Here is an 82,635-nt window from a genome sequence, read left to right as displayed (position 1 = left end):
GGCTGATCATCCTCTCAAACCAGCTAGGGATCGTCGCCTTGGTGAGCCATTACCTCACCAACTAGCTAATCCCACTTGGGCTAATCTTATGGCGTGAGGCCCGAAGGTCCCCCACTTTGGTCCGTAGACATCATGCGGTATTAGCAGTCGTTTCCAACTGTTGTCCCCCACCATAAGGCATATTCCCAAGCATTACTCACCCGTCCGCCGCTCGTCAGCAAAGTAGCAAGCTACTCTCTGTTACCGCTCGACTTGCATGTGTTAGGCCTGCCGCCAGCGTTCAATCTGAGCCATGATCAAACTCTTCAATTAAAAGTTTTTTCTGTCCCGAAGGACATGCTCAATGAATTCTGAATTTTGATACCTTTCGATATCGAATTGACTGTGCTGAAACAAGTAAACTTGTTTCCGTTGGTCACTCAGTTCAATTGAGACTCTAAATTTGTTTGCGTCATCTAGCGAACTAGAATCTGCTGTTAGAACTCAATCTGTACGAGTGCCCACACAGATGATTGCTTTATATTGTTAAAGAACGTTTCGAGTTGCTTTCGCGTCTCGAGGGATGCGTATAATACATCCTTAATTTTTTGAGTCAACACTTAATTTTAAACTTTCTTTTTAGACCGTTTTAAACCGAAGTTTTACTTAACTCTCTGTCAGTTTGTTCAGCGCTTTTCATTGCTGCCCGCCGTGTCAGTGGATGCGCATTATAGGGATGCGAAGAATTAACGCAAGCACTTTTTGTAGAAAACTACTAAAAACTTACCTTTCGCGCAAAAAACAAGCTAAAGGCAGTAAAAAACATAGTTTACTGTATAAAATACAGCCAACTTTTATCGAGAGGATCTTAAGTATTATCGAAATTAGGTAATACGCAAGTTTTTTTAAATAAAAAAGCGCCTGTATTTAAGTGGCGCTTTTATCAATCAACACTAGATTTAATACAAGATACTATATAATTTACGGCGATACTTAGAAGCAAGTGCATCACCATCAGGTAAAGAGGCAATGATTTCTAGGTATGTTGGTTTTGCATCCGCATAATTTAGATCTTTTTTAAGCACAGTAAATAACATCTCAAGTGCTTCTTCTTTGCGACCTGCAATGTTTAAGGCATTGCTTAGCTCTAGTTTTATCTCAAGATCATTTGGATATTTTTCTACTTTCGCTTGTAGTGCTTTTATTTCTGGTGAATCTGTTGCTGCTAACGCTTGTTCACATTTAGCTTGGATATTTGTGAAATACGCATCACGTTCATTTTCTGCAACCGAATCTAGTAATGCTTGCGCATCATCTAGCTTATGAATTTGAATACAGATATCAGCTAACACTAACTTTACACGAGTATGGTTTGGATCTAGCTCGTATGCCTGCTTTGCATAACTAAATGCATTATTTAAATCCTGATTAATTAACGCTTGTTTAGCTTGCTCAAGTAATAATTCATGTTGTGCGGGTAAATGCTTTGCTAACACATCACGAATTTGCTGCTCTGTTTGAGCACCAGGTAACATATCAACAGGCGCTGAGTCTTTTAACATCACAAGAGTGGGTAGTGCTTGCAAACCTATTTGCTGTGCAAGTTGACTTGCAAGTGCCTGCTCAACATCACAATCTAACGTTGCTACTAATAAATGCTCACCATATTCGTGTGCGATCTTCTCTAAAATAGCAGCTTGTTGATGACACTCTGGATTTTGTGCAGAGTAAAAAGTAAGTAACACTAATTTTTCAGCGGACGTTTCACCCAGTGCTTGCTGCAAATTTTGCGGGGTAAGATTTATCATATTATTCATTTGATTGATTGCACTATATAAGTATTTAAGTTTTGATATAGTGGCAAACATAACAATTACAAGTCCTACGGGTCGAGGTCATTATGAAATTATCTGCTATTTCTGCAGCTTTATTACTTCTTAGTCCATTCGTGCAAGCAACAACGCTCGATTTAAATCTTCAAAAAACCATGCCTGAGATTGAAGAGCTCTATTTAGATTTGCATCAATCTCCTGAGTTGTCATACCACGAAAAGAAAACAGGCCAAAAGTTAGCAAAGCAATTAAAACAACTGGGCTTTACTGTTACAGATAATGTGGGTGGTTACGGCGTTGTTGGGATATATAAGAACGGTGATGGCCCTACGGTCATGATCCGCACTGATACTGACGGCTTACCAATTGTTGAACAAACTGGTAAGCCATACGCCTCTAAAGTAACTGTTACTAATGATGCTGGTGCAACCGTTGGCGTAATGCATGGCTGTGGTCATGATATTCACATGAGTTCATTTATTGGCACAGCCCAACAGTTAATGACACACAAAGATCAGTGGCAAGGCACTTTAATGATGGTGGCACAGCCAGCAGAAGAAGTAGGAGGCGGTGCAAAAGCCATGCTGAAAGAAGGGCTCTTTACTAAGTACCCTACTCCAGACCATGTTATTGGTTTACATGTTAGTGCCAGTGTTCCTGCTGGCAAAGTTAGCATGAAAACAGAATATACGATGGCAAGCGTTGACTCTGTTGATATTACTGTAAAAGGTAAAGGCGGTCACGGTGCCTACCCACACACAACAATAGACCCTGTTGTAATTGCTTCACGTATTGTGTTGGCGCTGCAAACTATTACTAGTCGCGAATTGTCACCACTTGAACCATCGGTTATCACGGTAGGTTCTATTCACGGGGGCTCTAAACACAATGTCATTTCAGATGAAGTAAAACTGCAATTAACACTGCGTAGCTATAATCCTGAAGTACGCTTGCAACAAATCGCTGCGATTAAACGAATTTCTAAAGGCATCGCATTAAGTGCCGGACTTGATGAAAGCTTAGCACCTGAGGTATATGTACATGAAGATGAGTCAATTCCTTCGACTTACAATAACCCTGCACAAACCAATGTAGTGCGTTCAGCCATTGCTAATGCTATTGGTGAAGACAATGTACTTGAAACTGAAGCTGTAATGGCTGGTGAAGACTTTGGTCTATACGGTCGTACAGAACAAAACGTGCCAATTACTTTGTTTTGGTTAGGCGGTGTTGAACCGAGTCAATATGATGCAGCAATGCAATCTGGCGCAACATTACCGTCTTTACACTCAAGTAAGTTTGCACCTGATTACAAGAAGTCGCTCCCGACTGGGATTACTGCGATGAGTAATGCCGCGGTTGCCCTGTTCAACAAAAACTAGTTTAGGCTGACTTAGCTCTAGGCTTAGCTTTTCTTTTAAAACGTCGCTTTTGCGGCGTTTTTGGTAATTGGGAAAATACTTGACTGTCGCACTGCTTTGCTTGCTCAACTAAAGCATGCAGCTCTGCCAGTAATGGCGTTAAAAACTGCTGATAACTCATGTGTTGCTCAGCTATATTCCCTAATGATGCTTCCCACTTAGCTGTTAAATCAGGGCTAGCAAGCTGCTCTGGTAATGTACTAATGAGTGCTTTTCCTGTTGCCGTTGCTAAAATGTTTTTACCCTGACGCTCTAAAAAGCGGCGCTTAAATAAAAGCTCAAGAATACCTGCCCGTGTAGCCTCAGTGCCTAAGCCATCGGTTTCTTTAAGGATCTTTTTAATTTCAGGATCTTTCACATACCGGCTGATGCCTGTCATAGCACTTAATAAGGTAGCATCAGTAAAATGCGCTGGCGGTGTCGTCATTTTGTCTATCACTTCGCCTTGATTGCAATGCAGCAACTGACCTTTTTCAAGAGCAGGTAAGGTTTGCTCATCTTTTAACTCTGTTTTGCCCATCAATGTTTTAAAGCCTAGGCTAACATCTTGTTTAGCAGCTGCTTTAAAAAGCCCACCTGCAATTTCAACCGTTACTTTGGTTTCGTTAAATACATAGTCTGGATAAAACTGGATTAAATAATGACGACAGATCAACCGATAGACTTTTTGTTCATCACTATTTAATGTTGCTGAGCGAAGTTGTTTTTCGGTAGGTACTATCGCGTGGTGAGCTGCAACTTTGCTGTCATTAAAACATTTACTACGCTTGCTCGTATCAGCTTGCTTACAAGCTTCACTTGCTTGCCCTTCATTATTAGCAATAGCAGCAATAATTTTAGCTGCATCTTTATGATGCTCTTTTGGTAAATAGCGATTATCTGATCGAGGATAAGTAATTAACTTATGACGTTCATATAAACTTTGACAGGTATCGAGCACCTTTTGCGCAGGCATTGAAAACGCTTTTGCCGCATCGATTTGTAAAGCTGATAAGTTATAAGGTAGCGGCGCTTGTTGCTTTTTTTGCTTCTGCTCAAGCTCAACTACTTTAGCTGGCTGATTAGTTATTCGTGACACAACATTTTCAGCAAGTCCTCTATGTAATACCCGCCCTTCTTCATCTTGATAAGGTTCGCATGCTTTACTTGGCTGCCATTTAACAGAAAAAGTTTGCTGCTGCTCAGTTTCAAGATGAGCTAATACTTCATAAAAAGGTTTTGCTACAAAGTTCGCTATTTCATTATCACGATTTACAACTAAACCTAAAATAGGTGTTTGTACCCGCCCAACAGATAACACATTACCAAATCCAGCTTTTTGCCCAGCTAGTGTATAAGCTCGCGTTAAATTCATACCAAATAGCCAATCAGCACGCGAGCGAGCTAAAGCAGATACACTCAAGGGAATAAAATCACGATTCGATTTTAAATTATTAAGTGCTTTTTTAACTGCACTTAAGTTTAAATCGCTGATCAAGAGTCGTTGAATTTGCTGTTTTTTAGCTTGGCTTAGTTTGACCTGATCAATTACTTCATCAACCAATAGCTGGCCTTCACGGTCAGGGTCACCTGCATGAACTATGATACTTGCCTGCTTGATCAGCTTTTTTAATACAGTTAGTTGTTTACGGGTTTTTGCTTTAGGTTTTAATTGCCATTGTTCTGGCACGATAGGTAAGTGCTCAAATCGCCACTTTTTAAAACTTGCATCGTAATCATCGGGCTCTGCTTGTTCAAGCAAATGCCCTACACACCAAGAAACACAATCACCATTAGCAAGCTCTATATAACCATCCTGTTTTTTCTGTGGTTTTGGCAGCGCATCTGCAATGGCCCGTGCTAGGGAGGGTTTTTCGGCAATGTAAAGTTTCATAAAGCAACACTAAATACTGTTTTTATAAACAGTAGTCTAGCACAGGATTTTTAACTTAGGAATCGCTTAAGCTTGCTGACTTCGTCGAGTAAAGAGATAGATAAGTGGTAGGTAACAAACGACCACAGTACCAATATTGATTAGCGGTAGCAGAGTCTTATACATGTAGGTACTGTATGATAAATCCCAAAGATGGCGGTCGACCAAACGGAACAGTTGTAAAATTGGCGCCATAATAACAACAAGTTGTCCCAACACACTTTGCCATAAGTAGACTTTGTCTTTAATACCTAAATAAGCAATGATTGCCATCCAAGCAATATCATTAAAAGCCCAGACTACATAGCGCCAGATATAAATGTCATCAAATTCTTTTAAAGCAGAATAAATAAGAGTTCCATAAAGGAAAAAAGCAGCAGTAATAACAGAGAAATAAAAAGCAGGCCAATCTTTACGAAGATAAAAAATAATAATAGCTGGGCTCAAAATGAACACCCAGCTATTGCTTAAGATAACTCTAATTTCTACAAACCAGTCAGGCAAAATGTAGCGCCTTAATCAGTTTTATCGTCATCACCGCCATCACCATTGCCTGGCATATAGCTATATTTATCAACTTTTTTCATTTGTATACTCCATTACATCCGTTAATGAAGTTTCACTTTAATTGATTTATTGCCTCACATCAATAGGCTCAGATTCATGCGCCTTACCTTGCATAATAGAGATCTCGACTCGTCGGTTACGCCTACGATCTTCATCGGTTACATTCGGTACTAGTGGCCTTGTTTCTGCGTGACCTACAACCATCATACGAGATTTATCAAAACCGGGGGCCTTTTCCATTTCGCTAGCAACTGCCACCGCACGTTTTGACGACAAATCCCAATTGTTTGTATAAAGCTCATTCGATACTTGGAAATCATCTGTATGCCCTGACACGGTTATTTCACCCGGCACATCTTTTAACAGCGTAGCAATATCACGAATGATAGGTTTAAACCTAGGCTGTAAGAAAGCACTGCCTGATGGGAATGAACCATTCTCACGAATGCGAATAATAATTTGCTGACCTAGTGACTCAAGTTCAATCGCGCCATCCATAATTTGCTGCTCAAGCTGTTGGGCAATTTTCTTCACAAGCTCATTCGTTTGCTCTTGATCGGCTGCAGAAATTGACTGCTCCATTGCTTGTTGCTGAGCTGTGCTTTGTGATTCCCCGCCACGCTTATTACCACGCTGTTCTTGACGACCACCTGCAGAGCTTTCATCACCAGCCTGAAACTCGAGCATTTGTTGTGTCATCTCTACGGTTTGTTGTTGAATTGTCTCGATAGGAGTAGGTTCAGGTTTGCCCGGAGTGAACTCCATTGCAATGACCGAGGTCCCTTTTGGAATATCTTTTACTTCAATTTTATTTTGTACACCAAAAGCAAACTTCATTGAACCTGCTATCTGCTTAAACTTAAGAACATCCATTTCCGAGAAAGCAAGCAAGAGTACAAAGAAGCACATTAATAGCGACATTAAATCTGCGAAGGTTCCCATCCAGGCAGGTAACCCCGGAGGTGGACATTTGCACTCTTGATCTGACATGCCCTACTCCTCGGTATCGACTTTGCGTTTTGATTCAGCTAAATAGTTTTTCAAGATGCCTTCGATGACTTTCGGGTTTTGACCATCTTGAATACCCAGTACCGCATCAAGAATTAAACGTTGGTTGAGGGCTTCTTCATCTTTACGCAGCTCTAGTTTTACCTGAATTGGAATTGCAACAACGTTTGCCAAAAAAGCACCATAAAGTGTTGTTAAAAGAGCTACAGCCATTGCAGGACCAATTGCTTTTGGGTCATCCATGTTAGATAACATTGCAACCAAGCCAATTAGCGTGCCTATCATCCCCATCGCAGGAGCGATATCAGCAAGCGACTTAAATAAACCTGCACCAAGTTCATGGCGAGTAGCGGTGAGGGAAATATCTTTTTGCAGTGTGGCACGAACTACATCAGCATCATGACCATCCACTAACATATCAACCCCTTTGCGCATAAAGCCATTAGGGATTTCGGCTTCTTCTAATGCTAAGAAACCACCTTTACGTGCTGAGTCAGCTAATTCTACTGCTTTTTCAATTAATTCTTCTGGCGATTCAATTTTGAACATAAAGGCTTTTGCAGCGACCTTACCAATGCCCAAAAACTGCCCCATAGTGAAGTTCGATAACACGATAAAAATCGAACCACCAAATACAATGACCACCGAAGGCGTGTTATAAAACATTGCAACTTGGCCGTCACTACTTAATACCATCGACATAGCAATTAAGCCTATGGCACCAAGAATACCTATTATGGTTGCTAAATCCACATACCCCTCCAGAGGAACAATTACACGACACCAACGGCATCAAATTTTTATTATTAACTGCTTATCGGCAAGCAATTGAATTACTTAAATCATTAAATGAATTAATTTTATTTTAATGTAAGATTTTTAAGCTACAAGTTGCCGCTACTTCTAAAACCGTAAAAATAGCATATTGATTTCCTTTTATGCGCAAAAAAACACATCATTCTTTGACCTAGTTTAGCATTCCCCCTAAAATTGGCCTCACTTTCTATTAGCTATCGAGGCCACTATGGCAACAAAGAAACCAGAAAACTTGAGTTTTGAAGAAGCACTGGATGAATTATCTCAGATTGTTGCACAAATGGAGCAAGGTGAACTGTCTTTAGAACAATCGCTAAAACAGTTTGAGCGTGGTATAGCGCTTGCGAATGCCTCATCTGGAAAATTACAACAAGCCGAACAAAAAGTGGCCATATTAATGGGTAACGATAGCCAAGCTCCTCTTAGCAACTTTGACTCAAACTTGGACTAATTAAGTGCAATTAAAAGAACAATTACAACGCGCTCGAGAAGACGTTGAAGCACATTTAAACCGCTATTTCGAACTGCCACTAAACACTGAAAAAACCATTAAAGAAGCCACTCATTACGGCGTTTTAAATGGTGGTAAGCGCTTACGTCCTTACCTCGTTTATGCGACGGGCCGCATGATGGGAGCTGACAAAGCTGACCTTGATATTCTTGCCGCTGCTATTGAGTGTATTCATAGCTACTCATTAGTTCATGATGACCTACCAGCTATGGATGATGATGACTTAAGGCGTGGCCGCCCTACTTGTCATATTGTTTATGGTGAAGCGCAAGCTATTCTCGCCGGTGATGCTCTTCAAACATTAGCATTTGATTTAATTGCTAACCATCAGTTTGCAGTACCTGCGACACAACAGGTAAGAATGATCGCCTCGTTAAGCAAAGCCTCAGGTATAGAGGGTATGGTAGGTGGTCAGGCACTTGATATTGAAGCCACTGATAAAGCAATTACAGTCGAAGAACTAGAACGTATTCATCAACTTAAAACTGGCGCATTACTCAACTGTGCAATTACCTTGGGGGCTTTGGCCGCGCCGCAATGTGATGAGCAAACGTTAAAGCAGCTTAATTTGTTTGGTCAAGCAATTGGTCTGGCTTTTCAGGTACAGGACGATATTCTCGATGTAGAGGCAGACACCGAAACGTTAGGCAAACCGCAAGGTTCAGATATTGCGGCCAATAAAGCGACCTACCCTGCATTATTAGGTATGGCAGGCGCTAAGCAAAAAGCACAAGACTTATTGGCTCGGGCTCATAAAGCACTTGAGGCTATTGATTACGACACCCGCGAGCTGGCAAGCCTTGCTAGCTATATTGTTGAGCGTAATTATTAACGTCTAAAAAAGAAAGACAAAATAACTAAAAAATCAGAGCAGCAATGGGCTATAATGCACTCTGGTTAGCGAAGGATGTATATAAAATCATGACACTTGATAGTAGCAAGTATCCATTATTAAGTTTGGTTGACGAACCAGTACAACTGCGTGATATTGCGCAAGATAAGTTACCTGCGTTTAGTAAAGAGTTACGCGAATACCTGCTTAATTCAGTTTCGCAAAGTAGTGGTCATTTAGCATCAGGTTTAGGTACTGTTGAGTTAACAGTGGCCCTTCATTATGTCTATAACACCCCTGAAGATCGTTTAGTATGGGATGTGGGTCATCAAGCATACCCGCACAAAATCTTAACGGGTCGCCGTGACCAAATGCATACTATCCGTCAAAAAGACGGTTTACACCCTTTCCCATTCCGTGAAGAAAGCCCTTACGACACCTTCAGTGTTGGTCATTCAAGTACTTCTATTTCTGCAGCGCTCGGCATGGCTATTGCCGCTGAAAAAGAAGGTAAAGATCGTAAAACGGTTGCTGTTATTGGCGATGGCGCAATTACTGCTGGTATGGCATTTGAAGCGATGAACCACATGGGCGATGTAAACCCTAATGTGTTAATTATCTTAAACGATAATGAAATGTCGATTTCAGAAAACGTAGGTGCCCTAAACAACCACTTTGCACGTATTTTGTCTGGTAGCTTCTACACCAATATTCGCGAAGGCAGTAAAAAACTTCTTTCGGGTTTACCGCCAGTGAAAGAACTTGCCAGCCGCATGGAAGAACACCTAAAAGGTATGGTCATTCCGGGCACATTCTTTGAAGAATTAGGCCTAAATTACATCGGCCCAATCGACGGTCACGATGTCAATATGTTGGTCGATACCTTACGTAATATGCGTAACCTTAAAGGCCCGCAGCTACTGCATATTAAAACGCAAAAAGGTAAAGGTTATAAACCTGCTGAAGCGGATCCAATTGGTTACCATGGCGTACCAAAATTTGATCCGAGCATGTCTAAATTACCAAAATCAAAACCTGGCGCTGCCACATTCTCAAATGTGTTCGGTGACTGGCTTTGTGATATGGCAGCACAAGATGACAAGCTAATGGCGATTACTCCTGCTATGCGTGAAGGCTCAGGCATGGTTCGTTTTTCTAAAGAGTACCCAGCGCAATACTTTGATGTAGCAATTGCTGAGCAACATGCTGTAACGCTTGCAGCTGGTTTTGCCTGTGAAGGACTAAAGCCTGTTGTTGCTATTTATTCAAGCTTTTTACAACGTGCGTACGACCAACTTATTCACGATGTGGCATTACAAAACCTACCGGTTTTATTTGCTATTGACCGTGCAGGGATTGTTGGTGCTGATGGTGAAACTCACCAAGGTGCTTACGATTTAAGCTTTATGCGCTGTATTCCTAATATGATTATCATGGCGCCAAGCGACACTAATGAGTGCCGCCAGATGCTGTATACAGGTTACCAATGCAATCAGCCTGTTGCCGTACGATACCCACGTGGTAGTGCAGGCAATTGTGATGTTGAATCAACAATGAGTGCGATTGAAATTGGTAAGGCGCGAAGTATCAAACAAGGCAGTAAAGTGGCAATCTTGTCATTTGGTACGCTACTAGAAAACGCCAAGTCAGCTGCTGAAGAGCTTAATGCAACAGTGATTGATATGCGCTTCATTAAGCCTCTTGATACAGAGACTATTAGCGAGTTGCTGAGTAGCCACGATGTAATTGTTACCCTAGAAGACAACGCCATTGCTGGCGGTGCGGGTTCTGCTGTGAATGAGTACTTAGCTGCAATTAAAGCAAATGTGACTATCTTGAACTTAGGTATTCCAGATGAATTCATTAAGCATGGTACGCAAGACGAAATGCACGCAGAAATGGGCTTAGATGCAAACGGTATCTTAACTAGCATCAAAGAGTTTATGGCCTAAGCCGTACACTAATAAAACTAAAAAGGAGCCTTAAGGCTCCTTTTTTGTCATCGTTTATATTAGCGCATCCAAACCTTAATATCAGCAAGACCTGTTTCTTGAAGAACACCCAGTTGTTTATCAACATTATTATTTTGCTCAAACTCAAAAGCATCTAATTGTTCATCAAAGGTAATATTTGCAACGCCATCACCACCGCGCTTTTTCACTTGGTGTAGCGCGATATCAGCTAAATTAACAGACGTTTCCCAGCCAATCACTTGACCACCCAATAAAGGTAATGGATAGAAAGACCAGCCAATAGACGCAGTGATGGTGGTCGATTCCCCATTTGGTAGCCTAAATGGGTTTGCTGCAATTGCTTCACACAAGTCAGCAACATAATTGTCTATGGCTGTACGTTTAAAATCACGTAATAAGAGTAAAAACTCATCGCCACTCCAGCGTGCGACATAGTCTGAGCCTTGTGTCCGGCTATTCAACAATGTCGCCATTTGCTGTAAACAACTATCGCCTGCAAGTGGTCCATAGGAATCATTGATGCGGCTAAAGTTATCAAGGTTAATTATCAGTAGCACCAACGACTTACCCTGTGCTTGCAATGATTGCGAATTACGTTGGAAATGTTCAATATCTTTAGGGAGCTGATCAAACAAGAAGCGACGACTACGAAGCCCTGTAAGCTCATCTGAGTGACTGACTAACTTAAGCTGAGAGTTTACTTGATTGAGCTTATCGTTGGCTTCACGAAGCTCTACGGTGCGCTCTGTTACTAAGCTTTCAAGTGCTAATTGTTTACGCTTCTCTTGCGCCCTAAACACCCAAAACACGAGGTAGAACAATAAAATAAAACTACTTGTGATCAAGAGTCTAAAGTAAATGGTCTCGTCAAAGCGACGTGGAACAACGAATGTGTACTCGGTACGACGAGCCTTTTGCCAATCTTCACCACCACGTTTGGCTTCAAGCTGAAACAAAAATGCCCCCGGCGGTAAATTTGTATAAATAGCCTCACGGCGGGTGTTTGCATAGCGCCAATCACTGTCTAAACCACTCAGTCGATATCTAAACTCAATACTTGAAGGAGCAAAATAATCAATTGCGGTATATTTGATTGTCACATCGCGCTCATCAATTTGTAACTCAGGTTTATCACCTAAAGTAGCGGTACTTAAGCTTCGCAGCGGCGTAATAATACTTTCAATACGCGGCTTAAGCGCTTGCACACCAAAAAGCTCAACACTTTTAGGTATTTCAACTACCCCTTGTAAGCTTGGGTACCAAATAGAGTTACCTGTGTCTGCTACAGCATCATGGCCAAGACCAGCACAGCACTGACTGGCTTTACCATCTAATTGTCGGTCAAATGATGAGATCACTTGCTCTACTTTTAAGCTCTCGATATCAGTACCAAATTGCTCTACCGGCATGCGGTAAACGCCCTTCATGGTACTTACCCAAATACGTTTTAACTGTTTGTCATAAACAAGGCTGAAAATCGAGCCGTAAGGTAGGCCGTCTGTTGCATCAAGTTGACGCCACTGACCTTGGGTGCTGCGATAAAATAAACCATCGTTAAGAGAGCCAATTAATATCCCCACCCCTTCAATATTTAAAATACTGGTGACATAAGCGCTTTCTAAACTGGTTTGGTCGCCAATTTTTTCAATACCACGGTCAGTAAAGTAATAAGCCCCTTTACTGGTACCTATTAAGCCAAAATTTTGCTCATCAAGCACATAGGTAATAAATTTACTGCTCAAGAACGCATTGTAAGCAAAAGGTGTTAAGCCACCGTAACTTAAACGGTACATACCGCGGCCAGTACCGAGCCAAAAACCGCCTTTACTAGAACGGCTAATTGCGAATACAGGGTTATCACGCAGTGCTCGTCCTGGCACTGTATACAAGGTTTGATTTTCGTAGTAAAAAACACCGCGACCTGTAGCAATGTATAAGCGGTCACCATCAAACTGTAAGTCGTGAACTGCAGCCCGACCAAACTGATTACTTGGTATTTGATTTACAAAATTCTTATTGTAATCGAAGTAGCCGACACCACTGCGGTTAGCCACCCATAGTTTGCCATCAGGTGCTTGGCTAATCGCCATCACCGCTTCTGTCATATTTGAAATAGCTGAGTGGCGCTCAATACGCCCTTCGTGAGCAAGCCATAACCCCTCACTGAAACTTGCCAGCCAAATATTATTTTGATTATCACGGAAAATATCTGCAAACCAAATACTTTGATCAAGCTGACTTGGCTCAACCCATTGCCAGTCACCAGAGTTATCTCTAAAGAGTAAACGGCCATAAGTTGAAATCCACAACGCCCCATCTGAGTCGCTCATAAACTTGTAAACGGCAGAGTTACTCGCGTTAGGGAGTGGGAATGGACGCAGCTCGTCATCTAAATCAAGAAAGTAGGCACCAAGCTCAGAGGCAAGGTATAAATTACCCTCAAGCCACGCCATATCATGAATGATGGTTTGCGCTAGGCGCTCAGGTAGAGAGACTTTTGCGGTAAGTTCTAAGCGCAGCTTTGCAAAATCAGATGAAGTATTAGTTAAACGTAGTAAGTGGCGCTCGTTAACCAGCCAAATACCTTCTGGCGACAACGCCATTTGGCTCACTGAACCAACTATTTGCGTGATTGCCGTAGCATTTGATACTGGCACGACTAACGCAGAGTTTTGGTTTAGGGTGACTTGATTTCGAGCAACATAATAAAGGCCGTTGGCTGCAATCCAGATACTGCCTTTCGAGTCTTCAAGAATGTCGCGCACTGGGCCTTTAACATTAAAGGTTTGCGACATCATCGTTCTTGGATCGAGGGTAACTATCCCGTTTTTAGTGCCAACCCAAAGTAACCCTGTACTATCAACTAATAGCTTGTTAATACCGTTACTTGGCAAGAAATCACTATTTTGTGTGTTGAAGTTGGTGAAAGTATTACCATCAAAGCGGCTCAAACCGAACTGAGTACCCAGCCACATGTAGCCTTGCTCGTCTTGAGCGATGCTCTTAAGAGATTGAGATGGCAAGCCGTTTTGGATATTCCATTGTTTGACGACGTAGTCAGTAATAGATGCAAACGCAGGCATACTGCATAACACCAACAAACAGACAACTAAAAATCGCATCATATACTTGCCACCAAGTAACACTGTATTAATCGTTTAAAAGGGTAAATAGCCAGCTTTAAACAAAGCCTGTACACAAATTAATGAAAAAATACCTGCTAAAATATCATCAGCCATGATGCCCAAGCCACCGTGTAAACGCCTATCGAGAATACGAATAGGGCCTGGTTTAGCGATATCAAAAAAGCGGAACAATAAAAAACCAACTAACAATGACTGCCAACTAAGTGCAGCACCAATCATGGTGATATAATAACCAGCAACTTCATCCCAAACAATGGCAGGATGATCATGCACCCCTAAGTCATCTGCTGTTTTACCACAAGCCCAGATACCAAATACGCTGATCACAATTGCAAATACAATCTGTAACCATAGCGGAAAGTACATGGTTGTAAAAATAAATGGTAATGCAGCAAAAGTACCAAAGGTGCCAGGTGCTTTAGGTGCTAGGCCTAAACCAAAACCCAGACCAAATAATTGATGTGGGCGTTTTAAATTAAATAATCGGTTACTACTCAAACCGGCTCCTTTGCAAAGTGTTGAAACCCTTTACCTTGATAGTTAAATTTTTCACCATCAAGTAGTAGTTCAATTTCACTTTCGCCACTTTTTATTTGCCCAACACAGCTGGCTTCGACGCCATATTGACGAAGTTTCATATCAACCATGCTTTTATTGCTTTCAGGCACAGTAAAAAGTAATTCGTAATCGTCGCCGTAATTTAAAATATAGTCAAACTGTTCAGGGCGTGGAATTGATGCGCTGACAGCATCAGACACAGGTACTTTATCAACATGGATCACTGCACCGACTTGCGAAAGCGCCAATACATGACCTAAATCAGCTAATAAACCATCAGAGATATCGATGGCAGCTGAAGCCGCACCTCTTAATACCTGCCCAGCTGCAACTCGCGGAGTCGGGTAATCGAAACGATTGTTTAAATAACTCAAATGCTCAGGCGCGATGTCGAAACCTTGCTTACGTGCTTCGATCGCAACACCGGCGTCGCCCAGTGGTCCGGTCACATAAATCCAATCACCTACCTTTGCACCACTGCGACGCAATGCTTTGCCTTCAGGTACAATACCTTTGGCACAAATAGTAATTGTAAGCGGACCTTGTGTAGTGTCTCCACCGATGATTTGCACATTAAAGTATTCCGCAATTTCATGCATACCTTCAGTGAACTGCTCAATCCATTCCATATTCACTTCAGGCAGGGTCAATCCTACTGAAATCCAGGTAGGTTCAGCACCCATTGCAGCCAAATCACTTAAGTTAACAGCTAACGCCCTATGCCCAAGGGCGCGAGGAGAAATGTCATCAAAAAAGTGTACACCTGCAACTAATGTGTCTGTTGTCACAGCTAATTGACAGTTTTCTGGCACAGTGACCAACGCACAATCATCACCTATACCAAGGTTTACATCACGACGGATGATACCGCGACCTTTAAAGTAACGGTTAATTAATTCAAATTCCTTCATTCACAAAAAAGCCGGCCCAAGCCGGCTCTCCTTTACGGGGCTACTTACTTACGCAGCTCTTTAACTGCTTTATCAAGTACACCGTTGACAAACTTATGGCTGTCTTCAGCACCAAACATTTTAGCAAGCTCAATACCTTCATTGATTGCTACTTTGTATGGAACGTCTTCACGGAATTTCAGCTCATAGCCAGACAGACGTAAAATTGCTTTTTCGACCATGTCTAACTCATCTGCTGGGCGTGCTAAATGTGGCGCAACGATTTCATCTAATTGCTTACAGTTAACAACAACACCGCGTGCTAGGTCTTTGAAATATTCGACGTCGATTTTAGTCACATCATTTTCAATTAACATTTGCTGTTCAATATCAGCAATTGGGTTACCGCTTAACTGCCAAGAGTATACGGCTTGAAGTGCTAAGATACGTGCTTTACGTCTTGCTGCTGGTTTCACAGAGATTCCTTAAACTTAAATTTTGTCTAACACATTAACCATTTCAAGCGCACCTAAAGCAGCTTCGCCACCTTTGTTACCCATTTTGGTACCTGCGCGCTCAATTGCTTGCTCAATGCTTTCAGTGGTTAATACGCCAAATGCAACCGGGATATCATACTCAAGTGATACTTGTGCAAGACCTTTGTTTGATTCGCCAGCGACTAAATCAAAGTGTGGTGTACCACCTCTGATCACAACGCCTAGAGCGATGATTGCATCGTGTTCTTTCTTTGCTGCAACGCGTTTCGCTGCTAAAGGTAATTCAACGGCACCTGGTACGTAAACAACAGTAATGTCGTCGTCAGATACGCCACCTGTGCGCTTAAGCTCATCAACAGCACCTGCTAATAGGCTGCTACCAATAAAGTCATTAAAGCGAGAAATGACAATGGCAAACTTTTTGCCCGGTGCGTATTTGTTACCTTCAATAATTTTCATTTAATAACCCTAAAAAATAAGTTTAAGCGGTTGCGATTGCGCAAAAATTACGGTGCATAATACCACAAAAATATAAAAGTAGCCTAGTTAACCTGAACTCTGGCTAATAAATCTAACTCTAGTGGCCACTCGTAACGCTAACCGCATTGAATTTAAATAAAATTACGAGTAAACCTCTTAATTAAATTACGCGTTAACTAAGATTGCGGCTCAACGTAGTCAACCACTTCTAAGTGGAAACCTGATAGTGCATGGTATTTTTTCGGACGGCTCATTAAGCGCATTTTTTCAATACCTAAATCAGCCAAAATCTGCGAGCCCACACCGACAGTACGCGATGTCCCTTGGAATTTACGATGATTTACATTTTCACCCGCATCTTCGGCAGCAAATGCTTTTACCATTGCTTCAATGTCTTCAGTTGATTCTTGCTTACCCAAAATAACCAGCACGCCATTGTGTTCTGCAATGTAAGCCATCGCATCCGATAAGCCCCAACTGCGATCAGCACTACGATCAGATAATAAAATATCATTGAAGGTACTTTGTAAGTGAACACGAACAAGCGTTGACTCATCTTTCGATACTTCACCTTTTTGTAAAACATAGTGAAGTTGACCATCGATGGTGTCTTTGTAGGTAACTAAATCAAACTCACCGTGATCAGTTGGCAGTTTACATTTAGCAACACGCTCAATGGTGGTTTCGTTTAGGTTTCTGTATTCGATTAAATCTGCAATAGTGCCAATCTTTAAGCCATGCTCTTTTGCAAAAACTTCAAGATCTGGACGACGTGCCATGGTGCCATCGGCATTTAAGATTTCAACGATCACAGATGAAGGCTCAAGACCCGCTAAACGAGCTAAATCACAACCGGCTTCGGTATGACCTGCACGTGTTAACACGCCACCTGGTTGCGCCATAATTGGGAAAATATGCCCAGGTTGTACGATATCGCTTGGCACGGCACCTTTGGCAATAGCTGCTTGAACTGTACGTGCTCGGTCAGCTGCTGAGATACCTGTCGTTACGCCTTTCGCTGCTTCAATCGACATAGTGAAGTTAGTTGAAAAAGCAGCACCGTTATTTTTAACCATTAACGGCAAATCTAACTGCTGGCAACGCTCTTGCGTCATCGTTAAACAAATTAAACCACGGCCGTGTGTTGCCATAAAATTGATAGCATCAGCACTGATATGCTCTGCTGCGATAATTAAATCGCCTTCATTTTCTCTGTCTTCATCGTCCATTAAAATAACCATTTTACCGGCTTTAATGTCATCGATAATTTCTTGCGCGCTGTGTAGATTCATAATGTGCCCATGAGAGTATGATTAATAGTGACGTATCTTTGCTTATTTAATAAAACCAGCTTGTGCTAGCAAGCTCATTGATATGTCTGAACGGGAAGGTTGTTCGGCCCCTTTTATTAGGCGCTCTAAATAGCGAGCAACCTGGTCAACTTCTAGGTTCACCTGAGTACCCACTTGAAATTCTGCAATCGTTGTTTGCTCTGCGGTATGCGGAACAATAGTCAACTTAAAGCGGTTTTGCTCGACCTCGTTGACCGTTAAACTAATACCATCAATACATACCGAACCTTTGTAAGGAATGTACTTCATTAAATCATTGTCAGTACTTAGCCAGTACTCTGTTGCACGGGCATTAGGACTGATACTTTCTACAGTCGCAATACCATCAACATGACCAGATACTAAATGCCCACCTAAGCGAGAAAGTGGTTGCATGGCTTTTTCAAGGTTAACTGTTTGACCTTTTTTATAGTGAGCAAAGCCCGTTAAGCTGATTGTTTCGTTTGATAAGTCAGCACTAAAACCATCGCTATGTTTAGCGACAACCGTCAAACACACACCATTGGTGGCAATACTGTCACCGAGCTTAACGTCTTTCATATCCAAATTAGTGCTTTGAATACGAATAGCTAGGTCACCTTGCTTTTGTGTTAGTTCAACAATTTTACCTGTTGCTTCAATAATTCCAGTAAACATAGTGCTACTCTTTATTTTCAATGTGTGTGGCTTGCTTTGCTTTTGTCGCTGTTAAGCGAATATCGTCGCCAATCATCACTGTATCAGTAAAGGTCAGTTCAGTGATATCACTCATCATGGTAACTTCTGCAAAGTTTAGTAAGCTTTTGCCCATATCACCTATTAACTTAGGGGCAATATAAACAATGTATTCATCAATTAAATCTTGCTCAGCAAATGCACCGGCAAGGGTCGCACCTGCTTCGAGCCAAATATGGTTAAATTGCAGCGCAGCAAGACGCTTTAAAACCGCTGATAAATCAACTTTATTATTAACTGCTGGTACGACCTCGTGTTTAACAAAGTGAGGCCATTGATGCTGTTTATCAACCGATGTAGTGAAAATAATCACCGGACTTTCAATGCTAAATAATGCAAGTTCAGGCGTTAACCTATTTTGTGAGTCAATAATCACACGAGTAGGTTGACGCAAAGGCAGTGCCGTTGGCATATCAAATGGCAGCTCATCAATGCGTACATTGAGTTTGGCATTATCGGTCATAACCGTATCTGCACCAGTGAGTACCACGCAACTTTGGGCACGAAATGCTTGCACATCTTGGCGCGCTTTAGGCCCTGTGATCCATTTACTTTGGCCATTATTTAGCGCAGTTTTACCGTCTAAACTGCAAGCCATTTTACAAATCACATATGGCAACCCAGTTTCCATGCGCTTTAAAAAGCCTTTGTTTAAATCGCGCGCTTGTTGTTCAAGTAAACCTGATGCTACAGCGATACCTGCATCAGCTAAAATCTGTAGACCGCGACCACTCACCGCTGGGTTTGGGTCGACCATGGCAGCTATAACTTTGCTAACACCCGCAGCTTTTAAACCTTCGGCACAAGGCGGTGTGCGTCCATAATGACTACAAGGTTCTAAAGTCACATATGCGGTGGCACCTTTTGCATTGTCGCCAGCCACTGCCAGAGCATTAACTTCAGCATGGCCCTGCCCTGCTAGTTGATGAAATCCTTCACCGACTATTTCGCCATCTTTAACCAGTACACAGCCAACATTAGGGTTTGGTGTTGTAGTAAAACGACCTTGTTTAGCAAGCTCTATGGCGCGTGCCATATAAGCCGTATCAAGTTCTGTGAATGACATAGTTAATCACCTAAACGAGCGATTTCTTCACCAAACTCGCGAATATCTTCAAAAGAACGGTAAACTGATGCAAAGCGAACATAAGCCACTTTATCTAGTTTTTTTAGTGACTCCATAATGCACTCACCAATTAAATGGCTAGAAATTTCACGTTCACCCGTGGCACGAAGCTGAGATTTAATAATGTTGACCACTTCATCGACCTGCTCGGTGCTGACAGGGCGTTTTTCTAGCGCACGATGCAAGCCATTGAGTAATTTGTCTTCATTAAATGGTTCACGACTACCGTCTTGCTTTATGACTCTTGGCATCACAAGTTCTGCGCCTTCAAAGGTGGTAAAACGTTCGTGACATTCGTTACATTCACGTCGACGCCTAACCTGGTGGCCGCCGCCAACAAGTCGAGAATCAATTACTTTAGTATCTTTTGCGGTGCAAAAAGGACAATGCATAGAGTTCAGCTTCCGTTTATTAAAAACAAAAAAGGCCGCTTATTAAGCGGCCTTTATAATAGCAAAAAACAACGCTATTGTTATCTTAATTACGGTTTAACCAATAATTAAGCGTAAACTGGTAATTTTTTACAGATAGCTTTAACTTTCTCTTTTACTTCAGCTTGTACAGACTCATCATTGATGTTGTCTAGTACGTCACAGATCCAGCCAGCAAGCTCTTTTGACTCTGCTTCTTTGAAACCACGGCGAGTAATAGCCGGAGAACCAATACGAAGACCAGACGTTACGAACGGTGAACGTGGGTCATTAGGAACTGAGTTCTTGTTTACAGTGATGTTAGCGTTACCTAGTGCAGCGTCAGCATCTTTACCTGTGATATCTTTATCGATTAGGTCAAGAAGGAATAAGTGGTTGTCTGTTTTACCAGAAACAACTTTGTAGCCACGCTCTTGAAGAACTTCAACCATAGCTTGAGCGTTCTTTACCACTTGAGCTTGGTACGCTTTAAATTCTGGTTGTAATGCTTCTTTGAAAGCAACTGCTTTAGCAGCGATGATGTGGCATAAAGGACCACCTTGACCGCCAGGGAATACTGCGCTGTTTAGCTTTTTGTAGATTTCTTCATCACCACATGCAGAAACGATTAGACCGCCACGAGGGCCCGCTAATGTTTTGTGAGTTGTCGTAGTAACAACGTGTGCGTGAGGGATTGGGCTTGGGTATACACCCGCTGCGATAAGACCAGCAACGTGAGCCATATCCACGAATAAGTAGGCACCAACTTTGTCAGCGATTTCACGGAATTTAGCCCAATCAACGATACCTGAGTATGCTGAGAAACCAGCGATGATCATTTTTGGTTTGTGCTCTAATGCTAGCGCTTCAACTTGAGCGTAATCAATTTCGCCTGTTTCGTCATTTAGGCCGTATTGAATTGCATTGTACGTTTTACCAGAAAAGTTAACGTGTGAACCGTGAGTTAAGTGACCACCATGAGCTAAGCTCATACCTAGTACTGTATCATGTGGCTGAAGAAGTGCTTGGAAAACAGCTGCGTTTGCTTGTGAACCCGCATGCGGTTGAACGTTAGCGTAATCAGTACCGAATAATTCATTAGCACGGTCAATTGCTAGCTGCTCAACAACATCAACATGTTCACAACCGCCATAGTAACGTTTGCCTGGGTAACCTTCAGCATATTTGTTGGTAAGCTGAGAACCCTGCGCTTCAAGTACGCGTGGGCTACAGTAGTTTTCAGACGCGATCAGTTCGATGTGCTCTTCTTGACGAGCCGTCTCTTTAGTGATGGCTGCAAATAACTCTGGATCGAAATCCGAAATATTCATGCTACGTTCTAACATGGGGTCTCCTAAGGCAACGTGTATGGTATTTTTTGAAGGCTATATTGTACGCTTAAAACGCACTTTTGCCTATCTTGTAAAGATGAACATATTTAAACAGGGATTGAATTTATTTCACAGTGTTTTAATAATGATATTTTTTTATTGATACATAATAAAAATTTATAAATTTAAAACATTACATATATTTTTAAAATATGATTTAGCGTAAAAAGTTCATCATGCGTTTGCATATGGGCACAATGAAACTAAGCTTGTAATACAAACCCTGATCAAGGATGTTTTGAGTCAATGTTAGCCAAGCCCATTTATGAACTTGTTCCCCACTGCTATTTGTTTTTAGGTATTGCCTGTATCGTCATACCTCATGAGCTGCTCTACACACTCATTGGTATTGTGTTATTTTTGCTGGGTGCAAACATATGGCGAATGCGCTCAGAAGCGCGAAGACGAGATCAAAAAAGTCAGCGAATTAAACAAAGAAGAGCGCGCTATTACTATGAATTTAAACCCTTTATTTTATTCATTAGTGCTCTAACTTTAACACAATGGACGCAAAACGAGATCATCTTATTAAGCTGTGCTTTACTATGTTTTAGTGCGTTAGTGATAATTGCAATGCGATTATTGAACCGCCACAGCCATTCATTATCACATTAAAAAAGAGCGGCAATGCCGCTCTTTTAATTACTTTAAGCTAGTTTATTTAAAAGCTCTGTTCTCAATAGTTGATAATCATGCTTGATATCTTCTGCTAAACAAGGCTTAGCAAGGGCATCTGCTAGAGGCTTAGGCATTGCTAACTCAATACCTAAAATATCTTCAACACTTTCTTTAAATTTAGCAGGATGTGCCGTTGCTAAAAATATACCGGCACTGCCATCTGCTAAATTTTCTTTTAAACCTTGATAAGCAATCGCTGTATGAGGTTCTGCGATATAACCCGTTTGATGAATTTTTTTCATCACTTCTTTGGTTTCTTCTTCGCCAACACAACTTGAGTAAAAGTCATCATAGCTAAACCAATTATTATCCAACATAAATTGAACACGTGGCCAGTTATTCGGTTTACTCACATCCATTGCGTTTGATAATGACTCAAGCGTTTCGTTAGGTGCCCACTCTTTGCTTTGTAAAAAACGTGGCACAGTGTCATTTTGGTTGGTTGTTGCACTCAATTTTGCGACAGGCATACCAAGTACAGCACCAATCATCGCAGCGCACACATTACCAAAGTTACCACTTGGTACTGAGATATGTGCCTTGCTACGCTTTTCTTTTGGCAACTGGGCTATTGCTTCAAAGTAATAACACACTTGAGCGACCAAGCGACTGATATTGATCGAGTTAGCTGAGTTAAGGCCAAGTTTTTGTTTTACTTCATCGTCTAAAAACGCATTTTTGACCATGCTTTGACAGTCATCAAAACTACCATCAACCGCATAGCAGTGAATGTTATTGCCAAGTGTGGTGAACAGTTTTTGCTGCGCTAATGAAATTTTACCTTTCGGATACAGAATAACTACATCAATATTTGGCTTGTTATAAAACGCATGAGCAACGGCGGCTCCTGTATCACCCGATGTTGCCGTTAAGATCGTTACTTTTTCGCCTTGGTTAAACTGCGCCAAACACTCAGCCATAAAACGACCACCAAAGTCCTTAAAAGCAAGCGTTGGACCATGAAAAAGCTCTAAGCAATACATGTCTTTTTCAACTTCAACCAATTTCACATCAAAGTTAAACGCATTTTGCACCATCTGTGCAACAGTATCGGCAGGCAGCTCATCACCAATCAGGTGTGATAAAATTTTGCTGCTACGGCTAACAAAGTCCAAATCAAGTAGCGCATCAACATCTTTGATAGGCGTTAAGCTATCAGGAAAAAAGACACCCTGATTACGCCCTAAACCCGTTTTTACCGCTTCAACAAACGACACCTGTTGTGATTCATCTTTTAAATTATGTAATTGCATGTTGTTTCCTTAAATTCTTTAAAGCTCTCGTGTGCCAAGCTGATCGAGTTGACAGATGTGGCTGAAACCCTGCTCATTAATGTAATTATCGTTCAGCCAAGCTGCGCATTTTTCTGCAGCATCTAAACTTTTACACACGGTAAATAATGTTGGGCCTGCACCCGAAATACTGACGATTTCGGCACCAAGCTCTGGTAATGCTTGTTTCGCTTCGGCAAAACCTTGGATAAGGGGTGCTCGATGCGGCTCGGCTATTTCATCAGTCATGATTGATAGCGCAGCATCAAAGCGTCCCGTTAGCAGTAAACTGCTAAAAGCCGAAAGACGTTGTGCAAATTCAACACTGTCATGCATTGACAATTGTTTTGGCAGTACTGAGCGTGCTTTTGCGGTATTTAGCGAAAAGCCAGGAAAAGCCGCCACGTAATACCATTGATTATCAACAGGTAACGAAATTGATTTATTGGGAATGAGTTCGCCAGTTAATTGCAAACCACCTAAATAGCATGGTGTGATGTTATCGTAATGACGACCGCCACTAACCATAGCTTCAAAATCAGCCATCAGCTCAATGAGTTGCTCTTGTGATAAATTGGTTTGTGCAAACTTATCAAGGGCTGCAAAGGCTGCCACCACAGAGCAAGCACTTGAACCTAGCCCAGAGCCAATAGGTAGATTCTTTTTAAGTTCAAGTTTTACCGCTTGCATAGCAGGCGCAACGTGTTCTTTAAAGTGAATTAAACATTGATATGCTAGGTTTTCTTCTGCATTGGCAGGCAGTTTATGGGCATAGTCGCCAGAGCATACAAAAGTATCTTGCTCAGCTGGACTTACTTCAACAACATCACCCAATAAAGTGCCATCGATAGGCGCTAAAGCAGCGCCTAATGCGTCAAACCCAACTGCAAAATTGCCGATAGAAGCAGGTGCATATACACGGATCATAACCTGCTCCTATCGTGTTAATGTTTTGAGGATGTCAGCAAATACACCTGCTGCTGTTACTTCAGCACCAGCACCATAGCCACGAATCACGAACGGACGTGGTTGATAGTATTGACTTAAAATTGCTAATGCATTTTCACCATCGCGAATATCATAAAGTGCGTGACTGCTATCGACAGCCTCAATACCGACTTTACAATGACCATTTTCAATTGTGCCTACATAACGTAGAACTTTACCTTCACTGGCTGCACTTTGAATGCGGTCGTTAAATTCAGCATCTAGACTAGGCAGCTTCGCCATAAACTCGTCAACAGAGTCGCCTTCTGCAAACCCTTTTGGCAATACAGACTCTACTTCGATATCGCTCAGTTCTAACTCAAGACCTGATTCACGAGCGATGATCAGAAGCTTTCGGGCTACATCTGTGCCCGATAAGTCATCACGCGGGTCTGGCTCAGTAAAACCACTTTCTTTCGCTTTTAATGTTGCTTCGCTAAGTGATAAACCATCCTGAAGCGCACCAAACATATACGATAATGAGCCCGATAGAATACCGCTGAACTTAATTAGTTCGTCACCTGCACCAAATAATGATTTGAGATTATCAAGTACCGGTAAGCCTGCACCTACGTTTGTTTCGTATAAAAACTTACGGTTATTCTTTTGTGTCGCTGCAACTAAATCTTGGTAGTACGCATACGAGCTAGTATTGGCTTTTTTGTTTGCCGCAACCACATGGAAACCTGCATTTAAGAAATCAACATATTGCGCAGCAAGTTTATCGGCTGAGCTACAATCAACAATTACAGGATTAATAAGGTGGTTTTGTTTTACAAATTGCTCAACTAAATTAAGGTCGAAGCCTTGTTCAGAGGCTGCGAGTTTATCCTGCCAACCATCAAAAGCGATACCTTCACTGTCTAGGTATAACTGTTTTGAATTCGCAACACCGTATAAATTAAGCTTGATATTACGCTTTTCGAGCCACGCTTGTTGACGCTCTAATTGCTGGATAAGCTCTTGCCCAACTAAACCACAACCAAGTAAAAACACATCGATTGATGGGATGTGAGTAAAGAAGTTCTCATGACACACTTTTACTGCGTCGTTGCATAGCTCACCGTCAATCACTGCTGAAATAGCGCTTTCAGTTGAATCTTGTGCAATAGCTACAATATTCACTTGTGCTTGAGCTAATGAAGCAAAGAACTTGGCCGCTAAACCTTTGTGAGCACGCATGTTATCACCCACTAAAGTGACAATTGCAAGGTTACGTTGTACTTGTACTGGCTCGATTAAACCAGCTTGCGATTCTAATTCAAAGGCTATTTGCAGTGCTTCTAAAGCAAGTGATAGGTCACTCTCATGAACACAAAAGCTGATACTAAATTCACACGAAGATTGAGTAATTAATACGATTGAGACATTGTCATGAGCCAAGGCATTAAATACTTTTGATGCCATCCCCACTTTACCCTTCATACCAGGCCCTGACACCGTCAACATAGCGAGGTTTTGTAAACTTGATAACGCTTTAACTGGCTCGTTAGATACACTGTCGTTACTGATCACAGAACCTTCGGCACGTGGGTTATGAGTATTTTTAATCTCGCACGGCACACCCGCTTTGGCACAAGGTAAAATCGTTTTCGGGTGCAATACTTTCGCACCAAAATAAGAAAGCTCCATCGCTTCTTTATAAGATAGCGAATCAACTTTAGAGGCTTTTTTAATATAACGCGGATCTGCGTTGTAGACACCATCAACGTCAGTCCAGATTTGGCATACATCAGCATCTAAACACGCCGCAGCTATTGCAGCAGAATAATCAGAGCCATTACGACCAAGAGTAGTCAATTCACCTTGCTCATTCGCAGCAGTAAAGCCCGGCATAATATAAATAGTGCTTGGGGCAGCTTTTAACGCTTCTTGAAAACGTAATTTGCTTACATTAAGGTCTGCCTCTGCATCAATGTAGCCACCCACTGAAGCAATACATTCTGTTGCTTCTAAATAACGTGCATTGCTTTGTTTGAGCATACATTCCATTAGAGCAACACTAATACGCTCACCAAAGCTAATTACATAAGCGCGTACTTGATCTGGACAACATTTTAATAGCGCCACTCCATCAAGCTTATTTTTTAACTCACTTAAGTCTGGCCAGTTTGCTACTTGACCATAGTCTGCTTCTACCGCCGATTTTAGCTGCTCACAGCGATTGATTAAATTCTGCCACTGCTCACTAAAGTCTTGACCTTGTTCGGCTGTACTTGCCAATGCAACCAAAGAGTCTGTCATGCCACCCGGTGCAGATAGCACTAATAACATTTCATCTTTCAGTTCTTCTTTGACTAACTGAGCTACCTGTTGCAAACATGCGTAGTCGGCCAAGGACGACCCACCAAATTTTAATACTCGCATTATTTATGTTTCCTCATTCCATAAACGAAAAAGGCCTGTGTTCTAGTGAACACAGGCCTATAATTTTGTTGCACCGACCTATGCCACTATCCCGTAAGGATGATGGTTGTAATAATAATGGTCGTTGCGTGATTAAATGTTTTCATAGTCTGTAGACTGCCTTAAAAACAGCCAAGATGTCAACCCTTAAAAAAAGATAAATTATGCATTTAAATGATTTTAAAAGTTAACGAATACCAAATTTATGCAAAGTAGCTTTTAAGCGCACAATATCTATCGGTTTATCAATGAAGTCAATTGCACCCAATCTTACTACTCTTTGCTTCATTTCTGCTTGAATATCAGCCGAAATAACGATAACAAAGCATTCTATTTTTTCCGCCTTGATTGATTCGAGCACTTCGATCCCATCGATTTCTGGCATTGTTAAATCTAGGCACAGCAAGTCAAAACTTTGCTCTCTTAACAAGGCAAGCGCTTCTCGACCATTTGAGGCTTGTTGAATATCAGCACTGAGACAATCATCTAAACAGCGCACAACCTGTTTTCTGGCTATTGTAGAGTCATCACAGACCAGCACGGTAAAATTAAGATTATCCATGAAATAAAATCTTCGTTGTCACAATTACAACGTAAAAAAAGTCTAAAATTAAATACGGTACAAATTTATAACACACTTTTATTAGTGCAGTAAGGCTAAGTTTATTAAGAAATTAGTAACAATTAATAAACTTCCAGTAAAAAAGGATATATTTATTTATTTTTAAGCATTTATTAGCTAACTTTAGAACTAGCTGAATGTATTAATCATGTCACCAAGGAGCTATGGATATTCCATGCTACAAAAAAGCCTGTCAAAAGAGTTATTAACAAATGTACTATCGGTCTACTTTCTACTTACTTTTGTAGTGACATGTGGACAGGTTATTGCTGAATACGTTAACACCAAAGATTACATTCGCGATGAACTAACAACACTGCAAAAAACCTTTAGTCGCAGTTTAACCCGCGCTATTTGGGAACTTAACGATAAACAGACTATTACGACCGCTGAAGGTTTATTAGCAATCCCCATGATTGAAGGCATTATTGTTCGTGACGATAGTGGTGAAGTTCTTTCGCAACTTGGCCGTTCTTTAGATATACATGAACTTTACAGCCAACAGTTAGTGCAAGAAGAAGCTATTATTGAGGACACGCCTTCAGGTTTGTTCGGTTATACATTTCCACTGATTTTTGAGTTTTCAGGTAAAACGACTCAAGTTGGTGATGTCACATTGTTCTCAAGTCGAGAAGTCGTTTTTAGTCGAATCATGATTTCTATCTACTTCTTGATTGGTAATGCAATGATCAAAACCACCTTTTTGATCTTTTTATTCTTACTTGCCTTTAGAAAAAGACTCACAGAGCCTCTTTCACAATTTACAGAACAAATCGAAGATTTAGAGCTCAATGACTTAGAAGGTCGTCATATTGAAGTGAAAACCACCGAGCGTAATGAGCTCAAAGTAATGGAAGAGTCATTCAATCGCCTTATCGACAAAGTTGTACTTTATCGTGAAGAGCTCGAGCACACACAAAAAGAGTTATTAATCAGTAATGAAAAACTCGATCAACACAATTTGCAATTAGAACAAGAAGTAGCTCGTAAAACGTCTAATTTGAGTCAAGCGATGATGGACTTACAAGAACAAAAATACGAGCTTGAAAAGCAAAAGCTTACGCTGACCGAAGAAATCGATTTACGTAAACAGACCGAACAAGAGCTGATTGCTAAACAAAACGAGCTGCAGCGTTACCTTGATGAACTCAACATGGCACAAGAGCGTTTAGTCGGCTCTGAGAAAATGGCTGCACTGGGTGGTCTAGTTGCTGGTATCACCCATGATGTAAACACGCCAATTGGCATTGGCGTGACTGCGACTTCATTTTTACAAGAACGCCTTGATCAAATAGAGGCTGCATATAAAGACAAAACACTCTCGCCAAAAGCGTTAGAAGAATTTATTAATGATGCCAAACAAAGCACCAGCCTATTGACGAGTAACTTAGATAGAGCCTCGGAATTGGTTGCGAGTTTTAAACAAATCGCAGTAGACCAAGCTAGTGAAGCTGTGCGCACTATCAACTTTAAAGAGTACTTAGGTGAAGTCATTCGCTCACTTCACCCTAAACTTAAGAAAACATCTCATCATATCAATTTAGATTGCCCTAGCGATTTGACCTTAAATTTACCAGCCGGTGCGATTAGTCAGATCTTTACGAATTTGATTATGAACTCTCTGATCCATGGTTTTGAAGGCATCGAAAGTGGCGTGATTGACATAATCATCAAAGATGAAGACGACGAAGTAGTTATCGACTTTAAAGACAACGGGAATGGCGTTTCGAAAGCTCAGCTCGAAAAACTGTTTGACCCGTTCTTTACCACTAAACGTGACCAAGGCGGTAGTGGCTTGGGCACGCATATTACCTTTAACCTCGTTAAGCAGACGCTCAGTGGCGATATTGAAGTATCAAGCGAAGTAGGCAAAGGCTTGCATTACCATATTAGTTTTCCGAAAAACATGCCAAAACCACTTTCAATGTTTAACTCATAAGCAATTAAAGCTAATGCCGAAATGATTCATTTCGGCATCAGTTTTTTATTGTTATGATTGGGCAAATTTATTGAAAGGATTAGCCTAATTATGTGGTTTAGTAACCTTATCTGTTACCGTTTTAAACAAGATGTTTCATACTCTCAAGAAGACTTCGACAAAGCCCTAGAGCAAGACCTATTCCGCTCATGTACAGGTCAAGAGCTTTCAACTTTCGGTTGGACAAAAGCGTTCGGTAAGCATGGTCAAACTCTGTCTCATTTCTCTCAAGACAGCATTTTAGTATGCGCTAAGCGTGAAGAAAAAGTTTTGCCAGCCGCTGTTATCAATGAAATGGTGGCAGAAAAAGTTGAGCAAATCGAAGCCGAAGAAAACCGCCCAGTAAAGAAAAAAGAAAAAGACGAACTAAAAGAAAATATTCTTCATACTTTACTGCCTCAAGCGTTCAAAAAGTCGAGCCTACAGTTTGCATTTATTGACCAAAAGAATGGCTGGGTTGTGGTTAACAGCGCAAGCTTTAATAAAGCAGAAGAGCTTTTAGCCCTACTACGTAAATCACTTGGCACACTTCCTGTGGTACCCGCATTTGCCAACTACGATTTAGATGTATTTTTAACTGACTGGTTAACTAATTTCAGTACCCCTGAGGGCTTTTCTATCGGTAACGATGCAGAGCTTGAAGAAGCCGATGACAGTGGCGCTCAGGTAAAATTAAAAGGCCATGACCTATCTTGTGATGAAGTTAAATCTCACCTAGAAAATGGTAAGCGCGTAACTAAGCTTGCTCTTGATTGGCAAGAGCGCGTTAAGTTCATGCTGCAAAACGATGGTTCTATTAAGCGCTTAAGCTATTCAGAAACATTAAAAGAAGAAAACGCCGACATTCCAAAAGAAGATATGGCGGTAAAACTTGATGCAGACTTTATCTTAGCATCAGAAGAAATTAAGCAGTTGCTAGAAGATCTGACCCAAGGCTTAGGTGACGCAGAAGATTTATAAAATTAACTCAGATAATGGTTAATATTAAAAGCGCGACTTGGTCGCGCTTTTTTGTTGTAGTTATTCAGTAAAAATTGCTTTTACTTCATTAAGCATGTCGTGATACTCATCTTCGTTGAACATATCAAGAGATTCAATCACGCCTTTGTCCATGTAGGTTTGTAATGCTGCTGACTTATCAGAAACCTGTAAGATCCCTTCTAATATCGCGCCAATACGAATGAAGTCGACATAACATATATGCTCTGGACGATAGTTTGGATTTGCCCAACTTTCAGCAACTTCGACAAACTCATCAGTAAAGCCCCAAGCACGCATAATTGCACCACCTACTTTACCGCCCAACTTTTGGATAGCATGAGCAAGGAAACTTGGGTTTGCGAATACTTCAGGATGCTTTTCAGCTTCAGTTAAAATTGGCAATACACCAATGTTATAAACTAGTGCCGCCAAAGTAATTGTGTCGCGATTAAGCGAGGTTTGCTTATTTCTGCGTAAGAAGAAGTCCATTAAAGTAATTGAGTGACACGCGACTTTAAGGGTTTTTTGCCACGCCTTATCCATATAGCCTTTGATCAACTCATTGTGCGACACAAACAGCTGCTCCATCGCCATTGCTGTGGCGATGTTTTTTATTTGTCGTAAGCCTATTCGTGTTACCGCTTGATGCAAATTGGTCACTTTTACTGAGCGCCCCATAAATGCACTATTAGCTACCTTTATCATTCGCGCAGATAATGCAGGGTCGTGTGAAATAACATCAGCCATGTCCATTAAGTTTACGTTTGGATTATCTGCAGCCTGCCTCACCTTCACTGCAACTTCAGGCAATGTAGGTAGTACTAATGTATCGTTATTAATTCTATCGACCAATATGGTCAGTAATGCATTTTCTGTTGACATATGTGTGCCATCCTCTTGGGGTAGCTCACTTTACAGGTAAGCTACTGACTGACATTATTAAATTAATTATAGTTTTAGTATTGACTAACTTAGCGCTAAAGTTAAGAAAATCACAGCAATAATCTATTTTTTATTATTCGCTAATAATTTTAGGCTAAATACACCCCTAAATAGAGTAAACTTGTCAGGTACGCATCAGTTTTGCTTTAATGCGTGCACGTTTTGTTTTCTAAACAATCACTCTCACCAAAAAATCGGGAACGGGCAAAAATGACATTAAATAAAATTAGCCAAGCACTTATCTTATCTGGCGCTGTTTTTCTTGGCGCATGTTCTGAACAACCAGCAACATCATCAGAAGCGAAACCTACAACTGAGCAAAGTGCTAAAGAAAATAACCCGCAACTTATTAATATCGATCGCAATCGTTTAGATATTTACACTGACTTTACCCTTACATCAGATTTAAGCCATCTAAGCGACAACCAAAAACAAATGATCGGTAAGTTAATTGATGCATCAAAAATCATGGATGAGCTATTCTGGCGCCAAGCATTTGGCGAGAATAAAGATGCTTTCCTTGCGAAAATTAATGATCAGAAAATACAAAAATTCGCTGATATCAACTATGGTCCTTGGGATCGCTTAAATGGCGATGAAGTCTTTTTATCTGGCTATGAAGAAAAAGCAGCTGGCGCTGAGTTTTATCCTCGTGATATGAGCAAAGAAGAGCTAAACAAAGCAATTTTAGATGATAAAACAGGGCTTTACTCTGTCATTAAGCGTGACGAAAAAGGTTTACTTTATAGCGTTGCTTATTCACTAGAATACGCACAAGAGCTTGAAAAAGCGGCCAACTTACTGCGCGAAGCAAGCCAGCTTGCTGATGATAAAGAATTTGCAAATTACTTAAGCATGCGCGCAGATGCGCTTGTGACTGATGACTTTAGAGCTTCTGATTTTGCATGGATGGATATGAAAAATAACCCAATCGATGTGGTTATTGGTCCGATTGAAACTTACGAAGATCAACTATTCGGTTATCGTGCAGCCTATGAGTCGTATGTGCTTGTTAAAGATCTTGCCTGGAGTGAACGACTAGCTAAGTTTGCCGCGTTTCTACCTGAACTGCAAAAAGGCTTACCTGTTGACGACAAGTACAAACAAGAGGTCCCTGGCTCTGATGCAGATCTGAACGCGTATGATGTAGTTTACTATGCTGGCCACTCTAATGCAGGTAGCAAAACAATTGCTATCAACTTACCAAATGATGAGCAAGTTCAACTAGAAAAAGGCACCCGTCGTCTGCAACTTAAAAACGCTATGCGTGCTAAATTCGATAAAATCTTAGTGCCTATCTCTGAGCAGTTGATTGTCCCTGAACAACGTAAACACATTACCTTTGATGCGTTCTTTGCCAACACCATGTTTCATGAAGTAGCGCATGGTTTAGGTATCAAAAACACGATTACCGATAAAGGTACTGTTCGCCAATCATTGCAAGAGCATGCAAGCGCACTTGAAGAAGGTAAAGCCGATATCTTAGGTCTTTACATGGTTGAGCAATTACTTAAGAAAGGCGAAATCACTGACGGTACATTAGAAGATTACTACATCACCTTTATGGCAGGTATCTTCCGCTCTGTACGTTTTGGTGCATCAAGCGCACACGGTAAAGCGAACATGATCCGCTTTAACTTCTTTGCTGAAGAAGGTGCTTTCTCTAAAAATGCTGACGGCCTATACAGCGTTAACATGGAGAAAATGAGCCTTGCAATGGAAAAACTGTCTCGCTTAATTCTTACCATTCAAGGTGACGGCGATTATCAAAAAGTGGATCAATTAATCGCCACTCATGGTGAAATTAAAGCAGAACTTGCAAAAGACTTAGAAAAACTAAGTAAAGCAAATATTCCTGTTGATGTTACCTTTAAACAAGGTAAAGAAGTATTAGGCCTATAAGTTTATTGCAGGCGCTCGCTTGCAGTAATTAATAGCAAAACTCAAATAAAAAACGCTGCCATGATGCAGCGTTTTTTAATAATGAGCGACAAAGCTAAGCTCATACTTTTTGTTCAAGCGAACAATATCCCCGTTGATCAACATTTTTTGAAACTCAGCATTAAAAGTATTAATAAATTCATCGAGTTCACGACGCTTACTAAAACCAAAATAGCCTTGATTGACTGTCACGATTGGCGATAGCATAACCACTTTATCTTTAATATTTAAACTATCTATAACAGGTTTCGCGGCACGAGGGTGAGTCAGGATAACATCGACCCTGTCATACATTAATTGCAAAAAGCTAGCCCTGACACTGGCGACCTCAGACAGCGACAAACTCGATGCATTGCGTTTAAACTCATCACCATAGTTCCAACCGCGAATAACCCCAATAGTATCTTTTCGTAAACTGGCAAAATTACCTACCCACGTAACCTCACTATCCGGTTTGGTGTAAAAAACTATCGGGTCTTCGTAAAATGGTAAAGAACTATAATGCATGTACTGTTCACGCAAATGGGATTTGTATGGGCCAATAATGGCATCAGCATGGCCTTGTTCAACCATCTTCAAGGCACGTTTCAACGGCATAATATCTATAACTAGCGTATGCCCCAGCCGACGACATATTTCGTGAGCAATATCAGCACCAAGGCCAACCACCTGGCCTTGTTCATTATGTTCTAAAATCGATGGAAAATGACTGCCAACAAAATAATAACTTTTCGCAACGCTAGGTGCTGAACTCAAAGCAAAGAGCACGACAAAAATATACATTTTCATTACGAGGTGCTCTTATATTCTTTCATTTATTTATCCTAGTTCATCCTAGCTATTTTACATCAATTAGAAGTGTGCTTTTAGCTGTTTAATTTGCTCATCAGTATAAGGGATGGCAGGGAGCTTACCCCACACAGGCGCAGGCCATGCTGGGTCAGATTTAAAGCGCGCGATATGGTGAATGTGTAATTGTGGCACCATGTTGCCAAGTGCAGCCACATTCAATTTATCTGGTGTGAATACCTGTTGAATCAACTTACTAAGCTTAGCTGACTCTTGTAAAAAAACGATTTGCAGCTCTTCGGATAGATCAATGATTTCTCTTAACTCTGCCTGCCTAGGAACTAAAATGAACCACGGATACTGGCTGTCATTCATCAATAACACTTTGCATAACGGCCAATCAGCAAGTTCAATACAGTCTCGTGCTAGTTCTGGGGCCAAAGAAAACAGCATATCGGCATTTTTCATCAATAAATCCTTTGATAATGGGTAAACATCTCCTACTTTATAGCATTTTGTTGCAGTTGCCTAAGCTTACCATTACCATCGTGGCAGTTTTTATTCGAGCGAAGGTACCCTTGTGCTAAAAAAAATTAAATCTCTCTCACTCGCCTTGCCAGTCATTGCAACGGCACTCAATGTAAGCGCTGAACCACTGTCTCTTGAGCGAATTTTTGACGACCCTAGCCTTGCAGGCAAAGCCCCAGTACAACTTAAATTCTCTCCTGACGGTAGCCGAGTTACTTACTTGCAGGGGAAAGCGGATGACTATAACCGCTACGACCTATGGGAATACAATTTAAAAGATAACAAAAATCGCTTATTAGTTGACTCTGCAGCACTATTTTCTGGCCCAGAAAACTTATCTGACGAAGAAAAAGCCCGCCGTGAACGCCAGCGTATTTTTGGTAAAGGGATTTTAGAATATAAATGGTCAAAAGATGGTAAAGCGCTTTTATTTCCACTAAATGGTGATCTTTACTACTATGATCTTGCCTCTGCAAAAAGTCGAAAACTTACTGACACAGAAGCATTCGAAACCGATGCACGATTCTCACCTAAAGGCCACTATGTGTCGTTTATTCGTGAGCAAAACCTATATGCACTTAACTTAAAAACGGGTCAAGAAATCCAATTAAGTAAAGATGGCGGCGGCGTAATTAAAAACGGCATGGCCGAGTTTGTTGCGCAAGAAGAAATGGGCCGCATGACTGGTTACTGGTGGTCTGGTGATGAGTCTAAAATCGCTTATACCCGTGTTGATGAAAGCCCAGTAAAAGAAGCGATCCGTAATGAAATTTACGCCGATGAAGTAAAGCTTTTTAACCAACGCTACCCGTTTACAGGTACCGACAACGTTAAAATTCAGTTAGGTGTTGTGAGCATTAACAACCAAAAAACTGACTGGGTTGATTTAGGCGACAATCAAGACATCTATATCGCTCGTGCAAAATGGTTAAAAGATAACAAAACGCTTTCTTACCAGTGGCAAGATCGTTCGCAACATAACTTAGAGTTACGTTTTTATAATAGCGACACTAAAAAGCAAACAGTTGCCCTAACAGAAACCAGTGATACTTGGATTAACCTGCACTTTGATTTGCAGTTCTTAAACGATAAGAAACATTTCGTTTGGGCATCTGAGCGCGACGGCTTTAAACACCTGTATTTGTATCGCACAAATGGTGAAATGATCCGTCAAATCACCCAAGGCGAATGGGTTGTTGATAGTTTAAAAGGTATCGACGAGAAAAAAGGCATTGTTTATTTTGCAGGTCGTAAAGACACAGCTCTTGAGAGCCATCTATACAGTGTACCGCTATTCAAAAAAGGTGAAATTAAGCGCGTAACTGAGCTAGGTGCTTACCATAATGTGGTGATTGCTAAAGATAACAAAACCTTTATCGATAACAGCTCATCAGTGAATAAGCCTGGCTCAGCAGCATTACGTAAAATTAATGGCGAATTTATCACTTGGCTTGAAGAAAACAAGTTAGATAAGTCACACCCATTAACGCCTTACCTAGCTGATTTGATCACGCCTGAATACGGCACGTTAAAGGCTGAAGACGGACAAATCATGCATTACCGTTTATTCAAGCCAACTAATTACCAAGATGGTAAAAAGCACCCGGTTATTGTTAACGTATATGGCGGTCCTCATGCCCAGCGCGTAACGAACAGCTGGCGTAGTAAAAACTTGTACTTCCAGTACATGGCACAACAAGGCTATGTTATTTTCCAACTTGATAACCGTGGCTCATACAACCGTGGTAAAAAGTTTGAAGACGTGATTTATAAGCACTTAGGTGTGGCTGAAGTGGCAGACCAAATTAAAGGTGTCGAGTTCTTACGTACCCTTGATTACGTTGACCCTGAGCGTATCGGTATTTATGGCCACAGCTACGGTGGTTACATGGCGCTTATGACTATGTTTAAAGCGGGCGACTACTTCAAAGCCGGTGTTTCTGGTGCGCCAGTAACTGATTGGGCACTTTACGACACTCACTACACTGAGCGTTATGTAGGTCACCCTGCAACTAACGCAAAAGGCTACGAAGCAAGTGCAGTTTTCCCATATGCTGAAGGCTTAAAAGGCCCACTGATGATTTACCACGGGATGGCTGATGATAACGTGTTATTTACTCATGCCACTAAGTTATTTAAACAACTGCAAGATCAAGAAAAACAGTTCGAAATGATGACTTATCCGGGCTCAAAACACAGTTTACGTGGTAAGAGCGTACAAACGCACTTACACCAAACCATCACCAGTTTCTTCAACCGACACTTTAACGTTGAGTAATCACGTTTTATTTCGGTAACTTAGACTAAAGGCTGATTGTTAAATCAGCCTTTTTTTTGTCTCAATGTATTCTACTATTTAACTAGATTTTCGACCTATTTTGGCTACGCTTAATACATCGCTCCTATGAGCATGACGAAGGAACACACATGAATTTACGCCGTTTTACAATTTTTCAGCGCCTCGCCATGTTAGTGAGTGTGGTCGTGATAGGGCTGATATTTTTAAGCGTCTCGAGTTTAACGCAGCAATACAGCTCGCTAAAGCATGAGCAATACATTAAAACCCAAAACCTTGTTGAATCTGCTTACTCTATTATTGAGCATAACTATGCGTTGTTTGAGCAAGGTAAGCTGAGTGAGCAACAAGCAAAACAAGCAGCCCTCGAAACAATTTCAGCACTTCGTTACGACAACAACAATTACTTTTGGATCAACGATTATCAACCTGTTATGGTCATGCACCCGTTTAAGCCCGAATTAAATGGTAAATCGCTAGCGGGCAGTAAAGATCCAGATGGCGTGTTGTTATTTGTCGATATGGTTAATATCGTCAAAAAACAAGGTGAAGGTTTTATTCCTTATAAGTGGCCAAAGCCAGGTAAAGACGAGCCGGTTGATAAAATTGCCTACGTAAAAGGCTTTGATAAATGGCAATGGATTGTAGGCTCTGGTGTCTATATTGATACTATTGAAGAGGCATTCTCTTCGCTACGTAACCATGTGATTATTACCGCGGTAGTGATCATTGCCCTACTGGTTGCGCTAAGCTACCTCATTGCCAATAGCATCTTGCGCCCGACACAACTTGCCGCCGACATGATGAAAGACATCTCGCAAGGTGAAGGCGACTTAACCCAAAAGCTTGATGAAAATGGTAATGATGAAGTGTCTCGTTTATCGCGCTACTTTAATTTGTACACCGCAAAAATGCGTGAGTCACTGAAACATGTTGCCCACAACGCCGAGCAAGTTAATCAGTTTGCCCATAGTGTTGATGATGCCAGTAAAACAAATCACTCTTTTATTGAGCTACAAAACGACAGCTCAACTCAAGTAGCAACCGCAATGGAACAAATGACTCATCAAATTCACGATGTCAGTCAAAATGCCGATCAAGCTGAGCATGCCGCTAATGAAGCCGCGCAAAATGCCGAAGCGGGCAAGCAGGTTCTTAACAAGACCATTACCGCCATTGAGACACTCTCGCATAATATTGAACAAGTGAGTAAGGTAACGGCGGATCTTGCTGCAGAGAGTAACAACATTGGCTCAGTATTGGATGTTATCCGTAGCATTGCTGAGCAGACCAACTTACTGGCACTCAATGCTGCTATTGAAGCGGCCCGTGCTGGCGAGCAAGGGCGAGGCTTTGCCGTTGTCGCTGACGAAGTGCGTACATTAGCAAGTCGTACAGGTAAAAGTACTGATGAAATTCAAGCCATGATCAGTAAACTACAAACAGGCGCACAAGCTGCTGTTGATGCAGTTTCGGCAAGCCAACAGTTATCAACCGAAACAGTTTCACAGGCAGGTGAAGCAAATAGTTCGCTGAGTGAGATTGAGCGACTTGTTACTATTATTAAAGATATGAACAGCCAGATTGCCCGCGCTACCGAGCAACAAACTAGCGCAGCAGATGAGGTTAATTTACGGATTAATGAGCTTTCACAATCAACCGAGCAATCACTGTCGAATACCGAAGGGCTATCAAACGCCAGTGAAAACTTAAAGCAAAGCTCACAAGCGTTAAGTGATGTCGTTAACCGCTTCAAGCTCGACTAACACCACAAAAAAGCCCCGCACTGCTGTGCGGGGCTTTTACAATGAATTAGCTTGCTGCTAATTGAATAAATAGTACTACCTTAATTAAAAGGCCCTTATAGGATTAGGCTTATATTTATCATGCTCATTTAGAATTTCGTATGGCACATTCAACCGCTCTGAAATCATTTGCACATCACGTTCAATACTCGAATAGTTGCTATGATCCATTAACACATACCCTTTATTTTGTTTACTATAAAACCCAAACTGAAGCGCAGTATAAGACGAACCACTACCACCTGGGCAATAATGAGAAATAACAAAAAACTGGCTAATATCTTCAATGCGCACAAGCTCTTTACCATCCTCTTTGTAATAGCCAGAGTTAAAATCAAACTCTTTTTCACTCGTGATGATTTAAAAACTAAAAAACCAAAAACAAAACAAAACAAACAAAAAAACAAACAATTAGTAAATAATAACTACCGAGAACTAATGTCCCATAAGAAAATATTAAAAAAAACAAAACAAGCGGAACATAAAAGAAATAAGGAAATACACTACCTAGAAAAGTTTTCTTTACATGAACTTTATTATTACCAGCAATCAAATAAGCTGTTTTATGATTAGCTCCGCCACCATTTGTGAAAGTTAACACCTCCTCACCCTCTTTGAACATAGAGCCTCCTAAAATTGTGTTGCATTTAACTTGTTATAAAATTCGCGGCTAGTAAGTACAGAGCTAAATAAAGGTTCATCATATGAATGTTTTAATTTATGGCTTTGCTTGTCTATCGGAAAAATAAAAAATAACTAATTCAAGAACTAAAATCATTTTAAAATTTTATCAAGCTCTGATGAAAATATATCATTATAAAAAAACAAATAAGCATCCTCCCAATTACTTCCATAGTATAATTTGTCACTAACCTTATCTATAGAGACAACTTGAATAGGAAACTCCTTCCCATCTACATCGATAGGTCTAAAAAATACAAACTCAGTTAATTCGGAATCTAACACACCCAAAAAATCTATTTTACACCACGACTTAATAAAGCCAACAGCCGAGTAGCCAGAGTAAAAATATGACTTAACACTTCCATCAAAATAATCATTTACAAAGAAACCACCATCACCTGTTTTATTTGTTATCAAGTCCAAAAACCCAAAATCAACTATTCCAATAGTATCTGCGTTTAAATTTTTAGCACTTATGTATAAACTACAAAACTTACTTTCAATTCTATGCTCTTTTTTACTGTTACACTCTGAAAAATCTAAATTACCATTAAAATCATCTAAAACTAAATTAAAAACCAAACTATTCTTAACATTCACCTTACTGAAAGGGTTAGGCATATAAATAGACAACGGTTTACTTTTAAACTTAAATGCAGCACTTCCATTTACTTTCTTACTCTCTAGCAGAGTCATAAAGCTCAGATCAACCAAATCATTGGTTTCGTTAACACCAAAATAATCATATATTATTTTACATTCTGAATAACATACAACTTCATGCCTTAAAGACGCCCACTTACCTGAAATAAAAACATATATATCAACAACATAGTACCCTACCCACTTTTTAATATAAGCAATGGTCAAACTGTCTACCCCTGCCAAACGTTTAATCTTTAAGTTATTTCCAAAAAAGTCAGCCCTAAATCGTTCCCTCCCTCCATCTCGGTCATATATAATCGAGTAAGCACTTTCAAAATCTTCATTTTTTAATTTTTTATAATAGAGCCTAACCACATTTTCAGGTGAGGATAAATCTCCATTAGAGTCATTAATATCGAGACTTCTTTTATTTAGATCAAAATCAGCATTAACAGAGAAAGTAACTCCTTCATCTGTAGAGAGAATGCTCCAAGATTGTCGTTCATTGGCAGAAACAAATAGTGAGCAATTAAGCAACATAAAAATTAAAAAAAATTATTATAACAAATCATAAACCTCTCATTAAATTATTAAATCCAAACCACGAAAAAACAACCAAAAAAAACATCATAAATTCCAATGAAAATAAATTAGTAACGTAGCTTTAATTTTTAATTTAAATAAAAAGAAGCGAATGAATAGAAAAGAAAATCTTATTTGAGAGCAAGGCCACATCCATATATTAAAATTCCATTTGCAAATTTAGCGTACAAGATAAAACTAACTAAAACAAAAGATAAAAATTAAAAAACCATAAAAACAGATTAATTTATTGCGTTATATTTACCTGGCAATAAAAAACAACTAACTCACTAAAACTAAGCATCACAAAAAAAGCCCCGCACTGCTGTGCGGGGCCTTTAAAACTAAAAACTTATAGCTTTAGCTTATAAACAATAACGAGCGAATAAGCTGCTTACTGTTGCTGCGGTAGGCTTACCATGTTGCCAATCACCACCTTCTACGCCGCTACCTGCGATATCCATATGAACATACGGTAATGGTTGCGCTGATTCAGTGCCATGTTTATCTAAGCCACCGACAATTACTAAGAATGCCATTGGGAACTGGTGACCACGAGCAGTCACTGCAGAAGCTGCATTGTTACTTGATAATACATCGTCAGCTAACGTGCGAGGACGAATGAAGTCATAATCTTCACGGCGGCTACGAGATACTTCGGCGCCATCTGCCCATAAATCGCCTAAGTCAGCAATTTGGCGCGAAATTTTCGCTGCACGAGCTGGACCATTTTCAACATACGCACTGTAAGGGCCCATCGCACGTGCTGCGTGGCCTGTTAGTGTTGCAACAGTGAATAACTCTGGATTTACTTCGTTTAAAGCGCGATCTTTCATTTCGCTTAGTAAGTCACCCATTGCTAAACGGCCTTCAGCATCTGTGTTACCGATACGAACACGAACGCCTTCACGGCTGGTAATGATTTCATCAGGAACAAAACAATCAGAACCAATTGAGTTACGAACTACGGCTAAATAAGCAATCACTTTTACGCCTTTTGGTGCAAAGTCAGCCACAGATTTCATAAAGCCAGCAACCGAAGCCGCACCGCCTTTATCACGGCTCATACCTGCCATAAAGCCACCCACTTTTAGGTCTGCACCACCGGTATCGTAAACTAAACCTTTACCAACAAACATTAGGGTGCGCTCAACGTCGCCTTCAGGAACATACTCTAGTTTTACAACACGCGGATGATGACGCTCAACAGCGTAAGATGCACGCGCTACTGTGCTCATCATTGGGTAATCTTTATCGATAGTGTTGATATCTGAAATCACTTCTACAGACACCTTGCTACCAGCAAATAACTCAACGCAGTAATCAGCAAAGCGAGGTGGTGCCATACGCTCAGGCTCGGTACCACATAAGTCACGTGCAGCGTATTGACCCGCAGCAATGGCATTCACTGCTTTAACCATAGCTGCATCTGCGCCCACTAGGCTAATTTGGCTAATTGGTTCAATCGCCTGACCGTGGAACTCACGTGCTTCAAGTGGTTGCCACAGCGCTTGGCAAGCGCCTAAATACGCCACTTCAAGGGCATGCTTGTAACGGCTGTCTTGATTTATATTAGCAAGTAAAATAGCAGGCTGAGTGCTACCCGATGCTTTGGCTTCTAGTACACCTTGCTTTGCCGCGTCAAAATAACGGCGTACATCATCATAATCACGGTTTAGAGGGCCTGTAGGGGCTAAAATCACGCGTTTAGAGTCAATGACAAGTAATGTCACTTGTTTGCCAATACGTGCGTCTACAGCTTGTTGAGCGCTAATAGCTTGGCTTAAGCTTGCGTCTGCTAAAGAAGAAAAATCATCACCGATAATAATCAATGCATCGTGATTTGCATCCGCTAATTGCGGGGCTGCAACTGCATGAGGGTATGCCATAAAAAAGGTCCTGCTGTTAGAAACATAGGACCTTATTATCATTGATTTAGAGCGCTATTGCCAGCCAAGTAAGATAGCTAACTATAAGGCTGGCAAGCTAAGTTTACTGCTCTGTAATGTGTGCTGAGTCTTTACGATGCTTAACAATCACAGACCAAGCTTCAAGCATAACCAGTACGCTCACTACCAGCACTAACAAATCAAGTGTCACCAGTAACCAGTTACCTTGTTGGTAGTACTCGCCCAGTTTAATAACCCCAGCAAAGAACGCCATAACTAATACGAAGCTCATTGGGATCAAGGTGTATTTTGCCGGGCGATTCGCTTTAATAAGCATTACCGATATAACCAGTAAGGTTAAGCTTGCAAGGATTTGGTTAGTCGAACCGAATAATGGCCAAATGATCATACCGCCGCTACCGTCAGCGCCACCAGCACCAAAGGCAAGCAATAAACAGCTAAGTACTGCAATGAGTGTAGCAACAATACCGTTACGAATAATGCTGATATTATAAATATCGCCCCACTCTTGGATGATATAACGCTGCAGGCGCACGCCAGAGTCCATCGTAGTGCCCGCAAACAATACCACCATTACGGCAAGTAATGTCGAGGCAACTTCTTGCGAAATACCCCAGCCGTTTTCAATTAGATTAGCGCCACCATTAATGAAGGCGCTCACACTACCGGCACCTAAGTGGCTATAAATTTCGTGCCATTCTTCTGGTGATACCGCAAGTGCAACACCACTTACTGCAACCAATGTAATAAGCGCAAGCATACCTTCGCCTACCGCACCTAAGTAACCAACAAAGCGGCCATCAGTTTCTTTGTTAAGCTGCTTAGAGCTAGTACCTGAAGAGACAATACCGTGGAAGCCAGATACCGCACCACAGGCTATGGTCACAAATAGCAATGGAATAATACTTGGTGTATCAACCGCCGTTTGAGTATTGAAAGCAGGCGCTGTGATATCAGGCATTGAAATAAATACCGCACCATAAAGCAGCACTAATCCCACTAATAGCTGCATACCGTTGATGAAGTCACGTGGCTGTAACAGCATCCATACAGGGAGTAATGAAGCAATTGCCGCATAAATAAATAAGATGATGATCCAGTTCGCATTAGCACTTAAGCCAAACATTTCATCAGGTAATGCAATTGGCATGCTACTACCAAGGTAAATAGTGTAATAAAGGATCCCCACACCAATTAAACAAAGTGGAATTAACGACACTTTACGGCGTAGCAACTGACCAATGACTAACGCCACGACAATCGCTGACCAAGCAGGAAATACCGCGTTAGGTTGAGATACAAATGATTTGGCAATTACCACACCAAATACCGCATTCACCATCAGCAGTACTAAGAACACAACAATCATAAATAACGCACGGGTGCGTTTACCAATTACGCTTTCAGATAAAGCGCCCATTGATTTGCCTTTGTTACGCGCACTGGCCCATAGAGCCCCCATGTCGTGAACGCCAGCAAAAAAGATAGTACCAAATACCACCCAAAGTACCGCAGGCACCCAGCCCCAATATACGGCAATCGCAGGGCCAACAATTGGCGCTGCACCTGCAACAGAAGTGAAATGGTGACCCCATAACACAACTTTGTTGGTTGGCACATAATCCACACCATCCTCAAGTTCATGAGCAGGTGTGACAAAATTATCATCCATTTTAAATATTTTTTCGGCGATGAATTTCGAATAAAAGAACCATCCGAACAACATACCGACTATTCCGAGCAGCACGATTACGACCGATTGCATAGTCATCTCTCTTATTAAGTTATAATGTTGTCTAAGGTGTTGAACTAGATAGGCCTAGCACCCCAACTAGACACTAACAAACTTTCAAGCACCAAGGTGTTAACCTTTAGTCTAATATACTCAGCTGAAAATGCTCGTGAGCTTGACTCTTTATTCCGACACCTATCCCTAACAGGCGTACTGGCTGGTTGTTGCCTCGCTCATAGGCTTTACTCATTAACTCAGAAAAAATGCGTTCGTCTAATTGGTGATGGCTTTGATCGGCACTGGTAACAACAAAGTTTGCAAACTTTACTTTTACCGATAATTTATTGATGCGGTTACTTAATTGCTGCTTATCAAGGCGGCGAGTTAATTCCTCCATTAAACGGGGTAACTGGCTTAAACATTCGTCTAAATTATTTTTGTTGTATTCATAGGTATGCTCAACACTAAGTGACTTACGTACTCGCTCAGTTGACACTTTGCCAACGTATTCACCTGCACATTTTTGGTATAAAGACACGCCAAAATTACCAATGTGTTGCTGCATCCAATTAACCCCTTTCGCGCGCACATCAGCCCCAGTGTAAAGCCCTTTCAGTTGCAACTTTTCTAATGTCACCTTACCTACACCAGGAATTTTACCAAGCGGTAAACTCGCCAAAAAGTCATCAACCTCCTCAGGCAATACAACAAACTGTCCATTAGGCTTGTTTTCATCACTGGCAATTTTGGCAATAAACTTAATCGGAGCAACACCTGCGGAGGCTGTCAGCCCGGTGGTGTTATAGATTTCTTGGCGAATTTGCTGCGCCATCAGTGTTGCGCTGCCTTTGCATGCGGTACTGTCGGTTACATCTAGGTAAGCTTCATCTAACGATAACGGCTCAATAAGGTCAGTGTACTTTGCAAAAATAGCGCGAATTTGTGTAGAAATTTCTTTATAGACCTGCATTCGTCCGGGCACGATAACCAGATCGGGGCACAATTGTTTGGCGTGGTAGTTCGACATCGCCGAACGCACACCATATTTACGGGCAATATAATTGGCTGTAGAAAGAACCCCGCGACGACTATTTCCGCCTATAGCCAGTGGCACATTGGCAAGGGCTGGGTTATCACGCATTTCAACGGCCGCATAAAAGCAATCCATATCAATATGAATGAATTTTTTCATCTAACATACAACAACTGTTTATTTATACAGTTATTATTATTTAAACGACCCGAATGTGCAAGCTAGGTAATTTAACTTGTTTGCTCGTTTGTTTGCTGTGATGATTTTTTCCGGCTAACAAGCCGTGCTCCAAACAGCCAGAATGCCGCCTCAAGTAGCAACCCTACACCAATTAAGACGATGAATCCTGACATTGTGCCCATGCTGTAACACAGCAGAGCGAGCGCAAGGAGGATGAAAAGAGCGATCCACTTAGCCGCTTTCAAAGTGAGTTGCTGCATAATTAAGATCCTTCAATGTGTGTTAAACCAGTGCACACTTTACGTAAGCGTGAACTTATAAATCTAGCACAATATACTGAGCTTTCTAATTACCTTGAGCTAAAAGCTGCATATTGCTAACCTAAGTTATCTCACAATCAATGAAGATTTACTATGCAATCGTTTATAGAACAACACCCTATCAGAACAAAAATCAATGTTGCATGGGGTGAAATGGATGCCCTGCAACACGTCAACAATGTAGTGTATTTTCGCTACTTCGAAACAGCCCGTATCGATTTTTTTACTCAATTAGGTTTTCTTAAAGATTTACAAGTAACAGGTGTTGGCCCGGTGATCAGCGAAAACAATGCTCGCTATAAACGCCCGGTAACATTTCCTGATACGGTGCATGTTGGTGTTAAGATTAGTGACATTGAACAAGATCGTTTTATGATGCATTACACTGTATTTAGTGAAAGCCAAGATGCAGTAACAACCATTGGCTCATCACAAGTGGTAATGTTTAATTTTAAAACGGGTAAAAAAGCGCAGTTAAATGATGAGTTATTAGCTGCACTTAAAGCCCATTCTAGCGATTAACAAGGATCTATTATGCTTTATAGCCCACTTGGTCGAAGTGGTATTGATGTATCTCGTGTTTGCTTAGGTAGCATGACATGGGGTATGCAAAACAACCAAGCCGATGCCGATGAACAAATCGCCTATGCATTAGATAAAGGCGTTAACTTTATCGATACTGCAGAAATGTATGCAGTGCCGCCTTCTCCTGACACCTATGGTAAAACAGAACAGATCATCGGTAACTGGTTAGCTCGTAACAAAGACAAACGCGATAACCTTGTTATTGCCACTAAAATTGCAGGTAACGGTTTGCCTTGGGTACGCGATGCGGGCGACATTACTCGCCAGGCAGTTGTTGAAGCTGTTGATGCTTCACTCAAACGCTTACAAACTGATGTTATCGATTTATACCAGTTACATTGGCCTAATCGTACTTCGCCACACTTTGGTAAACAGTGGCCAGGTAAAGTGCGCTTCTCGGAGGCTGACACCGAGCAAAATATCGCTGGCATGTTAGATATCCTCGAAGGTCTGAATGATTGTGTTAAAGCAGGTAAAATTAAACACTGTGGTTTATCTGATGATACTCCGTGGGGCATTAGCCAGTACCTGCGTTTAAGTGAACAACATAACCTTCCGCGTATGGTATCAATTCAAAACGAGTTTAGTTTGTTGCATGCCAAAGATTGGCCGTATTTGATTGAGCAATGTATTCATGAAGATATTGCTTACCTACCATGGTCACCGCTTGGTGGTGGCATGTTAAGTGGTAAGTACTTAAATGGTGCGCGCCCAGAAGGTAGCCGCTGGACGCTAGTACAACGTAATGGTCTATTTAGAGACACAGCACAATCGCAAGCTGCAATTGCTGAATATGTTGAAATTGCTAACGCCTTTAATTTAACGCCTTCACAGCTCGCACTTGCTTGGTGTGATCAAGTAGATGGTGTGAGTTCAACGATTATTGGTGCAACATCGATGGCGCAGTTAAAAGAAAATATCGATGCTTTCTCGGTGCAATTAAGCGATGAAGCTAACGATAAAATCGCTGACGTATTTAACCGCTATCCGATGCCATTCTAAGCTATCTTCTAAAATATTAGTGAGTCTACCTTCAGTAGACTCACTAGCACTTATTTATTGTTTTAAAGTTTTATCTACAAATTTATCCATACTTTAGTGTATAGTTGTTAACAGTACTTTAGTATTTGGGTTATCGATGAGTAAATACGTAAAACAAGTATTATGCATTGTTACTGGTATATTGCTTACCCCAATCACTTGTGCCTCAGAACAACTTTCAATTACTTGGCTTGAAAATGATGGTAAACCATTCTACATAGAGAAAAGCCAAGCTAACCCGTATGGCGGCTTGTGCAACGAAATCACCGACATGTTGATTGAAGCCTTACCAGAGATTAAACACACCAAGGTGATGTTGCCGCAAAAAAGAGGCAGTAAATACCTCGATGAAGGCCATATGGCGTGTTATGCCTGTATGATCCACCGTGAGGAAAAGACCAATCGCGCAACCTACTCGATTCCAACGACGGTCTATCCTCCATTTAGTGTTTTAAGTACCCCTGACACAGCAGTAAAGATTACGCAAAAACACGGCAACCCAGTCTCATTAATTTCTTTACTGACCGATGCCAACTTCATTTATGGTCAAAATGATGCTCGTAAGTTCGGTAACCTGATAGACACTATTGCAATTAATACAAAGCTATACGAGAGTGCTGCACTAAGTAGTACTGGTAGTAATGCTAATTACGCTCTGCTTTCCCAGCTTGAACATGGCTATATTGATTACACCATTGAATACCCTTTTGTTGCTGATTACTACAATCAGAAAAACCAAAAGAATATTCAAAAATTGGCTGTAAATATTCCTGAAAAAAATAAGATATTCGGTGCAATAGGTTGCTCATCTAGTGCACCAAACAATTACGCCGAAAAAGTTTTAGCAAAAATAAACACTGTACTAAAAAATAAGATTTTGGCTGATGAAAAATATCAACTTAGCCAACGCATTTGGCTAGAGCAAAGCTTTCCTGAGTTTTCGTCCCATTATCAGCGTTATATTTTAGAGCCGCTTAACGTGATTGCCACTGATGGCTCAAAAGAGTCTGCTCAGCCGCCTGCAAAGTCACCTTAAATATAGCGCCTGAGGTTACCTTACCTACACCTTTAGGAGTGCCGGTCATGATGATGTCACCATCTTCTAAATCCATGAACTCACTAATTTCGGATAAAATTTGCTGTGCATCATGCAGCATTAGCTGAGTATCACCCAACTGCACTTCCTTACCATCTATTTGCAAATTAAATTGATACGCCAAAGCTTCATCACAACTAACAAACTCAGTAAATAGCGCTGCGCCATTAAAGGCTTTTGCACGCTCCCAAGGTAATCCCTTTTCTTTTAATGCGCTTTGTAACGAGCGCTTAGTTAAATCGAGACCTAATCCAACTCCAGCCAACTGTTTATTTTTTATCAGAAAGCAAAGCTCAGTTTCATAATGTAGAGCTTCACCATTATGCTCGGCATGGAGCTGTTGCGAAATTGCACTATTAGGTTTCACAAACAATACCATGCTGGTAGGAGTTTCATTATTTAGCTCGGCAATATGCTCGGCGTAATTGCGTCCAACGCAGACAATCTTACTCGGTGTATATTCTTCAGAGGCTAATTTTACTGAATGCATAATCAGATCCTTTTAAGTAAAACTTAGGCAAACACGTATATCATTAAGTAATTCTAACTGAAGATGAAAGACAACAGTACTAAACTATCTAGCAGAGTAAAGCTCTTGATAAAGAGAAAGTGGTTAACAGGCAGTATGTTACCTGTTAACCAAAAGGACGTAAGGGAGGAGTTGTTACTTACAAGTATTCGTCAATTCTAGGTTATCGGTCACACCAACGCTTAAATGAGCAATCGACACCTGCCATGCTCCGTCGGTTGCCAACTGCCAAGGCGAAAATACCTGCGCTAGATTGACACCTTTATCTGCAAAACAAGCTAAGTTTACAGAGATAGTTTGCCATTCGGCCGTGTCTGCTAGTCGCTCGCGAATATCAAACTGGCCTTCACAGTTTTCACCACATTGCATACCTAACATTAAAGGAGCATCAGCCGCTTTATCCACTTTAATTAACATTTCAAGTTGACCATTTTTCTCAACGTACGAGCGTAAATCTGACGGAAACGCAGCCACTAAACGCACTGATGCAGGCTCTTTACCATTAAAACTAATGGCACGAGCATCTTCTTGTACGTCTTTATCAAAGGTTTTTACACTTACTGCATTTACAGCAGCTCGACTACTCGTCATTGCTTGCAGTTCGCTGCCACTTTGCAACTGAAGTGACCAAGGCGACTTAATTGCTCGCTCAAACATTACTAGATCTTCAAGTTCACTTGTCACCTGAGAAGTTTCATCAAGATTGTCAGCTAGGGTATTCTCATCTTCATATGTTAAACCAAAGCCGTATGGCAGAAGTGGCGCGTAATCTTTATCGCCACGGTTTTGATTGCCGATTGGATCATTTGGCCATGAGAATGACAGCTTACCTTTAAAGTCATGATTGATTGAACCATCTGCATTTTTAAAAAGCACATCGCTTATGGCGTCACCTTCACTACCTGGCAGCCAAGTTGCAACAAACGCATCACTGGCATTTAGCTCTGCATTCACCCACATTGGGCGACCACTAATAAATAGCGATACCACAGGAATACCCGCTTCTTTTAGCTTTTTAAGTAGGGCTAGATCTGTTTTATTACCACGCTGATATTCAAGGTTGTCTAAATCACCATTACCTTCAGCATATGGCTGCTCACCAAACACGACAATCGCTACATCTGGCTTAGTTTCAAATTCGCCATTTAGATCATACTGAACTTGCCCACCGGCTTGCTCAACGGTCTTTTTAATACCATCAAAAATTGAAGTACCACCAGGGAAGTCACTATTTTCGTTGCCTGTCCCCTGCCATGTGATAGTCCAACCACCTGACTGCATACCAATATTATCTGCACCTAAACCAGCAACTAGTACATTGGCTTTTGGTGATAATGGTAACAGCTGCTGTTTATTTTTCAGAAGAACCAGTGATTCACGTACCGCTTGTTTTGCAACTGCGCGATGCTCTGCACTGCCAATGATCTCTGTTTTACCAGAAAGCGGGCGCTTAGCAGGGCTTGACTTATCAAATAAGCCTGCACGCATTTTTACACGAAGAATACGGGTAACCGCATCATCAATACGACTTTGCGCAATTTCGCCGCTCTTAACCTGCTTAATTAAGTTTTCATATAATGGTTTCCATGCATCTGTTGGAACCATATACACATCAAGGCCTGCATTTGCAGCTTGCGCACAATCTGCATTGTTACAACCAGGAATTTGACCGTGACCATTCCAATCGCCGACGACAAAGCCATCAAAGCCCATTTTACCTTTTAGTACATCAGTAAGTAGGTATTTACTACCGTGAATTTTCTCGCCATTCCAGCTGTTAAATGACGCCATCACGGTTTGTGCACCTGCACCTAAACCACCAACATAGCCTTGTGCATGAATTTCGAATAACTCTTGTTCAGACGCGGTGTTATTACCTTGGTCATCGCCCCCTTCTGTACCGCCATCACCTAAAAAGTGTTTAACAGTACTGATCACGCGTTTATCAGACAGAAAATCTTTATCAACAGCTCCTTGTAAGCCTTTTACGATGGCTGCTGAATATGCTTTAACGATTTCAGGGTCTTCAGAGTAGCCTTCGTAAGTACGGCCCCAACGATCGTCACGAACAACGGCGACTGTTGGTGCAAACACCCAATCAATGCCCGTCACCATTACTTCTTGTGCTGTAGCGGCTGCAATTTTCTCAATTAGCTCAGGGTTATTTGTTGCCCCTAAACCAATGTTATGAGGGAATAATGTAGCGCCAATCACATTGTTGTGACCATGTACTGCATCGGTGCCCCACATAGTTGGAATTTTGCTGCCATCTAATGAGTCATCAATTGAGGCTTGATACATTTTTTCAGCCAAATCAATCCAATCAGACGCCTTGGCATGTTTGTCATTATTAGGGAATGCACCACCGCCATTAAGGTAAGAACCAAACCCGTATTTACGCATATCTTCAACGGTAATATCGCGAATTTCAGGTTGGATCATTTGTGCAATTTTTTGCTCAAGCGTCATACCGGCTAACATCTTCGCAATCTTAGCTTCAAGCTCAGGGTCTTCAGCGATCCCGGTTTCAATATGTGGCCAGATTTCTTGCTTCACTTTTTCTTTAACTGTTACTTCTTGCTCAGCACAACCTAACAGCCCCATACTTGCAATCATTAAAGAGCCGAGGGTGAATGTATTTTTCAATTTCATATTTACACCTTTGAAGTCTGAGTTGATACTTTTGAGCCAACTAGCGCAAAGTAAGTAATATATAAGTAGCATGCGATAGGTAAAAAGAGCGCCAGTTGCACGCCAATAGCATCAGCCATAACACCTTGCAATAATGGAATAATTGCGCCACCAACAATCGCTAAGCACAAAATACCAGAACCTTTTGAGGTGTATTTACCTAGGCCATGAAGCGCAAGGCTAAAAATAGTTGGGAACATAATTGAGTTACAAAGCCCAACTAAAAGAATCGCCCACATAGCTAGGCTGCCTTCACCTGTCATTGCGATCACAATTAACACCACAGCAAGTAAGCCATGACACGCAAGCACTTTGCCCGCATCAAATTTTTGCATCACAGCAGCGCCAATAAAACGGCCAACCATCGCACCTGCAAAATAATAACTAATATAGTGAGCGGCTTCCTTTTCAGCTAAACCAGCAACATTATCTAAAGTTAAAAAACCAACTAAAAAACTACCAATAGCAACTTCAGCACCCACATAAACAAAAATACCTACTGCACCTAAAATTAAATGGCGGTATTTCCACACACTACCTAAGTCTACAAAATCTTCTAAGTCTTGATGTGCAGCTTCATTGTCACTTTCTCTACCTAGTTTAGGCAGCTTTAAAAAAGCAAAAATAACGGCAAGAACTAATAAGCTTAATGACAGTAACAAATAAGGTAACTTTACTTGCTCTGCGGTTGCATGACTGACTTCAGATAAAATTAGCCAACCACCAAAGATAGGAGCGACGGTAGTACCAAGTGAGTTGAAAGCTTGTGTCATCGTTAATCGAGATGACGCGGTTTTTTGTGGACCAAGGACACTCACGTAAGGGTTTGCAGATACTTGTAAAATAGTAATACCCGATGCAAGCACGAATAATGCTAGTAAAAATAATTCGTAAACATGTGCTACTGCAGCAGGATAAAACAAGGCACAACCAATGGCGGCAACCACCAAGCCCACAACAATACCAAACTGGTAACCAATACGGCTGACCAATTTACCCGCGGGGATAGACATCACAAAATAAGCACCAAAAAAGCAAAACTGCACCAACATGGCTTGCGTGTAGTTAAGCGAAAACATACCTTTTAAGTAAGGGATTAAAATATCATTCAAACACGTTATGAACCCCCACATGAAAAATAACGTGGTCAATGATGCCAGTGCAAAGTGTTGCTTAGGCATATCAGCTTGGCTAGCTGAAGCCGCAACAGGCGTTGATACATGAGCCATAATTTTATCTCTAGTTAATTATATTTATCAGTTTGTTACAGCATATCCAGAACTAAACTACTAACAACAAATAGCGAAAAATGTTGCAACATCAAATGTAAGCGCTTACATTTATATCATATTAAATATAATTAGCAATTTATTTACAATAAAAATGTAAGCGCTTACAGATAGACTGTATATGCCTTTGGCAGCCTTACATTATCAATGCGAAGGATGACTCTTCAGTGTATAAATCTATTTCTCTTTTGCCTGATTCGTTTTTGCTTAAACCAGAATTCACTTTTGGTGTAGCGACAGCGTCATTTCAAATCGAAGGCGCCCGCGACACTCGACTTGATTGTATTTGGGACACATTTTGTGAAAAACCAGGGGCTATTGCAGATCAAAGTAATGGCGACAACGCTTGTGAACATATAGCTCACTGGCAAAAAGATGTCGAAATGATTGCCGATTTAGCCGTCGATGCTTACCGTTTATCAATTTCTTGGCCAAGAGTCATGAACCAAGATGGTACTGCAAACAAACAAGGTATGGCATTTTATCTTGAGCTGCTAACGGCTTTAAAAGCGCGCAACATCAAAACCTACGTCACTTTATATCACTGGGATTTACCTCAGTACCTTGAAGATCAAGGTGGTTGGTTAAACCGTGATACAGCTTACAAATTTAGAGAATATACTGAGCTAGTTACTGAGCATCTCGGTCATCTTGTAGATTCATTTGCAACCTTAAACGAGCCATTCTGTAGTGCTTATTTAGGTTACGAAGTAGGTGTGCATGCACCAGGTGTAAAATCACAACAGGCAGGCCGACAAGCAGCTCATCACCTATTACTTGCCCATGGCCTAGCTATGCAGGTTTTACGTGAAAACTGCCCAAATACAGAAGCCGGTATCGTACTAAACTTCAGCCCTACTTATCCGCTAACTGCTGCCGATAGCAAAGCCGCAGAGCTTGCTGATCAGTATCATAATCAATGGTATATAAAAGCCGTACTAGACGGGTGCTATCCTCCGCTATTTGATCAGTTAGCAGACGAAGTTAAACCTACAATACTTGCTGACGACATGACGATTATTAGCCAAGCTGTCGACTTTATTGGTGTTAATTATTATACCCGCATACACTACAAAAACACCCCAGATGGCTGGTTTGAAGAAGCAAGTTTAGCCAATGTACGTGTAACCGATATGGGCTGGGAGGTTTATCCGCAAGGCTTAACTGAACTGCTTGTATCACTGCACCAGCAATACGATTTGCCTAAAATGTACATAACTGAGAATGGGGCAGCTATGGCTGATACACTCAACAATGGTGAAGTGTATGATGTTGAGCGAGTCGATTATTATCACACTCATTTAAATGCAGTTTGTGCAGCAATTCGTCAAGGCGTTAATATTCAAGGTTACTTTGCTTGGAGCTTAATGGACAACTTTGAGTGGGCGTATGGCTACGAGAAACGCTTTGGGTTAGTGTATATTGACTATGATAGCCAGCAGCGTATTTTGAAAGAAAGCGCAAAACAATATCGTGAATTATTAAGACAACGATAAAAATAACAACACACGAGAGCACACATGCTGACAAAAAAAGAAAAGATAGCCTACGGATTAGGCGATACAGCAAGTAACATTATCTTTCAAACAGTGATGTTATTCTTAACGTTTTTCTATACAGATATTTTTGGTATATCGCCTGCTGTTGTCGGCACCTTATTTTTGGTGGTGAGAGTTGTCGATGCTATTACCGATCCATTAATGGGGGCTCTAACCGATTCGACCCGCACTAAGTGGGGAAGCTACCGCCCTTACTTGCTTTGGCTTGCCTTACCATTTGGGTTGATCAGTATGATCACCTTTACCACGCCTGACCTACCTGAATCAGGTAAAGTAGTTTATGCGTTTGTTACTTACACTTTGTTGATGCTGGTCTACACCGCTATTAATATTCCCTATTCAGCGTTAGGTGGCGTGTTAAGTAGCGATCCGAAAGAGCGAGTATCAATTCAATCATACCGTTTTGTCTTTGGTATGCTGGGTGGGTTAATTGTGAGTGCATGTACTTTGCCCCTAGTTAACTGGCTAGGCAAAGGTGATAACGCGACGGGCTATCAGCTAACAATGGCACTGATGAGCGGCTTAGGTGTGGTGCTATTTTTAATTTGTTTTCGCTACACTAAAGAACGAGTTACAGCACACAACAATGCGTCGCTTAGTTGGAAAAATCGTTTCAATACATTATGGCAAAATAGTCCTTTTAAAGTACTGTGTTTTGCCGCAGTAATGCTACTAACCAGTATGGTTTTGCGTACTACCTTAGCAATTTACTATGTTAAGTATGTACTTGGCGAGGCTGATTTGGTGACCTACTTTGTAACCATTGGCATGATAGGCAATATCCTTGGATGTGCATGTGCTAACCCTCTAAGCAAGCGAGTTGACAAGAAAACAGCATACATACGCTTACAATATATTTCTGCTGTTATCAGCTGTATTGCATTTTGGTTGCCTAGCGAGCAGATTGTGTTGGCATTTGTTATTTATTTCTTTTGGTGCTTTTTCACCCAAATGGCAACCCCGCTACTTTGGGCCAAAATGGCTGATACCATCGATTACGGGCAATGGAAAACTGGCGAGCGCTTAACAGGATTAGTGTATGCTAGTGTGGTGTTTTTCATTAAGTTAGGGTTGGCGCTAGGTGGAGCAATTGCGGGCTGGCTATTGGCTTTTTATGGCTATGAGGCTAACGCAGAGCTTAGCGAGACAACATTATCAGGTATTTTGATTTCATTTACCCTTTACCCAGCAATAGGTAGTATGCTTGTCGCATTTATCATGAAAATGTATATTCTTGATAATCAAACTGTTGAGCAGATTAGTGCAGACTTATCATCGCAACATAAACAATAACTTGGTTTTTTAAAAGGACAAACATGGCCACCATTTACGAGGTGTCGAAACTTGCAGGAGTCTCACTTGCTACAGTTTCAAGAGTAATGAATAACAATGCCAATGTCAGTGACGCTACTCGTAAAAAAGTGACAGCTGCAATGAGTGAGTTAGGCTATCGCCCCAACTCAATTGCACAGTCGTTGGCATCAAATTGCTCAAACAGTGTTGGCTTACTGGTCTCTGAATTACAAGGTCCATTTTATGGCCCAATGATGAGTGGTATTGAAAACATTTTTCGAAATCAAGGCAAACACCTCATTATTGCAGCTGGCCATAGTGATGAAGAACGCGAAAAACAAGGTATTGAGTTTTTAATAAGCCGCAATTGCGATGGGCTTATTTTACACGTAGAAGCTGTTAGTGATGAGTACCTTATTAAACTTAGTAAAGGCCGTATTCCATTTGTTCTGATCAACCGCTACATTAGTCAGCTAAGTGATCGTTGTATACTACTTAACAATATAAAAGGCGGTTACCTTGCTGCCAAATATGTATTAGAAAAAGGTCACAAGCAGATAGCATATATTAGTGGCCCATTATGGAAGCAAGACGCCAAAGACCGTTTAGAAGGTCACAAGCAAGCGCTTGCTGAGTTTGGTGTTCCTTTTGATGAAGAGTTGCTATATCAAGGTGACTTCATGGAATCGAGTGGCTTTGAAGGGCTTGCGGCATTACATCAACATGGCAAACCATTTAGTGCTTTAATTTGTGCCAACGATGAAATGGCTGTTGGCGCTATGGCGAGTGCAAGAAAATTAGGGCTTACACTCCCTAAACAGTTATCTATTATGGGATACGATAATGTGTTTTTTACTCGCCATGTTTACCCTCAACTGAGTACCATAAACTACCCGATTGAAGAAATGGGCAGAATGGCGGCTAACTGGATCCTGAATCAGGTTTATCAAAAACAAACCCCGTCATTACAGACTTTATTTGAACCAGAGCTTATAGTTAGGCACTCTATCAGTGCGCTATAAGCTCGCTGAGTATCCCTAAATTAATAGGTTTTAATAGCACTTGTTCAATATCAAGCTGTTTCATTTTTTCAGGATCAGGCTCAGCACCACTCACTACCACTAAAGCTAACCCCGCATACTCTTGGTTAATTTTAGCTGCCAAATCAAGACCTTCACCGTCAGGCAAGTGCATGTCTAACAGCACTTTATCAAAGCGTTGATCATCGTGAAGAATATCCATACAAGCAGCACAACTGTCGGCGATGACGGTTTCAACCCCCAAACTTTCAAGTAATAGCTGGGTTATTTGTGCGGCATCACCATCATCTTCAACCAATAAATAGCGTGTACTTTGCTGAGTCAATGCGAGGGAATCCTCCCGAGCAACAACAGGTTCTGTTTTACCTTGGCAAATATAATGATTAAGCACTTGATAAAGTAATCCAGTATCAACAGGTTTGGCTATCATGTCATTAAAACCAAGCGCACTAAGCTCACTTTTCACACCTTTCATTGTTGCGGCAGTAAGCGCGATGATAGGCCCCTGATAGTCCATTTTCCTAAGCTCAATGGTGGCTTCTTTGCCACCCATAACCGGCATATGTAAATCAATAAACACAATATCGAAAGGTTTGCCTGCTTGCTCTGCACTGGCCACTTTCTCGATAGCCTGCTTACCATTTTCAGCAAACTCTACATCTGCCCCAGTACTGGTGATCATGTGTCCAACGAGAACTCGTAGGTCTTTTAAATCATCAACAACCAACACTCTCCCTGAAGTTGAAAGTGTACTTAACTTTTGCTGACAATCAGGGCTTGAATCGAAACTCAAAACCTGTCGTTCAACCTCACGTATATTGCCAGGGTATATAGATAAGATAAATTCAGACCCTTCCCCTAAGGTTGATTCAAGCTCAATTGAGCCTTGCATACGAGCTAATAATTCGGCGCAAATCGCAAGACCAAGGCCTGCACCACCTACATCCCTCGACTCAACATCAGCAATCTGTTCAAAGGGTTTAAAAATCAGTGCCTGCTTTTCATGTGGAATACCAAGGCCTGTGTCCTTGATACTAAAAAACAGCATTTCTCGCTCATTGACCCAAGCAGTCCATGCGCGCACGACTATCTCACCTTGGTTGGTAAACTTAATCGCATTATTGATAATATTGATTAAAATTTGTCTTAGCCGTGTGGCATCTGTATTTATAATCAATGGCAAGGCTTGCTGTGACTCAAATTTGAGTTTTAAGCCTTTATCCAAGGCTGAGACGCGCATTAAGGTATACACATCAGCCATAAGGCTATCAAAATTAACATCACTGCAATTTAGTTCAAGTTTATCGGCAGCAATTTTAGATAAGTCGAGCACATCATTAAGTAAACTTAGCAAGTGTTTGCCATTTCGATAAATGACCCCAAGTTCATTATTTAAATGCCGATTCTTTTCGCTCTGCATTAGCAGCTCGGTGTAACCCAAAATGGATGAAAGCGGTGTACGTAACTCATGGCTCAAATGTGCCAAGAAGCGGTCTTTAGAACGATTTTCTGCTTCCGCTTTTAATCGTTCAACTCGCTCATCTTCAACATCTCGGCGAGCTAAGGCGTAACGAATAGCACGGGCAAAGCGGCTTGAATTCATCTCGCTTTTTACGAGGTAATCAACCGCACCAGCATCAAGTGCCGCAGAATCGAGGGCTTCATCTGATTGCCCCGTAAGCATGATAATCGGCCCACGAAAACCGTTTGCAACAGCCCGTTTGAGCACTTCTAAGCCATCAGAGGCACCTAAACGATAATCTAACAAACAAATATCATGCTTGTTTTCGCTCAGTACACTAATGGCTTGCTCGGGGCAGCTTAACCATTCTACATCAAAGGTATGGGAACCCAATTGCTCCAAGTAATCACAAGTGAGAATATAATCATCTTCATCGTCTTCAACCAAGAGTAAGCGGGTTACCTTATCTAACATGTATTATCCTTTAATCATTGAGTGGTGTTGGCAGCTCTACAAATTCAACCCAATACTTACCAAGCGTCTTCATCAGCTCAACTAATCCCTCAAAAGTGACTGGTTTTGTAATGTATGAAGCCGCCCCTAAATCGTAACCTTTAACCATATCTTCTTCTTGCTTTGATGTAGTTAAAATCACAACCGGAATGCCTTTTAAATTAGGGTTTGTCTTGATTGCTTGTAACGCCTCACGGCCATCCATTCGTGGCATATTTAAATCTAGTAAGATCAAGCCAGGCCTTGGTGAACTTTCTTTTTCGCTAAACTTACCTTTGCGTTCAAGGTACTCAAGTAGTTCCACGCCATCTTCAACAAAATATAACTCGTTTAAAACACGGCTTTCAGCTAGAGCATCTTGTGTTAATAAACGGTCATCTTCATCATCATCGGCCATTAAAATGGTAATTGGTTTAACTTTATTAAATGGCATTATGCCTCTCCTTGTAATGTGAAAAGGGATGTTTCCACAGGTAATTTAATAGTAAAGCTTGCACCTTCACCTACGCGACTACTCGCAAAAATTTCGCCACCGTGACGCTCTACAATTCGTCGACAAACCGATAGGCCAATGCCTGTGCCTTTATATTGTGAACGCCCGTGTAAACGCTGAAACGGAACAAATATTTTTTCTAGGTACTCTTCAGAAAAACCAATACCGTTATCCGAAATAGTAATGATCTCCCACTCGACCTCGCTATTATGAGCTTGGCTAAACTCTTGAGTTCGCTGGTAATTAATGTTTATGACTGGCGGCACATTCTCGCGTCTAAATTTAATGGCATTCGAAAGAATATTTAAAAATAGCTGCAACATTTGGCTCGGATCAGCCTGAATATGAGGAAGTGGCTCTAAATTAACAGTTGATTCTGACTCTTTAATAGCGATCTCAAGGTCATCTAATACCTCATTTACAACGTTATTTAAATCGGTATCTACAAAGTCTTTGCCACGCGTAGTAACTCGAGAAAACTCAAGTAAGTCATTAATAAGGTTAGACATACGCTGCGCCGCATTTTTCATACGGTTAATATAATCAATGCCTTTTTCGCCGAGATCATCCTTAAACATTTTTTCTAGACGGTCGCTAAATGCTTGAATTTTTCTCAGCGGCTCTTGTAAGTCGTGGCTTGCTACAAAGGCAAACTCTTCCAACTCTCTGTTAGAACGGCTTAATTCATCTGAATAAATGGTTAGCTCTTGAGTACGCTCTGCTACTTTTACAGCTAAATTTTCATTCTGTTCTTCTAGATCAGCTCTATATTTTGCTGCATTACGAGCGTTAATGCGTGTTAAAACAAACATACCGATCAGCAATAAGGTACTTGTAACAGCAGTAATTGCAAAAGTTAACTTTGCTTCGTTCTTAATTTCTAAAAGCTCAGAAAATAACTCTATTTTAAAATTAAGCTCCCGCATCTGGATTTCATCAACGGCTGTGCGTATCTCTTTGTATAAATCGCGTCCTTTATCTGTAAGTAACAATTGGCGGGCTTTTATATCTTTATCAGCCAATGCAAGATCTGTGGTTTTGGTCATCACAGCAACTTTATCATTGACTAAATAAATCATCCTTGCGATACGATCAGCTTGTCCCGGTATTTCCGAATGAAGACTTTTCACCAGCATTATTTGTGCTTGCATTGAGGCAATTGCATCATTGTATGGCATTAAGTAATCTTCACGATCAGTAAGCAAATAGCCACGCTGCCCTGACTCAGCTTGAACAACAGACAAGTGTAATCGTTCAATAGCTGTATTTAGAGAGTTGGTATTATCTAGACTGTTCTGGATCTCTGTTAGTGAGCGAATACTATTAATAGCTAATATAGCGTTTGCAACCACAATACACAGCACGACAGCGATAAAGCTCGCCCAGCTAATGGTGATTTTTCCCTTCTGTTTTTTTCTTTGCATTTGCTTTCCGTTACTCACTAGCGTGGGTATCACTAATTAATTGTAATTGCTCACTACACTGTTGGCAGTTAGCAATTATTTTATCAAGTGCATCAAGTGCTTTTTGCTTTGGCATATCATTTTCTAATACAAGCTTAACTAGCTCTGCATTCATTGAAATACGATTCAATGGTGCGCGTGCATCATGGACTAACTTACGTAAAGACTCGTCATTATTCATAGCTATCCTTTATTATTTGTATTCGCCAATGCCTCCGTAAGCATTTAAACGGTTGTAGAGTGTTTTTGTGCTGATCCCTAACATCTGGGCAGCAATTGTTTTATTTCCTTGTACTTTATCCAATGTCGCGTGGATCAGTTCTTTTTCCACCTCTTCAATGGTTTGTCCTGCCATTACTTGGTTGTTTTGTGTTTCTTTATTTACTTTCGAGAAAGGAGACTCTAATGACTCAGGTAAAACAATTGCCGTACCTTTAGGATCGCTCATAATAAAAGCGCGATGTATTGCATGGCGAAGCTCACGCACGTTACCAGGCCAATCATGAGCCTCAAGCTCTTTTAACTGGCTTGCTTGCCACTTAAAATCAGTGCCATTTTCTTCATTGAGTTGTTCTAAAAAGGCATTCGCAAGCAGTGGAATATCTTCTTTGCGCTCACGTAGCGGTGGAATATCAATGGGAAATACCGCTAAACGAAAGTAAATATCTTCACGAATAACATTGTTTTGCGCAAGATCTGTTAAAGTACGGTTGGTCGCAGAAATAACCCTACAATTCACCGCTTGTTCTTTTGTACCGCCCACTCGGGTTACTTTTTTGCTCTCAAGCACACGTAATAAGTTTGGCTGCATATCAATCGGCATTTCGGTGACTTCATCTAAAAACAACGTACCACCAGCAGCTTGTTCAAACACACCCTCTTTACGCGCAATCGCACCTGTAAACGCGCCTTTTTCATGACCGAAAAGTTCGCTACCAATCAGCTCTTTTGAAAATGCGCCGCAGTTGGTAGCCACGAGTGGACCATCGCACTCGGTTGCGTTATGAATAGCCTGCGCTACAACCTCTTTACCGGCACCACTTTCGCCCATTAACATCACATTGGCTGATGTTGCTGCCACACGCTCAATCATAGTATAAAGTTTTTTCATCACTTCTGACTCACCGATTAAGGTGCCAAAATGACGCTTAATTGAAGGAGCTGACTTTTTCTTATCAGACGCTTTTTTAGGGTTTAAAACACGCTCAATGTCTTCGCGTTGTAGCGGCTTTACCAAATGCCCCACATTAGCTTCACACATCTCGGCTAATTTACCTTTTACTGATGGGTGACCAGAAATAAGCGTAACTCGCGGAGATTGACCTATTTTTTTTAGGTATTCGAGTAAGTGTAAACCACTGCCGTCTGGTAACATAAAATCTAAAAAGACGTGGTCAAACGTATTATTTTCAAACCATTGCTCAGCTTCGGCAAGATTGGCAGCAGTATTAATGTTATGCCCAAGGAATTCAACGATGTGACAAACAACATCACTAAATTCACTGTCATCATCAACCAAAAGTACATTCAACATATTAATTCCCTAAGCTTTTTTCATCATTCTACGCAAAGTTTTTCTGAAAAGAAAATACTACACATAGAGTGCATATGCAGTTATTTATTCCGACATTTTACCCCAGTAAGTTCCACTTTGGGGTAAAAAAATAAATCTAATATCATTTACACGCTATAGTAACAACTCAAATATTAAATTAAGCTGTATTTGATTAAATACAAGAAGTTTTATGGCACATGAAGTTATTAAAAAAAGTACTCCACCCAAGTTTAAGTGAACAGTATGGTAGTGTGTTTATTCGCAACACAGCACGAGCCATTGTATTGAAAGGTGAACAAGTACTACTTTTATATACCGCCCGTTATGATGACTACAGCTTACCTGGCGGTGGTATCGATGACGGTGAATCTATCGAGCAAGGGTTACTCAGAGAGCTTCATGAGGAAACTGGCGCGCAACAAATAAAGATTAAACATCCCCTTGGTTTATATGAAGAGATCAGGCCTTGGTACAAAGACGATTTTGATTGTGTGCATATAAAATCTTACTGTTATTTTTGTGAAATAAGTGATGAATTTGCAGATCCAAAAATGGAACACTACGAAGTTCAAAACGGTATGCAACCCAAATGGGTAAACATATTTGATGCCATAGCACACAATGAAACAACTATGGCAATGAGTGATAAGCAGGGATTATCGATACAGCGCGAAACTTATTTGCTCAAGCTGATTGCCAACACGCTTTAAGCTTATTTTGCTATAAAAGCACGCTATATTTTACTATACCGTGCTAACACCTTTTAATACTTATACAGCCTTAGGTGAAGCGTAGTAGCGCCATATTCCTAATAAATTACTCAATAGAAATACCATTTCCATTACCACTGCGACTGGGGAAAACATGATCGCATTATGTGTTATCCAACACAGTGTACCAATAACCATCATAAGCCTTAATGATAGGTCTTTGCCTTGGAACGACGCGTAGGTTTGAATTAAAGTTGCAACTAAGGCAATAAAACTTACCCAGTTATACCAAGTTAGGCTCACAGCGGTAATACTTACCAACATAAAAGTAACCATCACCCAGGTTTTACGAGCAAAAATACAATATGCATAGCGCACTGCCGCTATTAGCATTAAGCTTGCGGCACTTAAATTTTCAAGTAGCAAAAAGTGAACTGATGTGAGTAATACCGAACTAAACAAACAGGCTAAAATAACGTGCCTTTGCCTAAATTGAAAAGATGCTAAATCGAGTAATGTAGCGATTGCAACTAAGCACTGGGATAAAATAAACATAACGACTCCTGAAAAACCAGCAGTGTAATGTTCACCGTTTTGCCACACCTTAACTTAAGTTAAGACGCCCTCTAATTCGTGATAAAGAAATAGCTGAGATCCCTAAATACATAGCAACCTCACTTAAACTCAATTGCGAAAGCCAATGCGGTTTATTATCCAGCAAATACTGATACCTTTGCTCTGGCGTATTAAGTAGTAAAAAGGCTTCTTTTGCCTCCTTAAATAATAACTGCTGAGTAATTAACCTATGTTTTAATTCTTGCCAATCAGGGCCATCAAGTAAAGCCAAAGGTACTTTAATAAGCTCAGCATCTCGTATCACTTTAAGCTGGTAAAACGCATTAGTTTTGGTCAACCAGTTGCCATAGAGCAGTGCAAACTCATCTTGAAAATAAAACTCTTTGCACTTTTCTGAGCCCTGCTCTGATGCATGTATTGCCGCAAGTACGCCAGAAACAATCAAATAACCCACATCTTGTTGATTGCCTTGTTGCAATAGAACATCACCTTTAGCATAACGCTTAATTATGCATTGCCCAGCAAGCTTATGACGAAACTCACTGGCAAGCTGATGATAACTATCACCTAGCGGAAGTAACTGGGTATCACTCAAGATTGCCAACCTTGCATTAGTAATTCAGTAATTTGCTTAGCGTTAATACCTTCTCTGGCAATAAAGCGCTCACCACACCAAAGCGGTGTAAAGCCACTGTCGCCATTTGCTTCCGCTTTTGAGCGCAATGCCGTCATCGCAATTGACGCATAAGGAAAAGGTGGCGCTTGCTCTGGCATCGCACCTAACTGTTGCATCACTCGATTACGTATTCCTCGCGCCGGACGACCAGAAAACAAAGTCGTCAATTCAGTTGAATCTGGCGAAACTGTTTTTAATGCTTCACGATGTAATGTGCTTGTCGTAGCTTCTTCACACAGTAAGTAAGCGCTCCCAACCTGCACCGCAGTAACACCTAATGCTTGGTACTGGGCTACATCTTCAGCTGTGCAAATTCCACCCGCAGCAATAACGGATATATCAAGCTCTACACACTCTCGCACTAATTGTACTGTGGTTGGTTGCAGCGATAAGTCCATTGATAAAAAATGGCCGCGGTGGCCGCCCGCCTCAATCCCTTGTGCAATAACTGCATCGGCACCGTTTGCTTGTAACCAATGTGCTTCATCAAGGGTTGTGGCGGATGAAAGAACGACCCCGCCCCACGCTTTAATTTGAGAAAGAATATCTTTACTTGGCAAACCAAAATGAAAGCTCACAACTGGCGGCTTATAAGGCGCAATTACATCAATAACCTGCTGATTAATAGGCTGGCGTGAAGCGTTACGGGTAAATTGTGAGGCATCAACAGCAAACTCCTCAAAATAAGGTGCAAGCACATTATGCCAAGCAGTCTGCTGCTCCAGTGTATACTCAGGTGTATGATGACAAAAGAAATTAAGATTATAGGGTTTGTCTGTATGCTGACTAATATAATCAAGCTCTGACTTTAATTGCTCAGTCGAAAGCATAGCGCAAGGTAACGAACCAAGCCCCCCAGCTTCACATACAGCCACTGTCAATTTGGCATTTTGCACACCCGCCATCGGCGCTTGAATAATTGCCAGCTCGGTATTTAACACAGAATTTATCATTACGTATTCCTTGTAAGTTTTGCAGCCTATTGCAGTTTTTACATATCAAAGCAAATAAAACACTAAAGAAAAAACAACTAAAACTTTAAAAAAAACAATAAGATAAAAACAAATGCAAGTCGGTATTACCTTTGCAGGTTACACATTACATTTTAAAGGAGGTAATAATGACTGATACTGTAACTACAATCAATCCAACCAACGAACAACCCCTAGAAACCTATAGTTTAATGTCATTGCAAGAAGCCAATGCAGAAGTCGACAAGTGTCATCAGGCATTTTTATCATGGCGTGATACCACTCTCGAACAACGTGCAACACTCCTCAATCAACTTGCTGAGGTTATTGAGTCTAATAAACAAGAATTAGCTCAATTGATGACCGATGAAATGGGCAAGTTATATCAACAAGGCCTTCAAGAAGTTGAGCTGTGTGCTGCAATTTGTCGCTACACTGCTGAACAAGGACCTACAGTTCTTGCTGATGAAAGCCGCGATATGCAAAATGGCCGTGCAATTATCAGCTATCAGCCAATTGGTGTTATTTTAGGTATTCAACCTTGGAATTTCCCACTTTACCAAGTCATTCGCTATGCTTGCGCTAACATTATGGCGGGCAATACCACGGTTCTTAAACACGCAGGTAATGTATTTGGCATGGCCGAAAAGATTGAGCAACTGTTTTCGCAAGCAGGTTTTCCAGACTATTGCTTTAAGAACCTACTTATCGGTGGCAGTACAGCAAGTGAATTGATTGAGCATAAAGCTATTCGCGGTGTCACATTTACTGGCAGTGACGAAACCGGTAAAAAGGTCGCTGAGCGTGCGGGTAAACAGGTCAAGAAAACCGTATTGGAACTTGGCAGTAATGATGCCTACGTCGTGCTTGATGATGCAGACTTAAACACAGCGATCACGGCATGTACTCAAGGACGTTTAATTAATAACGGCCAAACCTGTGTTGCCGCAAAACGCTTTATTGTGGTTGATGCCTTATACAATGATTTTAAAGCTTTAATTAAAGAGCAATTTGAGCAAGTCGTTCTTGGCGATCCGAATGATGAAAAAACCACGCTTGGTCCAATGGCTCGTAAAGATCTACGCGATAAACTACATCAACAAGTAACTGAGTCGTTAGAAGCCGGCGCAAAAGTGCTTACTGGTGGCTATATTCCAGAACACTCGGGGTGCTATTACAGCCCAACGCTACTTGAGAATATCAAACCGGGCATGCCCGCCTATGATGATGAATTATTTGGCCCTGTAGCATCGCTTATCAGAGCAAAAGATAATGATGAGGCAATGCAAATTGCTAATGACTCGCGCTATGGTCTTGGCGGCGGTATTTTCTCAAAAGACGAGCAAGCTGCCATTGAGCTTGCAAAGCACCACTTCGATACCGGTATGGTAAATATCAACGGCTATGGGCTAGCCCAGCCAAACCTGCCATTTGGTGGTGTAAAAGACAGTGGCTATGGCCGTGAACATGGCGGCTTTGGGCTACGAGAATTTGTTAATATCAAAACCATTATGGTCAACGACTAAACACAAAAAAGGGCTCTACGGAGCCCTTTTAAATACCTAATCATTATCATTCTTCAAACATTGGCACCTGCTGCTTTGACACTGTTGGCATTTTTAACTCATCCACCGCTTTTTCTTTATCTATTTGCTCTTGCTGTTTTTGATTGTCAGAATCTGGGTTATAAACAAGCTCAGTAAGAAGCGCAAAATGATCAGAACCATATTTTGCCAACCGCTCAATGCGTTTCACACTAAACTCATTACTATGAAAAAGGTGATCTAGTGGCCAGCGCATAAAGAAATAACTGGCATGAAAGGTATTAAAAAAACCGCGGCCCTTACGTGGGTCTAACAAACCACTGATACGCATAAACAAGCGGGTACTACGCGACCAAGCAACATCATTCAGATCACCGGCAACGATACAAGGTCGCTGCCTGTTTTTAAGTGCTTTCGCTAAAATAATCAGCTCAGTATCACGGGGTCGTGAACTGTCTTCTTCTGTGGGACTCGGAGGAGCAGGATGAATAAAGTGCCCTTGTACTTCTACGCCATCTGCATCTTCAAACAAAATATGAATTGAGGGGATATCGCTTTCGATAAGCTCACAAACTTGCTGTTGTTTGATTTTAAACTTGCTGTACAAGTGCATGCCATAGCGATTATCTTTTGGGCAGTACACTCGATATGGGTACTCTTGTTCTAAACTGCTCAGTTTATTTTGCCAAGTTTGATCAGACTCTAAGGTTATGAATAGGTCTGGTTGGTGCGTTTTAACTAAACCTATGAGTTTGTCATATTCAGTGTTCGACATCAGTACATTTGCCGACATAATACGAATACTGTGCTTATCATCTTTATTGCTTGAGGCAACTTCTTTATTAGCCAACCTTGTGTAAGGGTAAATCCAACCAACTTGCAGTAGCAGAACTAGGATACTAGCCAGAGCACAACCAATAAAAAGCAATGACTCCGTTCGACTGATTAAATAACATGATGCAACTAAACACATTCCTGCAAGGTAAACCACTTGCAAACGTACAAAGTCACAACTACGAATTAAATAATGTTGGGAGTATGAAAATGGCAGGATTGAGACCACCAGCAGCAGAGCTAGCAGTATACTCAATCCATAAGTCATACAGCTTTGTAGCAAAACTAGCGACTCAATATTGATACAATTTCGCGAGTGTCTTCAACTAAACGAACAACAGTATTGTCTACCTCAATAGAAATTAATCCATCGCGATCACGCGAGTTAATTATTTTACCGCGGCGGTAAATATCACGATCGAGAATGTCGCCCTTACGAAGTTTTTTCTGCCAACCTGGTGGTAAATCACCACCGTTATCTAGCTTTTTCTTTAGACCCGGTGGAAGACTCTTTCCTTTGTCTTTGTCCTTATCTTTTGCCAATACACCTGTTGTGGCTAGACTTAATCCCAACACAGCAACCGTTAATAATGCTTTCATGCAAATACTCCTTTTTTATATACACTTTTAAGCGTAGCAAGTTTTCCTGAACAAGGTATGAAATAACCAAAAAAAGCCGCATTAGCGGCTTCTTACAGGATTAACGATGACGAGTAACGATTGATAATATCTCTCGCGTATCATGTACTAAATGAATCAGGCGGTCATCGATTTCGATGGCAATAATGCCATTTCGATCACGGCGCTTAATTACACGCCCATGTCGATAAATATCACGGTCCAGGATGTCACCGTGGTGAAGACGTTTATACCAACCTGGTGGTAAACCACCACCATGTCCTACTTTTTTGTATAAACCGGGTGGTAAATCACGGTAGCTATAACGGTCATACCTATCGTGGCGATCATATCTGTCATGATGATGGTGATGCTTGTGATGCTTCTTATGTTTATGATGCTTTTTACGCTCATGTTTGCGCTCATATCTATCATGGTCACGGTCATGTTTTGCGTATGCTTCCATCGGAATAAAGCTTAGACCCAAAACAGCAACAGAGATAGTTAGTAATTTATTCATAATTGAGACTCTCAACTTTGCTCATGTTGAAAGCCTAACGTTTGTGGCTGAATCATAGATGAAGGGTTACAATTTAAAAACGCAACTGTTTACATATCAACACATTAGAAAGCCAATCTTTACATTTCTTTAAACTTCTTTGGTCATCATAGCCAATTTTATGACTCGATTTTGACTTTTTACAACGCTAATTACCGAAAATAGGGCAGTACTTTTCATGCTGATTTAAAGTGCGAATTTTTAGCGTCATAAACACAACGTAAAAAGTTATTAATCGCGAAAGCTTTTACCCATCCTAAAAAGCAGTTACCCTTTTATTTTTGTTGTACCTAACCAAAGGCTTTTCATGAAGTTGTCGATACTCTCAGTGCTTGTGAGCACCTCATTAATTAATCAGCAAGCGATTGCAAATAATGAGCTAGAACATATTACAACAACCGCCTCGCGCAGCGAGGTATTGGCAGATCCACTGCCTGTTGTGGTTAGTAGTATTTCACAAAAGCAACTGGCGCTTATCGCTCCAACCCATATTGAACAAGCCCTAAAGCAAGTGGCCGGTGCTAACCTTCAACATGGTAACGGCCAAGAGTATTTACCCGCTTTACGTTCGCCTGTGCTATCAGGTGCCGGTGCTTGCGGTGGTTTACTTACTGCTGAAGATGGTATTCCACTTCGCGCAGCTGGCTTTTGCAACATCAATGAATTATTCGAAGCCCATACTGAAATGGCTGAACGTATCGAAGTACTGAAAGGCCCCGGCTCTGCTCTTTATGGTTCAAACGCAGTGCATGGTGTGGTCAACGTGATCACCCCAGATACAACCTATGACCACAACCAACTTGGTTTTGATTACGGTTCGTTTGGCTATACCCGCTATAAACTAGGTACGGGTCGTGACTTCGGTCAGCAAGGCTTAGGCATTAATGCCACGATCACCCGAGATACGGGTTATCGCGATGACGAAAGTGTTGATCAAGAAAAGCTCTCGCTACGTCACCGTTTTGATGGCGAAAAACTAAGTGTAAGTACAGGCCTTACTTATACCCATTTAGATCAGCAAACTGCTGGCTACATCGAGGGCTTTGAAAGCTATAAGGATGAGCAAATAGCACAATCTAACTTTGACCCTGATGCATTTCGTAAGGCCCGCTCTTTGCGTGTTTGGTCAAAGCTAAATTGGACACAAAATGAAACTAACAGCTTTACCCTAACGCCTTATATTCGCGACCAAAGCATGACCTTCTTTAAGCATTTTTTACCGGGTACTCCCCTTGAAGAAAATGCTCAGCAAGGTATTGGCCTACAATCTAGCTGGCAGCATAAGTTGACCGGTTCTAGCCTATTAACTGTTGGTTTTGATGGTGAGCTTACTGATGCTGATTTTTTACAATATCAAGACGTCCCCACTCAAGGCTCAGCGTTTTTAGTCGCCACCGTGCCACAAGGCAAACATTATGACTATCAAGTAACAAGTACCCTATTGGCACCATTTGTTAACCTTGATTGGCAACTTGATGAGTTACTCATCAGTCTTGGTGGTCGCTACGAGAGTATGCGTTATGACTACGACAACCAAATGTTGGCTGGTCGCACAAAAGACGATGGCACAGCATGCGCAATGGGTGGGTGTCGCTATTCTCGACCAGAAAGCGGCGTAAATCGCTTTACTAACTTCTCGCCTAAGCTTGGTTTAAGCTATCAATATGCTGATAATCAGTTTATCTATGCCAATGCTTCAGAAGGTTATCGAGCACCGCAAGCGGCAGAGCTTTATCAGTTACAGCGCGAACAGAATGTCGCAGATCTTAAATCCGAAATAGCTAAAAACCTCGAACTCGGTTTAAAAGGTCAACAAGCACAGCTGCATTATGTAGTTAGCATTTATGCAATGAATAAAGAGAATACTATTTTCCGCGACAGTGACTTTTATTACGTCAATGATGGTCAAACCCAGCATCGCGGTGTTGAGCTTGAGCTGGCCTATGCCATTACACCAAGTTTATCGATGCAGTTAGCAGCGAGCCACGCCAAACACACTTACAGTTATGATCAATTACTTGGCGGGGTTAATATTAATGGCAATCTCATCGATACTGCACCACGTAACATCGCAAACTTACAGCTACTTTGGCAAGCAAACGACATAACGCGTGTTGGACTTGAGCTACATACCACCAGCAGTTATTTCACTGATCCTGAAAACCTGCATAGTTACGAAGGCCACTCGTTAGTTAATTTAAGAGCGGCGTGGCAGCTAACAGCTAACTTTACGGTTACTGCACGAGTGAACAATTTAACCGACGAGCGTTATGCTGAGCGTGCTGACTACACCACATTTAGTGGCGACCGCTACTTTCCGGGTAGACCACGCAATGCCATGTTATCAGTAAGTTATCAGTTTTAAGTAACCGCATTTTTTGGTGAGCTATCTCATAGTTCACCCACGCTGTTTAGTGTTTTGGTATGATAAATGTACCTCTTGCTATGATTTCTAAACAGCGTGACATCATCTCAAAACTTATTTCGTAACCTTGTTTTAGTGCTGGGCATTTTTCTTATTGCAGCCAGTTTAAGAGCGCCGATCACTGGCATTGCACCAGTACTTGAACAGATCATTGAACAATTCAAGTTAAATGCATCGCAAGCCGGTATGTTGACGACTCTACCTTTAATCGCGTTTGCTATTGCCTCGCCTATGGCGGCAAGTCTCGCTAAAAAGTGCGGCCTTGAAGTATCGCTATTTATTGCTCTTGTACTAATAGGCATAGGGGTTGTATCTCGTGTTATTGATTCTGCCACTGTGCTATTTATTGGCACCGCGGTGATTGGCGTAGGTATCGCGATTGGTAATGTGCTATTGCCAAGCCTGATAAAAAGAGACTTTCCACATAAAGTGGCAGTGATGACATCTAGTTATGTTTTGGCAATGGGCATATTTGGTGGCAGCTATTCAGCACTCATCATTCCGCTGGCAGAATATAAAGAACTTGGCTGGCAATTGGCAATCGCAAGTTATGGCTTATTGGTTGTACTGGCAATAGTGGTGTGGTTACCGCAACTTAAGCAACATACCATGCCAAAACAGTCTCATGTACCTGGTAGCACACAAAGCAAAATTTGGCACTCAGCACTTGCTTGGCAAATCACTTTGCTGCTCGGTTTTAACTCATTTTTCACTTATATCATGCTAGGTTGGCTACCCAGTATACTTATAGAAGGTGGCCACAGTGCGCAGCATGCAGGCGCTTTGCAAGGCGCCTTTCAAGTTGCCTCGGCACTGCCGGGTATTGTGCTTATTCCACTACTTGCCAAATTAAAAGATCAACGCATCTTAACCCTAAGCCTGGCGTTACTTGGTGCGCTTTGTTCAGTCGGGTTATTAGTTGCACCTAGTTTTGCGACACTCTGGTCGATCACGCTAGGTTTTTGCTCAGGTGCGTGTTTTATCTTAGGCTTATCATTTGTAAGTTTGCGAACTCATGACTCAATGCAAGCCGCGGCATTATCAGGTATGGCACAATGCATCGGGTATTTACTAGCTGCAACAGGCCCTATTATTGCGGGGTCCTTACATAGCTATTTTAATAACTGGGCAGGAGCACTTTGGCTGTGTATTGCATCAAGCCTACTGTGTGCATTGTTTGGTTACTTAAGTGGCCGAAATGTCACTATCGAGCAACAATAAAAATGAAACCGCACCTATTTAGGTGCGGTTTCAAAGGCACTCATATCACTTAGGTTATCGAGCCAAGGTTTATGTGAACGATACCAAATATGGGCTTTAGGGATAAGCTCATCAGCTTGCTCTACAGCGCCAATTCGTAAGCCATAAATACGCTCACCAGCCCCTACAGAAGTAGCATACAAGGCTGTACCACAGTTACCACAAAATCCTTGCGCACGTTGATTACCACTTTCAGCGATTTTTATATATTCTTTTGGTGGAGCACCTGTGAAGGTAACCCCATCTGGCACAGACACCACAACCGTGCGAAAAGGCCCACCCGAGATAATTTGGCAGTCAGTGCAGTGACAGTTAATCACTTTATTTTCATCAACTTCTGCGTGGTAAGTTACCTCACCACAATGACAACGACCGGTAACCTTCATATTAAACTCCTTGTTGAGATGGCTGCTCTTTTACTGAGTAGTGATTGGCATGTTTTAAGCTTTGTAAGTCATTAAAACGTACCCCATGCTGGGCCATAATAGGATGTATTTTTTTGCTGATCAATTGTCTAATGTAAAAGGGCTGATTCGGCACAAAATGATGGATTGTATGCGTGCGGCCAAAATCAAAACAAAATAACTGAAACGGTAAAAACCAGCGACTGGTGATCACATGTGTTTGCTCAAGCAAGTTATTTACACCGCCATAATAATGCATGGAAGATGTCACTAAGTTAAGAGAGCTCGAACGAATCATATTAGGCACAATAAGTACCACCATTAAAAACTCTGCCATCGCCAGTAATTCAGCTCCCCATGTTGGCAATGTAAATGGCTGTACAAACTGCACAGCGTAATAAGCAATTACCCCATAAAGAATCGCAAAGTACGCGGTTGTAATCGGAAAGCCTGCATTAAACACGCGTAAAAACTTAAAACCACTAATTTCTTTACTAAATCGCTTGGTATTGATTAATAAACCTAGCAGGCCATCGGTAATGACTAAGGCTCTTAAAAATGGCGATTTAATGCCATTGCCCACTAAGCGCTCTTCTAAATCTTGTGAGGTGCCGGATACTTTATGGTGATGTAAATGAATTTTTCTGCGATACCAAGGGTTAACCGTATTGGGTCGCATTAGCCACACGGTTAACATCATTAGGTTATGAATATAAGGGCGATTACTAAAGTACTGCTTGTGGATCAGGTCATGCTCAAGCTCATGCGATATCGAGGTAATAAAAGCAGCCAGAATGATACACAGCCATGCAGGTATAATAGCTAGGTAATAAAGTGCCGCAACGCCAATCAGTGCGCTTAACGACATTAGTAAAATAGCCATCGCAATGGTGTTTTGCTGGTTGAGTATAGGGAAACGTGTTCTAAGCGACTGCTCTTCGACCTTAATGGCAGTAACAATCGCCTTTATGTTTTGCTTTGCGGTTAATTTTGACATCACAAGCTTAGCTAACTGGTTGATATCAAAATCATACCGTAATTACCTACTGCTCTCGAGAAAATTGCGTTAAAAATGGGACTACATCATTTGCTGGCAATGGCTTAGAAAAGTAATAGCCTTGAATATAATCACAACCCGCTTCAGTTAGAACCGCTAGCTGCTCACGCTCTTCGACCCCTTCAGCAACAACTTTAATACCTAACACCCGACTCATTTGAATAATCGATTTAACCAGCGCTTCGTCACCTAAATCAACATGCACTTCATCAATAAATGACTTATCAAGCTTAAGTACATCAACCGGGAAGCGGCGCAAATAACTAAGAGACGAATAACCGGTACCAAAATCATCTAATGAAATTAAACACCCTGCTTGCTTCAACTGCTTTAATACATCGAGATGGTTTGTATTTTCTGGCGCTAGCACACTTTCAGTTAACTCAAATGAAATTTTTGATGGTTTAACACCCTGTTTTTTAATGATTTCAAGCCATGTATTACGCTCAGGGTTAAACTCAGTAAACTCAAATAAAGAGCGATTCACGTTAAAAACAAAGTTTTCATAACCTTCTGCTTCTAACGCTTTTATTTGCTGACAGGTTTTAATCAACACAAGTTCACCGAGAGGTATAATCACTCGAGACTCTTCAGCTAACGGAATAAACTCAACAGGTGATACCCATTGCCCTTGATTATTCCAACGCACCAAACTTTCGAATTTAGCAACCGTGTTATTTTCAACATCAATAATCGGCTGAAAATACACCTCTAACTCGTTATTTTTAACCGCTTGCGTTAATTGCTCAACTAATAGGTTATGCTTTTTAACCTTAATATCCATATCTTTACAGAAAAATAAGTACTCTTCTGCAACTTGCTTTGCATTTAATGTAGCCAGCTCTGCTTGTCTTATTAAACGACGAGCAATTTTTTCTATTTTATGTTGCGATGTTGTATCACTGGTTTGTTCTAATCTGCTAATACCCAATGTAACTGATATTTGTTGATTGATACCACCAATTGAAAAAGGCTCAAGCAATAACGTAGTAACCTGTTTACATACATGTTCAAGTTCACTCGTGTGCTGATAGGTCTGCAAAATAGCAAAACTATCGCCATCTATTCGCGAAAAAGCACATTCTTTAAAATGGCGTTCAACTCGCTCTGCTAACTTACATAAAACCCTATCACCAAATGTTAAGCCGTATACCGTGTTAATATCTTGGAACTTGTCGATATCAAAGTAAATTACAGCTAAATTGGTATCCGCATCGTCTTGATAAGACAGCGACGACACAAGCTGGCACAAGTACTCTTTAAAATAAAAGCGATTGGTTAAACCGGTGAGCTGGTCATGATTCGCATGAAAGTAGATTTTCTGTTCTGCTTCTTTCTTCTCAGTGATATCAAGAATAAACGCCACATAACAATCTTCACCATTATTTTGCATTTTGGTTATAGATAAAAATTGTGTATACAGCGTACCTTGTTTGGTCTTGTTAGTGATTTCACCAGACCACTTACCCTCAGTATTAATTTGGTGCCACATTGCTTTGTAAAAGTGAGGATCATATTTGTTTGAGCTTAAAATTTTTGGGTTTTGCCCTAAAACTTCATCCAACGAGTAGCCCGTCATTTTCGTAAATGCGGTATTCGCGTAGGTAATATGTACATTGTGGTCGCAAATAAAAATTGCTTCGTGGCTTTGTTCTATAAGTTGATTTGCAAAATCGAGTTTAGCAATAAAGCGGTCTTTCTCAATTTCACGTTGAATAAGGCCGGTAAATAATGAGAAAAACGACTCTATTTGCATCGCGTCGTTTATTTCATGCTGAAATAGCGCGACAAGAATAGTATCAGTTTTGCCAGACACGCTTTGTAGAGGTACTCCTACATAAGCTTCAACTCCCATGTCAACGAGCATCTGATCGTTTGGAAATAGCTGCTGAACACCAGCACTATAACTAGAAATACTGCCGCATTTTACATCGTTACAGGGGGTACAGCGGATATCGTAGCTGATGTTCTCAACAATTTCGTCATGCGCAGCCAAAGCGATGGTCGTCGCATGTAACGTTGACTCATCAACTTGAGCTAAAAAAACATAAGAGGCACCAAGTACTTCAGACAAGGAAAGGCATATTGCATTATAAAAGTTTTCACTTTTAAGATTAGATATACTTTCAACAATACGTTTTAAGTCGTATGTACCCACGCGATGCCACCCTACCGATTCAATGCACTAAGTGATTGACTTCACTTATACTTAGACCACAAATTGTATTATAAGATTGTTCTAAACACCATCGGACACTAGTCTAAAATGGTGACATTGCGAGCAAAAAAGCACACATTTTTCGGGGTTATTTAATAATTAAGCATAGTTCGAACTTGAGCGCTTATAAATAGAACAAAAGTTGCTTTAATAATGGCTGAATGGATACTTTATAACGAATTGCAAGCACTAGACAAAGTTCCCCAAAGGAATAGCTTTAGCCTTGATTGTTTTGTGTATGGTTAGGTATTGCTTGGTTAGGCACTAAAGTACCTTTACGAACAGGATTGCTGAAGATAGCTTGCCCCGCGTGGCGCTCAAGTCCCCTAACTACTTTTCAGGCATAAAAAAACCCTAACCAATTGGCTAGGGTTCAAAAGTGGTACCAGTAGACGGACTTTTACTTACTCCAGTGCCACGCCCCGCGTGGCGCTCAAGTCCGATAAAGACTTTTCAGGCATAAAAAAACCTAACCAATTGGCTAGGGTTAAAAAGTGGTACCAGTAGGCGGACTTTTACTTACTCCAGTGCCACGCTCCGCGTGGCGCTCAAGTCCGCTAACTACTTTTCAGGTATAAAAAAACCCCAGCAAAACTGCTGGGGTCATAAAAGTGGTACCAGTAGGCGGACTTTTACTTACTCCAGTGCCACGCCCCGCGTGGCGCTCAAGTCCGCTAACTACTTTTCAGGCATAAAAAAACCCTAACCAATTGGCTAGGGTTCAAAAGTGGTACCAGTAGGCGGACTTGAACCGCCACGCCCGAAGGCAACGGATTTTGAATCCGTCATGTCTACCAATTCCATCATACTGGCTTCATTTTTCTTTAACCTTCTAAACACGAGAAGATAAAGAAAAACCACTTTAGAGCAAAAACTTTTTAAACTGCTTTTGTCTCTATGCCAAGCATTATACAAAGAATGGGTAAGGCAGCAAGCCTTTTGTGCGCAGCGGCTACTCAACCGGACAATTATTAAACAAGTTGTTAACTTTAGAGTTTTGGCATCATTCTCGAAACAATCACCTGACAATCAATATCACAACTAAGGCAACCATATTGACTAAACCCCACACCGGTTAAACGGCTTTTCACAAACGCATCTGCTATAAGCGGTTCGCCAAATTGCAATAGCGTTGCTGCTTGCCAAAGCTGTGCCAGCCTTTCAATTATGCGCCGAGCATGCATTTCGAAGTTTGCGGTATCTGTGAGCATTTCTTTAAGTTCATCGAGTTTTATCGCAAAATCAGGGTGCAAACTGCGCGCTTTTTCTAGCTCATTGATAAGCACCTCAAGTGATTCAGGTTCACGGCTAAACACGCGCAAAAGATCAAGGCACTGCACATTACCAGAGCCTTCCCAAATTGAGTTAACCGGTGCTTCTTTATAAAGTCGGCTGGTAATGTTGTCTTGAACATAACCCACACCACCAATACATTCCATAGCCTCATAAGTGTGCTGCACTGCCCGCTTACAAATCCAATATTTACCGATTGCCGTGGCACTGCGTATCAATGCCACTTCATTGCTATCATCTTGATTATCAAGGGCATGGGCAATACGCATTGAAATCGCAAGTGCAGCTTCTGCTTCAATAGCTAAATCAGCCAGCACATTGAGCATCAGTGGCTGTTGATGCAGATTTTTCCCAAATACACTGCGCCCAGCTGTATGCCATATTGCTTCTTTTACTGCTTGTAACATCAACGAACTTGAGCCTAGCATGCAGTCGTAACGAGTTAGAGCAACCATTTGAATAATTGTAGCAATACCTCTTCCTGGTTCTCCGAGTAACCAGCCATGCGCACCTCTAAATTCAATTTCAGAACTCGCATTTGATTGATTACCTAACTTATTTTTTAAGCGCTGAATATACATGGCATTTTTCTCGCCAGTTTCGAGCCAGCGAGGTACTAAAAAGCAAGATAATTGCTTGTCATCGGTATTAGCGAGCACTAAGAATGCATCACTCATGGGCGCTGAGCAAAACCATTTGTGGCCGGTTAAAGCATATAATTGCCCTGCACCACTCTCATTGATGGCGTCGGCTTTGGTGGTATTAGCTCGCACATCAGAGCCACCTTGTTTTTCGGTCATCGCCATACCTATGGTGACACCCTTTTTTTCGTACCAAGGTTTATTATCTGAATCGTAATGATTTGCCAATATTTTAGGTAGCCACATAGCCGCTACATTTTTTTGACTGGCTATTGCAGGCACACTAGCAAAGGTCATAGTTAATGGGCAGCCGGAGCCCGGATCAGCATGGTTGTGGAGCACCGCCATCGCTGCTCTTACAACATGACTACCAGCTTTTTTTTGTTGCCAAGGCAATGCGCAGTGCCCTTGCTCTATGGCATGCTGCATCAGCTGATGGTAACTTGGATGATAATCAACTTGGTCTATGCGCTCACCAAAGCGGCTGTGTGTATTTAGTTCTGGCAAGTGTTTATTTGCTAAGAACCCAGCACGCAATAATGTGCCGCCCACTTGCTCTCCAAACGCCGTTAAATGTGCAGCCCCCCACTGCCCTGCAAAACGGTTTTGCCAATACTGAAGCACGCTGTCAGCCTTATAGGCGTTGTAATTTTCAAGCGGTTTAGGTTGATTAAATACCTGATGGGTTTCACTTTGAGAAACAGCCATAGTTGTGTGCTCATTTTTATTATTTTCTTTACTATAGCAGGTCAGACCTGTTTGTCGACGCGCTAAAGCTTCGCTAAGTATTTCTTGTTTGCTAAGTACTTTGCTAAACTACTGCGCAATTTAATTGGATGAGATAGTTTATGTCAGCTGAGTTTCCACGTGCCGGTTTCTGGCGCCGTTTTGCCTCTTTAATTTACGATACCTTAGTTGTAATTGCTTTTGCGATGCTGACAACTGTACTGTATTTATTAGCTGTTCAAGGGCTAATTTCATTAGACGTACTTAGCATTGGCAACGCCGAAGATGTATCGGCATTCATTCAAAATTCTCCATTACTGTATGGGATTCGTAGTGCGTTATTGGTAGTAGTGAGTATTAGTTTTTTTAGCTATTTTTGGGCTAAAAGTGGCCAAACTATTGGTATGCGTGCATGGCGTTTGAAGGTGCAAACCCTCGATGGTCGCTTAATTAGTTGGCATCAAGGTGCAATCAGAGCGATTACTGCGCTATTAGGTTTAGGGAATCTAGTGGTGTTGGTTGATTTTAAAAATAAGCGCGCTTTGCAAGATTACATCGCAAAAACAGAAGTTATCACCTTAACCAAAGAAGAAAATAAACGTATTTATCGCTCTCTTGATTAAGCAACAAATCAAGCACAAAAAAAGCGTGGCTCAAAACCACGCTTTTTTTGTGTCTTAAAACGAGCATTACACCCGTTTATTCAATAAGTAAGTAGCAAAGCCAATAAATAAAACACTAGGCAATACAGCCCCTACCACGGCTGGAATTTGATACACCATAACCACAGGACCAAAAATCTCATTGGTTAGGTGAAAAGTGATACCTGTGATCACGCCCATAATGATGCGTGCGCCCATTGTCACGGTACGAAGTGGTCCAAATATGAATGATAATGCCACTAATAACATCACGGCTATCGATATAGGCTGCATAATCTTACGCCACAATGCTAATTCATAGGTGCTCGTATCTTGCTCATTCTGTTTCAAATAGCTTAAATAAGACCATAATCCAGTGAACGATAAAGCCTCAGGTTTTACAGATACAACCCCTAGCTTTTCGGCGGTAAGTTGGGAGCTGTAAAACTCTTCACCTTGTTGCTCGGTAGTGATCTGTTCAGGTGTAATCATTACCTTATTAACATCGCGAAGTAACCAGCCATCCTTGCGGTTGAGTGCTTCTTCAGCTTTCGTAATTTGTGTTAATTGCAGTGACTTATCAAAATGATACATGTGTACACCGCGAAGTATGCCTTGTTGATCAACATCTTCGATATTTATGAAGTTGTTACCATCTTTTGCCCACACCCCTTGTTTGGCATTAAAAACATCCCCGCCATAAATGGCTTGGTTACGGATATCTTTTGCCTTGAGCTGTGCTTCTGGTGCACCCCACTCACCTAGTGCCATCATACAAATAGCCATAAACATAGCGGTTTTCATTACTGAAACAATAATTTGCAGCCGTGACATCCCCGCCGCTTGCATGACTACCAGCTCACTGTTTGAGGCCAGCGCACCAAGTCCCGTTAAGCCACCAATTAGCGCAGCCATAGGAAAGAAAATAACTAAATCGCCTGGCATACTATACAGTGTGTAAATGAGGGCTGTTGCAATATCATAGCTACCACGACCAACCGATTTTAACTGCTCAATAAACTTTATTAGGGTGCTAATACCCACCAATACCATTAACGCAAAACCGGTTGTTTGAATTATGCTGCGACCTAAATACCAGTCGAGTGTTTTCATCATGCGCTTAACTCCCGCTTAGTCACTACTGCTTTTAACCACGCACCGAGCGGACGACCTTTAATAATCAAGAACCCACCAATAAACAAGGCTGATAAATGGATCCACCACAAACCAATTGAAGGCGGAATTTTGCCATCTTCAACAGCAAACTTAGCGGCATTCAGTAATATGAAATACCCTAAATATAAGCTGATTGCAGGCACTAATTTAGCAAATTTACCTTGGCGCGGATTTACCACACTTAAAGGCACTGCTAATAAAGTTAATAATGGAATTGAAAGCGGAATAGCTAAACGCCATTGCCACTGCGCAATTGCTTCAGTGGTTTTCATTTTAAACAGATCAAATGTTGGTACAGCTTCTAATTTACGGCGCTGATGCTCAATTTCTTGATCTTGGATTTGCACACTATAGCCATCGAATTCGGTTAAGTTAAGGGCAGCTGTTTCGCCATCGGTTTCGTAACGTTTACCGTCGTTTAAAACAAGTTGTTGCTCACCATTTTCTTGTTCAATCACCACCCCACGCTCAGCATATACTAAACGGGCTAAGTCACCTTTCTCTCGGTCTGGCAACTGGGCAACAAATACTTTGTGAAGCTCTTTGCCGCCATTTTCAATATTATGAATAAACACAACCGCTTTTTCGTTCCCGGTTTGTTGAAAACGTCCGGCACGTAAAGCCGACAAGCCAGCGTCAGCTTTAGCTTGCTCTTTTAATTGATATTCTTGCTCACTGGCCCATGGCGCGATATAGAGTGTAAGCGCCCCTGCTAATACGGCCATAGCAGTGCTTGAAATAAGTGTCACTCGAACCACGTACCACTCACTCACACCACACGCTCTGAAAACTGTCATTTCGCTGTCAGCATAAATGCGACTATACGCCAAGATAATACCCAAGAAGATACTTAAAGGCAGAATAAGTGAAGCAAGTTGAGGTAGTTTTAGTGCAATCATCGAAAGCACAAGCTTAGCAGGAAGCCCCCCTTCAGAGGCGTCTCCTAAAATAACAACAAACTTTTGAGACACGAAAATAGTCATCAAAGTTAAAAATACGGCGACCTGCGACTTTAAGACTTCAGTGGTCAAATAACGAAAAATTAGCAATGCTCGCCCCTGTTAAACATCGAGTTTCACTGGAATAGTAAGGAATTTTGAGTAAACTAGTTATTTTACTCACTTTATTATATGCCATCAAAGTTAAATATCATACCTAGCAAGAACATATAATCTTGCTTAAATGGTACAGATGGCCTCTATTATGTGATATTGATATTCACATTAAGATAAAGTTCAAAAACACATAAATAGAGTCACAGTTTATGTACTAACATTAGTGCTTATAAACTAAAAAATGTAAGAAACAGCTCAAAATGAATTTCTTACCCTTATTTTACGAAGGTATTTAGACTCAACATCAGGAGTAACAATGGAATTTAGCGTAAAAAGTGGTAGTCCAGAAAAACAACGTAGCGCATGTATTGTAGTTGGCGTTTATGAGCCACGTCGTTTATCGCCCATTGGTGAACAGCTAGATAAAATAAGTGACGGTTATATCTCAAACTTACTTCGCCGCGGTGATCTTGAAGGAAAACCTGGTCAAGTATTGTTATTACACCACGTTCCCAATGTACTGAGCGAGCGCGTACTGCTAGTTGGTTGTGGTAAAGAGCGTGAGCTTGATGACAAACAATACAAACAAATCATCTCAAAAACGATTAACACGCTAAACGAAACAGGTTCGATGGAAGCTGTGTGCTTTTTAACTGAGCAACATGTTAAAAGTCGTGACACCTACTGGAAAGTCCGCCAAGCAGTCGAAACGACACAAGACTGTTTATACACATTTAATCAGCTTAAAAGCAAAAAGAGCGATCCACGTCGCCCGCTTCGTAAAATTGTTTTCAACGTACCAACACGTCGCGAGCTAACGATTGGCGAAAGTGCAATTGAGCATGGTTTAGCCATCGCTGCGGGTAGTAAGTTATGTAAAGATGTTGCCAATATGCCACCAAACATCTGTAACCCTG

Annotated in this window: 71 protein-coding genes, 1 tRNA gene and 1 rRNA gene (1 of these 73 cut by a window edge); 22 read left to right on the top strand and 51 right to left on the bottom strand. The window is 41.2% G+C overall.

Translation table 11 applies throughout. The features are described from left to right. Nucleotides 1–312: ribosomal RNA gene (locus AAEU31_RS10755) — 16S ribosomal RNA — on the bottom strand; the annotation flags it as partial. 626 nt (nucleotides 313–938) lie between these two features. Further along, complete coding sequence (locus AAEU31_RS10750) at nucleotides 939–1,796, bottom strand: tetratricopeptide repeat protein (protein WP_421967205.1); 858 nt, start codon at nucleotides 1,794–1,796, stop codon at nucleotides 939–941. Nucleotides 1,797–1,879: 83 nt separating this feature from the next. On the opposite strand from AAEU31_RS10750, the gene AAEU31_RS10745 reads away from it, so the two are divergent. After that, nucleotides 1,880–3,193, top strand: a complete 1,314-nt coding sequence (locus tag AAEU31_RS10745; protein ID WP_421967204.1) for a M20 metallopeptidase family protein — start codon at nucleotides 1,880–1,882, stop codon at nucleotides 3,191–3,193. A 1-nt stretch (nucleotide 3,194) separates the two neighbouring features. Here AAEU31_RS10745 and AAEU31_RS10740 read toward each other — a convergent pair whose 3' ends face one another. The 4 genes from AAEU31_RS10740 to pomA form a co-directional block, all read right to left on the bottom strand. Continuing rightward, nucleotides 3,195–5,105 carry a DNA topoisomerase III gene (locus AAEU31_RS10740; RefSeq protein ID WP_421967203.1) on the bottom strand — a complete coding sequence of 637 codons (1,911 nt, stop codon included), beginning with the start codon at nucleotides 5,103–5,105 and terminating at the stop codon, nucleotides 3,195–3,197. Nucleotides 5,106–5,171: 66 nt separating this feature from the next. Next, nucleotides 5,172–5,648 (bottom strand): hypothetical protein, encoded by a 477-nt coding sequence (locus AAEU31_RS10735; RefSeq protein WP_135923697.1) that lies wholly within the window; start codon nucleotides 5,646–5,648, stop codon nucleotides 5,172–5,174. A gap of 129 nt (nucleotides 5,649–5,777) precedes the next feature. Further along, nucleotides 5,778–6,701: a flagellar motor protein MotB gene (locus AAEU31_RS10730; protein ID WP_135923696.1), complete on the bottom strand. Its 924-nt coding sequence runs from the start codon at nucleotides 6,699–6,701 to the stop codon at nucleotides 5,778–5,780. Nucleotides 6,702–6,704: 3 nt separating this feature from the next. Then, entirely contained in the window at nucleotides 6,705–7,472 is a 768-nt protein-coding gene (gene pomA, locus AAEU31_RS10725) for a flagellar motor protein PomA (protein ID WP_135923695.1), read from the bottom strand. 271 nt (nucleotides 7,473–7,743) lie between these two features. Here pomA and xseB point away from each other — a divergent pair, with 271 nt between their 5' ends. The 3 genes from xseB to dxs all read left to right on the top strand — a co-directional run bounded on the left by xseB (nucleotide 7,744) and on the right by dxs (nucleotide 10,830). Further along, nucleotides 7,744–7,986, top strand: a complete 243-nt coding sequence (gene xseB / locus AAEU31_RS10720) for an exodeoxyribonuclease VII small subunit (RefSeq protein WP_054552565.1) — start codon at nucleotides 7,744–7,746, stop codon at nucleotides 7,984–7,986. A 4-nt stretch (nucleotides 7,987–7,990) separates the two neighbouring features. Continuing rightward, entirely contained in the window at nucleotides 7,991–8,878 is an 888-nt protein-coding gene (ispA, locus tag AAEU31_RS10715) for a (2E,6E)-farnesyl diphosphate synthase (RefSeq protein WP_135923694.1), read from the top strand. 89 nt (nucleotides 8,879–8,967) lie between these two features. Continuing rightward, nucleotides 8,968–10,830: a 1-deoxy-D-xylulose-5-phosphate synthase gene (gene dxs, locus AAEU31_RS10710; RefSeq protein WP_421967202.1), complete on the top strand. Its 1,863-nt coding sequence runs from the start codon at nucleotides 8,968–8,970 to the stop codon at nucleotides 10,828–10,830. Nucleotides 10,831–10,889: 59 nt separating this feature from the next. Here dxs and AAEU31_RS10705 read toward each other — a convergent pair whose 3' ends face one another. From AAEU31_RS10705 to glyA, 10 genes are all read right to left on the bottom strand, one after another. After that, nucleotides 10,890–13,976, bottom strand: a complete 3,087-nt coding sequence (locus AAEU31_RS10705) for a ligand-binding sensor domain-containing diguanylate cyclase (RefSeq protein WP_135923692.1) — start codon at nucleotides 13,974–13,976, stop codon at nucleotides 10,890–10,892. A 33-nt stretch (nucleotides 13,977–14,009) separates the two neighbouring features. Next, entirely contained in the window at nucleotides 14,010–14,495 is a 486-nt protein-coding gene (locus tag AAEU31_RS10700; protein WP_135923691.1) for a phosphatidylglycerophosphatase A family protein, read from the bottom strand. Then, nucleotides 14,492–15,466 (bottom strand): thiamine-phosphate kinase, encoded by a 975-nt coding sequence (gene thiL / locus AAEU31_RS10695; protein WP_135923690.1) that lies wholly within the window; start codon nucleotides 15,464–15,466, stop codon nucleotides 14,492–14,494. The genes AAEU31_RS10700 and thiL overlap by 4 nt, the downstream gene beginning before the upstream one ends. 44 nt (nucleotides 15,467–15,510) lie before the next feature. Continuing rightward, nucleotides 15,511–15,921 carry a transcription antitermination factor NusB gene (gene nusB, locus AAEU31_RS10690; protein WP_054552571.1) on the bottom strand — a complete coding sequence of 137 codons (411 nt, stop codon included), beginning with the start codon at nucleotides 15,919–15,921 and terminating at the stop codon, nucleotides 15,511–15,513. A gap of 15 nt (nucleotides 15,922–15,936) precedes the next feature. Beyond that, a complete protein-coding gene (ribH, locus tag AAEU31_RS10685; protein ID WP_036966328.1) occupies nucleotides 15,937–16,401 on the bottom strand; it encodes a 6,7-dimethyl-8-ribityllumazine synthase in 465 nt (154 codons plus the stop codon). A 197-nt stretch (nucleotides 16,402–16,598) separates the two neighbouring features. Then, nucleotides 16,599–17,714 (bottom strand): bifunctional 3,4-dihydroxy-2-butanone-4-phosphate synthase/GTP cyclohydrolase II, encoded by a 1,116-nt coding sequence (gene ribBA, locus AAEU31_RS10680; protein WP_421967201.1) that lies wholly within the window; start codon nucleotides 17,712–17,714, stop codon nucleotides 16,599–16,601. Between the two features lie 42 nt (nucleotides 17,715–17,756). Beyond that, nucleotides 17,757–18,410: a riboflavin synthase gene (locus tag AAEU31_RS10675; protein WP_421967200.1), complete on the bottom strand. Its 654-nt coding sequence runs from the start codon at nucleotides 18,408–18,410 to the stop codon at nucleotides 17,757–17,759. Nucleotides 18,411–18,414: 4 nt separating this feature from the next. Next, on the bottom strand, nucleotides 18,415–19,554 hold the full coding sequence (gene ribD / locus AAEU31_RS10670; RefSeq protein ID WP_421967199.1) for a bifunctional diaminohydroxyphosphoribosylaminopyrimidine deaminase/5-amino-6-(5-phosphoribosylamino)uracil reductase RibD: 1,140 nt from the start codon (nucleotides 19,552–19,554) through the stop codon (nucleotides 18,415–18,417). Between the two features lie 2 nt (nucleotides 19,555–19,556). Beyond that, a complete protein-coding gene (nrdR, locus tag AAEU31_RS10665; protein ID WP_054552576.1) occupies nucleotides 19,557–20,006 on the bottom strand; it encodes a transcriptional regulator NrdR in 450 nt (149 codons plus the stop codon). A 107-nt stretch (nucleotides 20,007–20,113) separates the two neighbouring features. Continuing rightward, nucleotides 20,114–21,370: a serine hydroxymethyltransferase gene (glyA, locus tag AAEU31_RS10660; RefSeq protein ID WP_135923686.1), complete on the bottom strand. Its 1,257-nt coding sequence runs from the start codon at nucleotides 21,368–21,370 to the stop codon at nucleotides 20,114–20,116. A gap of 291 nt (nucleotides 21,371–21,661) precedes the next feature. On the opposite strand from glyA, the gene AAEU31_RS10655 reads away from it, so the two are divergent. After that, complete coding sequence (locus tag AAEU31_RS10655; RefSeq protein ID WP_421967198.1) at nucleotides 21,662–22,030, top strand: hypothetical protein; 369 nt, start codon at nucleotides 21,662–21,664, stop codon at nucleotides 22,028–22,030. A gap of 32 nt (nucleotides 22,031–22,062) precedes the next feature. Here AAEU31_RS10655 and thrC read toward each other — a convergent pair whose 3' ends face one another. From thrC to AAEU31_RS10635, 4 genes are all read right to left on the bottom strand, one after another. Then, nucleotides 22,063–23,346 carry a threonine synthase gene (gene thrC, locus AAEU31_RS10650; protein WP_199526874.1) on the bottom strand — a complete coding sequence of 428 codons (1,284 nt, stop codon included), beginning with the start codon at nucleotides 23,344–23,346 and terminating at the stop codon, nucleotides 22,063–22,065. Between the two features lie 18 nt (nucleotides 23,347–23,364). After that, nucleotides 23,365–24,291 carry a homoserine kinase gene (gene thrB / locus AAEU31_RS10645; RefSeq protein WP_421967197.1) on the bottom strand — a complete coding sequence of 309 codons (927 nt, stop codon included), beginning with the start codon at nucleotides 24,289–24,291 and terminating at the stop codon, nucleotides 23,365–23,367. A 9-nt stretch (nucleotides 24,292–24,300) separates the two neighbouring features. Continuing rightward, on the bottom strand, nucleotides 24,301–26,718 hold the full coding sequence (gene thrA, locus AAEU31_RS10640) for a bifunctional aspartate kinase/homoserine dehydrogenase I (protein WP_421967196.1): 2,418 nt from the start codon (nucleotides 26,716–26,718) through the stop codon (nucleotides 24,301–24,303). A gap of 226 nt (nucleotides 26,719–26,944) precedes the next feature. Next, nucleotides 26,945–27,319 carry a response regulator gene (locus AAEU31_RS10635; protein ID WP_138558313.1) on the bottom strand — a complete coding sequence of 125 codons (375 nt, stop codon included), beginning with the start codon at nucleotides 27,317–27,319 and terminating at the stop codon, nucleotides 26,945–26,947. 235 nt (nucleotides 27,320–27,554) lie between these two features. Here AAEU31_RS10635 and AAEU31_RS10630 point away from each other — a divergent pair, with 235 nt between their 5' ends. Together AAEU31_RS10630 and rdgC are read left to right on the top strand one after the other, a co-directional pair. Continuing rightward, entirely contained in the window at nucleotides 27,555–29,318 is a 1,764-nt protein-coding gene (locus tag AAEU31_RS10630) for a sensor histidine kinase (RefSeq protein WP_421967195.1), read from the top strand. A gap of 90 nt (nucleotides 29,319–29,408) precedes the next feature. Then, entirely contained in the window at nucleotides 29,409–30,317 is a 909-nt protein-coding gene (gene rdgC / locus AAEU31_RS10625) for a recombination-associated protein RdgC (RefSeq protein ID WP_135923679.1), read from the top strand. 60 nt (nucleotides 30,318–30,377) lie between these two features. On the opposite strand, the gene AAEU31_RS10620 is transcribed toward rdgC, so the two are convergent. Then, nucleotides 30,378–31,220 (bottom strand): HDOD domain-containing protein, encoded by an 843-nt coding sequence (locus tag AAEU31_RS10620; RefSeq protein ID WP_135923678.1) that lies wholly within the window; start codon nucleotides 31,218–31,220, stop codon nucleotides 30,378–30,380. Between the two features lie 270 nt (nucleotides 31,221–31,490). Here AAEU31_RS10620 and AAEU31_RS10615 point away from each other — a divergent pair, with 270 nt between their 5' ends. Continuing rightward, nucleotides 31,491–33,182 (top strand): DUF8614 domain-containing protein, encoded by a 1,692-nt coding sequence (locus AAEU31_RS10615; protein ID WP_421967194.1) that lies wholly within the window; start codon nucleotides 31,491–31,493, stop codon nucleotides 33,180–33,182. A gap of 75 nt (nucleotides 33,183–33,257) precedes the next feature. On the opposite strand, the gene AAEU31_RS10610 is transcribed toward AAEU31_RS10615, so the two are convergent. Further along, complete coding sequence (locus AAEU31_RS10610) at nucleotides 33,258–34,010, bottom strand: substrate-binding periplasmic protein (RefSeq protein WP_421967193.1); 753 nt, start codon at nucleotides 34,008–34,010, stop codon at nucleotides 33,258–33,260. Nucleotides 34,011–34,073: 63 nt separating this feature from the next. Further along, entirely contained in the window at nucleotides 34,074–34,478 is a 405-nt protein-coding gene (locus AAEU31_RS10605) for an HIT domain-containing protein (protein ID WP_281546582.1), read from the bottom strand. A gap of 112 nt (nucleotides 34,479–34,590) precedes the next feature. Between AAEU31_RS10605 and AAEU31_RS10600 the strand changes: the two genes are divergently transcribed. Together AAEU31_RS10600 and AAEU31_RS10595 are read left to right on the top strand one after the other, a co-directional pair. Next, nucleotides 34,591–36,816, top strand: a complete 2,226-nt coding sequence (locus tag AAEU31_RS10600; RefSeq protein WP_421967192.1) for a S9 family peptidase — start codon at nucleotides 34,591–34,593, stop codon at nucleotides 36,814–36,816. Nucleotides 36,817–36,965: 149 nt separating this feature from the next. Continuing rightward, nucleotides 36,966–38,600 carry a methyl-accepting chemotaxis protein gene (locus AAEU31_RS10595; protein ID WP_421967191.1) on the top strand — a complete coding sequence of 545 codons (1,635 nt, stop codon included), beginning with the start codon at nucleotides 36,966–36,968 and terminating at the stop codon, nucleotides 38,598–38,600. 84 nt (nucleotides 38,601–38,684) lie between these two features. Here the strand turns inward: AAEU31_RS10595 and AAEU31_RS10590 are convergent, their stop codons facing one another. The 7 genes from AAEU31_RS10590 to AAEU31_RS10560 all read right to left on the bottom strand — a co-directional run bounded on the left by AAEU31_RS10590 (nucleotide 38,685) and on the right by AAEU31_RS10560 (nucleotide 45,665). Next, nucleotides 38,685–38,933, bottom strand: coding sequence for a hypothetical protein (locus AAEU31_RS10590; protein ID WP_421967190.1), 249 nt, complete (start codon nucleotides 38,931–38,933; stop codon nucleotides 38,685–38,687). Between the two features lie 73 nt (nucleotides 38,934–39,006). Next, complete coding sequence (locus AAEU31_RS10585; RefSeq protein ID WP_421967189.1) at nucleotides 39,007–39,261, bottom strand: hypothetical protein; 255 nt, start codon at nucleotides 39,259–39,261, stop codon at nucleotides 39,007–39,009. Nucleotides 39,262–39,413: 152 nt separating this feature from the next. Further along, a complete protein-coding gene (locus tag AAEU31_RS10580; protein ID WP_421967188.1) occupies nucleotides 39,414–40,508 on the bottom strand; it encodes a hypothetical protein in 1,095 nt (364 codons plus the stop codon). Nucleotides 40,509–40,915: 407 nt separating this feature from the next. After that, nucleotides 40,916–42,439 (bottom strand): M17 family metallopeptidase, encoded by a 1,524-nt coding sequence (locus AAEU31_RS10575; protein WP_421967187.1) that lies wholly within the window; start codon nucleotides 42,437–42,439, stop codon nucleotides 40,916–40,918. 103 nt (nucleotides 42,440–42,542) lie between these two features. Beyond that, nucleotides 42,543–44,225, bottom strand: a complete 1,683-nt coding sequence (locus AAEU31_RS10570; protein ID WP_135923668.1) for a carbon starvation CstA family protein — start codon at nucleotides 44,223–44,225, stop codon at nucleotides 42,543–42,545. A gap of 106 nt (nucleotides 44,226–44,331) precedes the next feature. Beyond that, nucleotides 44,332–45,384 (bottom strand): DNA polymerase IV, encoded by a 1,053-nt coding sequence (gene dinB, locus AAEU31_RS10565; RefSeq protein WP_199526866.1) that lies wholly within the window; start codon nucleotides 45,382–45,384, stop codon nucleotides 44,332–44,334. 71 nt (nucleotides 45,385–45,455) lie between these two features. Beyond that, nucleotides 45,456–45,665 carry a hypothetical protein gene (locus AAEU31_RS10560; protein WP_135923666.1) on the bottom strand — a complete coding sequence of 70 codons (210 nt, stop codon included), beginning with the start codon at nucleotides 45,663–45,665 and terminating at the stop codon, nucleotides 45,456–45,458. Between the two features lie 153 nt (nucleotides 45,666–45,818). Here AAEU31_RS10560 and AAEU31_RS10555 point away from each other — a divergent pair, with 153 nt between their 5' ends. The 3 genes from AAEU31_RS10555 to AAEU31_RS10545 all read left to right on the top strand — a co-directional run bounded on the left by AAEU31_RS10555 (nucleotide 45,819) and on the right by AAEU31_RS10545 (nucleotide 48,387). Continuing rightward, the gene (locus AAEU31_RS10555) at nucleotides 45,819–46,247 is read left to right on the top strand and encodes an acyl-CoA thioesterase (protein ID WP_135923665.1); all 429 of its coding nucleotides are present in this window, start codon (nucleotides 45,819–45,821) and stop codon (nucleotides 46,245–46,247) included. Nucleotides 46,248–46,259: 12 nt separating this feature from the next. Further along, a complete protein-coding gene (locus AAEU31_RS10550) occupies nucleotides 46,260–47,312 on the top strand; it encodes an aldo/keto reductase (RefSeq protein WP_199526863.1) in 1,053 nt (350 codons plus the stop codon). A 136-nt stretch (nucleotides 47,313–47,448) separates the two neighbouring features. Beyond that, nucleotides 47,449–48,387, top strand: a complete 939-nt coding sequence (locus AAEU31_RS10545; protein WP_135923663.1) for an ABC transporter substrate-binding protein — start codon at nucleotides 47,449–47,451, stop codon at nucleotides 48,385–48,387. On the opposite strand, the gene AAEU31_RS10540 is transcribed toward AAEU31_RS10545, so the two are convergent. The 3 genes from AAEU31_RS10540 to AAEU31_RS10530 form a co-directional block, all read right to left on the bottom strand. Beyond that, on the bottom strand, nucleotides 48,326–48,937 hold the full coding sequence (locus AAEU31_RS10540; protein ID WP_421967186.1) for a fumarylacetoacetate hydrolase family protein: 612 nt from the start codon (nucleotides 48,935–48,937) through the stop codon (nucleotides 48,326–48,328). The genes AAEU31_RS10545 and AAEU31_RS10540 overlap by 62 nt on opposite strands. Before the next feature lie 174 nt (nucleotides 48,938–49,111). Beyond that, nucleotides 49,112–51,628 carry a glycoside hydrolase family 3 protein gene (locus tag AAEU31_RS10535; RefSeq protein WP_421967185.1) on the bottom strand — a complete coding sequence of 839 codons (2,517 nt, stop codon included), beginning with the start codon at nucleotides 51,626–51,628 and terminating at the stop codon, nucleotides 49,112–49,114. A gap of 2 nt (nucleotides 51,629–51,630) precedes the next feature. Then, complete coding sequence (locus tag AAEU31_RS10530) at nucleotides 51,631–52,896, bottom strand: sugar MFS transporter (RefSeq protein WP_421967184.1); 1,266 nt, start codon at nucleotides 52,894–52,896, stop codon at nucleotides 51,631–51,633. A 227-nt stretch (nucleotides 52,897–53,123) separates the two neighbouring features. Between AAEU31_RS10530 and AAEU31_RS10525 the strand changes: the two genes are divergently transcribed. Genes AAEU31_RS10525 through AAEU31_RS10515 form a run of 3 tightly spaced genes read left to right on the top strand, consistent with a single transcriptional unit; the run spans nucleotide 53,124 to nucleotide 56,830 of the window. After that, complete coding sequence (locus AAEU31_RS10525) at nucleotides 53,124–54,452, top strand: GH1 family beta-glucosidase (RefSeq protein WP_421967183.1); 1,329 nt, start codon at nucleotides 53,124–53,126, stop codon at nucleotides 54,450–54,452. A gap of 24 nt (nucleotides 54,453–54,476) precedes the next feature. After that, nucleotides 54,477–55,808, top strand: a complete 1,332-nt coding sequence (locus AAEU31_RS10520; protein ID WP_421967182.1) for a glycoside-pentoside-hexuronide (GPH):cation symporter — start codon at nucleotides 54,477–54,479, stop codon at nucleotides 55,806–55,808. Nucleotides 55,809–55,831: 23 nt separating this feature from the next. Beyond that, a complete protein-coding gene (locus AAEU31_RS10515) occupies nucleotides 55,832–56,830 on the top strand; it encodes a LacI family DNA-binding transcriptional regulator (RefSeq protein ID WP_135923657.1) in 999 nt (332 codons plus the stop codon). On the opposite strand, the gene AAEU31_RS10510 is transcribed toward AAEU31_RS10515, so the two are convergent. Genes AAEU31_RS10510 through AAEU31_RS10490 form a run of 5 tightly spaced genes read right to left on the bottom strand, consistent with a single transcriptional unit; the run spans nucleotide 56,817 to nucleotide 62,313 of the window. Next, entirely contained in the window at nucleotides 56,817–58,784 is a 1,968-nt protein-coding gene (locus tag AAEU31_RS10510) for a response regulator (protein ID WP_421967181.1), read from the bottom strand. The genes AAEU31_RS10515 and AAEU31_RS10510 overlap by 14 nt on opposite strands. Nucleotides 58,785–58,794: 10 nt before the next feature. Then, nucleotides 58,795–59,256 carry a response regulator gene (locus tag AAEU31_RS10505; protein WP_135923655.1) on the bottom strand — a complete coding sequence of 154 codons (462 nt, stop codon included), beginning with the start codon at nucleotides 59,254–59,256 and terminating at the stop codon, nucleotides 58,795–58,797. Beyond that, nucleotides 59,256–60,740, bottom strand: coding sequence for a sensor histidine kinase (locus tag AAEU31_RS10500; RefSeq protein ID WP_421967180.1), 1,485 nt, complete (start codon nucleotides 60,738–60,740; stop codon nucleotides 59,256–59,258). Before AAEU31_RS10500 ends, AAEU31_RS10505 begins: the two co-directional genes overlap by 1 nt. Nucleotides 60,741–60,750: 10 nt before the next feature. Then, nucleotides 60,751–60,960, bottom strand: coding sequence for a histidine kinase (locus AAEU31_RS10495; RefSeq protein WP_135923653.1), 210 nt, complete (start codon nucleotides 60,958–60,960; stop codon nucleotides 60,751–60,753). Between the two features lie 12 nt (nucleotides 60,961–60,972). After that, nucleotides 60,973–62,313: a sigma-54-dependent transcriptional regulator gene (locus AAEU31_RS10490; RefSeq protein WP_421967179.1), complete on the bottom strand. Its 1,341-nt coding sequence runs from the start codon at nucleotides 62,311–62,313 to the stop codon at nucleotides 60,973–60,975. Nucleotides 62,314–62,531: 218 nt separating this feature from the next. Here AAEU31_RS10490 and AAEU31_RS10485 point away from each other — a divergent pair, with 218 nt between their 5' ends. Further along, nucleotides 62,532–63,044, top strand: coding sequence for an NUDIX hydrolase (locus AAEU31_RS10485; protein WP_135923651.1), 513 nt, complete (start codon nucleotides 62,532–62,534; stop codon nucleotides 63,042–63,044). 60 nt (nucleotides 63,045–63,104) lie between these two features. On the opposite strand, the gene AAEU31_RS10480 is transcribed toward AAEU31_RS10485, so the two are convergent. From AAEU31_RS10480 to AAEU31_RS10470, 3 genes are read right to left on the bottom strand one after another with little or no spacing between them, the layout of a single operon-like run. Beyond that, nucleotides 63,105–63,599 carry a YgjV family protein gene (locus tag AAEU31_RS10480; RefSeq protein WP_421967178.1) on the bottom strand — a complete coding sequence of 165 codons (495 nt, stop codon included), beginning with the start codon at nucleotides 63,597–63,599 and terminating at the stop codon, nucleotides 63,105–63,107. 49 nt (nucleotides 63,600–63,648) lie between these two features. Then, complete coding sequence (locus AAEU31_RS10475; RefSeq protein ID WP_135923649.1) at nucleotides 63,649–64,215, bottom strand: Crp/Fnr family transcriptional regulator; 567 nt, start codon at nucleotides 64,213–64,215, stop codon at nucleotides 63,649–63,651. Beyond that, entirely contained in the window at nucleotides 64,212–65,249 is a 1,038-nt protein-coding gene (locus AAEU31_RS10470; protein WP_421967177.1) for an NAD(P)H-dependent flavin oxidoreductase, read from the bottom strand. Before AAEU31_RS10470 ends, AAEU31_RS10475 begins: the two co-directional genes overlap by 4 nt. Nucleotides 65,250–65,416: 167 nt before the next feature. Between AAEU31_RS10470 and AAEU31_RS10465 the strand changes: the two genes are divergently transcribed. After that, nucleotides 65,417–66,793: an NAD-dependent succinate-semialdehyde dehydrogenase gene (locus tag AAEU31_RS10465; protein WP_421967176.1), complete on the top strand. Its 1,377-nt coding sequence runs from the start codon at nucleotides 65,417–65,419 to the stop codon at nucleotides 66,791–66,793. 46 nt (nucleotides 66,794–66,839) lie between these two features. Here AAEU31_RS10465 and AAEU31_RS10460 read toward each other — a convergent pair whose 3' ends face one another. From AAEU31_RS10460 to AAEU31_RS10450, 3 genes are all read right to left on the bottom strand, one after another. Continuing rightward, the gene (locus tag AAEU31_RS10460; RefSeq protein ID WP_421967175.1) at nucleotides 66,840–67,913 is read right to left on the bottom strand and encodes an endonuclease/exonuclease/phosphatase family protein; all 1,074 of its coding nucleotides are present in this window, start codon (nucleotides 67,911–67,913) and stop codon (nucleotides 66,840–66,842) included. A gap of 17 nt (nucleotides 67,914–67,930) precedes the next feature. Continuing rightward, nucleotides 67,931–68,245, bottom strand: a complete 315-nt coding sequence (locus AAEU31_RS10455) for a hypothetical protein (protein WP_421967174.1) — start codon at nucleotides 68,243–68,245, stop codon at nucleotides 67,931–67,933. A 100-nt stretch (nucleotides 68,246–68,345) separates the two neighbouring features. Continuing rightward, on the bottom strand, nucleotides 68,346–68,783 hold the full coding sequence (locus tag AAEU31_RS10450; protein ID WP_135923644.1) for a hypothetical protein: 438 nt from the start codon (nucleotides 68,781–68,783) through the stop codon (nucleotides 68,346–68,348). A gap of 346 nt (nucleotides 68,784–69,129) precedes the next feature. Here AAEU31_RS10450 and AAEU31_RS10445 point away from each other — a divergent pair, with 346 nt between their 5' ends. Continuing rightward, complete coding sequence (locus tag AAEU31_RS10445; RefSeq protein ID WP_421967173.1) at nucleotides 69,130–71,187, top strand: TonB-dependent receptor; 2,058 nt, start codon at nucleotides 69,130–69,132, stop codon at nucleotides 71,185–71,187. A 96-nt stretch (nucleotides 71,188–71,283) separates the two neighbouring features. After that, on the top strand, nucleotides 71,284–72,468 hold the full coding sequence (locus AAEU31_RS10440) for an MFS transporter (protein ID WP_421967172.1): 1,185 nt from the start codon (nucleotides 71,284–71,286) through the stop codon (nucleotides 72,466–72,468). 14 nt (nucleotides 72,469–72,482) lie between these two features. Here the strand turns inward: AAEU31_RS10440 and AAEU31_RS10435 are convergent, their stop codons facing one another. The 5 genes from AAEU31_RS10435 to AAEU31_RS10415 form a co-directional block, all read right to left on the bottom strand. Then, nucleotides 72,483–72,893: a GFA family protein gene (locus AAEU31_RS10435; RefSeq protein WP_135923641.1), complete on the bottom strand. Its 411-nt coding sequence runs from the start codon at nucleotides 72,891–72,893 to the stop codon at nucleotides 72,483–72,485. A gap of 1 nt (nucleotide 72,894) precedes the next feature. Beyond that, complete coding sequence (locus tag AAEU31_RS10430) at nucleotides 72,895–73,908, bottom strand: fatty acid desaturase (RefSeq protein ID WP_421967171.1); 1,014 nt, start codon at nucleotides 73,906–73,908, stop codon at nucleotides 72,895–72,897. A gap of 46 nt (nucleotides 73,909–73,954) precedes the next feature. Next, nucleotides 73,955–76,126, bottom strand: coding sequence for a putative bifunctional diguanylate cyclase/phosphodiesterase (locus tag AAEU31_RS10425; RefSeq protein WP_421967170.1), 2,172 nt, complete (start codon nucleotides 76,124–76,126; stop codon nucleotides 73,955–73,957). A gap of 788 nt (nucleotides 76,127–76,914) precedes the next feature. Further along, nucleotides 76,915–76,999 (bottom strand) — tRNA-Leu (locus AAEU31_RS10420). A gap of 176 nt (nucleotides 77,000–77,175) precedes the next feature. After that, entirely contained in the window at nucleotides 77,176–78,828 is a 1,653-nt protein-coding gene (locus tag AAEU31_RS10415) for an acyl-CoA dehydrogenase family protein (RefSeq protein WP_421967169.1), read from the bottom strand. A 140-nt stretch (nucleotides 78,829–78,968) separates the two neighbouring features. On the opposite strand from AAEU31_RS10415, the gene AAEU31_RS10410 reads away from it, so the two are divergent. Continuing rightward, a complete protein-coding gene (locus AAEU31_RS10410; RefSeq protein ID WP_199526116.1) occupies nucleotides 78,969–79,469 on the top strand; it encodes an RDD family protein in 501 nt (166 codons plus the stop codon). A gap of 66 nt (nucleotides 79,470–79,535) precedes the next feature. Here the strand turns inward: AAEU31_RS10410 and lptG are convergent, their stop codons facing one another. Continuing rightward, nucleotides 79,536–80,603: an LPS export ABC transporter permease LptG gene (gene lptG, locus AAEU31_RS10405; RefSeq protein WP_135923636.1), complete on the bottom strand. Its 1,068-nt coding sequence runs from the start codon at nucleotides 80,601–80,603 to the stop codon at nucleotides 79,536–79,538. Further along, nucleotides 80,600–81,712: an LPS export ABC transporter permease LptF gene (gene lptF, locus AAEU31_RS10400; protein WP_135923635.1), complete on the bottom strand. Its 1,113-nt coding sequence runs from the start codon at nucleotides 81,710–81,712 to the stop codon at nucleotides 80,600–80,602. The genes lptG and lptF overlap by 4 nt, the downstream gene beginning before the upstream one ends. Nucleotides 81,713–82,034: 322 nt before the next feature. Between lptF and pepA the strand changes: the two genes are divergently transcribed. Further along, a protein-coding gene (pepA, locus tag AAEU31_RS10395; protein WP_135923634.1) for a leucyl aminopeptidase crosses the window boundary here: on the top strand, nucleotides 82,035–82,635 show its start. It continues 914 nt past the right edge of the window; only the first 601 of its 1,515 coding nucleotides appear in the window; the start codon lies at nucleotides 82,035–82,037; the stop codon falls past the right edge of the window.

The sequence above is a fragment of the Pseudoalteromonas thalassia genome (assembly GCF_049257215.1).
Classification (GTDB): Bacteria; Pseudomonadota; Gammaproteobacteria; order Enterobacterales; family Alteromonadaceae; genus Pseudoalteromonas; species Pseudoalteromonas lipolytica_C.
This window is presented reverse-complemented; position numbering and strand designations above follow the sequence as displayed.

Bases quoted from the DNA above. Each gene is read 5' to 3' on its own strand.
- AAEU31_RS10595 (WP_421967191.1), top strand. From the start codon at position 36,966: ATGAATTTACGCCGTTTTACAATTTTTCAGCGCCTCGCCATGTTAGTG.
- AAEU31_RS10745 (WP_421967204.1), top strand. From the start codon at position 1,880: ATGAAATTATCTGCTATTTCTGCAGCTTTATTACTTCTTAGTCCATTC.
- AAEU31_RS10730 (WP_135923696.1), bottom strand. From the start codon at position 6,701: ATGTCAGATCAAGAGTGCAAATGTCCACCTCCGGGGTTACCTGCCTGG.
- AAEU31_RS10555 (WP_135923665.1), top strand. From the start codon at position 45,819: ATGCAATCGTTTATAGAACAACACCCTATCAGAACAAAAATCAATGTT.
- dinB (WP_199526866.1), bottom strand. From the start codon at position 45,384: ATGAAAAAATTCATTCATATTGATATGGATTGCTTTTATGCGGCCGTT.
- AAEU31_RS10505 (WP_135923655.1), bottom strand. From the start codon at position 59,256: ATGCCATTTAATAAAGTTAAACCAATTACCATTTTAATGGCCGATGAT.
- AAEU31_RS10410 (WP_199526116.1), top strand. From the start codon at position 78,969: ATGTCAGCTGAGTTTCCACGTGCCGGTTTCTGGCGCCGTTTTGCCTCT.
- AAEU31_RS10630 (WP_421967195.1), top strand. From the start codon at position 27,555: ATGCTACAAAAAAGCCTGTCAAAAGAGTTATTAACAAATGTACTATCG.
- AAEU31_RS10510 (WP_421967181.1), bottom strand. From the start codon at position 58,784: ATGTTAGATAAGGTAACCCGCTTACTCTTGGTTGAAGACGATGAAGAT.
- AAEU31_RS10450 (WP_135923644.1), bottom strand. From the start codon at position 68,783: ATGAATAAATTACTAACTATCTCTGTTGCTGTTTTGGGTCTAAGCTTT.
- AAEU31_RS10530 (WP_421967184.1), bottom strand. From the start codon at position 52,896: ATGGCTCATGTATCAACGCCTGTTGCGGCTTCAGCTAGCCAAGCTGAT.
- AAEU31_RS10485 (WP_135923651.1), top strand. From the start codon at position 62,532: ATGAAGTTATTAAAAAAAGTACTCCACCCAAGTTTAAGTGAACAGTAT.
- thiL (WP_135923690.1), bottom strand. From the start codon at position 15,466: ATGAAGGAATTTGAATTAATTAACCGTTACTTTAAAGGTCGCGGTATC.
- thrA (WP_421967196.1), bottom strand. From the start codon at position 26,718: ATGCGAGTATTAAAATTTGGTGGGTCGTCCTTGGCCGACTACGCATGT.
- AAEU31_RS10615 (WP_421967194.1), top strand. From the start codon at position 31,491: ATGACATTAAATAAAATTAGCCAAGCACTTATCTTATCTGGCGCTGTT.
- AAEU31_RS10750 (WP_421967205.1), bottom strand. From the start codon at position 1,796: ATGAATAATATGATAAATCTTACCCCGCAAAATTTGCAGCAAGCACTG.
- lptG (WP_135923636.1), bottom strand. From the start codon at position 80,603: ATGATGAAAACACTCGACTGGTATTTAGGTCGCAGCATAATTCAAACA.
- AAEU31_RS10490 (WP_421967179.1), bottom strand. From the start codon at position 62,313: ATGTTGAATGTACTTTTGGTTGATGATGACAGTGAATTTAGTGATGTT.
- AAEU31_RS10545 (WP_135923663.1), top strand. From the start codon at position 47,449: ATGAGTAAATACGTAAAACAAGTATTATGCATTGTTACTGGTATATTG.
- AAEU31_RS10520 (WP_421967182.1), top strand. From the start codon at position 54,477: ATGCTGACAAAAAAAGAAAAGATAGCCTACGGATTAGGCGATACAGCA.
- AAEU31_RS10470 (WP_421967177.1), bottom strand. From the start codon at position 65,249: ATGATAAATTCTGTGTTAAATACCGAGCTGGCAATTATTCAAGCGCCG.
- AAEU31_RS10580 (WP_421967188.1), bottom strand. From the start codon at position 40,508: ATGTTGCTTAATTGCTCACTATTTGTTTCTGCCAATGAACGACAATCT.
- AAEU31_RS10655 (WP_421967198.1), top strand. From the start codon at position 21,662: ATGTTAGCCAAGCCCATTTATGAACTTGTTCCCCACTGCTATTTGTTT.
- AAEU31_RS10635 (WP_138558313.1), bottom strand. From the start codon at position 27,319: ATGGATAATCTTAATTTTACCGTGCTGGTCTGTGATGACTCTACAATA.
- ribBA (WP_421967201.1), bottom strand. From the start codon at position 17,714: ATGAATCTACACAGCGCGCAAGAAATTATCGATGACATTAAAGCCGGT.
- AAEU31_RS10570 (WP_135923668.1), bottom strand. From the start codon at position 44,225: ATGCAATCGGTCGTAATCGTGCTGCTCGGAATAGTCGGTATGTTGTTC.
- AAEU31_RS10540 (WP_421967186.1), bottom strand. From the start codon at position 48,937: ATGCATTCAGTAAAATTAGCCTCTGAAGAATATACACCGAGTAAGATT.
- AAEU31_RS10610 (WP_421967193.1), bottom strand. From the start codon at position 34,010: ATGAAAATGTATATTTTTGTCGTGCTCTTTGCTTTGAGTTCAGCACCT.
- AAEU31_RS10675 (WP_421967200.1), bottom strand. From the start codon at position 18,410: ATGTTTACTGGAATTATTGAAGCAACAGGTAAAATTGTTGAACTAACA.
- nrdR (WP_054552576.1), bottom strand. From the start codon at position 20,006: ATGCATTGTCCTTTTTGCACCGCAAAAGATACTAAAGTAATTGATTCT.
- AAEU31_RS10705 (WP_135923692.1), bottom strand. From the start codon at position 13,976: ATGATGCGATTTTTAGTTGTCTGTTTGTTGGTGTTATGCAGTATGCCT.
- AAEU31_RS10500 (WP_421967180.1), bottom strand. From the start codon at position 60,740: ATGCAAAGAAAAAAACAGAAGGGAAAAATCACCATTAGCTGGGCGAGC.
- AAEU31_RS10740 (WP_421967203.1), bottom strand. From the start codon at position 5,105: ATGAAACTTTACATTGCCGAAAAACCCTCCCTAGCACGGGCCATTGCA.
- thrB (WP_421967197.1), bottom strand. From the start codon at position 24,291: ATGATCCGTGTATATGCACCTGCTTCTATCGGCAATTTTGCAGTTGGG.
- AAEU31_RS10480 (WP_421967178.1), bottom strand. From the start codon at position 63,599: ATGTTTATTTTATCCCAGTGCTTAGTTGCAATCGCTACATTACTCGAT.
- AAEU31_RS10575 (WP_421967187.1), bottom strand. From the start codon at position 42,439: ATGGCATACCCTCATGCAGTTGCAGCCCCGCAATTAGCGGATGCAAAT.
- AAEU31_RS10495 (WP_135923653.1), bottom strand. From the start codon at position 60,960: ATGAATAATGACGAGTCTTTACGTAAGTTAGTCCATGATGCACGCGCA.
- AAEU31_RS10550 (WP_199526863.1), top strand. From the start codon at position 46,260: ATGCTTTATAGCCCACTTGGTCGAAGTGGTATTGATGTATCTCGTGTT.
- xseB (WP_054552565.1), top strand. From the start codon at position 7,744: ATGGCAACAAAGAAACCAGAAAACTTGAGTTTTGAAGAAGCACTGGAT.
- ribH (WP_036966328.1), bottom strand. From the start codon at position 16,401: ATGAAAATTATTGAAGGTAACAAATACGCACCGGGCAAAAAGTTTGCC.
- AAEU31_RS10460 (WP_421967175.1), bottom strand. From the start codon at position 67,913: ATGACTTATGGATTGAGTATACTGCTAGCTCTGCTGCTGGTGGTCTCA.
- AAEU31_RS10445 (WP_421967173.1), top strand. From the start codon at position 69,130: ATGAAGTTGTCGATACTCTCAGTGCTTGTGAGCACCTCATTAATTAAT.
- ribD (WP_421967199.1), bottom strand. From the start codon at position 19,554: ATGTCATTCACAGAACTTGATACGGCTTATATGGCACGCGCCATAGAG.
- glyA (WP_135923686.1), bottom strand. From the start codon at position 21,370: ATGTTAGAACGTAGCATGAATATTTCGGATTTCGATCCAGAGTTATTT.
- AAEU31_RS10620 (WP_135923678.1), bottom strand. From the start codon at position 31,220: ATGTCAACAGAAAATGCATTACTGACCATATTGGTCGATAGAATTAAT.
- AAEU31_RS10465 (WP_421967176.1), top strand. From the start codon at position 65,417: ATGACTGATACTGTAACTACAATCAATCCAACCAACGAACAACCCCTA.
- AAEU31_RS10585 (WP_421967189.1), bottom strand. From the start codon at position 39,261: ATGTTCAAAGAGGGTGAGGAGGTGTTAACTTTCACAAATGGTGGCGGA.
- AAEU31_RS10435 (WP_135923641.1), bottom strand. From the start codon at position 72,893: ATGAAGGTTACCGGTCGTTGTCATTGTGGTGAGGTAACTTACCACGCA.
- AAEU31_RS10430 (WP_421967171.1), bottom strand. From the start codon at position 73,908: ATGTCAAAATTAACCGCAAAGCAAAACATAAAGGCGATTGTTACTGCC.
- thrC (WP_199526874.1), bottom strand. From the start codon at position 23,346: ATGCAATTACATAATTTAAAAGATGAATCACAACAGGTGTCGTTTGTT.
- AAEU31_RS10535 (WP_421967185.1), bottom strand. From the start codon at position 51,628: ATGAAATTGAAAAATACATTCACCCTCGGCTCTTTAATGATTGCAAGT.
- AAEU31_RS10515 (WP_135923657.1), top strand. From the start codon at position 55,832: ATGGCCACCATTTACGAGGTGTCGAAACTTGCAGGAGTCTCACTTGCT.
- AAEU31_RS10605 (WP_281546582.1), bottom strand. From the start codon at position 34,478: ATGAAAAATGCCGATATGCTGTTTTCTTTGGCCCCAGAACTAGCACGA.
- AAEU31_RS10455 (WP_421967174.1), bottom strand. From the start codon at position 68,245: ATGAAAGCATTATTAACGGTTGCTGTGTTGGGATTAAGTCTAGCCACA.
- AAEU31_RS10415 (WP_421967169.1), bottom strand. From the start codon at position 78,828: ATGGCTGTTTCTCAAAGTGAAACCCATCAGGTATTTAATCAACCTAAA.
- dxs (WP_421967202.1), top strand. From the start codon at position 8,968: ATGACACTTGATAGTAGCAAGTATCCATTATTAAGTTTGGTTGACGAA.
- rdgC (WP_135923679.1), top strand. From the start codon at position 29,409: ATGTGGTTTAGTAACCTTATCTGTTACCGTTTTAAACAAGATGTTTCA.
- AAEU31_RS10560 (WP_135923666.1), bottom strand. From the start codon at position 45,665: ATGCAGCAACTCACTTTGAAAGCGGCTAAGTGGATCGCTCTTTTCATC.